The 84492-nt window shown below is 70.7% G+C and carries 75 protein-coding genes and 4 tRNA genes; 33 read left to right on the top strand and 46 right to left on the bottom strand.

Annotation, left to right across the window (positions count from 1 at the left end; all coding sequences use genetic code 11):
• Window positions 1–59: 59 nt before the first annotated feature.
• A tRNA-Lys gene (locus tag H293_RS0139525) sits at window positions 60–133 on the bottom strand.
• Between the two features lie 153 nt (window positions 134–286).
• On the opposite strand from H293_RS0139525, the gene H293_RS0139520 reads away from it, so the two are divergent.
• From H293_RS0139520 to H293_RS54355, 5 genes are all read left to right on the top strand, one after another.
• A complete protein-coding gene (locus H293_RS0139520; protein ID WP_020123310.1) occupies window positions 287–1609 on the top strand; it encodes a peptidoglycan-binding protein in 1323 nt (440 codons plus the stop codon).
• 40 nt (window positions 1610–1649) lie between these two features.
• Entirely contained in the window at window positions 1650–2759 is a 1110-nt protein-coding gene (locus H293_RS0139515; protein WP_020123309.1) for an SPFH domain-containing protein, read from the top strand.
• Between the two features lie 95 nt (window positions 2760–2854).
• Window positions 2855–3460, top strand: a complete 606-nt coding sequence (locus H293_RS0139510; protein WP_020123308.1) for a lytic polysaccharide monooxygenase auxiliary activity family 9 protein — start codon at window positions 2855–2857, stop codon at window positions 3458–3460.
• Window positions 3461–3546: 86 nt separating this feature from the next.
• Window positions 3547–3981, top strand: a complete 435-nt coding sequence (locus tag H293_RS0139505; protein WP_020123307.1) for a DUF3592 domain-containing protein — start codon at window positions 3547–3549, stop codon at window positions 3979–3981.
• A gap of 40 nt (window positions 3982–4021) precedes the next feature.
• Window positions 4022–5668 carry a long-chain-fatty-acid--CoA ligase gene (locus H293_RS54355; protein WP_078612817.1) on the top strand — a complete coding sequence of 549 codons (1647 nt, stop codon included), beginning with the start codon at window positions 4022–4024 and terminating at the stop codon, window positions 5666–5668.
• Here H293_RS54355 and H293_RS0139485 read toward each other — a convergent pair.
• The 6 genes from H293_RS0139485 to ehuB form a co-directional block, all read right to left on the bottom strand.
• Window positions 5634–5707, bottom strand: a tRNA-Lys gene (locus H293_RS0139485). The genes H293_RS54355 and H293_RS0139485 overlap by 35 nt on opposite strands.
• Window positions 5708–5802: 95 nt before the next feature.
• On the bottom strand, window positions 5803–6561 hold the full coding sequence (locus H293_RS0139480; RefSeq protein WP_020123306.1) for an IclR family transcriptional regulator: 759 nt from the start codon (window positions 6559–6561) through the stop codon (window positions 5803–5805).
• Between the two features lie 220 nt (window positions 6562–6781).
• The gene (gene ehuA, locus H293_RS0139475; protein WP_020123305.1) at window positions 6782–7558 is read right to left on the bottom strand and encodes an ectoine/hydroxyectoine ABC transporter ATP-binding protein EhuA; all 777 of its coding nucleotides are present in this window, start codon (window positions 7556–7558) and stop codon (window positions 6782–6784) included.
• A 10-nt stretch (window positions 7559–7568) separates the two neighbouring features.
• Complete coding sequence (ehuD, locus tag H293_RS0139470; protein ID WP_020123304.1) at window positions 7569–8219, bottom strand: ectoine/hydroxyectoine ABC transporter permease subunit EhuD; 651 nt, start codon at window positions 8217–8219, stop codon at window positions 7569–7571.
• Window positions 8216–8938 (bottom strand): ectoine/hydroxyectoine ABC transporter permease subunit EhuC, encoded by a 723-nt coding sequence (ehuC, locus tag H293_RS0139465; protein WP_020123303.1) that lies wholly within the window; start codon window positions 8936–8938, stop codon window positions 8216–8218. Before ehuC ends, ehuD begins: the two co-directional genes overlap by 4 nt.
• On the bottom strand, window positions 8935–9840 hold the full coding sequence (gene ehuB / locus H293_RS0139460) for an ectoine/hydroxyectoine ABC transporter substrate-binding protein EhuB (protein ID WP_020123302.1): 906 nt from the start codon (window positions 9838–9840) through the stop codon (window positions 8935–8937). The genes ehuC and ehuB overlap by 4 nt, the downstream gene beginning before the upstream one ends.
• A 96-nt stretch (window positions 9841–9936) precedes the next feature.
• On the opposite strand from ehuB, the gene H293_RS0139455 reads away from it, so the two are divergent.
• The gene (locus tag H293_RS0139455) at window positions 9937–10431 is read left to right on the top strand and encodes a DUF3830 family protein (protein WP_020123301.1); all 495 of its coding nucleotides are present in this window, start codon (window positions 9937–9939) and stop codon (window positions 10429–10431) included.
• A gap of 3 nt (window positions 10432–10434) precedes the next feature.
• On the opposite strand, the gene H293_RS0139450 is transcribed toward H293_RS0139455, so the two are convergent.
• Together H293_RS0139450 and H293_RS0139445 are read right to left on the bottom strand one after the other, a co-directional pair.
• Window positions 10435–11847, bottom strand: a complete 1413-nt coding sequence (locus tag H293_RS0139450; RefSeq protein ID WP_020123300.1) for an amidase — start codon at window positions 11845–11847, stop codon at window positions 10435–10437.
• 21 nt (window positions 11848–11868) lie between these two features.
• Complete coding sequence (locus H293_RS0139445; RefSeq protein ID WP_020123299.1) at window positions 11869–12816, bottom strand: D-2-hydroxyacid dehydrogenase; 948 nt, start codon at window positions 12814–12816, stop codon at window positions 11869–11871.
• 197 nt (window positions 12817–13013) lie between these two features.
• Between H293_RS0139445 and H293_RS0139440 the strand changes: the two genes are divergently transcribed.
• Together H293_RS0139440 and H293_RS0139435 are read left to right on the top strand one after the other, a co-directional pair.
• On the top strand, window positions 13014–13859 hold the full coding sequence (locus tag H293_RS0139440; protein WP_020123298.1) for a maleate cis-trans isomerase family protein: 846 nt from the start codon (window positions 13014–13016) through the stop codon (window positions 13857–13859).
• Window positions 13856–14587: a maleate cis-trans isomerase family protein gene (locus H293_RS0139435; protein WP_020123297.1), complete on the top strand. Its 732-nt coding sequence runs from the start codon at window positions 13856–13858 to the stop codon at window positions 14585–14587. The genes H293_RS0139440 and H293_RS0139435 overlap by 4 nt, the downstream gene beginning before the upstream one ends.
• A 74-nt stretch (window positions 14588–14661) precedes the next feature.
• Here H293_RS0139435 and H293_RS0139430 read toward each other — a convergent pair whose 3' ends face one another.
• Complete coding sequence (locus H293_RS0139430) at window positions 14662–14913, bottom strand: hypothetical protein (protein WP_020123296.1); 252 nt, start codon at window positions 14911–14913, stop codon at window positions 14662–14664.
• Between H293_RS0139430 and H293_RS0139425 the strand changes: the two genes are divergently transcribed.
• Window positions 14912–16024, top strand: a complete 1113-nt coding sequence (locus H293_RS0139425) for an LLM class flavin-dependent oxidoreductase (RefSeq protein ID WP_033416209.1) — start codon at window positions 14912–14914, stop codon at window positions 16022–16024. The genes H293_RS0139430 and H293_RS0139425 overlap by 2 nt on opposite strands.
• On the opposite strand, the gene H293_RS0139420 is transcribed toward H293_RS0139425, so the two are convergent.
• Complete coding sequence (locus tag H293_RS0139420; RefSeq protein WP_033416206.1) at window positions 16021–17835, bottom strand: putative bifunctional diguanylate cyclase/phosphodiesterase; 1815 nt, start codon at window positions 17833–17835, stop codon at window positions 16021–16023. The two genes, H293_RS0139425 and H293_RS0139420, sit on opposite strands and share 4 nt — an antisense overlap.
• A gap of 284 nt (window positions 17836–18119) precedes the next feature.
• Here H293_RS0139420 and H293_RS0139415 point away from each other — a divergent pair, with 284 nt between their 5' ends.
• A complete protein-coding gene (locus tag H293_RS0139415) occupies window positions 18120–19403 on the top strand; it encodes a M6 family metalloprotease domain-containing protein (protein WP_028808589.1) in 1284 nt (427 codons plus the stop codon).
• Between the two features lie 303 nt (window positions 19404–19706).
• On the opposite strand, the gene H293_RS0139410 is transcribed toward H293_RS0139415, so the two are convergent.
• The 7 genes from H293_RS0139410 to H293_RS0139380 all read right to left on the bottom strand — a co-directional run bounded on the left by H293_RS0139410 (window position 19707) and on the right by H293_RS0139380 (window position 25914).
• Window positions 19707–19780, bottom strand: a tRNA-Lys gene (locus H293_RS0139410).
• Window positions 19771–20358: a bifunctional DNA primase/polymerase gene (locus tag H293_RS54350; RefSeq protein WP_028808588.1), complete on the bottom strand. Its 588-nt coding sequence runs from the start codon at window positions 20356–20358 to the stop codon at window positions 19771–19773. The genes H293_RS0139410 and H293_RS54350 overlap by 10 nt, the downstream gene beginning before the upstream one ends.
• A gap of 111 nt (window positions 20359–20469) precedes the next feature.
• Window positions 20470–20838: a hypothetical protein gene (locus H293_RS0139400; RefSeq protein WP_020123292.1), complete on the bottom strand. Its 369-nt coding sequence runs from the start codon at window positions 20836–20838 to the stop codon at window positions 20470–20472.
• Window positions 20839–20956: 118 nt separating this feature from the next.
• A complete protein-coding gene (locus H293_RS0139395) occupies window positions 20957–22309 on the bottom strand; it encodes an AAA domain-containing protein (protein WP_020123291.1) in 1353 nt (450 codons plus the stop codon).
• Window positions 22306–23898, bottom strand: a complete 1593-nt coding sequence (locus H293_RS0139390) for a hypothetical protein (RefSeq protein WP_020123290.1) — start codon at window positions 23896–23898, stop codon at window positions 22306–22308. Before H293_RS0139390 ends, H293_RS0139395 begins: the two co-directional genes overlap by 4 nt.
• Window positions 23889–25010: a hypothetical protein gene (locus tag H293_RS0139385; protein ID WP_020123289.1), complete on the bottom strand. Its 1122-nt coding sequence runs from the start codon at window positions 25008–25010 to the stop codon at window positions 23889–23891. The genes H293_RS0139390 and H293_RS0139385 overlap by 10 nt, the downstream gene beginning before the upstream one ends.
• Window positions 24961–25914, bottom strand: coding sequence for a phosphatase PAP2 family protein (locus H293_RS0139380; protein WP_020123288.1), 954 nt, complete (start codon window positions 25912–25914; stop codon window positions 24961–24963). The genes H293_RS0139385 and H293_RS0139380 overlap by 50 nt, the downstream gene beginning before the upstream one ends.
• A 208-nt stretch (window positions 25915–26122) precedes the next feature.
• Here H293_RS0139380 and H293_RS0139375 point away from each other — a divergent pair, with 208 nt between their 5' ends.
• Window positions 26123–26719: a histidine phosphatase family protein gene (locus H293_RS0139375; protein ID WP_020123287.1), complete on the top strand. Its 597-nt coding sequence runs from the start codon at window positions 26123–26125 to the stop codon at window positions 26717–26719.
• A gap of 145 nt (window positions 26720–26864) precedes the next feature.
• On the opposite strand, the gene H293_RS0139370 is transcribed toward H293_RS0139375, so the two are convergent.
• On the bottom strand, window positions 26865–28271 hold the full coding sequence (locus H293_RS0139370) for a tetratricopeptide repeat protein (protein ID WP_028808587.1): 1407 nt from the start codon (window positions 28269–28271) through the stop codon (window positions 26865–26867).
• 265 nt (window positions 28272–28536) lie between these two features.
• Here H293_RS0139370 and H293_RS0139365 point away from each other — a divergent pair, with 265 nt between their 5' ends.
• Window positions 28537–28917: a hypothetical protein gene (locus H293_RS0139365; protein ID WP_199790247.1), complete on the top strand. Its 381-nt coding sequence runs from the start codon at window positions 28537–28539 to the stop codon at window positions 28915–28917.
• A gap of 66 nt (window positions 28918–28983) precedes the next feature.
• Complete coding sequence (locus H293_RS0139360) at window positions 28984–29853, top strand: spermidine synthase (RefSeq protein WP_020123284.1); 870 nt, start codon at window positions 28984–28986, stop codon at window positions 29851–29853.
• 9 nt (window positions 29854–29862) lie between these two features.
• On the opposite strand, the gene H293_RS0139355 is transcribed toward H293_RS0139360, so the two are convergent.
• Window positions 29863–30372 (bottom strand): hypothetical protein, encoded by a 510-nt coding sequence (locus H293_RS0139355; protein ID WP_020123283.1) that lies wholly within the window; start codon window positions 30370–30372, stop codon window positions 29863–29865.
• A 98-nt stretch (window positions 30373–30470) separates the two neighbouring features.
• Between H293_RS0139355 and H293_RS0139350 the strand changes: the two genes are divergently transcribed.
• From H293_RS0139350 to H293_RS0139315, 8 genes are all read left to right on the top strand, one after another.
• Window positions 30471–31175: a response regulator transcription factor gene (locus H293_RS0139350; protein ID WP_020123282.1), complete on the top strand. Its 705-nt coding sequence runs from the start codon at window positions 30471–30473 to the stop codon at window positions 31173–31175.
• Window positions 31172–32581 carry a sensor histidine kinase gene (locus tag H293_RS0139345; RefSeq protein WP_020123281.1) on the top strand — a complete coding sequence of 470 codons (1410 nt, stop codon included), beginning with the start codon at window positions 31172–31174 and terminating at the stop codon, window positions 32579–32581. Before H293_RS0139350 ends, H293_RS0139345 begins: the two co-directional genes overlap by 4 nt.
• Window positions 32582–32655: 74 nt before the next feature.
• On the top strand, window positions 32656–34038 hold the full coding sequence (locus H293_RS0139340; RefSeq protein ID WP_028808585.1) for a glycoside hydrolase family 18 protein: 1383 nt from the start codon (window positions 32656–32658) through the stop codon (window positions 34036–34038).
• Window positions 34039–34239: 201 nt separating this feature from the next.
• Complete coding sequence (locus H293_RS0139335) at window positions 34240–35544, top strand: ABC transporter substrate-binding protein (RefSeq protein WP_020123279.1); 1305 nt, start codon at window positions 34240–34242, stop codon at window positions 35542–35544.
• A gap of 13 nt (window positions 35545–35557) precedes the next feature.
• Complete coding sequence (locus tag H293_RS0139330) at window positions 35558–36535, top strand: carbohydrate ABC transporter permease (RefSeq protein WP_020123278.1); 978 nt, start codon at window positions 35558–35560, stop codon at window positions 36533–36535.
• Window positions 36532–37425, top strand: a complete 894-nt coding sequence (locus H293_RS0139325) for a carbohydrate ABC transporter permease (RefSeq protein ID WP_020123277.1) — start codon at window positions 36532–36534, stop codon at window positions 37423–37425. The genes H293_RS0139330 and H293_RS0139325 overlap by 4 nt, the downstream gene beginning before the upstream one ends.
• A gap of 26 nt (window positions 37426–37451) precedes the next feature.
• Window positions 37452–38765: a glycoside hydrolase family 36 protein gene (locus H293_RS0139320; RefSeq protein ID WP_020123276.1), complete on the top strand. Its 1314-nt coding sequence runs from the start codon at window positions 37452–37454 to the stop codon at window positions 38763–38765.
• Window positions 38762–40750: a beta-galactosidase gene (locus H293_RS0139315; protein ID WP_020123275.1), complete on the top strand. Its 1989-nt coding sequence runs from the start codon at window positions 38762–38764 to the stop codon at window positions 40748–40750. Before H293_RS0139320 ends, H293_RS0139315 begins: the two co-directional genes overlap by 4 nt.
• A gap of 83 nt (window positions 40751–40833) precedes the next feature.
• Here the strand turns inward: H293_RS0139315 and H293_RS0139310 are convergent, their stop codons facing one another.
• The 4 genes from H293_RS0139310 to H293_RS0139295 all read right to left on the bottom strand — a co-directional run bounded on the left by H293_RS0139310 (window position 40834) and on the right by H293_RS0139295 (window position 45646).
• Window positions 40834–42273: a GH1 family beta-glucosidase gene (locus H293_RS0139310; protein WP_028808584.1), complete on the bottom strand. Its 1440-nt coding sequence runs from the start codon at window positions 42271–42273 to the stop codon at window positions 40834–40836.
• A 132-nt stretch (window positions 42274–42405) separates the two neighbouring features.
• On the bottom strand, window positions 42406–43299 hold the full coding sequence (locus tag H293_RS0139305; RefSeq protein ID WP_028808583.1) for a carbohydrate ABC transporter permease: 894 nt from the start codon (window positions 43297–43299) through the stop codon (window positions 42406–42408).
• Complete coding sequence (locus H293_RS0139300) at window positions 43296–44324, bottom strand: carbohydrate ABC transporter permease (protein WP_020123272.1); 1029 nt, start codon at window positions 44322–44324, stop codon at window positions 43296–43298. Before H293_RS0139300 ends, H293_RS0139305 begins: the two co-directional genes overlap by 4 nt.
• On the bottom strand, window positions 44321–45646 hold the full coding sequence (locus H293_RS0139295; RefSeq protein ID WP_020123271.1) for an ABC transporter substrate-binding protein: 1326 nt from the start codon (window positions 45644–45646) through the stop codon (window positions 44321–44323). Before H293_RS0139295 ends, H293_RS0139300 begins: the two co-directional genes overlap by 4 nt.
• A gap of 354 nt (window positions 45647–46000) precedes the next feature.
• On the opposite strand from H293_RS0139295, the gene H293_RS0139290 reads away from it, so the two are divergent.
• The 3 genes from H293_RS0139290 (at window position 46001) to H293_RS0139280 (ending at window position 49353) form a co-directional block, all read left to right on the top strand.
• Window positions 46001–47293 (top strand): RNA-guided endonuclease InsQ/TnpB family protein, encoded by a 1293-nt coding sequence (locus H293_RS0139290; protein ID WP_259294632.1) that lies wholly within the window; start codon window positions 46001–46003, stop codon window positions 47291–47293.
• A gap of 91 nt (window positions 47294–47384) precedes the next feature.
• Entirely contained in the window at window positions 47385–48440 is a 1056-nt protein-coding gene (locus H293_RS0139285; protein ID WP_028808582.1) for a LacI family DNA-binding transcriptional regulator, read from the top strand.
• Window positions 48441–48573: 133 nt separating this feature from the next.
• Window positions 48574–49353: a hypothetical protein gene (locus tag H293_RS0139280; RefSeq protein ID WP_020123268.1), complete on the top strand. Its 780-nt coding sequence runs from the start codon at window positions 48574–48576 to the stop codon at window positions 49351–49353.
• Window positions 49354–49362: 9 nt separating this feature from the next.
• Here H293_RS0139280 and H293_RS0139275 read toward each other — a convergent pair whose 3' ends face one another.
• Window positions 49363–50259 carry an SDR family oxidoreductase gene (locus tag H293_RS0139275; protein ID WP_020123267.1) on the bottom strand — a complete coding sequence of 299 codons (897 nt, stop codon included), beginning with the start codon at window positions 50257–50259 and terminating at the stop codon, window positions 49363–49365.
• 163 nt (window positions 50260–50422) lie between these two features.
• Between H293_RS0139275 and H293_RS0139270 the strand changes: the two genes are divergently transcribed.
• Window positions 50423–51298, top strand: coding sequence for a LysR family transcriptional regulator (locus H293_RS0139270; RefSeq protein ID WP_020123266.1), 876 nt, complete (start codon window positions 50423–50425; stop codon window positions 51296–51298).
• Between the two features lie 49 nt (window positions 51299–51347).
• Here the strand turns inward: H293_RS0139270 and H293_RS0139265 are convergent.
• The 4 genes from H293_RS0139265 to H293_RS0139250 all read right to left on the bottom strand — a co-directional run bounded on the left by H293_RS0139265 (window position 51348) and on the right by H293_RS0139250 (window position 54118).
• A tRNA-His gene (locus tag H293_RS0139265) sits at window positions 51348–51423 on the bottom strand.
• A 77-nt stretch (window positions 51424–51500) separates the two neighbouring features.
• Window positions 51501–52103 carry an oligoribonuclease gene (gene orn, locus H293_RS0139260; protein WP_033416200.1) on the bottom strand — a complete coding sequence of 201 codons (603 nt, stop codon included), beginning with the start codon at window positions 52101–52103 and terminating at the stop codon, window positions 51501–51503.
• Between the two features lie 102 nt (window positions 52104–52205).
• Window positions 52206–53435 (bottom strand): GlxA family transcriptional regulator, encoded by a 1230-nt coding sequence (locus H293_RS0139255; protein WP_020123264.1) that lies wholly within the window; start codon window positions 53433–53435, stop codon window positions 52206–52208.
• 377 nt (window positions 53436–53812) lie between these two features.
• Entirely contained in the window at window positions 53813–54118 is a 306-nt protein-coding gene (locus H293_RS0139250; protein WP_020123263.1) for a hypothetical protein, read from the bottom strand.
• A gap of 333 nt (window positions 54119–54451) precedes the next feature.
• Between H293_RS0139250 and H293_RS0139245 the strand changes: the two genes are divergently transcribed.
• Window positions 54452–54979 (top strand): universal stress protein, encoded by a 528-nt coding sequence (locus tag H293_RS0139245; RefSeq protein ID WP_020123262.1) that lies wholly within the window; start codon window positions 54452–54454, stop codon window positions 54977–54979.
• A gap of 217 nt (window positions 54980–55196) precedes the next feature.
• Here the strand turns inward: H293_RS0139245 and glmS are convergent, their stop codons facing one another.
• A complete protein-coding gene (gene glmS, locus H293_RS0139240) occupies window positions 55197–57014 on the bottom strand; it encodes a glutamine--fructose-6-phosphate transaminase (isomerizing) (protein ID WP_020123261.1) in 1818 nt (605 codons plus the stop codon).
• A 13-nt stretch (window positions 57015–57027) separates the two neighbouring features.
• Entirely contained in the window at window positions 57028–57285 is a 258-nt protein-coding gene (locus H293_RS0139235) for a hypothetical protein (RefSeq protein ID WP_020123260.1), read from the bottom strand.
• A gap of 165 nt (window positions 57286–57450) precedes the next feature.
• Here H293_RS0139235 and H293_RS0139230 point away from each other — a divergent pair, with 165 nt between their 5' ends.
• The gene (locus H293_RS0139230) at window positions 57451–59013 is read left to right on the top strand and encodes a purple acid phosphatase family protein (RefSeq protein WP_020123259.1); all 1563 of its coding nucleotides are present in this window, start codon (window positions 57451–57453) and stop codon (window positions 59011–59013) included.
• A gap of 11 nt (window positions 59014–59024) precedes the next feature.
• Here the strand turns inward: H293_RS0139230 and H293_RS0139225 are convergent, their stop codons facing one another.
• The 11 genes from H293_RS0139225 to H293_RS0139175 form a co-directional block, all read right to left on the bottom strand.
• Entirely contained in the window at window positions 59025–59918 is an 894-nt protein-coding gene (locus tag H293_RS0139225) for a DUF4429 domain-containing protein (RefSeq protein ID WP_020123258.1), read from the bottom strand.
• A 54-nt stretch (window positions 59919–59972) separates the two neighbouring features.
• Window positions 59973–61745 (bottom strand): IucA/IucC family protein, encoded by a 1773-nt coding sequence (locus tag H293_RS0139220; protein WP_020123257.1) that lies wholly within the window; start codon window positions 61743–61745, stop codon window positions 59973–59975.
• Window positions 61742–62311: a GNAT family N-acetyltransferase gene (locus H293_RS0139215; RefSeq protein ID WP_020123256.1), complete on the bottom strand. Its 570-nt coding sequence runs from the start codon at window positions 62309–62311 to the stop codon at window positions 61742–61744. Before H293_RS0139215 ends, H293_RS0139220 begins: the two co-directional genes overlap by 4 nt.
• Complete coding sequence (locus H293_RS0139210; protein ID WP_020123255.1) at window positions 62308–63585, bottom strand: lysine N(6)-hydroxylase/L-ornithine N(5)-oxygenase family protein; 1278 nt, start codon at window positions 63583–63585, stop codon at window positions 62308–62310. Before H293_RS0139210 ends, H293_RS0139215 begins: the two co-directional genes overlap by 4 nt.
• A complete protein-coding gene (gene desA, locus H293_RS0139205; RefSeq protein WP_020123254.1) occupies window positions 63569–65011 on the bottom strand; it encodes a lysine decarboxylase DesA in 1443 nt (480 codons plus the stop codon). The genes H293_RS0139210 and desA overlap by 17 nt, the downstream gene beginning before the upstream one ends.
• A gap of 141 nt (window positions 65012–65152) precedes the next feature.
• Window positions 65153–65986, bottom strand: a complete 834-nt coding sequence (locus H293_RS0139200) for a siderophore-interacting protein (RefSeq protein ID WP_020123253.1) — start codon at window positions 65984–65986, stop codon at window positions 65153–65155.
• Between the two features lie 34 nt (window positions 65987–66020).
• The gene (locus H293_RS0139195; RefSeq protein WP_020123252.1) at window positions 66021–67067 is read right to left on the bottom strand and encodes an ABC transporter substrate-binding protein; all 1047 of its coding nucleotides are present in this window, start codon (window positions 67065–67067) and stop codon (window positions 66021–66023) included.
• 128 nt (window positions 67068–67195) lie between these two features.
• A complete protein-coding gene (locus tag H293_RS0139190) occupies window positions 67196–68356 on the bottom strand; it encodes an acyl-CoA dehydrogenase family protein (RefSeq protein ID WP_020123251.1) in 1161 nt (386 codons plus the stop codon).
• Window positions 68357–68362: 6 nt separating this feature from the next.
• Complete coding sequence (locus H293_RS0139185; protein WP_020123250.1) at window positions 68363–69283, bottom strand: hydroxymethylglutaryl-CoA lyase; 921 nt, start codon at window positions 69281–69283, stop codon at window positions 68363–68365.
• Window positions 69280–71196 (bottom strand): ATP-binding protein, encoded by a 1917-nt coding sequence (locus H293_RS0139180; protein WP_020123249.1) that lies wholly within the window; start codon window positions 71194–71196, stop codon window positions 69280–69282. Before H293_RS0139180 ends, H293_RS0139185 begins: the two co-directional genes overlap by 4 nt.
• A gap of 6 nt (window positions 71197–71202) precedes the next feature.
• On the bottom strand, window positions 71203–72819 hold the full coding sequence (locus H293_RS0139175) for a carboxyl transferase domain-containing protein (RefSeq protein WP_020123248.1): 1617 nt from the start codon (window positions 72817–72819) through the stop codon (window positions 71203–71205).
• A 97-nt stretch (window positions 72820–72916) separates the two neighbouring features.
• Here H293_RS0139175 and H293_RS0139170 point away from each other — a divergent pair, with 97 nt between their 5' ends.
• From H293_RS0139170 to H293_RS0139160, 3 genes are all read left to right on the top strand, one after another.
• Window positions 72917–73510 carry an SACE_7040 family transcriptional regulator gene (locus tag H293_RS0139170; RefSeq protein ID WP_020123247.1) on the top strand — a complete coding sequence of 198 codons (594 nt, stop codon included), beginning with the start codon at window positions 72917–72919 and terminating at the stop codon, window positions 73508–73510.
• A gap of 107 nt (window positions 73511–73617) precedes the next feature.
• Entirely contained in the window at window positions 73618–74775 is a 1158-nt protein-coding gene (locus tag H293_RS0139165) for an acyl-CoA dehydrogenase family protein (RefSeq protein WP_028808581.1), read from the top strand.
• A gap of 34 nt (window positions 74776–74809) precedes the next feature.
• The gene (locus H293_RS0139160) at window positions 74810–75676 is read left to right on the top strand and encodes an acyl-CoA thioesterase (RefSeq protein ID WP_020123245.1); all 867 of its coding nucleotides are present in this window, start codon (window positions 74810–74812) and stop codon (window positions 75674–75676) included.
• 7 nt (window positions 75677–75683) lie between these two features.
• Here the strand turns inward: H293_RS0139160 and H293_RS0139155 are convergent, their stop codons facing one another.
• Window positions 75684–76472: a phosphatase gene (locus tag H293_RS0139155; RefSeq protein WP_020123244.1), complete on the bottom strand. Its 789-nt coding sequence runs from the start codon at window positions 76470–76472 to the stop codon at window positions 75684–75686.
• 70 nt (window positions 76473–76542) lie between these two features.
• Window positions 76543–78009: a PucR family transcriptional regulator gene (locus H293_RS0139150; protein WP_020123243.1), complete on the bottom strand. Its 1467-nt coding sequence runs from the start codon at window positions 78007–78009 to the stop codon at window positions 76543–76545.
• Between the two features lie 139 nt (window positions 78010–78148).
• On the opposite strand from H293_RS0139150, the gene H293_RS0139145 reads away from it, so the two are divergent.
• From H293_RS0139145 to H293_RS0139135, 3 genes are read left to right on the top strand one after another with little or no spacing between them, the layout of a single operon-like run.
• Window positions 78149–79597: a sodium:solute symporter family protein gene (locus tag H293_RS0139145; RefSeq protein WP_020123242.1), complete on the top strand. Its 1449-nt coding sequence runs from the start codon at window positions 78149–78151 to the stop codon at window positions 79595–79597.
• Between the two features lie 44 nt (window positions 79598–79641).
• Window positions 79642–80610, top strand: coding sequence for an agmatinase (gene speB / locus H293_RS0139140; RefSeq protein WP_020123241.1), 969 nt, complete (start codon window positions 79642–79644; stop codon window positions 80608–80610).
• The gene (locus H293_RS0139135) at window positions 80607–82289 is read left to right on the top strand and encodes a thiamine pyrophosphate-binding protein (protein ID WP_020123240.1); all 1683 of its coding nucleotides are present in this window, start codon (window positions 80607–80609) and stop codon (window positions 82287–82289) included. The genes speB and H293_RS0139135 overlap by 4 nt, the downstream gene beginning before the upstream one ends.
• Before the next feature lie 26 nt (window positions 82290–82315).
• On the opposite strand, the gene H293_RS0139130 is transcribed toward H293_RS0139135, so the two are convergent.
• Window positions 82316–83122, bottom strand: coding sequence for an endonuclease I family protein (locus tag H293_RS0139130; protein ID WP_020123239.1), 807 nt, complete (start codon window positions 83120–83122; stop codon window positions 82316–82318).
• A 209-nt stretch (window positions 83123–83331) separates the two neighbouring features.
• The coding region (locus tag H293_RS0139125) for an FG-GAP and VCBS repeat-containing protein (RefSeq protein WP_020123238.1) at window positions 83332–84492 on the bottom strand (1161 nt) is incomplete at its 5' end.

The raw sequence follows: 84492 nt of genomic DNA, 5'->3' as shown, positions 1-84492 counted from the left end.
GGCGACGTGTCCGAATCGCGACAGGCCCCCCGGTTTCACGGGAGGCCTGTCCTTGTCTGTGCGCCGCCAGGGACTCGAACCCCGGACCCGCTGATTAAGAGTCAGCTGCTCTAACCAACTGAGCTAGCGGCGCCTGCTGACCTGGGCAACTCTACCCGATCCGGGATGGTGCTCCGGATCGGCGTACATCATTCGGACCGTCAGCATGCGCGTCCGGGCGACAGTTGAGAAACTGACGAATGTGTACAGTTGCGGACATTTCAATCTGGAGTGTGAGGGGCGTCGCATGGAGACTCCGGTATTCGAGGAAATCGATCCCGCGAGCGACTGCGACTGCCCAGGATGCGTCCACTGGCGGCGCGTTCTCCCCCGGTCGACCGGCGGTCACCCCGCCACCACCCGGGCCGTGATCCTCGCCGCCGCGGCCTCCACCGCCTTCGGCGCGGTCCACACGGCCCCGGCCTTCGCCGCCTCCCACGTCCGGGCCCGGCCAGGCGTCCCCGCGGTCGACGAGCCCGACACCCCCCAGGGCCACAAGGCCCCGCTGCACGGCCCCGGCGGCAGGCCGGGCGCCGTCAAGACGCCGACCACCACCCGCGCCGACATCATCCGGCGGGCCAAGCAGTGGGTCGCCGCGAAGGTGCCGTACAGCATGTCCGCCTACTGGGACGACGGCTACCGGCAGGACTGCTCGGGCTTCGTGTCCATGGCCTGGAACCTGCCCGGCAACGAGTGGACCGGCAGCCTGGGCCAGTACGGGATCAAGATCGCCAAGGATGACCTCCAGCCCGGCGACATCCTGCTCTTCCACAACCCGGCCAACCCCGAGCAGGGCTCGCACGTCGTCATCTTCGGCGGCTGGACCGACTACACGCGCACCTATTACCTCGCCTACGAGGAGACCCGCCCGCACGCCCGCGGGCAGGCCACCCCGTACGCCTACTGGAGCAACTCGGACCGGTACGTGGCCTACCGGTACAAGGGGCTCGCGGGCGCCACGACGGGCGGGGTACCGGCCACGTCCGAGCCGGACACCGCCAAGCCGCAGTCGCCGGACGTGACGCCCTACCCGGGGGCCGCCTACTTCGGTCCCGGGGCCAACAACAAGTACGTCACCCAACTCGGCCGCATGCTCGTGGAGCGCGGCGCCGGGCGCTACTACACCTCCGGTCCCGGCCCCCGCTGGACGGACACGGACCGCAGGGCCACCCAGGCGTTCCAGCAGGCGCAGGGCTGGCGGGGCGAGGACGCGGACGGGCTGCCCGGGGCGCAGACCTGGACGCTGCTGGTGACCGGCAAGGGCAAGGACATCGGGGCGACGGGCGGTCAGACCGGGGCGGCGGGCCCGTCGGCGCCCTCCTCGCACGGCGTCCCCGGCTACCCCGGGCGCGCGATGTTCCGGCCGGGCGCGAGCAACCAGTACGTCACCCAGCTCGGCAGACAGTTGGTGAAGAAAGGGTTCGGCAAGTACTACACGACCGGGCCGGGTCCGCGCTGGGGCGAGCCGGACCGGCGGGGCGTCGAGGCGTTCCAGCGCTCCCAGGGCTGGCGGGGCGGCGCGGCGGACGGCTACCCGGGGCCGGAGACCTGGCGGCGGCTCTTCTCGTAACCACCTGTGGTGACATCTGGCGCGGAGGCTGGAGACACGCATGACTACGACCACTTCACCCACACCGGAGTCCGAGGGGCACGCCCGCCCGGCCCGGCTCATCCAGAACGAGGCGACCACCGAGATCCCGGTCCATCTGCTCTTCCGTGACGACCCGGACCCGGTGTCGGTACCGCTGAAGCCCGCGGTGGTGGCCCGCCGGCAGGGCACCGGAGAACAGCCCCGGCTGCGCAGGCCCGACCAGGTCGTCCCGCGCCCCGCCCCCGACGTCGACCCCGAGCTGGCCGAGCGTCCCGCGCGGGTGCTGCCGGGCGCGGTGGGTGTCCTCGCCGGCACCTGCGGGGTGGCCGGGTGCGCGGTCACCTCGTGGTGGGCCGGCCTGTTGCCGCGGCTCGCACTGGAGGCGCTCAGGGTCCCGGCGTTCGCGGGCGCGGGCCTCGGTCCGGCGCAGTGGGCGGCGTACGCCGGAGCCGGTGCCCTCGGCCTGTTCGGCTTCGGCGGACTGGCCCGGGGCCGGACCGGGCGGGCCTGGGTGCTCGGTCTGTTCGGCCGCTACCGGGGGACCGTCCGGCGCACCGGCCTGATGTGGGTCAACCCGCTGCTGCTGCGCCGCCGGGTCGACGTGCGGCTGCGGCACTGGCGCGGCGAGCCGATGCCGGCCGCCGACGCGAGCGGGGTCGCGCTCCGGGTCGTCGTCCTCGTGGTGTGGCGGGTACGGGACACCGCGCGGGCCACGCTCGGCGTCGACGACCACGAGACGTACCTGCGCGAGTGCGTCGAGGCCGCGCTCGCCCGGGTCCCGGTGGAGGCGCCGGGCTCGGGGCACGGTTCGGCCGACGCGGCGGGGGAGGCACTGACCCGGCTGGTGGCCGCGGAGACCGCGCCCGTCGGTGTCGAGGTCTTCTCGGTCCAGCCGCTGCGCGTCGAGTACGCCCCCGAGGTCGCCGCCGCGATGCACCGCCGCCGGATCGCCGCGCTGGACGCCCAGCACCGGTCCACCGTGCTGACCTCGGTCGTGGACTCGGTGGAGGACACGGTGACGCGGCTGACCATGCGGGGCCTGGTGGAACTGGACGACTACGAACGCAAGGCGCTGGTGAAGGACTTGACGGTGGCGTTCTGCGCGGGCCGCGGAGAACAAGGGGCGTAGTTGGTATGGACATGGTCAACGCTCAGTAATAATCTGAGACTTGGTCTAGACCTGCAAGCTCACTGAACCTCCCCACGTTCTCCAGGAGCGGCAGTATGCGCAAAAAGACCAAGTGGTACGCCGCCGTGGTGGGTCTCGCCACCACCGGAGCCGTCGTGCTCTCCTCCGGCGGCGCCAGCAGCCATGGCTACACCGACCTCCCCATCAGCAGGCAGAAGCTCTGCCAGAACGGCACCGTGGCGAACTGCGGCGACATCCAGTGGGAGCCGCAGAGCGTCGAGGGCCCCAAGGGCTTCCCGGCCGGCGGACCCGCCGACGGCCAGATATGCAACGGCGGCGTGAGCCGCTTCAGCCAGCTCAGCGCGCCCAGGGCCCCCTCGGGCACGGCCTGGCCGGCGACCAAGGTGACGGGCGGCCAGAGCTACACCTTCCGCTGGCAGTTCACCGCCATGCACGCCACGACCGACTTCAAGTACTACGTCACCAAGGCGGGCTGGAACCAGAACCACAACCTGACCCGCTCCGACCTCAACCTCACCCCGTTCCTGACCGTCCCCTACAACGGCCAGCGACCCCCCTCGACCCTCTCGCACAGCGGCACCCTGCCGTCCGGGCTCAGCGGACGGCATGTGATCGTCGCGGTGTGGACGATCGCCGACACCACGAACGCGTTCTACGCCTGCTCGGACGTCACGTTCTGAGCATTGCTTGAGACAGTCCAGGCGTCCCCCGGGGTAGGTTCCCCCACACGATCACGCGATCGGTGCCTGACCTCGGGGGATCTGTCATGAACGCCTTCTTCTACGCCATTCCCGTCCTGATCATGGCCGTGGCCCTCTTCGGCGCGTACCTCATGGTGCGGCGCTGGCTGCGGATGCGCAGAGCCTGGACGAGCGGGCTCACCGCCGAGGCTCGGTGCCTGCGGGTGTACACCGTGGCGCACGGCGGCGGCGACAGCCGGGTGCGCACGAGCCTGCGTCATGTATACGAGTTCAGGGCCCGCGACGGCCGTGTCGTCCGTTTCGAGGAGGAGGGCGGCCCGGGCACCGTGCTCGAGGGCGATGTCGTCACCGCCCACTACGCCGAGGGCCCCCGCATCGTGGCCACGGCCCGTCCCGCCGGCGGCGGGCACGGCTGCGCCGCCTTCGCGGTGGTGGCCTTCGCCGGGGTGGTCGTCCTGTTCTGCGTCGGCTTCATGGCCTCCTTCGCCGCGATGTCCTAGACCTCCACATCTGACGACCCGTCAACTACCGTACGCCCCCATGGACTCCAGGAGGCGTACGGTCGCGGAGCTCGTAGCCGGCCGGTGGGGCGACCACCGGCCCGGACTGTGGTTCGAGGGGCGGGTGCTCACCCACCACGAGGTGGCGGCGGGCGCCGCCGCCCGGGCCGCACTGCTCACCGACCTGCTGCCGGGCGCCGGGGCCCACATCGGCCTGTTGCTCGACAACACCCCGGAATACCCGCAGTGGCTGGGCGCCGCCGCCCTCGCCCGCATCGCCGTCGCCGGTGTCAACCCCACCCGCCGCGGCGCCGAGCTCGCCCGCGACATCCTGCACACCGAGTGCCGCCTGCTGGTCACCGAGCCGTCCCAACTCCCCTTGCTGCGCGGCCTCGACCTCCCCGGCGTCCGCCTGCTGGTGACCGGCACCGAGGAGTACGACACCCTGCTGGCGCCCTACGCCGACGCCGAACCGGACGCCTCCCGCGCCGCGCCCGACGACCGGCTGCTCCTCTACTTCACCTCCGGCTCGACCGGCGCCCCCAAGGCCGCGCTCTGCTCCCAGGGGCGCCTGGCCGCCGCCGGGCGCTCGCTGGCCGAACAGTTCCGGCTCGGCCCTGACGGGGTGCACTACATCTGCATGCCGATGTTCCACGGCAACGCGGTGATCGCCGACTGGGCGCCCGCGCTGGCGACCGGGGCGGGCATCGCGCTCAGACGGCGGTTCTCGGCCTCGGGGTTCCTGGCGGACGTGCGCGCGTACGGGGCGACGTACTTCACCTATGTCGGCCGGGCGATCCAGTACGTCCTGGCCACCGAGGAGCGCGAGGACGACCGGGACAACCCGCTGCGGCTCGGCTTCGGCACCGAGGCGGGGGCCGTGGACGCGGCGGCCTTCGAGCGGCGGTTCGGGGTGCGGCTGGTCGAGGGGTACGGGTCCTCCGAGGGCGGCGCGGCGATCCAGTGGGCGCCGGGGACTCCGCGGGGCGCGGTCGGGCGGGCGGGGCCCGGACTCGTCGTACTCGATCAGGAGACGGGGGAGGAGTGTCCGCCGGCACGGTTCGACGCGGCCGGGCGGCTGCTGAACGGGGACTCGGCGATAGGGGAACTGGTGAACAGGGCCCCTAACCCCTTCGAGGGGTACTGGCGCAACCCCGGGGCGGAGGCCGAGCGCCGCCGGGGAGGCTGGTACTGGACCGGAGACCTCTTCTACCGGGACGCCGACGGCTACCTCTACTTCGCGGGCCGCACCGACGACCGACTCCGCGTCGACAGCGAGAACCTGGCCGCCGCGATGATCGAGAACATCCTCGCCCGCTACGAGGGGGCGGTGGCCGTCGCCGTGTACGCGGTGCCCGATCCGGTGACCGGGGACCAGGTGATGGCGACCGTCGCGGGGACCTTCGACCCGGAGACCTTCGCGGACTTCCTGGAAGCCCAGCCCGATCTCGGCACGAAGATGGCGCCCCGGTTCGTGCGGGTGGTGGAGCGGATACCGGTCACGGCGACGAACAAGATCAACCGAGCGCTGCTCAGGAAAGAAGGCCTGCGCTGCACGGACCCGGTGTGGTGGCGGCCGCCCGGGACAGGGACGTACCGGCGTCTGGAAAACGCCGAAGGGCCTCTCGCTCCCACGAGAGGCCCTTCACCGGTGCGCCGCCAGGGACTCGAACCCCGGACCCGCTGATTAAGAGTCAGCTGCTCTAACCAACTGAGCTAGCGGCGCGTGACTCTCGCCCTCCGCCTTCGGCGGCTGGCGACAGAGAAAATACTACCCGGTCGGAAGGGGTGCTTCTGACCACTGCCCCGCGGGCAGTCGCCCTAGATCGTTAGTGACAGCAGTACCGGAGCCGCCCCACGGTTCAAGCGGTCCGTCGCCTGGCGCAGGCGGTGGGCCTGGTCGACCGGCAGGGACAGCGCGAGGCATCCCACCAGCGAACCCGCGGTGATCGGCACCGCCGCGCACACCGTGCCCACCGCGTACTCCTGGAGGTCGAGGTGGGGGACCGTCGGCGGCTGGGCGTCCAGGCGGGAGAGCAGCAGCTTGTCGTTGGTGATGGTCCGCGAGGTGAGGCGGGTCATGCGGTGCCGGGAGAGGTGGTCGCGGCGCCCGTTGTGGTCCAGCTGGCTGAGCAGGCTCTTGCCGAGCGCGGTGGCGTGGGCGGAGGAGCGGAAGTCCACCCACTCGTTGACCGCCGGGGTCGCGGGACCGTCGGCGTACTGGGCGATGGTGACCTCTCCGTCGACGTACCGGCTGATGTAGACGGCCGCGCCGATCGAGTCGCGCAGTTCGTCGAGGGTGCGCTGGAGCTGGTCGCGCAGGGCCTCGTCACGGTCGCGCACCGAGGTGAGCCTGGTCAGGGCGTCCCCCGTCACATACGCGCCGTCGGCGACCTGCTCGACGTACCCCTCGCGGCGCAGCATCCTCAGGAGCGTGGTCAGTCGCTCCGGGTCGAGGCCGGTGGTACGGGCGAGTTCGGCGTCGGTGACTCCGGCGGTGTGCCGTGCCACGGTCTCCAGGACGCGCAGCGCGTCCTGAGCCGAGTGGTACGGCGCGGTCGGCTCGTGCTTCAGCGCCACGGTGTTCCCCCTGCGCTCGCTCGGTCGCACTACTACTGGGCCGTAATCCAGACAGCGATCCCCTCCACGATAACCGGCAAAAGGCTTGTAGTGAGCGGCCGTTGACGAGATTCCGTCCCCGGGCCGGGCCTCTCAGCAGGGGCGCTGACACGCTGGCATATGCCAAGGACATGACCCGGGTCCGGGACCTCGAAGGTTGAACGTTGTTCATTTCCGGGAGTCAGAGAACCGCGCTCAGAAATTCCCGTGTGCGGTCCTGCGCGGGGTCGCTGAAGATCTTCTCCGGCGGACCCGACTCGATGATCCGGCCCGAGTCGAACATCAGGACCTGGTCGGAGATGTCCCGGGCGAAGTTCATCTCGTGGGTCACGCAGAGCATCGTGATGTCGGTGGTGCGGGCGATGTCCCGCAGCACGTCGAGGACGCCGGCGACCAGCTCCGGGTCGAGCGCCGAGGTCACCTCGTCGAGCAGCATCACCCGCGGCCGCATGGCCAGTGCCCGGGCGATCGCCACCCGCTGCTGCTGACCGCCGGAGAGCTGGGTCGGCCGGGCGCCGGCCTTGTCGGCGAGGCCCACCAGATCGAGCAGCTCACGCGCGCGTGCCTCCGCCTCGTCCTTGGACATGCCGAGGACGGTGACGGGCGCCTCGGTGATGTTCCTGAGGACCGACATGTTCGGGAAGAGGTTGAACTGCTGGAAGACCATCCCGATCTTCTTGCGGACCTCGCGCAGCTGCTTCTCCGGCGCCGGGAACAGCTTCTCGCCGTCGACGGTGACCGTCCCCTCGTCGGGCTTGGTCAGCGTCATCAGCATCCGCAGGATCGTGGTTTTGCCGGATCCGGAGGGGCCGATCAGCGTCACGTGCTTGCCGGAGTCGACGGAGAAGTTCAGCCGGTCCAGGACCGTGTTCGACCCGAAGCGCTTGGTCACGTCCTCGAAGCGGATCAGCTCACTGCCGTCGACCGGCGGGTTGGTGTTCGCGTCGGGTTCTTTCATGAGGGGAGTGTCAGCGGACAAGACGTCGCTCCAGGGATCGCAGAAGAAGGGAGGCCAGATAGGAGATGACGATGAAGGCCACGCCGATCACGGTCAGCGGCTCGGTGAACTGGAAGTGCTCCTGGGCGAACAGCCGCGCCTCGCCGAGCATCTCCAGGACCGTGATGACCATCAGCATCGGGGTGTCCTTGAGCATCGAGATCACGTAGTTGCCGAGGGCCGGCACGACCCGGCGGATCGCCTGCGGCAGGATCACCACCTGCCAGGTCCGCACCCGCGGCAGGTTCAGCGCGGTCGCCGCCTCCCACTGACCGGGCGGCACCGCCTCGATACCGGCCCGGTAGACCTGCATCGTGTACGTCGAGTAGTGCAGCCCGATCCCGATGACACCGGTGGCCAGCGCCGAGAGGGTCACGCCCCACTCGGGCAGCACGTAGAAGAGGAAGAACAGCTGGACCAGCAGCGGGGTGTTGCGCACGAACTCCGTGACCACCCCGACCGGCCAGCGCACGAACCGCGACGGCGCGCGCATCAGCAGCGCCCACACCAGGCCCAGCGCGAACGAGATCAGCGAGCCGAGCGCGAGGGCCTGCAGGGTGACCAGCAGACCGTCCCAGAACTGCGGCATGAAGTCGCTTACGGCATTCCAGTCCCACGTCATGCGACCTGACCTCCTACGCCCGTCGTCTGAGCACGCTTCAGCTCGGCGTCGGTGTCAAGACCGCGTTGGGGCTCCTTGCCGACCCCCGCCTTCAGCTTCTTCTCCAGGCCCCGCATCAACCGCGTGAGCAGGAAGGCGATCACGAAGTAGATGAGCAGCAGATACGTGTAGATCCCGGCGCTCTCCTGGAGCGCGAGCCGCACCAGGTTGCCGCTGAACGCCAGGTCGCCCATGCCCATCACGGACACCAGCGCGGTGCCCTTGAGCAGCTCGATCAGCAGGTTGGAGAACGGCGGGATCATCTCCGGCACCGCCTGCGGCAGCAGGATCAGCCGCATCCGCTGCCAGGGCGTGAAGCTCAGCGCGATCCCGCCCTCCTGCTGCGCCGGGTCGACCGCCTTGAGCGCCCCGCGCACGATCTCGGAGCCGTACGCCCCGTAGGTGAGGCCGAGCGCGAGGGTGCCCGCCCACATCGGGACGAGCTGCCAGCCGAAGGCCGGGGGCAGCACGAAGAACACCCAGAAGATCATCACCAGCGCGGAGGTGCCGCGGAACACCTCGGTGTAGAAGCCCGCGAGGAAGCGGACGATCCACAGCCGGTGGGTGCGCGCTACGCCGACCACGAAGGACACGGCGGCGGCGAGGATCGCGCTGAAGAACAGCAGCTGGACCGTGGTCCAGATGCCCTTGAACACCAGTTCCCAGAGTCCGGAGGTCATCCGCCGCAGAGCTCCTTCGCGGTCAGGTCCGTCATCTCGGCCCGCGTGAACCCGAAGGGCTTGAGGACCCGGAGCAGTTCCCCGCTCTTCTTCAGCTTCCGCAGCTCGGCGTTGAAGGCGTCCCGCAGGTTCGTCTCGGTGCGGCGGAACGCGAAGGCACCGCCGTCGATGTGCGGCTTGCCGTCCACCGTCGGGGTGAAGGCCTTCGTCGCCTCCGCCTTGGCCGATTTCTTCACCACCTCACGGGTGGTGAGCGCGGTTCCGGCGAACACGTCGACGCGCCCCGCCTCCACCGCGTTCAGCCCCGCGACCTGGTCGGGAACGATCAGGATGTCGCTCTCCTTGTATCCAGCCTCGACGGCGTACCCGATCTCCGCATAGCCGGTACCGGTGGCGAACTTCGCCTTCTTCGCGACGACGTCCTTGTAGTTGTGAAGACCTTTGGGATTTCCCTTGCGCACGATGAAGGAATCGAGCATCTGGTAGTCGGGATCTGCGAAGATCACCTGTTCGCAGCGTTCCGGGGTGACATACATCCCGGCCGCCACGACATCGAACTGCTGCGAATTCAGCCCGGGAATGAGCGAGCCGAACTCGGTGGGCACGGGCTGCACCCGGTCCACCCCGAGCCGCTTGAATACGACCTTCGCGAGTTCGGGTGCCTCGCCGGTCAGGTCGCCGTTCTTGTCGATGTACCCGAAGGGGATCTCACCCGCGATTCCCAGCCGTACGACACCCGCCGCTCTGAGCCGGTCGAGCAGTTCACCGCCCCCTGTGGTGGAGGCGGTGGCCACACGTGAGCAGCCGGCCGCGCCCAGCGCGCCGAGCGCCGCTACCCCCGCGAGCAGCGACCGGCGGGTGGTCCCGGATATGTGTTCGCCGTGTTCCAGTGGTGGAGCCATGGCGGCGCGGCTACCCGACCGGATGCGACTTATGCGGATCGATTTGAGCCCTGTTTTTGCCGAGGCCCTCTTGACCGGCGGGGGACCATGGAATGCATGGCTGACCGCTACATCGAAGTCTCGCTGGTCAAGCGCGGGATCACCGCCAGGGCAAAGCTCCTGGACGACCGGGCGCCGATCACCTGCGCGGCCGTATGGGACGCCCTCCCGCTCGCCGGTGACGTCTATCACGCGAAGTACGCACGCAACGAGATCTACGCCCTTTTCCCGCCGTTCGCGGAAACAGAGCCACCCCTGGAAAATCCGACAGTTACCCCGATTCCCGGAGATCTCTGCTATTTCTCCTTCGCGGGCACGGAACTCGGCACGAAGTCCTACGGCTACGACCGCGAGGTCCGCGCGGGCACGACGGTGGTCGACCTGGCTCTGTTCTACGAGCGCAACAACCTGCTCCTGAACGCCGACGTCGGCTGGGTGCCGGGCATCGTCTGGGGCCAGGTGGTGGAGGGGCTGGACGCCCTGGCCGAGGGCTGCAACGACCTCTGGCGCTCGGGCGCCCTCGGCGAGAGCCTGCGTTTCAGCCGGGCCTAGCCCTCACCTCGCGTGGGCCGCGACGGGCGGCCGGATGCCCGCCGCCTCCGCCTCGTACAGGGCGTGGGCCGCCCGCAGTACCAGGTCGTCCCGGTGCCGGGCCGCCACGATCTGGAGCCCCACCGGCAGCCCGTCGCCGTCCGTGCCGACGGGCACGCTCGCCGCCGGCTGCTGCGTCATGTTGAAGGGGTACGTGAACGGCGTCCACCCCGTCCAGCGGTGGTGCCCCGAGCCCTTCGGGACCTCCGTGCCCGCCTCGAACGCGGTGATCGGCAGGGCCGGGGTGACCAACAGGTCGTAGGAGTCGTGGAAACGGCCCATCCGGCGCCCGAGGTCCATCCGGACGTCCACCGCGGCCAGGTAGTCGAGCGCGCTCATGCGGGCCCCGCGGCCGCAGATCTCCCGGAGCCCCGGGTCCAGCACCTCCCGCTGGTGCGGCCCGAGATGCTGGGTCACCCGGGCCGCCCCGCTGAACCACAGGGTGTGGAAGGCGTCCACGGGATCGGTGAAGTCGGGGTCGGCCTCGGTGACGTACGCGCCGAGTCCGGCCAGCCGCTCCACGGCACGGCGGACCGCGGCCGCGACCCCCGGCTGTACGGCCACCTGGCCGCCGAGGGACGGCGAGTAGGCCACCCGCAGCCCGCGCACGCCGCCCGCGAGGGCCGCCGTGTACGGGCCGGCCGCCGGGCCCAGCGCCGACCAGTCACGGGAGTCCGGCACGCCGATGACGTCGAGCAGCAGCGCCGCGTCGGCCGCGTCCCGGGTCATCGGGCCGACGTGGGCGAGGGTGCCGAAGGCGCTCGCCGGGTAGAGCGGCACCCGCCCGTACGTCGGCTTCAGGGCGAAGATCCCGCAGAACGCGGCCGGGATACGGACACTGCCCCCGCCGTCCGTGCCGAGCGCGAGCGGCCCCGCGCCGAGCGCCACGGCCGCCGCGGCACCCCCGCTGGAGCCGCCCGCGGTGCGCGTCGGGTCGTAGGGATTGCGGGTCACTCCCGACAGCGGTGAGTCCGTGACGCCCTTCCAGCCGAACTCCGGAGTGGTCGTCTTGCCGAGGAACACGGCGCCCTGCTCGCGCAGTCGGGCGACGGAGGGCGCGTCCTCGTCCCACGTGCCGCTCTCCGAGATCGTCCTGGAGCCCTTCAGGGTGGGGGCGCCGCGCGTCAGCAGGATGTCCTTCACCGTGACCGGAACGCCGTCCACCGCGCCGCACGGCTCCCCGCGCCGCCAGCGGTCGGCCGACGCGCGCGCCTGCGCGAGGGCTTCCTCGCCGGTCAGCCGTACGAACGCGGTCACCTCCGGCTGGATCCGCTCGGCCCGCTCCAGGGCCGCCCGGGTGGCCTCGACGGGGCTGAACTCCCCCTTGCGGTAACCCTCGACGAGTTGTACGGCGGTCAGTCCGGTGAGGTCCTGCATCTGCTGCCCCTCGCTCGACGTTCAGTGCCCTGGTACATACCCGCGCTTCTTGTCGACCACGTTCGGCAGCGATCTGCCCGCCTCCCAGCGGTCGTACAACTCCACGAACTGCGTGCCGAGTTCATCGCGCCAGCCGACCGTGTCACCGCTCATGTGCGGGGACACGATCAGCCCCGGGACCCGCCACAACGGGCTCTCGGGCGGCAGCGGTTCGGTGTCGAACACGTCGAGGGCGGCCCCGGCGATCCACCGCTTGGACACCGCCTCCACCAGCGCCTCCTCGACGACCAGCTGACCCCGGCCGATGTTGATGAACCGGGCGGAGGGCTGCATCATCCCGAAGCGGCGGGCGTCGAACATGCCGTGTGTCTCCGCGGTGAGCGGGGCGGCCGCGATCACCCAGTCGGCGCGGGCCATCAGCCGGTCGAGGTCGTCGGGGCCGTGGATGCCGGTGCGGGGGCGGCGGCCGACCAGGGCGGTCGTGATGCCGAGCGCCTTGAGCATGCTCACGATCGCCCGGCCGATGGGCCCGGAGCCGACCACGCACGCGCGCGTGCCTGCCACCCGCTGGGACTCCCGATGCCGCCACACGCCCTCGCGTTGCAGCTCCAGGGTCCGGGGCAGGTCCTTCGCCATCGTCAGGACCAGCGCGGCCACGTACTCGGCGATCGGCTGGTCGAAGACCCCGCGCGCGTTGGTCACCACCGTGTCGGAGACGGCGAGTTCGGGACACATCAGGTGGTCCACGCCCGCGCTCGCTGTGTGCACCCAGCGGGGCCGAGGCCCCTCGCCCGGCCAGGCGTCGCGCACCGCGGTCGAGGCGAAGTCCCAGACCAGCAGCACGTCGGCGGACGGCAGCCGCTCGGCGAGAGTGGTCCCGTCCGCGTGCTCGATCCGGGCCCGGCCGGTGAGCCGGCCGAGGCGCGGCGGGGGGTCGGCGTCAAGGACCAGAAGGGTGGGGACGGACATCGAGCCACCGTTTCTACGGGTTGTCGCGGGGCTGCCGGGCGTCTGACGTGGGCGGGAAACCGGCGGCAACCCCGGTGTTTACATGTGCTTGACATGGGCGGATTGACCACGCTCGCACCCGAACCTACCTTCGTCAACACGGGCGTTGCGTACGTTCCGCTGTCCCTCCGTCTCTCACCGTGAGGCCGGTCTTCGCCATGGACGTTTCGTTTCTAGGTGGTCCGCGCCCTCAGCGCGGTGTCGGTGTCGTCGCCCCCTTCGACTTCGCGCTGGATCGCGAGCTGTGGCGCTGGGTCCCCGACGAGATCTCGCTCCATCTCACCCGCACCCCGTACGTCCCCGTCGAGGTCAGCCTCGACCTGGCCCGCCTGGTCAGCGAGCACGAGACCCTGCACGAGGCCGTGCGCACGCTCAACGCCATCGCCCCCGAGATCGTCGCCTACGCCTGCACCTCCGGCAGCTTCGTTGGCGGGGTCGCAGGGGAACGCGCCATGTGCGCGGCCATGACCAGGGCGGGCGCGGTCCCGTCCCTGACCACGTCCGGCGCCCTCCTGGACGCCCTCGCCGAGCTCGACGTGCGCCGGGTGGCGCTGGTGACGCCGTACACGGTGTCGGTGACCAGGGCGCTGGAGGAGTACGTCGCCGAGGCGGGTGTCTCGGTCACCGGCTGCGCCTACATGGGCCTGACCCGGCACATCTGGAAGGTGCCCTACCGGCAGGTCTCCGAGATGGCCCACAAGGCCGTACGGGCCGACGCCCAGGCGCTGTTCATCAGCTGCACCAACCTGCCGACGTACGACGTCATCCCGCAACTGGAGGCGGAGCTGCGGATACCGGTGATCTCGGCCAACCAGGTGACGATGTGGGCGGCGTTGCGCCGATTGGGTACCCGAGCCGTGGGACCGTACCAGGCGCTGATCGACCCGGCGGCGAGGACCGGTCCCCTGCGCCCGGAGCTACCGGGCCTGCGCCCGGAGATTCCGGGTCTGCCGGAAGTCCGGGGCCTGCCGGACGAAGAACAGCAGCAGGAAGGCTGGACATGACCGCACTCGGATTCCTCTACCCGGGACATTCCGCCGAGGACGACTACCCGCGCATCGAACAGCTCCTGGGCAGCGACATCCGCCTCGACGTGGTCCACACCGACATCGGCACGGACGCCCACCGCGTGGACGCCCTCCAGGAGATGGGCTCGCCCGAGCGGCTCGCCGCCGGCGTCGAGGAACTGCGCATGTCGGGCGCCGAGTCCGTCGTCTGGGCCTGCACCAGCGGCAGCTTCGTGCGCGGCTGGGAAGGCGCCCAGGAACAGGTCCGCACCTTGGCCCGCACGGCCGGCATGCCCGCCTCCTCGACCTCCTTCGCCTTCGTGCACGCGGCCCGGGAGATCGAGGCCGGACGGGTGGCGGTCGCGGCGACCTACCCGGACGACGTGGCGGGCCTGTTCGCCGAGTTCCTGCGGGCGGGCGGGATCCAGGTCGGCCAGGTCCGCGGCGCCGGGATCATCACCGCCGCGGAGGTCGGCACCTGGGGCGAGGAGGAGGTCTTCGCGCTGGCCCGGCAGGCCGACTCGCCGGACGCCGAGGCGGTGCTCCTCCCGGACACCGCCCTCCACACGGCCGGCCACATCCAGGCCCTGGAGAAGGAACTCGGCAAGCCGGTCCTCACCGCGAACCAGGTCACCGTCTGGGAGGCCCTGAGGCTGACCGACCGCCGGGTGAACGCTCCGGCGATGGGGGCGCTGTTCACACGGGAGCCGATCGTCCAGGTGTGAGGCGGACGGCTTCAGGCGCTCACCGCCGACGCTCCTGCGGGGCCTCGGTGGTGAGCACCCCGAGGCGTCCCTCCTCAGAGCCGGGTCCGCCCCCGGCGCCGGATGCCGATGACCCGCAGGGTCAGACCGATCGTGAGCAGGGCGAGGGCCACCACGCTGTACGCCCACGAGCCGGTGCCGCGTACGGCGTCGACGGTGGCCAGGATCGCCCACAGGGCGGCGGCGACACTCAGCGCGGTCCACGCGATGTCGGCGATACGGATGGGCGCCCGGGAATAACCGGGGACACTCTCCTGTTCTTGCGTGGACGACAGCGCACGGCTCATGAGCAGGAGGCACCCCACCGTGGCGGAAGACGAGATCCGAGGTACTGCACAGGGCACCGCCCCCGTACCTCTCTCGGTACTCGACCTGGTCACCGTCGGCGCCGGACGTACGGCCACCGACGCCCTGCGCACCAGCGTCGCCATCGCCAGGCTCACGGAGTCACGCGGCTTCCACCGCTACTGGGTCGCCGAGCACCACTCCATGCCGGGCGTGGCGTCCTCCTCGCCCGCGGTGATCCTCGCCCACCTCGCCGCCCACACCAGCCGCATCCGGCTCGGCTCGGGCGGCGTCATGCTCCCGAATCACGCCCCGCTGGTGATCGCGGAGCAGTTCGGCACGCTGGAGGCGCTGGCCCCCGGCCGGGTCGACCTGGGCCTCGGCCGGGCCCCGGGCACGGACGGCGCCACCGCGGCCGCCCTGCGCCGCAGCGACCGGCTGCGTGAGGGCGCCGACGACTTCCCCGAGCAGCTCATGGAGCTCACCCGCTTCCTGGACGACGACTTCCCGGACGGCCACCCCTACCGCCGGATCCACGCCGTGCCCGGCCCCGTCCAGGCGACCTCGCCCGGAGGGGTCCAGTCCCCGCACCGCCCGCCCGTCTGGCTGCTCGGCTCCTCCGGCTTCAGCGCCCGGCTGGCCGGCTCCCTCGGCCTGCCCTTCGCCTTCGCGCACCACTTCTCGGCGCAGAACACCATCCCGGCCCTGGACCTGTACCGCGAGTCCTTCCGGCCCTCCGCGCTCCTGGCCGAGCCATACGCCCTCATCGGCGTCTCCGCCCTCGCCACCGACGACGAGAGGGAGGCCCGCCGCCAGGTCCGCGCCGCCGCGCTCAGCATGATCCGGCTGCGCACCGGCCGCCCGGGCCTGGTCCCCACGCCCGAGGAGGCGGAGGCCTACGAATTCAGCCCGATGGAGGAGGAGTTCGCCACCTCCTGGAACGCCAACGTCATCCACGGCACCGCCGACGAGGTCCGCGCCGGCCTCGACGACCTCCACAAGCGCACCGGCGCCGACGAGCTGATGCTCACGGGCAACGCCCACAGCGGTGACGTACGCCTGCGTTCGTACGAACTCGTGGCGGACGCCTACGGCCTCCCCGAGGCCTCCTAGGCCTGCGCGCCCATCAGCCCGGAGATACGATCCGGCGACACCGGCCGCGAGTACAGCCACCCCTGGCCGGTGTCGCAGCCGATGCGGCGCAGCCGGCTGGCCTGGGCCGAGGTCTCGACGCACTCCGCCGTGACGGTGAGGCCGAGGCGGTGGGCGAGCTGGATCATCGCCTCGACGACGACCTCGTCGGCCGGGTTCGGGGGGACGCCCTCCCCCTCGTACTGGAAGCCCCGTACGAAGGAGCCGTCCAGCTTCAGGACGGAGACCGGCAGGCGGCTGAGGTAGGCGAGGTTCGAGTAGCCGGTGCCGAAGTCGTCGATCGCGATGCCGACACCCATGTCGCTCAGCGCCTGGAGGGCCTGGAGCGGACGGCCCGCGGAGCCCATCACGGCGGACTCGGTGAGTTCGAGCTGGAGCAGATGCGGGGCGAGGCCCGTCTCCGCGAGGGTCTTCGCCACGTCCGCGACCAGGTCGGAGTCCCAGACCTGACGGACCGCCACGTTGACGCTGACGAAGATCGGCGGCTCGTCGGGGTGGTCCAGCTGCCACTGCCGGGCCTGCCGGCAGGCGGTGGCCAGGATCCAGCGGCCGAGCGGGACGATCGAGCCGTCCTCCTCGGCCAGTTGGATGAACCGATTCGGCGTCAGCATGCCGAACTGCGGGTGGTCCCAGCGGATGAGCGCCTCGACCCCGCGCAGCCGGCCGTCCTCCATCCCGACCAGCGGCTGGTACTCCAGCCTGAACTCGCCGCGCTCGATGGCCGGGCGCAGCGTGGAGGCGAGGGCCTGACGGGTCATGCGGTGGGCGTTGCGCTCGGGGTCGAACAGCGTCCAGCGGTCCCGCCCGTCGGCCTTGGCCCAGTACAGCGTGGTGTCGGCGGCCTGCATCAGCCCCGTCGCCGAGGTGCCCGCCGCCCGGCGTTCGACGACCCCGATCGACGCCGACACCGACATCCGGTGGCCGGAGAGGTCGAAGGGCGCCTGGATCGCCTTCAGCAGGGACTCGGCGAGGTCGGCGAGCTGTTCCGTGCCGGTGGAGTCCTCGACGAGCAGGGCGAACTCGTCGCCGCCCAGCCGCGCCACCAGGGGAGCGGTCGCCCGGTCGTGGCCGGCCTCGTCCGCGCAGCGCGTCAGGCGCTCGGCGACGGCGGCCAGCAGTCGGTCGCCCACCCGGTGCCCGAGGGTGTCGTTGACGGCCTGGAACCCGTCGAGGTCCAGATAGCACAGCCCGATCCGGCCCGTGCCGCCCTGTTCGTACGACTCCGGCTCCAGCGCGGCCGTCAGCCGCTCGAAGAACAGTGTGCGGTTGGGCAGCCGGGTCACCGGGTCGTGCATCTGCAAGTGCCGCAGCCGCGCCTGCAGTTCGCGGCGGGCGGTGATGTCGGCGACGGAGAGCAGGACGCCGGGGGAGCCGTGTGCGTCCCCGGCCAGCGGCGTGACCGTGATCTGCGCCCACATGGAGTGCCCGTCGGGATGCTTGAGCCGGCGCTTGCAGCGCAGCTTCGCCTGCCGGCCGCGCAGCACCTCGCGATAGGCGTGCCAGGTACGCGTGTCCGAGGCCAGGTCCACCAGGTCGGCGGCCAGGGTCCCGGACAACTCCTCCGGTACGGCGCCGAGCAGCTCCCCGAAGGCGGGGTTGGCGTCGACGACCGTGCCCTCGCGGTCCACCACGGCCATGGCCAGCGGTGCCGCCGCGAACGCCGCGCGATGCGACGGCGGCTCGGTACGAAAAGGTGTCGCGATGTCACTCTCTGTTACGGCTGACCCGTCGAGGTCTGCCGCGGGCGCCGGCCCTTCGGACGTTCCGTTCACCGCTAGCTCCCGCAGTGCACTCGATCGCTGTCCGCGCAGGAAAGTGTGCCGATCATAGAGGCTGCCCCCAGGCCCTTCCAGCCATTGCCCAGTCTCGGGGACCGGCAACCCCTTCTGGCAGATCGTTTCTGCCCGCAGCTGGACGGGTTCTTCAGGCAGGAGACCGGTTGTGACGTTCCGTGAGTGATTCGGGGGTGTCGGCCGGTTCGGCAGGTCACGCCAACTCACTCGTCCGGTGCAGATAAACAGGGCGTATTACCGCAAATCATCACAGGCTGGGTGCGGTGTCCCGTGAACCGCTCCCGGAGGTCCCGTTGCCGCGCTCGTTTCCGCGCACTTTCTCGCGTCCGCCCCTGCGCAGCACCGCCGCCGTGTTCACCACCATGGCGGCGCTCGCCGCCACCTCCCTCGTCACCGGGCCGTCGGTCGCCGGACCCTTCTCCTCGGCGCCCTGCGCCCTGGAACGCACCGAGGCCCATCACTCGGAGGGCCTGGACACCTGGAACACTGCGTATCCGCGTCCGGCCCGCGCCCTCGACGCGGTGATGGTCTTCCTGTCCTTCCCGGACGCCCCGCCGATCACCACCCCGGCCCAGCTGACCGCAGATCACTTCCCGGCCACCACCCGCTTCTTCGACCGCGCCTCCTACGGCCGGTTCACCCTGCGCCCGCACCCGCTGCGGCACTGGCTCCGGATGCCGCGCCCGTCTACCGCGTACGCCATACAGCGCGACTGGAGTGCCGCGGACCGGGGCGCCTACCTCCGGGACGCGCTGGCGGCGGCGGACGGGGAGGTCGACTTCTCGCGCTACGACGTCGTCTACTTCGTCGCCGACCCGGACGCGCCCGGCGTCGACTCGGACGCCACGAAGGTCGTCAACCTGGACGTGCCGCTGCACGCCGACCGCACGGACATCCGCCGGGTCGTCACGGTCTTCGAGAAGCACCCGCCGGACCGTCTGGTGCTGGCCCACGAGACCGGGCACGTCTTCGACCTGCCGGATCTGTATCACCGGCCGATGGACGGCAAGGGCGACTGGGACACCTACGTCGGCGACTGGGACCTGATGGGCAGCCAGTTCGGACTGGCCCCTGATCTGTTCGCCTGGCACAAGTGGAAGCTGGGCTGGCTGGAGCGGCGGCAGGTGGCGTGCGTACGGGGGCCGAAGCCGACGCGGCTGACGCTGGAGCCGGTCGAGGCCGGTCCCGACCGTGCCGGGATCTTCGGACTCGGGCGCGGCACGAAGCTCGCGGTCGTACCCACCGGGACCGACAGCGCGCTCGCCTTCGAGGCGCGCGAGGCGGTGGGCAGTGACGAGGCGGTCTGCCGGCAGGGCGTGCTGGTCTACCGCGTCCACAGCGGCGCCGCGTCCGGCGGCGGCCCCATCCAGGTGATCGACGCCCACCCCCGCACCGAGGCCTGCTGGGAGAACTCCGTCTACCCCCCACTCGCGGACGCCCCCGTCGACGTGGGCGAGACCTTCAGTGTGCCGGGGGAGGACGTACGCGTGAAGGTGACGGGACGGACGACCGCGGGGGCGTTTGACGTGGAGATCGCGGTCGGGTGACTTCCTGGCCGGCGGCTCGGTGGGAGAGGGGGTGTGGGTGGCGGAGCCCCCACGACGCGCGGCGCAGCCGCGCAGGAACGACGATGGCGAGACCGGTTCGCGCTTTCCGCGAACAAGCCTCGCCATCGACAACGTGCGCCGCCAGGGACTCGAACCCCGGACCCGCTGATGCTGTGTCTTCCCGGGGGGCAACCCCCGGACCCCCGGCCGCCTCCGCCGGGCCCCGGCTTGTGTCCGGAGTGTCGAGCGACTCGGGCTCAACGCCGAAGGCCCCCCGCTTCCACGGAGGGCCTTCAGTGTCTGTGCGCCGCCAGGGACTCGAACCCCGGACCCGCTGATTAAGAGTCAGCTGCTCTAACCAACTGAGCTAGCGGCGCCTGCTGACGTCGTAGACCTTAGCATCCTGATCGGCCGGGGGAAAAATCGATATCCGCACGGCGGTGCGGGCCGCGCGGACGGCTGCCCAGAGCAGGATTTCGGGGCCCGGCAGCCAGGGGTGACGGGTGTCGGGGGCAACCAGCCAGCGTGAGGTCAGTGCGGATTTCGCGGCGCTGAGCGGGGCCGGAACGGTCACCGCGTCGCCGGTGCCGTGGCACAGCAGCGCCGGGATCGCCCCCGTACGGCCGAACTCCTCCCACCGCAGCAGGGACGGCAGCCGCTGTGCCGTGCCCGGCGCCGCGAAGAGGAGCATCCGGCCCCGGAACGTGGCCACCGGCCCCGAGCCCGGACCCTCGTCCCACAGCCGGTCGACCATCCGGCGCCCGAAGATCGCGGGAGCGCTGACCACGTCGAAGGCGGTACCGCACGGCAGGACGACCGGGGCGGCGGGGTGGTCCTCCCACAGCGACAGGGTGCTGCGCGGATACGTTCCTGCCGAGGCGAGCCAGGCGGCCCCGTCCGCGGTGGCGCCGCAGACGTCGAAGCGGTCGGTGAACGGTTCGTCGCGAGTGCTCATGCCGTCTACATCTACGGGGCGTGAGAGGGCCGTTCCACAGGGTTGCGGGAAATCGGGACAGGAGGGGGCGGGGAGGGGTATCTTGCCCGCCTGGCATATGCCACGCGAGATTCACACAGGGTCCGCGTGTCCCGCTCCGCCCTCCGCGCCGCGCAGCAGGTCCCGGCCGAACTCGACCATCTTCTTCGCGTAGTCCTCGGTCCACTCGGCGCGCTCGGCGATGTCCGCCGTCGTGAGCCGGTCGAAGCGCCGGGGATCGGCCAGCTGGGCCGCCGCCATCGCCTGGAACTCCACGGCACGGTCCGCCGCAGCGCGGAAAGCCTGCGCCAGCTCGGTGGACCGGGTCAGCAGCGCGCGCGGGTCGTCGATCGACTCCAGGTCGAAGAAGTGCTCCGGGTCGTCGGCCACCTGCGTGGGCTCGAACAGCAGGGGCGCGGGGCGCAGCCGCGGTTCGTTCCGACGCGGCGTGGGCTCCGCCATGTCTTCATCCTCCTCGTACGTCGTCCGTACCGACGGCCCGCCTGTGGAAGGGCCACCGTCCATTGTCCCGCGCCCGTGCAAGGGGGCGGGTCGCCTCCGGCACATACCGAGGCCTACGTCACGGCCGCCACGCCACCCGGTGTTCCGCCAGCCGTGCGAGTACCGCGTGGTTGGCCTCCCAGCCGTCCGGGAACTTCACCAGCGTTCCCAGCTGGACCGGTTCCGTGGACGGGTAGTCGTCCAACAGGTCGCTCACGCCCGCCCGGCACACCACGATGCAGGCGTGGCGGTGCCGGGAGGCCAGCACGCACAGGCGGCCCGTCTCCAGGTGGAAGGCGGTGGCGTCGGGGCGGCCGGAGAGCGGGTGGAGGACGACCGTGACGTCGTACTCGCGGCCCTGGAGACGGTTCGCCGTGTCGACGGTGACGTCCGCGACGCCGAGGTCGGCCAGCGCCGCGCGGACCGCCGCCGCCTGGTCCCGGTGCGCCGTGCCCACCGCGATGCGGTCGGCCGTCAGCGGCGAGGGGTCCGGTGAGCGCTCCGACGTGGCCGCCCCGCCCCGGTCGAGAAGACGCCGTACGACGCTCGCGACGGCCCGTACCGCCTCCGGGTCCGTGCGCGGGGTGTGGCGGGCCGGCAGCTCCAGCAGTCCCCAGCCGGACTCCGCCGCCGCGTCGATGACCCGGTCGGGCCCGGAGCCGTCCGAGGGGACCGCGAAGGCGAGCCGGCGGTCGTCGTGGCCGGTCCCGCTGCGGAAGGGCGTGTACGGGTAGAAGGCGTCCGAGACCAGGGGCGCGGCCGAGGCGGGGAGCCGCCAGGACACCGGCAGCCGGTGCTGGGGCAGCTCGGGGTTGTGGGCCAGCAGGGTCGTCACCGCCGAGGCCGAGGGGTCGTACGACAGCCCCGCCCACTGCTCGCTGCCCACGATCGCGAACGGGTCCAGCTGCCCGGGGTCGCCCACGAACAGCGCCCGCTCGAACAGTCCGGCCACCGCCAGCAGCGCGTCCGAGCGCATCTGGTACGCCTCGTCGACGATCGCGTGCGCCCAGGGCTCGTCGGCCTTCACATGCCCCCACTTGGCGGCCGTGGAGATCACCACGGGCAGCCCGGTCAGATCACCCGCCTTCGCCGACTTGCGGACCTGGGGCAGGTCGTCCAGCGCCTTGTCGTACGGGTCGGCGTCACTGCTGTGCAGCCGCCCCACCGGCAGCTCGGGGTTCTTCTCGGCGAGCCGGAGGACCAGGTCGTCCACCTGGGCGTTCGTCTGTGCGACCACCATCAGCGGGCGTCCCGCGTCGGCCAGTTCGAGTGCCGCGCGGACGACGAGGGTGGACTTGCCGGCGCCGGGCGGGGAGTCGACGACGACTCCGCGGTGGGTGCCGTGCAGGGTGTCGCGGAGGATCGCGTCGGTGGCCCGTCCGGCCTCGGCACCGGAGTCGAAGGCCCGGGGGCCCCTGGCCTGGGTGGTCACAGGACGTCCTCCGGGGTCAGGGGGTCGGCGCTCTCCTGCACGGCCTCACCGGGCGGCCCGCCGTGCGTCCACGGGGTGTCCTCCGGGTCGGGCAGCTTCGCGCCGCCGCGCTGCTCGTGCTCGAAGAGCGTGAAGCACACCCGGTCGCCCTTCTCGGGGACCGACCCGGTCTCCGGCTCCTTGCCGCGGCCCATCTTGTCGAGGATCTTGAGGACGACCAGCGCGCCCTCCTCCTCGGACGCCACGAACTCGGCCGACTGCGGCTTGCCGCCCAGCGAGCGGTACACCTTGGCCCGCTCGCCCAGATGCGGCCGGTCGTCGGTCCGTACGGTCACCAGCGGGCGCGGGCTGGGCCGCTTGCCCTCGCTGTACGTCATGACGACGTCCGTGACCTCCCCGGCGAACGCCTCACCGGCCAACCGCCGCCCCGCCATCACCAGCGGGTCGTCGAGTGCCTCCTGCGCCTCAAGGCGGGCCTGTTCGCGCTCACGCGCGGCGAGTTTGTTGGCGGCGGTGACCGCGTCGTCGCGGCGCGACTGCGGGGGCTCGCCCGCCACGACCCGGTCGCGGTGGCCCGTGAACGACCAGCGGTCGCGCGTCCACCGCTCCTCGACATGCGCCCCCTCGGGCAGCACCCGCAGCAGGTCCACGCCCCGCCACACCGCGTCCCAGGTGGGGCGGGTGCGACTCGCGACGAGGGCGCGGATCTCCTGCTCGGCCGCGGTGAGTGCGCCGAGCCGGTCGTCGGCCTCCAGACCGTCCTCGGCGGCGGCGAGGGCGGTACGCGCGCGGTCGTAGCGCTCGAAGGCGGGGGCGAGCAGCTTGTTGTCGAACGCCGGGTCGGTGGCGGGACCGGCGGGCGGGTGCAGCAGCTGGCCGCGGTCGTCCCGGGCCAGCTCGGCCTCCAGGGCGGCCTCGGCGCCCGACCGGGCCTGCGGCGGGTCGATCCAGGCGAGCAGCGCGCCCAAGTGCTGGTCCTCCAGCGTGGACTGGCCGGTGGACCAGTGCCGGCCCAGCACGTCCGTCATCGCAAGGAGCAGCGCGGAGCCCGGCACGCGGGCCCGCTCCCCGAAGTGGGTCAGCCACCGGCCCAGCAACGGCACCCGGGGCGGGGCCGGGTACGGGGTCTCCGGGTCCTGCTCCGCCGTACGCCGAAAGCGCATGGAGCGCCCGAGCAGCCGTACGAAATCGACGCCCGCGCGGCTCGGCAGGATCAGCTGCGGGGCGTCCGCGCACAGCTCGACCTCGACCTTGATCCGCTTGCCGGTCTCCGGATCGGTCTCGTTGCGCTCGGCGGCCTCCACCGACTCGGCGTACCCGTCGAGGTAGGGCAGCACGATGTCCGCCAGTTCGGCGAGGAACGCGAACCTGAGGTCGCGGTCCCGGGGCTGCGGTACGACCAGGAGGTGCGGGGCGTCCCGGTCGGTGCCCACGAGCGCGCCGAGCGGGGCACCGGCCTCGCCCGCGGTGGTGAGCGGGACCAGGACGAGGGGCCGGTCGGAGAGGTGCCGGTGGAGGACGGTTGCGGCGGGCTGGGCGCGGCCGGTGCTGACGGCTTCCAGCCGGGCCAGCGTGGCGATCAGCGACATGCGGTCACCCCCAGCGCCTCCGCGCGCAGCTCCGCCGCTCTGCGCAGTGCCGCCACCGCCGGGTCGTCCGGGTCTCCGGCCTCGCCGCGGGCCGCCGCCAGGACCTCCTCGACCGTCGTCAGACCGCCCAGCTCCGCACGCACCGAGCGGCCCAGGGAGGTCACCGCGCCGTCCGCGCGGGAGCGGTCCCGGCAGTGGAAGGCCAGTTCGCACGCGGACAGGCACTCGGGGGCGTAGGTCGCCGGGACCGACTCGACCGCGGCCGTCAGTTCGCCGGAGGGCAGGTCGGGGGCGAAGCAGGTGCCCTCGGGGAGGGCGTCGGCGATGTCCTCGACGCGGGTGAGGCGGGTCAGCTGGCGGGCGGTGACCGCGCGCTGCTTGCGGATGTCGACGGCCGAGGCGGTGGGCAGGTTGGAGAAGTCCTTGGGGCAGACCAGCAGGACCCGGTGGCGGACCCGCGGAGCCGGCTCCACGCGGGCGGCGACCTCCTCCAGCGCGAGGACGTACACCGCGGCCTGGCGGGCGGCCGCGCCCACCTTCGACGGGTCCGCCGAACCGTCCAGCATCGGGAAGGACTTGATCTCCACGACCGTCCAGCTGCCGTCCGGGTGCACGACCACCGCGTCGGGCTCCAGAAAGGCGGGGGAGCCGGCGACGTCGAGCGCGAGCATGGGGTGGTCGAGCAGCGTCCACCCCTGTGTCCCGGAGGCTTCGCGCAGGGCGAGGGCCGTCCGCGCGGTACGGCCCTCGGGGCCGATCGCGGCGAGGTCGGGGACATGGGCCTCGGTGGGCGGCTCGGCCCTCCGGTCCAGTCGCTCGTGCACCAGCCGCAGCAGCTCCGCGCCGCCGTCCGCCTTGACCTTGGCCTCGAAGGCGTTGCCCCGGGTCAGGGCGAACTGCGACTGCCCGAAGGCGGACGGCGACCCCAGGGCGCTCGCCAGCGCCGTCTTGTTCACCCCGGCGCCGTCGAGGATCGCGCGCCGCTTGCAGCCGGGGTTCGCCGCGAGCGCCGCCAGGGCGCGTGCGTCCAGTGCCTTGGCCGGTACCTCGGGTCCGCGCAGCTCAGCGAGCCGCTGCCGGAGCGCCGTCCCCCGCGTCCGTGGGAGCGGCACTCGGCTCGGCTCCGCCTGGGAAGCGTGACTCGCGCTGCCGTGGAATGTGCTCACCCGCGGAAGTCTTGCATCCGGCACTGACAATTGAGGGCTCTGTGTCCCGAGAGGCGACGGAAACGGTGACCATCCGGGAGCGGAGTCCCGCCGTGGCCCGCTCGGCCACGCGGCTGACGTACGGGGCGAGCAGGAACCCGAGCCCCATCACCACCGCGCCCGCGACCGCGTCGAGGAAGTAGTGGTTCGCGGTGCCCATGACCACGATGGTGGTGATCAGCGGGTAGGCGACCGCTGCGGCCCTCGTCGTACGCGTTCTGCCGTAGCGCCACAGCATCACACCGCACCACAGGGCCCAGCCGACGTGCAGGCTCGGCATGGCCGCGTACTGGTTCGTCATGCCGCCCATGCCCCGCGGGGCACTCGCCTCGCCGCCCCACCAGCCGTACGAGCTGTACTGCGCCATGGTGTCGACGAAGCCGTAGCTCGCCGAGAGGAGGCGGGGCGGGCAGGTCGGCAGCAGGGTGAAGCCGATCAGACCCATGAACGTGGACGTCATCAGCCAGGTGCGGGCCGCCCGGTAGTGCACGGCACGCGAGCGGAAGAGCCAGATCAGGACGGCCGGGGTGACCAGGTAGTGCAGCGAGGCGTACCAGAAGTCGGCCGGTACGCCGATCCAGGTCTGGCTGGTGAAGAGCCGGTTGAGCGGGTGCTCGGCGTTGAGGTACAGGACCTTCTCGACCTTGAGGATCGCCAGGCCGTGGTCCACGGCGCCGGTGACGTCGCCCCTGGCGAGGAGCCGGCCGGCGCTGTAGCAGGCGTACACCAACAGGATCAGGGGCAGCTCCGTCCACCAGCGCAGCCGCGTCTGAGGGGCTGCCTCGGTGCCTGGTGTCTCGGTCAGCGGCATCCGATCCTGTCCCCCTTCGTTTCGCGCGGCGTCCGGCGGTCCTTGTCCGGGGGTGCCACTTTACGGCGTATGCGCGGGCCCCTGTGGAGTGCCCCCACGCAGCGCCTTCGGTCCACGAAGACGCTGAGAACGCCCGTCGGGTTGCCCCCCACAGGGTGCGCGATGATGGAGGCGTTCCGCCTCCGCTTTCCCCCGGAAAGGTTTCTCCATGGCACCGCGCATCCTGCTGGCCCGGCACGGACAGACCGAGTGGTCGCTGTCCGGCAAGCACACCGGCAGGACCGACGTGCCGCTCCTGGAGGAGGGCCGACGGGGCGCCAAGCTGCTCGGCGAGCGGCTGCACCGGGCCCCGTACGACGGCCTTCCCGGGGTGGAGATACGCACGAGCCCGCTGGTACGCGCGCGGGAGACCTGCGAACTCGCCGGGTTCGGGGAGCGGGCTGCCACCTGGGACACGCTCATGGAGTGGGACTACGGCACGTACGAGGGCATGACCCCGGAAGAGATCCAGGCGATGCGGCCGGGCTGGCTGATCTGGCGGGACGGCGTTCCCGAGGGGGAGTCCCTGGCGGAGATCACTTCTCGCGCGGACGAGGTCGTCGCGTGGGCGCGCTCGGCGGACCGGGATGTGCTGGTCTTCGCCCACGGGCACATCCTGCGGTCCATCGGGGCACGGTGGCTGGGCCTGCCGGTTGGCTTCGCGGCCCGGATACGGCTTAATCCGACGTCCCTCTCGGTGCTCGGCTGGGCTTATGGGGAGCCCGCGATCGAGAGCTGGAACGACATGGGGCATCTGGGTTCGTAGCCGGGTGCCGGTCCGTCGTTTCTGGTCGCGCAGTTCCCCGCGCCCCTGAGTGGGTACAGCTGGGCAGGCCGTGACCGCACCGACCTAGGGGCGCGGGGAACCGCGCGACCAGCCCCCACCGGCCCGCAGCCCAAGAACTGACCCGTCACGCAGACCTCGGCGTCGAAGCGTGGCGTTCCAGGAACGCAGACACCCCCGAAGCCCGCCGGTGCGGCAGCAGCACCCTCGCCGTCGCCGCCAGCATCGTCTGGATACGGGACGACTGGACCTCGCCCAGCAGCTCCAGCACCCGCAGCCCCGCCGCCGCCCCCTCGTCCGGGTGGCCGCCGCGGGCCAGGTCGTCGGCGAGCTCGGCTGTGTACAGCGCGATGTTGCGGGTGAAGTGCGGGTCCTGGAGATCCGCCGCGCGGCGCGCGTGCCGGGCGGCCCGGCGCCAGTCGCCCAGCGTGGACCAGCACTGCGCCTCCAGACCCTCCAGCTCGGCCTCGCCGTAGAAGCTCATCCACTCGGGGTCGGCGTCCGAGTGGCCCCGCTCGAAGTAGGCCTGCGCGCGGACAAGCGCCTGCTCGCACCCGGTGCGGTCGGCGAGCCCCGCCCAGCCGCCCGCCTCGCGCAGCGCGAGCAGCGACATGAGCCGGGCCGAACCCAGGGGCCGGGCGACCCGCTGGGCTGCCTGCGCGGCCCGTACCGCCTCCCGCGGCCGTCCCGCGTCGCGCGCGAGGAAGGCGGTGTTGCAGAAGGCGTGCGCCTCCAGGGCGTCGTCACCGGTCACCCGGGCCGTCGCGAGGGCCTCCGCGTAGTGCGAGCGGGCGTCGTCGAACCGCCCGGAGTCGTGCGCGAGCCAGCCCACCGAGATGGCGAGTTCACCCGCACCCGAGTGCAGCCGGTCGGCGGTCGTCTGCCGGGTCGCGCCGGCGTCCAGGAGCGCGTAGGCGGCGCGCAGGGGAGCTGCCGCGCGCTGGTACAGGCCGTCGGCGCCGTGCCGGTCGTCGAGCAGCCGGATCCTGCGCACGGCCTCTTCCAGGGCGCCCGCCTCGCCCGTCCCGGCGCGGCGGACGGGCCGTCCGGCGGGCGCGGCGTCGAGCGCGAGCCCGATGGGGCCCAGTGAGGCGGCGGCGACCGTGACGCCCCCGCCGGTCATGAATGCGCGACGCAGCACGTCGCTCTCCTCGTAGTCGTCGTACGTCTCGTCGGGGTCCTGCGTGTCCTGCGTGTCATACGGCTCGTACGTCCCCTGTGTCTCACTCGTGGGGCGCCCCCGGCGTCCGCGTACGGAGGCGCGGGAGGCGAAGCCCAGGTCGGAGAGCGTGCGGCCGGGGAACATGTGCAGGAACACCCGTTCGTACGCGTAGTTGGGGCAACGGATCTCGCCCGCCTCGACGCGGCCCACATAGCGTGCGTCGCAGCTGACGCTCTCGCCGATCTCGCGCGCGGCCCGTCGCACCGCCGCGGCGAACTCGGCCGGCGAGCGCTGTCCGCGCAGGCGCCGGAACGCGAGGTTCGGCCTCGGTGGTGTGGGGGACTGGGACGAGGTCACCATTGACGACGCCATGGCCGGGTCCTCTCGTGCGAACCGTCGAACCATGCCGGGGGTGAGGCGAGTTGACTGGTTTGTCAGTGTGACGCCCTGTTTCCGGCGGGCAAGAACGTACCTGGTGTGTCCGGGTCCCCATGCGGGGTTTGGCTACAAACCGGATATCTCATCCTGGATCCGCCATGAACTGCCATCCTTTGCGGCGGACTTTCGCCGTAGCCGTTGACGTCGGCGCGCGTTGAACTTCCCGGAGTCGGACGAGGGTTCCTTGGTGGAGGCCGCGATGGAGATCAGCCGGAGCGTCAATCCCTGTACGCCGGTGTCGTGCGACGTGGTCACGGTGCCGGCGCGACACGGCCTGGAGGCCGTCGACATCCTGCGGCGGGGGGTGAGTGAGGGCGTCGGGCCCGTGCTGCACGACGACGGTGGCCAGACCTTGGGGTTCCTGGTGCCGCCGGGGACGGCGGCGGGCTGGGACGTGCCGGGGAGCACCTGCACGGAGACCGACGGCCGGGGGCTGCGGCTGACTCCGGAGCCGCCCGTGGAGGGGTCGGACTGGCTGCTGCCGCCGGGAGACGCGGATCTGGCGACGGACCCCGCGGTGCTGCGGGCGGCACTGGGCGAGGCGGCGAGGCTGATCGAGGCCGCGGACAATTGCCGTTGACCGGCAGCCGCCCGATCCCACCGGCCCGCGGACGCGGGAAGGCCTTGCGCCGCGGATAATGGCGTAGTGGGTAAGTCCAAGAGTTCTCGCCGTGGAAGCCCGGCCGCCGAAGCCGTCGTCGAACCCGTCGACGGCGGTCTCGCCCAGCTCATCCCCGACCGGGAGCGCACGCACGCGTGGACGCTGCTCATCGACGGCGCCCCCCAGTCCCACGTCGACCTCGACGACCCGCGCCACCTCTCCTTCGAGTACCAGCGCCGGCTCGGCCACGTCATCGACCTGGTCGCGCCCGCCAACAAGCCCGTGCACGCCGTACACCTCGGCGGAGGCGCGTTCACCCTCGCCCGGTACCTCGCCGCCACCCGCCCCCGCTCCACCCAGCAGGTCGTCGAGCGGGACGCGGCCCTGGTGCAACTGATCCGGCAGAAGCTCCCGTTGGAGCCGACCGCGCGAATACGCGTGCGGTCCGTCGACGCCCGCGAGGGTCTCGCCAAGGTCGCCGACGGATGGGCCGATCTCGTCATCGCCGACGTGTTCAGCGGAGCCAGGACCCCGGCACACCTCACCTCCACTGAGTTCCTCGACGAGGTCCGAAGGGCGCTCAGGCCGGGCGGTCTCTACGCCGCCAACCTCGCCGACGGACCGCCGCTCGCCCATCTCCGCGGCCAGATCGCCACCGCCGCCGCCCGCTTCCCCGAACTCGCCCTCGTCGCCGACCCGACGGTCCTGCGCGGCAAACGCTTCGGCAACGCCGTACTCGTCGCCTCCGACACCCCGCTGCCGATCGCGGAACTGACCCGCCGGGCCGCCTCCGACCCGCACCCCGGCCGTGTCGAACACGGCAAGGCGCTCCGGGACTTCACCGGAGGGGCCGTACCCGTGACAGACGCCGAGGCGGTGGCCTCCCCGGCGCCGCCCGCGTCCGTGTTCAGATGACCCGGTGAGTCAGTAGGTGCCGATCTCCACCCGCGGCGGGCCGTCGTGCCAGGTGCAGAACACCGACACCCGGTCCGCGCCCGAGGCGAACTCCACCCGGATCCACGACTCCGTCTTCCACACCTGCATCGACCAGCCGGTGCCGGGCGTCGCGGACACCAGGGTCGCCGACTTCTCACCGAGGTCGAAGACCGCGCGGCCGCCGTCGGTGTCATAGCTCCTGACCTGACCGGAGGCGGTGGGGGAGGGGCTCTTCGAGGAGGGGGCCGGGCCGGCGGTCGTGGAACTCGGGCTCGGCGCGGGGCTCTTCGGCGGGGTCGCCCGCTCGGTCCGTGTCGGCGTCGGGGACGCCAGCAGCTTCGACTCCTGCGTGGTCGCCTCGGCCGCCGTGATGGGCAGCGCGCGCGGCGGATCGTAGGCCGTGCCCGCCATCACCGTGTGGACACCCCACCAGGACAGCGTGACCGCCGCGCCCGTGGCGAGCAGCCAGGCCAGTACGTGTACGAGTCCTCTGCGCATCGCCCGCCATACTGCCTCACGCGTCCCACCGGCCGCACACGGACTGAGTTGTCCACAGGCCCCGACCGCGCTCGCCCGAATCGCGTACGGTGCGGCGCATGGCAAGTGTGCTCGTGGTCGAGGACGACCAGTTCGTTCGTTCGGCGCTCATCCGGCACCTGACCGACGCGGCACACACCGTGCGCAGCGTCGGGACGGCGCTGGAGGCGCTGCGCGAGGTCGCCCATTTCCGTTTCGACGTGGTGATCCTGGACCTCGGTCTGCCCGATCTCGACGGGTCCGAGGCCCTGAAGATGCTGCGCGGGATCACCGACGTCCCGGTCATCATCGCCACCGCGCGGGACGACGAGACGGAGATCGTCCGCCTGTTGAACGCCGGGGCGGACGACTACCTCACCAAGCCCTTCTCGGTCGAGCACCTCTCCGCCCGGATGGCCGCCGTCCTACGAAGGTCCCGGGCCGCCGGAGGCGACGCGCCGCCCGAGACCGTGCTGCGCGTCGGCGGCCTGAGCGTCGACCCGCTGCGCCGCCAGGCCGAACTGGACGGCGTCCGACTCGACCTCACCCGCCGCGAGTTCGACCTGCTCGCCTTCCTGGCCGCCCGGCCCGGGGTGGTCGTCCCGCGCAAGGAACTCCTCGCGGAGGTCTGGCAGCAGTCCTACGGCGACGACCAGACCATCGACGTCCATCTGTCGTGGCTGCGGCGCAAGTTGGGCGAGACGGCAGCACAGCCCCGCTATCTGCACACCCTGCGGGGCGTCGGAGTGAAGCTGGAACCACCGGGTGGGGGGCTGCCGCTGTGAGATGGGCTCTGGTCAAGGTCTGCCTGGCGGTCACCACCATGGTCGTGGTCGCCTTCGCCGTCCCGCTCGGCCTCGTCATCAAGGAGATGGCCCGGGACCGGGCGTTCTCCAACGCCGAGCGGCAGGCGGCCGCCGTCGCCCCCGCCCTGTCCATCACCACCGACCGCGACCAGCTGGAGCGGGTCGTCGCCTCCGCGGGCTCGGACTCCGGGATGGCCGTCCACATACCGGCCGACGGTGCGGGGCGAAGCGCTCAGAAGGCCGTGGACATCGGACGGCGGCGGGCCGCCGCCGACGACATCGCGACCGTGCGCCGGCTGGGCCGCGCCTCCACCACCGAGGTGTCCGGCGGCTCCACCCTCCTCCAGCCGGTCGCGCTCAGCTCCGGCAAGATCGCCGTCGTCGAGGTGTACGTCCCCGAGTCCGAGGTGAGCAACGGCGTCGCGACCGCGTGGGCGGTGCTCGCCGGCGTCGGCATCGCGCTCGTCGTCGGCTCGGTCGCGGTCGCCGACCGGCTGGGCGTCCGCATGGTGCAGCCCGCGCAGAAACTCGTCGAGGGCGCCCACGAGCTGGGCGAGGGGAAACTGGGGTCGAGGGTGCCGGAAGAAGGGCCGACCGAACTCAGGCTGGCAGCCGTCGCGTTCAACTCCATGGCCGACCAGGTCGTCCAACTGCTCGCGAACGAAAGGGAACTGGCCGCCGACCTGTCCCACCGGCTGCGCACCCCGCTGACCGTGCTGCGGCTCAACGCGGCCTCGCTCGGGGACGGTCCGGCCGCCGAGCAGACCCGGGCCGCGGTCGCGCAGCTGGAGCGCGAGGTCGACACCATCATCCGTACCGCCCGGGAGGCCAAACCGCAGACCGCGGCCGCCGGGCCCGGCGCCGGATGCGACGCGGCGGAGGTGGTCCGCGAGCGGATGGGGTTCTGGTCGGCGCTCGCCGAGGACGAGGGCCGCAAGTGGCGGGTGGCCGGCACCGAGCGGCCGGTGCGGATACCCGTGGCCCGGGCGGACCTCGCGGCCGCCCTCGACGCCCTGCTCGGCAACGTCTTCCGGCACACCCCGGAGGGCACGGCCTTCGCGGTCGACGTGCACAACGGCGAGGACGCGGTGATCGTGCTCGTCTCCGACGCGGGCCCCGGCATCCGCGACCCCGAGGCCGCCATGGCCCGCGGACGGGGGTCCGGCAGCACCGGGTCGACCGGGCTCGGGCTCGACATCGTCCGACGGCTCGCCGAGGCGACGGGCGGGGACGTACGGATCGGGTCGTCGGTGCTGGGCGGCACCGAGGTGCGGGTCTGGATCCAGCTGGACGGGCGGGAGCCGGTGCGCCGGGGACACCGGGTGCGCAGGCGCAGGACCGGCAGACTGGTCTCGACCTTTAACCGACCCCGATCCCTTCCTTAAGCGCGCCCTAAGATCCTCAACGCCCGCCCTGATCAGGTCATTTGCCCGATTCCGGCTCGCTAGCGTGCCACGCCATGAGCATCCATCGGCGCAGAGTGAGCGGCAGGAACAAGGCGATCGGCGGGGTGGTCGCCGCCGCCGTGGTGGGGACCGGCGCGGTCCTGTTGAGCGGGACCGCCCAGGCGGCCGGGATCGGCGCGGCGTACACGAGGACGAGTGCCTGGTCGACGGGGTACACCGCGCAGTACGTCGTCACCAACAACAGCGGTTCGGCGGACCGGCACTGGAAGCTGGAGTTCGATCTGCCGTCGGGCGCGAAACTCGGCTCCCTGTGGAATGCCGAGTCGGCGGTGAGCGGGCAACATGTCACCGTTACCTCGGCGAAGTGGGACACCGACGGGCTGGCGCCCGGCGAGTCAGTCACCGTCGGCTTCGTCGTCAACGGCGCCGCCGACCCCACCGGGTGTCTCGTGGACGGCGCGAGGTGCTCCGCCGACGACACCGCCGACCCCACACCGACCGCCGCCCCCACAGCCACCCCGACCTCCACCGCCTCCCCCTCGAAGAGCGCCGGCTTCGCCCCCTACGTCGACACCTCCCTCTACCCCGCCTTCGACCTCCTCGCCGCCGCCGACGCCACCGGCGTGAAGGACTACCACCTCGCCTTCGTCACCGACGGGGGCGGCTGCACCCCCAAGTGGGGCGGGGTCACCGACCTGGCGAGCGACGCCGTGGCCGCGCAGATCGGCGCGCTGCGGACGAAGGGCGGTGACGTCCGGGTCTCCTTCGGCGGCGCCTCCGGCTCCGAGCTGGCCACGACCTGCTCCTCGGCGGACGCGCTGGCGGCGGCGTACGGCAAGGTCGTGGACGCGTACGGCCTCACCAAGGTCGACTTCGACGTGGAGGGCGGGGCGCTGCCGAACACGACCGCGAACACCCGGCGCGCGCAGGCGATCGCGAAGCTCCAGGACCGGCACCCCGGCCTGGACGTCTCCTACACCCTGCCGGTGATGCCCGAGGGCCTCACCCAGGACGGGGTCGACCTGCTCGCGAACGCCAAGTCCAACGGCGTGGAGATCGGCACCGTCAACATCATGGCGATGGACTACGGGGCCTCGTACAGCGGGGACATGGGCACCTACGCCGAGCAGGCGGCCACCGCCACCCAGGCACAGGTCAAGGGCGTTCTCGGGCTGTCGGACAGCGCCGCCTGGAAGACGGTCGGGGTGACGCCGATGATCGGGGTCAACGACGTGGCCTCGGAGATCTTCAAGGTGGACGACGCCACCCAGCTCGTGGCCTTCGCCAAGGCGAAGGGACTGGGCCTGCTGTCGATGTGGTCCGCCACCCGGGACAAGCAGTGCTCCGGCGGTGCGAAGCCCTCGGCCGACGCGAGTTGCAGCTCGGTGGTCCAGGACCCGTTCGCCTTCTCGAAGGCCTTCGGCGCCTACAACTGAACCCCTCGGCGACGAGGCTCCCGGGTCACCGGTAGGCAGGGATGTCGGTCACGTTTCGACAAATCGAGTCGAAAGCTATTGACGCATGACCTGACATAACGCTGTCATTGCGCCACCGTGTTCGGTCAAGTTGGTTTCTGGTCGATTACGACTGGTCTCCGAATCCCTCCATGATCGAACCCCTGCCTTCAGGAGCCGTCCATGCGTGACCTCTCGTCCTCCCTTCCCTCGCCCAGCCGCCGTGGTCTGCTCAAGGGGGTGGGCGGTGCCGCCCTCCTCGGCGCGGGTATCCCGTTGCTGTCCGCCTGTGGCAGCAGCGGCAGCTCCAGCGACCCGAAGACCGTGAGCCTGGGGTCGAACGCGTCGGACGCCGTGCCGAAGAAGGCGTTCGCCGAGATCTACGCGGCCTTCAAGAAGCAGTCCGGGATCACGGTCGACGTGAACACCAAGGACCACAACACGTTCCAGGAGCAGATCAACTCCTACCTGCAGGGCACGCCGGACGACGTGTTCAACTGGTTCGCCGGGTACCGGATGCAGTTCTTCGCCGCGAAGAACCTCGCCTCCCCGATCGACGACGTGTGGGACAAGATAGGCGGCAACTTCCCGGACGCCATGAAGAAGCTGTCCAAGGGCGCGGACGGCAAGTACTACTTCGTGCCGCTGTACACCTACCCCTGGGCGATCTTCTACCGCAAGAGCGTCTTCCAGCAGCACGGCTACGAGGTCCCGACCACGTGGGACGCGTTCGTGGCCTTGTGCAAGCAGATGAAGAAGGACGGCCTGGTCCCGATCGCGTTCGGCGACAAGGACGCCTGGCCGGCGATGGGCACCTTCGACCAGATCAACTTCCGCCTCAACGGCTACGACTTCCACGTCGAGCTGATGGCGGGCAAGGCCGCGTGGACCGACGCCAAGGTCAAGGCCGTCTTCGACCACTGGGCCGAGCTGCTGCCCTACCACCAGGACGGTTTCATGGGCCGCACCTGGCAGGACGCCGCCCAGACGCTGGTGTCCAAGAAGGCCGGCATGTATGTGCTGGGCTCGTTCGTGGCCCAGCAGTTCAGCAACAAGGCGGACCTGGACGACCTGGACTTCTTCGCCTTCCCGGAGATCAACCCGGCGTACGGGCAGGACACCGTGGAGGCGCCCACCGACGGCTTCATGGTCTCCAAGGCGCCGAAGAACAAGGCCGGTGTCACCAAGCTGCTCGAGTACCTGGGCACCCCGGCGGCGGAGCAGATCTACCTCAAGGCCGACTCCAGCGTGGTGGCCGCCTCCAGCAAGGCCGACACCTCCTCGTACACGCCGCTGCAGAAGAAGGCGTACGAGATGATCTCCGGCGCCAAGAGCCTGACCCAGTTCATGGACCGCGACTCGCGCCCCGACTTCACCTCGACGGTGATGCAGCCCTCGCTGCAGAAGTTCCTCCAGAACCCCAAGGGCGTCGACAGTCTGCTGTCCTCGATCGAACGCCAGAAGAAGACGATCTTCGCGTCCTCCTGAGCTGAGCGGCTGAATGACTACCGACATCAACACGAAGAGCCCGGAGGCGGCCGCTGTGCCGCCTGCGGGCCCTGCCCCTGTCAAGCGGGTCCCGCAGGGCCACAAGCGCCTGCTGACCCGCCGTGACCGCATCACGCTCGCCTTCATGGCGGGCGTGCCCACGGTCCTGCACGTGGCCCTGGTCTGGGTCACCGCGCTGGCGTCCATCGCGCTGGCCTTCACCAGCTGGGACGGCATCGGCTTCGGCTCCATCAAGTGGGTGGGGCTGGACAACTTCAAGCAGTTGTTCACCGACAACCCGCAGTTCTGGCCCGCGGTCGAGCACAACATCATCTGGTTCGTGGTGCTCATCCTGATCCCCACGCCCTTCGGTCTGTTCCTGGCCGTCCAGCTGGACAAGAACATCCGCTTCTCCCGCGTCTACCAGACCGCGTTCTTCCTGCCGGTCGTGGTCTCCCTCGCGGTCACCGGGTTCGTGTGGCAGCTGGTCTACAACCCCGACACCGGCCTGATCAACAGCCTCATCGGGGCCAACAAGCCCGGCCACTACATCGACTGGATCGGCGACCCGCACCTGAACCTGTGGGCCGTGCTGATCGCCGCGTCCTGGCGGCACACCGGCTACATGATGATCCTCTACCTGGCCGGGCTGAAGGGCGTGGACCCCTCCCTGCGGGAGGCCTCCTCGCTGGACGGCGCGAACGAGTGGCAGACGTTCAAGAACGTCATCTTCCCCACCCTGCGCCCCACCAACACCGTCGTCCTGGTCGTCACGATCATCGAGGCGCTGCGCGCCTTCGACCTGGTGTTCGTCTTCAACAAGGGCGCACAGGGCACCGAACTGCTGTCGATCCTGATCACCAACAACATCATCGGCGAGTCCAGCCGGATCGGTTACGGCTCGGCGATCGCCGTGGTCCTGCTGGTCATCTCCCTCGCGGTCATCATCCCGTACCTGATCGCGACCTTCCGCAAGGAGCGCCGCGCATGAGCACCCTGACCGCCGGCGCCCCGGCGAAACAGCGCACCCCGCTGCGCCCGGCCCGGATCCTGCTGCACGTGTTCCTGGCCGGCACCGCGCTGGCCTGGCTCGCGCCGCTGCTGTGGGCCGTCCTGGCCGCCCTGCGCCCCTACAGCGAGACCAGCACCAAGGGCTACGTGTCCTGGCCCGACAAGCTGAGCCTGGACAACTTCAAAAACGCCTTCACCCAGTCCGACATGCTCCACTACTTCGGCAACACCCTGCTCATCGCGGTACCGGCCGTGCTGATCACCCTGGTGCTGTCGTCGATGGTCGCCTTCTACGTCAGCCGTTTCGACTTCCGCCTCAACATCGCGCTGCTGCTCGTCTTCACCGCCGGCAACCTGCTGCCCCAGCAGGTCATCATCACCCCGCTGTACCGCCTGTACCTGCTCGTCGACCTGCCCGGCGTCACCATGAGCGGCAAGCTCTACGACTCCGCGCTCGGCCTGGTCCTCATCCACGTCGCGTTCCAGTCCGGGTTCTGCGCCTTCGTCCTGTCGAACTACATGCGCATGCTCCCGCACGAACTGACCGAGGCCGCCCTCGTCGACGGCGCCTCCGTGTGGCGCCAGTACTGGCAGATCGTCCTGCCCCTGTGCAAGCCCGCGATGGCCGCGCTGGGCACCCTGCTGTCCATCTGGATCTACAACGACTTCTTCTGGGCCATCGTGCTGATCTCCACCGGCGAGAACATGCCGATCACCTCGGCCCTGAACAACCTCTCCGGCCAGTACTTCACCGACCCCAACCTGGTCGCCGCCGGCGCCCTGCTCACCGCGATCCCCACCCTGATCGTCTACTTCGTGCTCCAACGCCAGTTCGTCAGCGGACTGACCCTCGGCGCCAACAAGGGCTGACAGCCCGCACCTGAGAGAGAACCACCGTGCCCCACCCCTTCACCCCGCTCGCCTCCGTGCCCGTGGACCCGCGCAGGGCCCGCGTGCACGAGGAGGGCTGGCAGTCCTGGAGCCCCAGCGGCGCGTACGCCCTCGGCGACAAGCCGTACCGTCCGACGAACGACAACTGGGCGACGGTCTGCTACCGACCCCGTGTCACCGTCCCCGAAGGCACCTTCCAGGGCGAGGGCCTGCTGGCGCTCGACCCGGGCGACGGATCGCCGGTACGGCTGTGGGCGGCTCCGGACCCCACGCATGAGGTGCCGTCGATCCGTCTGGTCGCCGAGGACTCCGTGGCGGAGGTCCTGGCCGACGGCCCGGTGAAGGAGTTCACGGGCACCGGCATCCAGTCGGTGCTGGCCGAGTGGGCCGCCGGACTCGGGGTCGAGACCCCCCGCCCGGCGCCCACCGTCTGGTGCTCCTGGTACGAGTACTTCACCGACGTCACCGAGGACGACATCCACGAGAACCTGCGTGCGATGGACACCCTCGACCTGCCCGTCGACGTCGTCCAGATCGACGACGGCTACCAGAAGGCCCTCGGCGACTGGCTCACCCTCTCCGGCCGCTTCCGCTCCCGCGCGGGCATCGCCGACGCGATCCGGGCGCGGGGCCGTCGGGCCGGCATCTGGACCGCCCCCTTCCTGGTCGACCCGGCCAGTGACCTGGCCGCCGAGCACCCCGACTGGCTGGTCGGGGACCTCGACGGAGGCTTCCTGCACGCCGGCCGCAACTGGGGCCACGACCTGTGCGTCCTGGACACCACCCACCCCGAAGCGGCGCGGTACCTGGCGTCGGTCTTCAGCACCCTGGTGTCCGAGGGCTACGACTACTTCAAGGTCGACTTCCTGTACGCGGGAGCGCTGGAAGGCGTACGGCACTTCTCCGCGGACGCGCTCACGGCCTACCGGGACGGCATCCGGCTGATCCGCGAGGCGATCGGTTCCCAGGCGTACCTGCTCGGCTGCGGTGCGCCGGTCCTGCCCTCCATCGGCCTGTTCGACGCGATGCGGGTCAGCCCCGACACGGCCCCGCACCGGCGTCCCGAGGCCGACGACTACAGCCAGCCGGGCCAGGACCCGGCCGAGTTCACCGGCGCCGCCCGCCAGTGGCAGCACGGACGGCTCTGGGTCAACGACCCCGACTGTCTGATGGCCCGCCCGGCCGTGGAGACCCGCGAGCGCTGGGCGGCTCATGTGGAGGCGACGGGCGGCCTGATGGCGTCGAGCGACCGCCTTTTGTCCCTGGACCTGTGGGGCGTGGCGACGACCCGCCGCCTGCTCGGAGGAGACGTCCGATGATCACGGAGGGCATCGCCTACGGCGGCGACTACAACCCCGAGCAGTGGCCCGAGGAGGTCTGGGCCGAGGACGTACGCCTCATGCGCGAGGCGGGCGTGAACATGGTCAGCGTCAACATCTTCGCGTGGGCTCTCCTCGAACCCCGCGAGGGCGAGTACGACTTCTCACGCCTCGACAGGATCCTCGCCCTGCTCCACGAGCACGGCATCGCCGCCGACCTGGCCACACCGACCGCGGCCCCACCGGCCTGGTTCTTCCGCGCGCACCCTGAAGCGCTGCCGGTCGACAAGGACGGCCGGAGACTGTCGTACGGCAGCCGCCAGACCTTCTGCCCCTCCAGCCCCGCCTACCGGGAGGCCGCCCTGCGGATCGCCCGGGTCCTCGGGGAGCGGTACGCCGACCACCCGGCGGTCGTGATGTGGCACATCCACAACGAGTACGGCTGCCACAACGCGGAGTGCTACTGCGACGTGAGCGCGGCGTCCTTCCGGCGCTGGCTGCGCGAGAGGTACGGCGACCTGGACGCCCTCAACGACGCCTGGGGCACGACCTTCTGGAGCCAGTGGTACTACGACTGGGACGAGATCATCCCGCCCCGCGCCACCGGTGCCGTGCCCAACCCGACCCACCAGCTGGACTGGCGGCGCTTCTGCAGCGACGAACTGCTGGCGCTGTGCAAGGCGGAGCGGGAGGTGCTGCGGGAGGCCGCTCCCTCGGTGCCCGCCACCACCAACTTCATGGTGATGTACAACTTCGACGCGCTGGACTACTGGCGCTGGGCGCCGGAGCTGGACGTCGTCTCCAACGACCACTACCTGCGCTCCACCGACCCCGAGTCGCAGATCGACATCGCGCTCAGCGGCGACCTGGTCCGTTCACTGGCGGGCGGACCGTGGCTGCTGATGGAGCACTCCACGGGCGCGGTGAACTGGCAGCCCGTCAACAGGGCCAAGACAGCGGGGGAGTTGCGCCGCAACGCCCTGGCCCACGTCGCCCGCGGCGCCGACGGCATCGCCTACTTCCAGTGGCGGGCCGCGAAGGCGGGCGCCGAACAATGGCACTCGGCGATGCTCCCGCACGCCGGCACGGACAGCCAGATCTGGCGTGACGTGGTCGCGTTGGGCGCGGACCTGAAGGCGCTGGCGGAGGTGCGGGGCAGCACCAGCCCCGCCTCGGTCGCCGTCGTCTGGGACTGGAACGCCCGCTGGGCCCTGGAACTCCCCTCCCAGCCCAGCGAGTCGGTCCGCTACCTGGACATGGTCCGGGCCTGGTACGAGCCGCTGTGGCGGTCAGGCGTGGCGGTGGACTTCGTACGACCCGACGCCGACCTGTCGTCGTACCGGCTGGTGCTGGCCCCGGCGCTGTACCTGGTCGACGACGCCGGCGCCGCGAACCTCACCACCTTCGCCTCGGGCGGCGGCACGCTGGTCGTCGGCTTCCACAGCGGGGCCGTGGACACCAACTGCCATGTCCGCCTGGGCGGTTATCCGGGCGCCTTCCGGGAGCCCCTCGGCGTCCGCACGGACGAGCTCTTCCCGCTGCTGCCCGGTGAGTCCCTCGGCCTGAGCGACGGCGGCACGGCGTCCCTGTGGTCGGAGCGGGTGCGCCTGGAAGGGGCGGAGGCCGTCAGGTCGTACACCTCGGGCCCCCTGACCGGAGTCCCGGCGGTCACCCGGCACACCTACGGCGAGGGCGCGGCCTGGTATCTGGCCACCCACCCGGACCCGGACACCCTCGCCACCCTGCTGGACCGCATCCGCACCGAGGCGGGGGTGGAGCCGGTGCGCGAGACACCGGAGGGGGTGGAGGCGGTGCTGCGCAGCGGCCGGGACGCGGACTACCTCTTCCTGATCAACCACGGTGAACGGGACGCCGAGGTACAAGTGGCCTCGCGCGCAACCGAGTTGTTGAGCGGGAGGAGTGTCGACGGCGGCCGGTTGACGGTGCCGCCGGGCGATGTGGCGGTCGTACGGGAAGCACACTGAGACGACCGTGCCGACGGGGCGGGCGGGGCGCGGCACCCCCCTCGGCCGCCGCGCCCCTTCCCCGTCCCCCGTCTTCGTGGTGGCTACGGGATGCTGTGGACCTCCGGGAGGGTGCCGGTGCGGGCCGCCCGGCCGTACCAGAGGGCACTGGACTTGGGTGTCCGTTCCAGCGTGGTGTAGTCGACGTAGACCGCGCCGAATCGCTTCTCGTAGCCGTACGCCCACTCGAAGTTGTCCAGCAGGGACCACAGGTAGTAGCCGCGGACGTCCGCGCCGTCGGCGATCGCGCGGCGGACCGCGGCGAGGTGGCCGTGCAGGTAGGAGACCCGCTCGGGGTCGTGGACGCGGCCGTCGGGGTCGGGCTTGTCGTCGTAGGCGGCGCCGTTCTCGGTGATGTAGAGGGGCAGACCGGGGGCCTCGCGGGTGTATCGCATGATCAGGTCGTGCAGGCCCGTCGGGTCGATTGTCCAGCCCATCTCCGTGCGCTCGCCCGGCGTCTGGTGGAACGTGACGTCGTCCGCGCCGGGCCAGGGGGAGTGTTCGCTGCTGCCGTGGCCGTCGGCGCGGGGGCCGGCGGCCTCCGGGTCCGCGGCCGACACCAGCGCGGGCGTGTAATAGTTGAGGCCCAGCGCGTCGAGCGGCTGGTTGATCAGGGCCAGATCGCCGTCCTCGACGAACGACCAGTCGGTGATCAGCTCCGTCGCCGCGAACAGCGTCTGCGGATAGGCGCCGTGCAGGATCGGCCCGTGGAAGACGCCGTTGGCCAGGTCGTCTATCTTCCGCGCCGCCGCCAGGTCGGCCGGGTCCTGGGAGAAGGGCCTGACGACCGAGGAGTTGAGGCTGAGCGCCACCGAGTTGCGGGCCGGCATCGACGCGCGTAGGGCCGAAGTGCCAAGGCCGTGCGCGAGGTTGAGCGTGTGCGCCGCCCTCAGCGAGGCCGCCGGGTCCGTACGGCCCGGCGCGTGCACCCCGGAGGCGTAGCCCAGGAAGGCCGCGCACCACGGCTCGTTGAGGGTGATCCACTGCTCCACCCGGTCGCCGAGCGCCTCTCCGACGATCTGCGCGTACTCCGCGAACCGGTACGCCGTGTCGCGCTCCGGCCAGCCGCCCGCGTCCTCCAGCTCCTGGGGCAGGTCCCAGTGGTAGAGCGTCACGGCCGGCTTGATGCCGTGCGCGAGGAGCTCGTCCACCAGCCGGCGGTAGAAGTCCAGACCCCGCTGAACCGCGGGCCCGCGGCCGGTCGGCTGCACCCGGGACCAGGAGATCGAGAAGCGGTACGCCGTCAGGCCCAGGTCGGCCATGAGCGCCACGTCGTCGCGGTAGCGGTGGTAGTGGTCGACAGCGATGTCACCGTGCTCGCCGCCCGCCGTCTTGCCCGGGGTGTGGCTGAAGGTGTCCCAGATGGAGGGCGTACGGCCGTCCTCCCGCACCGCCCCCTCGATCTGGTAGGCGGAGGTCGCGGCTCCCCACAGGAAGGCGGGGGGAAAGGTCACCGGGGTCACCGGCGATTCGGGTTCAGGCATGGAAGCGCTCCCATTGGAAGTCGTCGGACCGACGGATGGAGGGGGAGAGGGGGAAGAGGGGAGAGGGGGGCAGGGGCCGAAGCGGCGGCGGCTCGGCCCCAGGAGACGTGCGGGGAAACCGTACGACGGGCGTCAGCCCTTGATCGCGCCCTGCATGATGCCGCCCACGATCTGCTTGCCGAACAGGATGAAGGCGATCAGCAGCGGCAGCGTGCCGAGCAGCGCGCCCGCCATGATCACGGCCTGGTCGGGGACATAGCCGGTGCCGAGCGAGTTGAGCGCCACCTGCACGGTCGGGTTCTGCTGGTTCAGGGCGATGATCGGCCACAGGAAGTCGTTCCAGGCGAACACGAAGGTCAGCAGTCCGAGCACGGCCATCGCCGGCCGCGCCGCCGGGAAGACCACGTGCCACACCACCCGGATACTGCTCGCCCCGTCCACCCGGGCCGCCTCGATCAGCTCGGTGGGCAGCGCCTGCACCAGGTACTGCCGCATGAAGAAGGTGCCGAAGGCCGTCACGAGCGTGGGCAGGATGACCGTCTGGAGCTGGTTCGACCAGCCGAGGTCCGCCATCCACAGATACAGCGGTACGACCGCCAGCTGCGGCGGGATCATCATCGTGCCGATCGTCAGCAGCAGCAGGAAGCCCGAGAACTTGAACCGCAGCTTGGCGAACGCGAACCCGGCCAGCGTGGAGAACAGCACCGTGCTGATCGTGATGGCGCCCGCCACGATCACGCTGTTCAGCATCGCCGTACCGAGACCGGCCTCGTCCCACGCGGTCTGCATGTTCTTGAACAGGTTCCCGCCGAACCACAGCGGCGGCGGCGTCTCCGCGAGCCTGCGGTCGGTACGCGAGGCGGCGATCGCCGTCCACACCAGGGGGGCCAGCGAGACCAGCGCGAAGACCGCCAGGACGAGGTAGGTGACCGGTCCCGCGTGCAGCTGCTTGCCCGCGCCCATCACCCGACGGGACCGGCGCCCCTCCTTACGGGCCTGAGGCAACGTCAGTTCACTGGTGGTCATTGGGACTTCCTCAGACGTCGGGTGACCAGCAGATTGATCGCGGCGATGATCAACAGGATCAGGAACATCGACCAGGCGATCGCGGACGCCTTGCCGAGGTTGCCGATGATCCAGCCCTGGTCGTACATGTACAGGCCGAGCGTCTGGTACTGGTGCTCGGAGCCGCCCTTGGAACCGCTCACCCCGCCGAACAGCAGGGGCTCACCGAAGAGCTGGGTCGCGCCGATGGTGGAGACGACCACCGTGAACAGGATGGTCGGCCGGAGCTGCGGAACCGTCACGTGCAGGAACTGCTGCCAGCGGTTGGCCCCGTCGATCGCCGCCGACTCGTACAGGTCGGCCGGGATCGCCTGCATCGCCGCGAGGTAGATCAGCGCGTTGTACCCGGTCCACCGCCAGATCACGATCGAGGAGACCGCGAACTGCGAACCCCAGTCGGACTCACGCCAGTTGATCGGGTCGATCCCGACGAAGTCGAGCAGCCAGTTGACCATGCCGCCGTCCCACGAGTACAGCAGCGTGAAGACGAGGGTCGCCGCCGCCACCGACGTGGCGTACGGAGTCAGCATCACGACCCGCCACACGGTCGAGCCGCGCAGCCGGTAGTTGAGCATGTGGGCGAGCCCGATCGCCGCCATGAGCTGCGGCACGGTCGAGATCAGACCGATGGTGAAGGTGTTCTTGAGGGCGTTCCAGAAGAAGTCCGAGCTGAGCAGGTTCTTGTAGTTGTCCAGGCCCGCCCAGGTCTGGGTGTCCAGCGAGGACAGCTGCACGTCATGCAGCGAGTACCAGGCCGTGTACAGCAGCGGGACGAGCGAGAACGCCCCGAAGATGACGAAGAAGGGGGCGATGAAGACGTACGGAGAAGCCTTCATGTCCCAGCGGTACAGCCGGCTGCGCCAGGGGCCCTTGCCCTCGGGCGGCGTACCGCGACCGTCAGCGCCCCGGGCCGCGCCCGGCTGGGAGCCGGGCGCGGCCTCGACGCTCGACGCGGGATGCGCGAGTGCCTGCTTGGGGCTTGTCACTGGCCGAGCACGTCCTTGATCTCGTTCGTGGCCGCGTCCCAGCCCTGCTCGGGGGACTTGCCCTTCTGCTCGACCTGGAGGATGCCGATGTCGGTCAGCGCGGTGTTGATCGGCTGGTCCTTGACGCCGAAGACCTGCGCCGGGATCGTCTTCGCCGAGTCGGAGAAGATCTGCGTGATCGGCGCGTTGCTGAAGAACTCCGTGGTGGCGGCGGCGGGCTTCAGGGTCGAGTACGCCGACGGGGTCGACGGGAAGCTGGCCTGCTTGGCGAAGACCTTCGCCTGCTGCTCGGGCGCGGTCAGCCACTTCGCGAGCTCGACGGCCTCCTTCTGGTGCTTGCCGGCCGTCGGCACACCGATGAAGGAGCCGCCCCAGTTGCCCGCGGTCGGCGCGGCGGCCACGTCCCACTTGCCCTTGCCGGCCTCACCTGACTTCTCCTGGATGTAGCCGATCATCCAGGCGGGGCAGGCCACCGTGGCGAAGGAGGCGTTCGCGTAGCCCTGGTCCCACGGCTTGTCGAACTGCTTGAGCTTCGCCGACATGTTGCTGGTGGCCACGGACATCGCGACGTCCCAGGCGTTCTTCACACCGTTGGACTTGTCCCAGACGACCTTGCCGCTCTTGTCGTAGTAGCGCTCGCTCTCACCGTTGAGGACCGCGTTGTAGACGGAGGAGGCCGAGTCCACGAACTTGGTGCCGCTCGGCGCCTTCTTCATGTACTGCTTGCCGAGGTCGACGTACTTGTTCCAGTCGCCCTTCCACTGCGCGGCGAGCTTGGTGCGGTCGGTCTCCAGACCGGCCTTCTGGAACAGGTCCTTGCGGTAGCAGATCGCCATCGGGCCGATGTCGGTGCCGAGCCCGATGAGCTTGCCGTCCGCCGTGGTGGCCTGGGCGTTCTTCCAGTCCAGCCACTGCGACTTGTCGACGTCCTTGCCGAGGTCGACGAACTTGGAGCCCTGCGTCTGCACGGCCTCGGTGATGTTGCCGACCTCGATGGCCTGGATGTCGTCGGTGCCGGAGCCGGCCTGGAGCCGGGTGAGGACCTTCGGCCAGTAGACGTCGGTACGGGTAGTGACGTTCTCCTTGATGGTGATGCCGGGGTGTGACTTCATGTACTCGTCGTAGAGTCCGGCCTGCTTGTAGCCGAAGACGCCGAAGGTGCCGATGGTCAGCGTGGTCTTGCCGCCGCCGGAGTTGTTGCCGGATCCGGACGAGTCACTGTCGTCGGAGTCGCTGGAACAGCCGGCCAGCACTCCCGTGGTCAGTGCGGTGACGGCCGCCAGGGCCAACAGCCGGTGGGACCGGCGGGTAGTCGTGCGCATTGCGTCCTCCTGTTGCCTGACGTGCCGACCCCCCGGCCAACTGCGTTGTTGGACCCGTTAGTTCATGCTGCGGCTCGGGCGGGGAACGTGCGGGATATTTATGTGTCAGGTACCGTGGGAGCGCTCCCACATGTGATGTGTTGAAGGTTCGCGGGTCGGAGCGAGGGTGTCAAGGGAGCGTGCAGGGCGATATCGCTTTGAGATATTTCCTTCGCTGGAGCCGGATCTTCGGCCGCTGCGGAGGGTGGCGCGGTCGAAGCGGGCGGGCCAGGACTGTGCGGTGGCGATCACTCATTCGAGGGGAGCTGATCTGTTCTTGTGCGACGTGATCGTGACGCCGACAGCTTCCTTGTCGTGAAGCTGATCGTGCAGGTCAAACTCTTGCCGGCGCCTGTTCAGGCGGCGGCTCTTGAGGCGGCCCTGCGCGCCTGCAACGAAGCCGCCACCTGGGTGTCCGAGGTGGCGTTCGAGAGCTCGGTGTACAAGAACTTCACGCTGCGCAAGCACTGTTACGCCGAGCTGAAGAGGCGGTGGGGGCTGGGCGCGCAGGGTGCCCAGCACGTGATCAAGAAGACGGCTGATGCACACACAGTGCTGCATGCAAACCTGAACGCACGCAGTTCCGGCAAGAGGGACTCGAAGTGGAAGCGGAGGGATGTGAAGCGTCCCCTCGCGTTCCGTCCGGACTCTGCGCAACCGTACGGAGACCGGATGCTCTCGTGGCAAACGGAAGCACGCACCGTCTCCGTGTGGACGACGCGCGGAAGGATTAAGGACGTCTCCTTCGTCTGCGGTCCTGAGCAGTTCGCCACGCTGTCCCGGTACCGCGGGGGCGAGTCGGATCTGGTGCACCGCGACAACGCCTGGTGCCTGTTGGCCACGTGCGAGGTGCCGGAAGCGGCGCTCAAGGACAGCCCTGTGGACTTCCTCGGAGTCGACCTGGGGGTGGTGAACATCGCTACCACCAGTGACGGTGAGATCGCGTCCGGGCGTCACCTCAACCGCTCGCGGGCCCGTGACGGCGCGCTGCGGAGGAAGCGTCGGACTCGGGACATCAATCACAAGATCGCGAAATGTGTCGTGGCCGAGGCTGGGGGCACCGCCCACGCCCTTGGGCCGTGGGGGAGCACCGGTCGTGGGATTGCCCTGGAGGATCTGACGGGCATCCGCGAGCGGGTACGGCTTCGTCAGCCCCAACGGGCCACGCTCCACTCTTGGGCCTTCGCCCAGTCGCGGAGGTTCATCGCGTACAAGGCACGCCGGGCGGGAGTGCCGGTGGTGTACGTCGATCCGGCGTACACCTCGCGCACCTGTGCCGAGTGCGGCCACGTGGACAAGGCGAACCGGGTCTCCCAGGCGTGGTTCGCGTGCCGGTCCCGCGGATTCGTTGATCACGCTGACCGGAACAGCTCCCGCGACATCCGCGCCCGTGCGTGGGAGTTGTGGCGAAGCGGGGCCCGGTCAGTGGCCCCTGCCGGCCCCGGAGGGGGGCGGCTGAACGCGGGCGACGCATCACCGCCAGTGGTGCCCGCGACGCAAGCTTTGCCGCGCGAGCGGCGGGCGGCTGACTTATCAGCCCGTGACCGGCCGCCGAGGTCTGTCAGCGTTGGAGGGGCAGGCCGATCAGGCCTGAGTGGGACACGGTGAAGGTGGCCCCGCGACCGTCGCGCCGACACGCCGACACGCGGGACTGTTAAATTCCAGGCCAGCGTAGAGACACGGTGGGAAGGCGGAGCCCATGGCAAGCCACGGAGCGCGGAGCCGAAGCGGTGGCCGGCCCACCCTTGAGGAGGTGGCCGCGCGCGCCGGCGTGGGCCGGGGCACCGTTTCCCGGGTGATCAACGGCTCGCCCCGGGTCAGCGACGCCACGCGTGCGGCGGTCGAGGCGGCGGTGGCGGAGCTCGGGTACGTCCCGAACACGGCCGCGCGCGCCCTGGCGGCCAACCGTACGAACGCGATCGCGCTGGTCGTGCCCGAGCCGGAGACACGGTTCTTCGCGGAGCCGTACTTCTCGGACATGCTCAAGGGCGTCGGCGCCGAGATCTCGGAAACCGAGATGCAGCTCCTGCTGATCTTCGCGGGCAGCGACCGCGAACGCCGCCGGCTGGCCCAGTACCTGGCCGCGCACCGGGTCGACGGCGTCCTGCTGGTGTCGGTGCACGCCGACGACCCGCTCCCCGACCTGCTGTCCCAGCTGGAGATCCCGGCGGTGATCAGCGGCCCGCGCTCGGCGGCGGAAACGCTCCCGTCCGTGGACTCCGACAACTACGGCGGCGGCCGCTCGGCCGTGGAGCACCTCCTGGCCGGCGGCCGCCGCACGATCGGGCACATCACCGGCCGCCTCGACGTGTACGGCGCCCAGCGGCGCGTCGACGGCTACCGGGACGCGCTGCGCGACGCGGGGCACGAGGTGGACGAGCGGCTGATCGAGCCCGGTGACTTCACCGAGGAGGGCGGCCGCCGGGCGATGACGAACCTGCTGGCCCGCCGCCCCGACCTGGACGCGGTCTTCGCCGGCTCGGACGTCATGGCGGCCGGCGCCCGCCAGGTCCTGCGCGAGGAGGGCCGCGGCATCCCCTCGGACGTGGCTCTGATCGGCTACGACGACTCGGCCATAGCGCGCCACATGGACCCGCCCCTCACCAGCGTCCGCCAGCCCATCGAGGAGATGGGCCGCCACATGATCGACCTCCTCCTCTCGGAGATCGCCGACCGCCGCCCCGCGGTGTCCCGGGGACTGGAGCGCCGCCAGGTGGTGCTGGCCACGGAACTGGTGGCGCGGGCGTCGTCCTGACCTCTTCGGCGACGGCGACCACCAGCCGAACCAGCGGCAAGAGGGTGAACGCGAGGAGCACTGGCATCCGAAGCCGTATGCACGGCCGCGCCCCGGGGCGAATCGGCCGCGACGCCCGATCCCGGTGAAGGTCATGACTGCCCATCCCCTGCTGGACGTTGACGAGATCCCCGGGACCGAGGCGTACCTGCGGAGCGTGGGCGAGGTGTTCCGTTCCTTCCGCGAACAGGACTCCGGCTGCCTCTCCCACGGCGTCCGGCTCCCCGACGGCAGTCGCTGGTTCGTGAAGGAGGCCACCACCGACCGGGCCCAGCGCTCCCTCGACCGCGCCTGGGCCTTCCACGGCAGGGTCCGGCATCCGGCGATCGTCCCCCAGGCGCACCGGATCGCCGTGGGGGACCGCCGTACGGCCGTCGTCATGCCGTGGCACGACGGCGAGATCCTCTACGACCCCACGGCCCGCGCCCGCTTCCGCGCCCTGCCCCTAGCCCGCGTCCACCACGCCCTGGACCGGGTCCTGGACGCCCACCTCGCCGTCGAGGCCGCGGGCCAGGTCGCCGTCGACCTCTACGACGGTGCCTTCCTCTACGACTTCGACGCCCACGAGCTCCGCCTGATCGACCTCGACGACTACCGCCCGGGCCCGTTCGTCCTGACCGAGGACCGCCTCCCCGGCTCCACCCGCTTCATGGCGCCCGAGGAATGGCGGCGCGGTGCCACGATCGACACCCGCACCACCGTCCATGTCCTCGGCCGCACCGCCCGCCTCCTCCTGGACGCCGGCCCGGGCGAGGACGCCTTCCGCGGTACGGCCGCGCAGTTCGCGGTCGTGGAGCGCGCCACGCGTCCCGTGCCTGGCGAACGGTTCGGCGGGGTACGGGAGTTGGTGGAGGCGTGGCGGGCGGTGTCGTAGCGCGGGGGCTCAGGACGTCTTGAAGTAGTGGCCGGCCTCCAGGTCCGGGATCAGCGCGGGGTGCTCCGGCCGCCAGCCGAGCAGCTCCCGGGTGCGCGCGGCCGAGGCCCGCATGTCGATGGCGGCGAAGCGGCCGAGCCAGCCGAAGTGGTCCGTCGCCTTCTCCGCGGCCACGCTCGCGACCGGCACGTCGAGCCCCCGCCCGATCGTCTCGGCGATCTCGTGGAACGGCACCCCCTCGTCGCCGATCGCGTGCAACCGCACACCCGCCGGTGCCGCCTCCAGCGCCAGCCGGAACAGCCGGGCCGCGTCGAGCCGGTGGACGGCCGCCCAGTGGTTGGAGCCGTCGCCCACCATGGCGGAGACGCCCTTGTCGCGCGCGTGGTCGATGAACATGGGCACGAAGCCGATGTCGCCCTCGCCGTGCACGCTCGGGGGGAGCCTGAGCACCGACGCGCTCACCCCGCGCTCGGCGAGCGCGAGCGTCGCGACCTCCGAGGCCAGCCGGTGATGGCTGGGGGAGTCGGGGTCGGCCGGGTCCTCCTCGGTGCCGACACGTCCTGGCGCGGTCAGCAGTCCCGAGGTGACCACGAAGGGCTTGCCGGTGCCTTCGAGCACCTCGCCGACGGCCTCGATCGCTGTGAGGTCGGCCTCGCCCGAGGCGGTCAGGTTGGTGAAGTCGTGGATGAACGCCAGGTGGGCGACCCCGTCCGTCCCCTCCGCTCCCCGGCGCAGACTGTCGAGGTCGGTCAGGTCCCCGCGGTGCACCTCCGCTCCTACGGCCTTCAGCGCCTCCGCGGACCGGTCCGAGCGGGCCAGGCCGACGACCTCGTGCCCGGCGTCGAGCAGCTCACGGGTGACGGCGGAACCGACGAAGCCGGTCGCACCGGTGACGAATACACGCATGGTGATCCTTCGCTGTGATGAGTGAATGCCTCTTCAGCGTGCGAAGGCGGGGCCACAGCAGTCCAAAGCCTGTTTCGCATGGCGCAATACGGATCAGGCATCACCACAGGTGAAATGGGTCGAGTGCGGGATACGGCCGCTGCGGCGGTCGTACGCTTCAGGCATGACCGACCTCGACCTCCGGCTGGTCCGGTACTTCACGGCCGTCGCCGAGCACCGGCACTTCGGCCGGGCCGCCGACGCGCTGCATGTCACGCAGCCCTCGCTGAGCCGGCAGATCCGCCGCCTCGAGCAGCAGCTGGGCGCGCGGCTGCTGGAGCGGACCCCGCAGGGCAGCCGGCTCACCGAGGCGGGGGAGGTCTTCCTGCCCCGGGCGAAGGCACTGCTGCGTTCGGCGGCCCAGGCCGCGAGCCTTGCCCGGGCGGCCGCCGAGCCGAGCCGGATCACCGTGGGGTACACGGCGGGGATCATCGTCACCCCGGCGGTGCGCGCCCTGCGCGAGCGCTTCCCGGACGCCGACGTCAGGACCGCGCACGTCGACTGGACCGAGCGGACCACGGTCCTGTCCGAGCTCAAGGTCGACGTCCTGGTGACCCGGCTGCCCTTTCCGACCGAGGAGGCGCAGGTGACGGTCCTCTACGAGGAGCCCCGGGTGCTGGTGCTCCCGGTCGGCCACCGTCTCGCCGGCAAGGAGTCCGTCACCCTCGACGACATCGCCGACGAGCCGCTGGTCCGGGTGGCCGACCCGGTGTGGAACGCGTACTGGCGCATCGACCCCCGCCCGGACGGCCGCCCGGCACCGGACGGTCCCCTGGCCGACGCCCTGGAGGACAAGTTCGAACTCATCGCCTCCGGGCAGGCCCTGGCCATCACGGCCTTGCCCCGGGCGGGCTCGCTCCGCCCCGATGTCACCGCGGTCCCGCTGCACGGCGTCGAACCGGCCCATGTGGTCCTCGCGACCCGCGCCGAGGAGCGGAGCCGGCTGGTCGTGGCCTTCCGCAAGGCCGCGCGGGCCTTTCTCAGGGCGTCCGACTCCTGAAACGACCTCAGCCGGTGACCTTGTCTCCAAGGTCACCGGCTGAGGTGAATGGGGTGAGTGACGGGACTTGAACCCGCGGCCACCTGGACCACAACCAGGTGCTCTACCAACTGAGCTACACCCACCATGTTCGGCTGTTCGGATCTCTCCGACCGGCCGAGAAAAAGTGTACAGGGTCTGAAGGGGTGCTCGCGCCCGGCTTTTACCGCCCGGGCAGTACGTGCTTCGCGGCGATCGTCTTAGCGGTCTCGGAGTCGGGGCCGGGCTGCGGGACGAAGATCGCCTCGCGGTAGTAGCGCAGCTCCGCGATGGACTCGCGGATGTCGGCGAGGGCGCGGTGGTTGCCGTTCTTGTCCGGGCTGTTGAAGTAGGCCCGCGGGTACCAGCGCCGGGCGAGCTCCTTGACGGAGCTGACGTCCACGATCCGGTAGTGGAGGTAGTCCTCCAGGGTGGGCATGTCCCGGAGCAGGAAACCGCGGTCGGTGCCGACGGAGTTGCCGCACAGTGGGGCCTTGCCGGGTTCCTTGACATGCTCGCGGACGTAGGCGAGGACCTGCTCCTCGGCGTCGGCGAGGGTCGTCCCGCCGGCCAGCTCGTCGAGCAGCCCGGACACGGTGTGCATCTGACGCACCACCTCCGGCATCGTCTCCAGCGCCCGGTCCGGCGGGCGGATGACGATGTCCACACCGTCGCCGAGCACGTTGAGCTCGGAGTCGGTGACGAGGGCGGCAACCTCGATGAGCGCGTCGTCGGACAGCGAGAGGCCGGTCATCTCGCAGTCGATCCACACCATGCGATCGTTCATGCGAACACCCTACGGCTGACGTTCGCTTTTGTGGCGCCCAGGTCGGTGCCGGACATCCGGAACGCCGGGCGGACCTTCGCAGGCCCGCCCGGCGTCAGGACGTCACGCTCCGCTGCGCTGTCCCGGCAGGCTCGCCCGGCCTCCGCCGACGTACAGCTCGCGGCCGTTGTCGGAGGGCGGGCCCACGGGGGCCGGGGTGCGGCGGGTCTGGAGCGGCACCGGACCGCTCTCCGGGTGCAGCGGGACGGGCGCGCTGGGCGCGGGACCCGTCGGACCCCCCACCGGACCGTCGCTGTCCACCGGCCTGTCGCCCTGCGGACGGCGGGCCCGGTACGCGGCCCGGTAGGCGGCCGGGGACGAGCCCAGCTGCCGCCGGAAGTGCCCGCGCAGCGCCACCGGCGAGCGGAAGCCGCAGCGACCCGCGACCTCGTCCACCGAGTAGTCCGACGTCTCCAGGAGACGCTGTGCCTGCAGCACCCGCTGGGTGATCAGCCACTGCAGAGGGGCCGAACCCGTCAGCGAGCGGAACCGGCGGTCGAACGTACGACGGCTCATGTACGCCCGCGCCGCCAGCGTCTCCACGTCGAACTGCTCGTGGAGGTGCTCCAGCGCCCAGGCGACGACCTCGGCGAGCGGGTCGGCGCCGATCTCCTCCGGTAAAGACCTGTCGAGGTAGCGCTCCTGACCGCCCGAGCGGCGCGGCGGGACCACCAGTCGGCGGGCCAGTGCCCCTGCCGCTTCGTTGCCGTGGTCCGTCCGCACGATGTGGAGACAGAGGTCGATTCCGGCCGCGGTACCGGCCGAGGTCAGTACGTCGCCGTCGTCCACGAAGAGTTCTCGTGGATCCACGTGCACCGACGGGTAGCGCTTGGCCAGCGTCGGTGCGTACATCCAGTGTGTCGTCGCGGGGCGGCCGTCCAGCAGGCCCGCCGCCGCCAGCACGAAGGCGCCGGTGCACAGCCCTACTATGCGGGCCCCCTCTTCGTGCGCCCGGCGCAGTGCGTCGAGCGCCTCCTCCGGTGGCGGCGAAGTGATCGAGCGCCAGGCCGGTACGACGACCGTGCCCGCGCGTGAGATCGCTTCCAGGCCATGCGGTGCGGTGAGTTCCAGGCCCCCTGTGGTCCGCAGTGGGCCTTCCTCGCCGCCGCACACCAATAGGCGGTAGCGCGGCACGCCGGCGTCCTGGCGGTCAATCCCGAACACCGACAAAGGTATGGAACTCTCGAAGATGGGGCCGCCGCTGAACAGCAGCACCGCGACGATCTCCTTGCGGCGTCGCCCGGAAAGCTTCCGGGCCGCGGCTTCCGGCGCGGCAGTGGAGTCGTGGCTCATACTGCTAAGCCCCCCTCGGTGGTCGCGGCTCCTCGGTTGTGTCGCTCCTGCACGTTTCCCCTCGGTCCTGCACGAGTCCCCCGCCGTAAGACGTCAAGATCGAATCTACTGTGTCGCGTGCTGTCGGCGTGACCAGTTCGTCATCCGGCAGATTGTCGACTTGGCAACTTGGCGTAAAGCATTCGATCACGAAGCGTTGCACTCGTGGGCCGTGCAGGGAAGTGCGCCTTGTGGCAGTGGCTAATCCACGTAGGGTGCACGGGGCCTCCGGGACCCTATCCCTGCAGGTGGAACGGGGGTTGGGGGGTGCTTGGACCAAGGGACACGCCCAATGTGGAAGTTGGCTGAAAAGAATCGTCGCGGTGCATGGAAACCGGTCAGCCGACCGGTGTATTTCCCCCGGTGTGACGACCGCCTCGACGGGCCCCGGTACCGCCCCTGTGGTGACGGCCGCGACGGGGTGCCCGTTCCTCCCGCGCCAGGCCGGCCGCGACGCGCTCCGACTGGCGCAGGAGGATACGGCAGACGGCCGTCACGGCGGCGAGGCCGAGAGCGGTGCCCGTCGCGCCGGCCAGTGAGGTGCCGTACCAGAGGAGCACCACGGGGACGAGGACGCAGCTGAAGGCCGCCCAGCGGATCACGTCCGTGGTGGTGTCCTCGGCGGGCGGTCGGTGTCCGGTCATCGTGTGCTCCCTGGGGCGTCTCCCTGCGGCGTGGCTCACGGGTTCAACGCGTGTTCGACCCTTCGGTCACTGTGTCGAGGGCCGTCCGGTGGGCCGGGGCGGGGCGGCCACGGGAATCCTGTGCAAACCGCCTGTACAACGCAGCAACCATTGCGTTACGGGCGCCCCCTCGTGCATGCTCCCTGGAACCCCCACGGACCGTGGACGGGCTCTGGGCTAAGGAGGCTTGTCGCCGTACCCTTGGGGGTATGGGGTTGGGAAGATGATTCCCGGACACAGCTCCGCCGCACACTGTCGTCCCTCCCACACAAGGATCACAACGCCGAGACAGCCATGGCCGGTCACGAATTCTTCGAACCAGCGGACCGCAAGCGGCCTGTCGCCGACCCCACGGCGGCCGAGCCCCTGGCGGCGGAAGAGCCACGCCACTCCTGCGACCCCGCCTTCAAGCACGGCGTCGTGGTCGGCTTCGACGGCTCCACGTCCAGCGAGCGCGCCCTCGCCTACGCGATCGGCATGGCCCATCGCTCCGGCTCGGGCCTGATCATCGTGCATGTCGCCAACCGGCTGCCCACCACCGTGTGGGCCGGCTGCGAGCCACCGGTCTTCGTCGACGTGCCCGACCACCGCACCGAGGTGCTCGGCCTGGAGCTCGCCTGTGCGGACTACCTGGCCGAGGTTCCCTGGATCCTCGTCGAGCGCGGCGGGGACATCTGCCACGAACTCGAGGAGGTCGGGCGGGAGTACGAGGCGGACGCGATCGTCGTCGGCTCCACCCACGGCATCGTCGGGCGCATCTTCGGCTCCGTCGCGGGGCGGCTCGCCAAGCGGGCGAAGCGGCCCGTCATCGTCATTCCCTGACGCGCTGTCATCCCAGGTGGGATGCGCCAACCTACTCCCGCGTAGAGGTGTTTGTGCCTTTGTGAAGGGCATATAGCGGTCACGGGCTGCCGGGCGGGGGCGTGACGGCCACCGGGCCAAGTGGCAGCCGGCGTCGGGGTATTGGGCGACCCCGGCGCATCGAACGGACCCCCCGTGAGCGGTGGCATCACGTGGGGGTCCGTCCTGCGAGGACCTTCTACTCGACCGTCACCGACTTGGCGAGGTTCCTCGGCTTGTCGATGTCGCGGCCGAGCGCAAGTGCCGTGTGGTAGGCGAGGAGTTGGAGGGGGATGCCCATCAGGATCGGGTCCAGCTCGTCCTCGTTCTTGGGGACGACGATGGTCTCGTCGGCCTTTTCCTGGTGCTGGTGGGCGACCGCCAGGATGCGGCCGCTGCGGGCCTTGATCTCCTCCAGGGCGGCGCGGTTCTTCTCCAGGAGGTCGTCGTCGGGGACGATCGCGACCGTGGGGAGGGCGGGCTCGATCAGGGCCAGGGGGCCGTGCTTGAGCTCGGAGGCGGGGTAGGCCTCCGCGTGGATGTAGGAGACCTCCTTGAGCTTCAGGGAGGCCTCGCGGGCCACCGGGTAGCCCCGGACGCGGCCGATGAAGAGCATCGAGCGGGCCTCGGCGTACTGCTCGGCCAGCTTCTTGATGTGCTCCTCCTGCTCCAGCATCTCGGTGATCTGCGCGGGCAGCCTGCGCAGGCCCTCGATGATCCGCTTGCCGTCGCGGACCGAGAGGTCGCGGGTGCGGCCCAGGTGGAGCGCGAGGAGGGCGAAGGTCACCGTCGTGTTGGTGAAGCACTTGGTGGAGACCACGCAGACCTCGGGACCCGCGTGCACGTAGATGCCGCCGTCCGCCTCGCGGGCGATCGCCGAGCCGACCACGTTCACCACGCCCAGGACCCGCGCGCCCTTGCGCTTCAGCTCCTGGACGGCCGCGAGGACGTCGTAGGTCTCACCGGACTGGGAGACGGCGATGTAGAGGGTGTCGGGGTCGACGACCGCGTTGCGGTAGCGGAACTCGGAGGCGGGCTCGGCGTCCGCGGGGATGCGGGCCAGCTCCTCGATCATCTGGGCGCCGATCATGCCCGCGTGGTACGAGGTGCCGCAGCCGAGGATCTTCACGCGGCGGATCTGGCGGGCCTCGCGGGCGTCCAGGTTGAGGCCGCCGAGGTGCACGGTGGAGAAGCGGTCGTCGATGCGGCCGCGCAGCACGCGGTCCACGGCGTCGGCCTGCTCGTGGATCTCCTTGTGCATGTAGGTGTCGTGGCCGCCCATGTCGTAGGAGGCGGCCTCCCACTCGACGGTGGTGGGCTCGGCCGTCGTGCGGGTGCCCTCCGTCGTGTAGGTGCGGAAGTCGTCGGCCTTGAGGGTGGCCATCTCGCCGTCGTCCAGCGTCACGATCTGCCGGGTGTGGGCGACCAGCGCGGCGATGTCCGAGGCGACGAACATCTCCTTCTCGCCGATGCCGAGGACGACCGGGGAGCCGTTTCGGGCCACCACGATGCGGTCGCTGAAGTCGGCGTGCATCACGGCGATGCCGTAGGTGCCCTCGATCACCCGCAGGGTGTCGCGGACCTTGTCCTCCAGCTTCTCCGCCTGGGAGCGCGCGATGAGGTGGACGAGGACCTCGGTGTCGGTCTCGGAGAGGAACTCGACACCGTCCGCTTCCAGCTTGCGGCGCAGGTCGGAGGCGTTGTCGATGATGCCGTTGTGGACGACGGCGACCTTGCCCCCGGCGTCCAGGTGCGGGTGGGCGTTCACGTCGGAGGGGGCGCCGTGGGTGGCCCAGCGGGTGTGGGCGATGCCGGTGGTGCCCTTGAAGCGGGCCGGGACCTTGGCCTCCAGGTCGCGCACCCGGCCCTTGGCCTTGACCATCTTCAGCCCGGCCGTCTTCGGCGAGGTGACGACGATGCCGGCCGAGTCGTAGCCGCGGTACTCAAGGCGCTGCAGACCCTCCAGGAGCAGCGGCGCGACATCACGCTTCCCGATGTATCCGACAATTCCGCACATAAAGATGTGTCCCCTAGCCGTAGACCATGCGGCGCAGCTGCCTCAGCGTCAGCTCCGGCGGCGCCACCGCTCGATATTTCAGGTCCGCCTCGATCCGTCCGAAGATCTCCGCGTTCACCAGGCCCTGGGCCTGGAGTTCGCGGTGGCGGCGACGGACGTAGTCCTCGGTCGTCTCGTCGAAGAAGGCGAGCACGTCCTGGATCACGCGCAGTGCCTCGCCCCGGCTGAGGGGCGTGGACCGCGTCAGGTGATCAACAAGTTCGTCGTGCACCCGGTAGATCCTGGGGTACCGGAAGCCGTTTCGCAAGAAACCTGCCCGATATCGGGCAAGGGGCTGTTGATGTTCTTATGAACGTCTGTTCGCAAGCTGTCCATCCTGCGTCTCACACCTCGTCGCCCATGGCGACGAGTTTCAGACGCCATGGACATTCCTCGCATGGGAGTACCCGAGCAGCTCGCCGAGCGCATGAGCATGGCCGAGCAACACGAGTACCTGCGCACCAGATTCTCCCGTCGCAACGTGATCAGGGGCGGTGCCGTCACGCTCGGCGCCGTCGCCGGGGGCGCGTTCGTCCCGGGCGCCGTCGCCCAGGCCGCCACCCCCACCCGCACCTTCGCCTCCGCCACGACCGTCGACGGCGCCCTCGTGGCCCCCTTCGGCCGCCACCTGGCCTACGGCAGCGACCCCCGCACCGAGATGACCGTCTCCTGGCAGGTGCCGGTCGCGGTCAAGAAGCCCTTCATCCGGATCGGCGCCCGCCCCTGGGACCTCTCCCGCAAGATCGAGGCCGAGGTGCGCACCCTGTACACCCCGGCCGGCGTCGGCGCCAGCGCCGACCACACGCAGTACTACGTGCACGCCAAGCTGAGCCGGCTGCGCCCCGGCCAGACCTACTACTACGGCGTCGGCCACCAGGGCTTCGACCCCGCCGAGCCGCACCTGACCGGCACCCTGGGCACCTTCACCACCGCGCCCGCCCACAAGAAGCCGTTCACCTTCACGGCCTTCGGCGACCAGGGCGTCAGCTACCACGGACTGGCCAACGACAGCCTCCTCCTCGGCCAGAACCCGGCCTTCCACCTGCACGCCGGCGACATCGCCTACGCCGACCCGGCCGGCGCCGGCAAGACCGCGGACACCGGCTTCGACTCGCGGGTCTGGGACCAGTTCCTCGCCCAGACCGAGTCGGTCGCCAAGTCCGTGCCGTGGATGGTGAGTTACGGCAACCACGACATGGAGGCCTGGTACTCGCCCAACGGCTACGGCGGCGAGGAGGCCCGCTTCACGCTCCCCGACAACGGACCGGACAAGGCCCACCTGCCGGGCGTGTACTCCTTCGTCTACGGCAACACGGCGATCATCTCGCTCGACCCGAACGACGTCTCCTTCGAGATCCCGGCCAACCTCGGCATCTCCGGCGGCACCCAGACCACGTGGTTCGAGGGGCAGCTGAAGAAGTACCGGGCCGCGAAGGACATCGACTTCATCATCGTGTTCTTCCACCACTGCGCCTACTGCACCTCCACCGCACACGCCTCGGAGGGGGGCGTGCGCCACGAGTGGGTGCCGCTGTTCGAGAAGTACACCGTGGACCTGGTCATCAACGGCCACAACCACCAGTACGAGCGCACCGACGTCATCAAGGGCGACAAGGTCGCCAAGAAGCTCCCGATCGGCGAGACCGCGTACCCCGAGACCGAGGGGGTCGTCTACGTCACGGCGGGCGCCGCGGGCCGCAGCCTGTACGCCTTCTCCGCCCCGGACTCCTACGAGGGCCACCTGAACGAGCGCGACTCCGTCGCCTCCTTCGTCAACACCAAGGACGGCAAGGTCAACGAGACCGTCGCCTGGTCCCGGGTGCGCTACCTCAACTACTCCTTCCTGCGCGTGGACGTGGAGCCCGCCTCCAAGGGCCACTACGCCAAGCTGAAGGTGTCGGGCATCGCCGAGACCGGTGACCGCATCGACCACTTCACGGTGGCGCGCAGGGCGAAGTAACCCGCCTCGGATCACATCCGCCTGAGGATCGCCTGCTTGGCCATCGTGAACTCCTCGTCCGTCAGGACACCCGTGCGGTGCAGCTCACCGAGCTCGCGCAGCCGGCGCAGGAGAGCATCGTGGCCGTCCTCGGCGGAGGCGACCGGAGAAGAAGACGTTTCCGGTCGTATGTCCAGTTTTCTCGGTACGTCGACGGCGGCGGCCCGGGCCGGGTGCGGAAGCCTGGCCTGGACCGCCGCCGCGACCAGCGCCATCAGCGGGTCCTTCTTGAAGCCCCACAGCTCCACCGCGTTGGGGTCGTACTTCGGCGGGGCCTTGGTCGGGGCGTGCCGCACGGTGAAGCGCAGGTGGCCGTTCTCCAGACCGACCGCGGGCTGCCACTCCACGGCGACGACGTCGGTCAGGGCGAGGGTGCGGGGCCCGGCCGAGGCCTTGGCGTCCTCCGTCTTCCAGTTCCACTCCAGACGGATGTGCTCCCCGTCGAAGGCGGCGGTGCCGTCCCCCGCGGAGACGGACAGGGGCACGGCCGGGCCGGGGAGCAGGTACTCGGTGACCGGATCGGTGGGGACCTGGTCCAGAAGCAGGGCGTCCCGGACCTCGTCCACGAAGTACTCGGCGACGCCGTAGCGGTCCGACTCGACGGTCAGCTGGTAAGGGTCGTGCGGCTCGCTCAACCGGCCGCCCGTCGCGTGCAGCAGGGGGTCGGCGCCGTCGCGCAGCCGCAGCCTCAACCGGCCGCTCTTCTTACCCTGTTCGAGAGAGATGCCCGCCAACGCGCCCAGCGGGACGCAGAGTTCACCCAGCGTGCTGCGGAGCAGCCCGACGCTCTTGTCCCTTCCCGGTGTCAGCCGCAGAGCGTCGCCGTCGAAGACCCAGGTGCCGTCCCTCTGGAGGATTTCCGCCATGGGGAGATTCTGGCATCCGGGGCTCGGTCGCCCAGCGAGGACGTCGTGACCGTCCTACAGGCCCGCGATGGGGTTTTTCAGCGTGCCGACCAGCTGGAGCGCGCCCGACGGGTCCGCGAGGTCCACCATCTGCCTGTTGTTGCGCAGCTGGAGGCGGTTGAGGCAGGAGAGGGCGAACTCGGGCGCGAACATGTCGTACTGCGCGAACTTGTCCGCCAGTTCCGGCACCGAGTGCTGGTAGTCGCGGGTGACCTCGGCGACCGTGCGCCAGAAGTCCTCCTCCTCCAGGATGCCCTCGGCGGCGAGGTCCGCGGCGAGGAAGCGGAAGAAGCAGTCGAAGACGTCCGTGAAGAGGGACAGCAGCTTCTTGTCGTCCGGGACCTCCACCCGCACCCGCTCGACCGCGGGCGGCAGGACCGCCTGCGGGTCCATGACGGCGATCTCCTCGGCGATGTCCTTGTAGACGGCCCGCTCGACCACGCCGTCCTTCAGGACCAGGACGACGTTCTCGCCGTGCGGCATGAACACCAGGTCATAGGCGTAGAAGCTGTGCAGCAGCGGGGTGTAGTAGGCCCGCAGGTAGCGGCGCAGCCAGCCGGCCGGGGTGAGTCCGGACCGCTCGATGAGCGCGCCCGCGAGGGACCGGCCCTCGTGGTCGACGTGGACCAGGGACGCCATCGTGGCGAGCGACTCGCCGTCCTGGAGGGACGGGACCGGGCTCTCGCGCCACAGTGCGGCCAGCATCTTGCGGTACGGCGAGTAGCGGTCCGTGGCGGCCTCGTACTCCAGGTGCCGGTAGCCGACGGCGGCCCGCTCGCGGATGATCGTCAGACCCGTCGACTTCAGCACCGGGTCGCCCTCGATCAGCCCGGCGAGCCAGTCGTTGATGGCCGGGGTCGCCTCCATGTACGCGGCCGAAAGTCCGCGCATGAAGCCCATGTTGAGGACGGAGAGGGCCGTCTTCACATAGTGCCTCTCGGGGTGCGACCGGTTGAAGAAGGTCCGGATGGACTGCTGGGCCAGGTACTCGTCGTCACCCTCGCCGAGGCATACCAGCAGCTCGCGGGCGACCTCGGCGGCGAAGGTGACGGTGAGCTTGTTCCACCACTGCCAGGGGTGCACGGGGATGAGGAGGTAGTCGGCCGGGTCGAGGCCCTTGTCGCGCAGGACGCCGTGGAAGCGCTCGACGGTCTCCTCGCCCAGCTCCTGGCGTACGAAGGACTCGTACTCGATGCCGACCCCGGCCGTGAAGGCCGCGCGGGAGCGGTGGGCGGCGAGCCAGACCAGGCGGACCGGGCTCGCGGTCTCGGGGGCGTACGACAGGTACTCGTGGATGCCGAAGCCGAGCCGGCCGTTGTTGGCGACGAAGCAGGGGTGGCCCTCGGTCATGCCGGTCTCGATGTCCTGGAAGGAGCTTCGCGCGAGCTCAGCGACCGGGATCTGCGGCTTGGTGAGTTTGTAGCAGGTGCCCGACAGGGTGGAGGAGATCTCCTCCAGGTAGACCGGCAGGATCTCGTCGCTCAGGCCGAGGGTGTCCTTCAGCTCGACGAAGAAGTCCAGTGCGGCGAGGGGGAGTTCGGTGCCGTCGCGGTGCCGGGTGAGGGAGTCGGCGTCGACCTGCCAGTGGTCGAGGGAGCGGCGTACGGCCGTGAAGTCGTAGCGGGTCTTTCCGTCGTCGCTGCGGACGACGTACTGGTCCTCGTCCGTCTCCTCGGGCTCGATCAGCCGCTCGTGCGCGAACTCGGCGAGGGCCTTGCGGATCAGCAGGCGGTTGGCCGTCTCCCAGCGCTCGGGGGAGAGGTGGGCCACGGCGTCGGCGAGGCTCATACGGCCACCCCCGTGGCGGCCGAGCTGTGTTGAATTTTAAAGAAGCGCTCCCGCGTGCAGAAGCTCAACAGGGCCTTCTTCTCCGGCTTCTGGATCTCGCGCTCGGGCACGAACCCGACCGCCTCGTTCAGGACGTGGACGGCCTTGTTGGAGACGTCGGGCTCCACCACCACCCGCAGGGCGGCCGGGTCCTCGAAGAGGTGGGCCAGCACGGCGGTGATGACGGACCGGGTGAAGCCGTGCACGGGCCGGTCGGTGGCCGGGGTGAGGAAGTGCATGCCGACATCACCGGGCCGGGGCTCGTACAGCCCCACCAACTCGCGGTGCGCGGGGTCGTACTTCTCCATCAGGAAGGCGGGCTCGCCGTCCTTGCCGAGGCCCAGCAGCGCGTGGTGGTGCTCGTCGGCCGCGATGTCCATGTACGCGCGCTCGACGTCCTGCAGCTTCGCGTCCTGCATCATCCAGAACGCGGCCTTGGGATGGGTGACCCACCCGTGCAGCAGCTCGGCGTCCTTCAGGGGGTCGAGGGGGCGGAAGGTGAAGGTGCCCACGGCGGTGGTGCTCATACGGAGAACTCCTGGAACGCGATCGTCTTCTCGACCGGGTAGTACTCGGTGCCGAGCAGCTCCCGGATGATGCAGCTGTTGCGGTAGGCGCCCATGCCCAGGTCGGGGCTGGTGATGCTGTGGGTGTGGACGCCGGCGTTCTGGAGGAAGACGCCTCTGCCCGTCACGTCGATCGCATAGCTGCGGGACACGTCGAAGTTGCCCTGGGAGTCGTACACCAGGCGGTCCTTGACCGGGGCCAGGAACTCCGGCTCGGCGTACTTGTAGCCGGTCGCGAGGACCAGGCCCTGCGACTCGATCTCGAAGTCCTTGCCCTGCTCCTCCTGGCGGAAGGCGAGCGTGTACGTGCCGTTCTCGTGACGCGCGCTGTTCAGCGAGGAGTTGGTGAGCAGCCGGGTGGGGACCGGGCCGGCGAGGTTCTTCTGGTAGAGCAGGTCGAAGATCTCGTTGATGAGGTCGCCGTCGATGCCCTTGAACAGGCCCTTCTGCTCGGCGGTGAGCCGGTAGCGGGTGGCCTCGGGGAGCTCGCGGTAGTAGTCGATGTACTCCGGGGAGGTCATCTCCAGCGTGAGCTTGGTGTATTCGAGGGGGAAGAAACGCGGGGAGCGGGTCACCCAGTTCAGCCGGTAGCCGTGGACGTCGATCTCGCTGAGGAGGTCGTAGTAGATCTCGGCGGCGGACTGGCCGGAGCCGACGATCGTGATCGACTCCTTCCGCTGGAGCTCCGCCTTGTGCTGCGCGTAGCGGGAGTTGTGGAAGAAGTCGCCGCCCAGACCGCGCACGGCCTCCGGGTAGTGCGGGGAGGTGCCGGTGCCGAGGACCAGGTGGCGGGCGCGGAAGACGTCACCGGCCGCCGTCCTCACGACGTACACGTCACTCTCGTACGTCACCTCGGTGACCGTCGTGTTGAAGCGGACGCCGCTCAGCTTGTTCGCGGCCCAGCGGCAGTAGTCGTCGTACTCCACCCGCAGCGGATAGAAGTTCTCGCGGATGTAGAACGAGTACAGTCGGCCCTTCTCCTTCAGGTAGTTGAGGAAGGAGTACGGCGAGGTCGGGTCCGCGAGGGTGACCAGGTCCGACATGAACGGGGTCTGGAGGTGGGCGCCGTCCAGGAACATGCCGGCGTGCCACTCGAAGTCGGGCTTCGACTCCAGGAAGATCCCGTCGAGTTCGTCGATGGGCTCGGTGAGGCAGGCCAGGCCCAGGTTGAACGGGCCCAGTCCGATCCCCACGAAGTCGTGGACGGTGGACGGGTTTTCAGGACGCGCGGTCAAGGGACTCTCCCAGGTACTGCTCGGCGTGGCCGGCGATCAGGTCGAGGACGACGGACATGTCCTCGACCGTCGTCTCGGGGTTGAGCAGGGTGAACTTCAGGTAGTGGCGGCCCTGGACCTTCGTGCCGGCGACCACCGCGTCGCCGGAGGCGAACAGGGCCTTGCGGGCGTACAGGTTGGCGCGGTCGATCTCGGCCGGGTCGGTGACCGAGGCCGGGATGTAGCGGAAGACGAGGGTGGACAGGCTCGGTGCGACGACCCCGTCGAAGCGCGGGTCGGCGGCGAGCAGCTTCCAGCCCTCGACGGCCAGGTCGCAGACCTCGTCGAAGAGCTGGCCGATGCCGTCGGCGCCCATCACCCGCAGGGTCATCCACAGCTTGAGCGCGTCGAAGCGGCGGGTGGTCTGGAGGGACTTGTCCACCTGGTTGGGGATGCGCTCCTCCACCATGCGGCGCGGGTTGAGGTACTCCGCGTGGTAGGTGGCGTGACGCAGGGTGGAGGCGTCACGGACCAGGACGGCGGACGAACTCACCGGCTGGAAGAAGGACTTGTGGTAGTCCACGGTGACCGAGTCGGCGCGCTCGATGCCGTCGATGCGGTCCCGGTACCTGACCGAGGCGAGCAGTCCGCAGCCGTAGGCGGCGTCGACGTGCATCCAGGTGCCGTACTGCTCGCACAGCTCGGCGATCTCGGGCAGCGGGTCGATGGAGCCGAAGTCGGTGGTGCCGGCGGTGGCGACGACGGTCATCGGGACCAGGCCGTCGCGGCGGCAGCGCTCCAGCTCACGGGCGAGGGCCACGGTCTGCATCCGCTTGTCGTGGTCGACGGGGATCGAGACCACGGCGTCCTGGCTGAGGCCGAGCAGTTTGGCCGACTTCTTGACGCTGAAGTGGCTGACCTCGGAGGCGAATACGCGCAGTTTCGCCAGGTCGTCGGTCTTCGCCTCCTCGCGGGCCAGCAGCAGTGCCTGGAGGTTGGACTGCGTCCCGCCCGAGGTGAACACGCCGTCGGCGACCGGGCCCAGACCGATGCGCGCGGTCGTCCAGTCGATCAGTTTGCGCTCGATGAGGGTGCCGCCCGCCGACTGGTCCCAGGTGTCCAGGGACGAGTTGACGGCGGAGAGGATGGCCTCGCCGAGCACGGCCGGGATGACGACCGGGCAGTTGAGGTGGGCGAGGTAGCGGGGGTGGTGGAAGTAGACGGCGTCCCGGAGGTAGACGTCCTCCAGCTCGTCGAGCACCGCCGTGGTGTCCAGCAGGGGCTTGTCGAGGTCGATCGCGTCGATGCGGGGGGAGAGGGCGTCGACGGTGACGCCGGTGAACGGCCTGCTGGTGGTGGCGAGTTTGGCCGCCACCCGCTCTATTCCTTCGGTCACGGAGCGGCGGTAGCTCTCCGCGGTCGTGTCGTTGAGCAGGTGCGAGCGCATGAGGGGGTCCTCCGGTGGGGACAATCCGTGCGGGACGGGGCAGGAGCGGGGCGAGGCCTCGGCTTCAACTTAGGTAAGCCTAACCTAATTAAGTTGCGGGGAAACCCGCCCCCACCGTGACCGGCGTCACGTCGGAAGGAATCACTCCGCCGCCCGCAACTGCTCCTCCGTCATCCCCTGCCGCCAGTACCCCACGAAGGTCACCCGGCGCCGGTCGATCCCCCGCTCCCGCACGAAGTGCCGCCGCAGCTCCTTCACGCACCCGGACTCCCCCGCGATCCAGACGTACGGCCGCTCGGCGGGCGGGAGTTGGGTGTCACGAAGGGCGCCGAGGGTCATGGGGGACCCCTCGGCGCCGGTCTCGTCGGCCACGAGCCAGGTGATCTCGGCGTCCGCCTCGGTCGCGAGGTCCTGGATGTCCCCGGCGTCGCGCACCTCCAGCCAGACCCGGGCGCGCTGCCCGGCGGGGAGGGCTTCGAGGATCGCGGAGACCGCGGGCAGGGCGGTCCCGTCGCCCCAGAGCAGCACCAGGTCGGTGCCCGCGGGCGGCCGGAACCGGATGGCCCGGTTGTCGGCGACGGCGGGCCCCAGCAGTTGGACCTTGTCGCCGACGCAGGCGCGCGAGGCCCAGGCGGAGGCGGGCCCGGCGGGCTCGTGCAGCACGAAGTCGATGTCGATCTCGTCGGGATCGCGGCGCAGGCCCCGGAGGGTGTACGACCGCATCACGGCCCGCACCTCGTCCGGCTGCTCCCGCCATGCCTGCCACCACCCGTCCCCGAGCTCGACGGGAACCCCGGGCTCGGTCCGCCCTCCCGCGGGGAGGAAGAGGGACAGCGACTGGTCGTGCCCGTCGGAGAAGAAGTACTGGAGATCCTCCCCGGTGAAGGTGACCCGGACCAGAGACGGCCCGAGCCGCCGAGTCCGAACAACTTGCAAGGAGAAGAAGCGGAACGGGGCGGCTACGGCCGTAGTCATACAAAGCTCCTGAGGCTCAGGAAGATGTGAGTGGTTAGCTGACCTTCTTCGCGGTCTCGATCGCCTTCGCGAGGTTCTCCACCATCGCCACGCACTTGTCGTACGACAGAATCGGCTCCGGCGACCGCGCGATGACCTGCCCCGCCTTCACCGCGGGCAGCTTCTTCCAGGTCGCCTCGGTGATGTCGGCCGGCTGGATCGTGGCCGTGCGGTCGTCCATCATGATGATGTCGGCCGCGTACTTGTCGACGTTCTCCCAGCTCAGCGACTCGTACCAGCCACCGGACGCCTTCAGTACGGACGCCGGGGGCTCCACGAAGTTCACGCCGAGCGCCTTGAAGTACTCCAGGTCGATGGAGAGGTTGGTCCCGGAGACGTAGAAGACGTCCTGGGCCGCGGACCCGGCGAGCACCTTGATGTCCCGGTGGGCCTTGGCGGCGGCACGCAACCGCTGCGACGCCGACTCGAACCGCTTCTTCGCGTCGGTGACCTTGGTCGCCGTCATGTCGGCGCCGAGGGACTCGGCCAGCTCCCACACCTTCTGGAGAGGCGTGGTGATCTGGCGGTCGTAGACGGAGACCGCCACGCTCGGTGCCAGCTTGGCGATCTTGGACGCGGAGGCCGCGGGGACGTACCAGAGGGTGCCGGCGCTGTCGAAGGTCGTGGTGATGAGGACCTCGGGCGCGAAGGCCGCGTACTGCTCGACGTTGAACTGGTCCCACACGTTGCCGAAGACGGTCAGCTTGCTGATGTCCATGTCGCCGGCCTGGACGTCGGCCTTGCCGTCCTTGGTCTTGGTGGGGCCGAAGACGCCCTTGACCTCGATGCCGTAGTCGTGGAGCGCGGCGGCGACGCCGACGAAGGCGACGATCTTCGTGGGGACCTGGTCGAGCTTCACGGTCGTGCCACGGTCGTCCTTGAAGGTCCACGCCCCGGACTTCGCGGCCGTGGTCCCCTTGCCAGAGCCCTCGCCGCTGGAGTCGTCGTCACCACAGGCCGCGAGCACGGCCCCGAGGCCGAGTGCGCCGCCGGCGGCGAGGATGCCACGGCGGGTGAGATGGGCGGCTCGTGCGTTGGACATGTGTGGCTGCTTTCGAACGGGGCAGGGCGCCCGCCGGACAAGTTCGAAGGTAGGTTAGCCTAACCTCATCAAATGTCCAGAGGGCGGGGCGCCGCCCCGTCGCAGCGGGGTGCCCGGTGAGCTGCGCCTTAACCCGCCAGCCCCAACTCCCGTGCGATCAGCATCCGCTGGACCTCGCTCGTGCCCTCGCCGATCTCCAGGATCTTGGAGTCGCGCCACATCCGGGCGACCGGGTACTCGTTCATGAAGCCGTAGCCGCCGTGGATCTGTGTGGCGTCACGGGCGTTGTCCACGGCGATCGTGGAGGAGTACAGCTTGGCGAGGGCCGCCTCCTTCTTGAAGGGCTCACCGGAGACCAGACGTGAGGCTGCGTCACGCCAGGCGAGGCGGGCCGTGTGGGCCTTCATCTCCATGTCGGCGATCTTGAACTGGATGGCCTGGTTGGCGCCGATGGGCCGCCCGAAGGCCTCCCGCTCCTTCGCGTACTTCACCGACTCGTCCACACAGCCCTGCGCGAGCCCGGTCCCGAGGGCCGCGATGGCGATCCGGCCCTCGTCGAGGATGCGCAGGAACTGGGCGTAGCCGCGGCCCTGTTCGCCCAGCAGGTTCGCCGCCGGGACCCGGACGTCGGAGAAGGACAGCTCACGGGTGTCCGAGGCGTTCCAGCCGACCTTCGAGTACGGCGCCGCGACCGTGAAGCCCGGGGTGCCCGAGGGGACGATGATTGAGGAGATCAGGGGCTTGCCGTCGGGCTTGCGCCCGGTGACCGCGGTGACGGTCACCAGTCCCGTGATGTCGGTGCCGGAGTTGGTGATGAAGCACTTGGTGCCGTTGATGACCCACTCGTCGGTGTCCGGGTCCAGACGGGCCGTCGTACGGGTCGCCCCGGCGTCGCTGCCGCCGTCCGGTTCCGTGAGGCCGAAGGCGCCCAGGATCTCGCCCGAGCACAGCCGGGGCAGCCACTCGCGCTTCTGCTCCTCGGTGCCGAACAGATGGATCGGCATGGCGCCCAGGGAGACGCCGGCCTCCAGGGTGATCGCCACCGAGGAGTCCACGCGCGCGAGTTCCTCAAGCACGAGGCCGAGCGCCAGGTAGTCGCCGCCCATCCCGCCGTACTCCTCGGGGAACGGCAGTCCGAACAGGCCCATGCGGCCCATCTCGCGGACGATCTCGTAGGGGAACTCGTGGTGTTCGTAGTACTCGCCGATCTTCGGCGCTACGACCTCATGGGCGAACTCCTCGACGGTACGGCGGAGTTCTTCCAGCTCGGGGGAGAGGCGGTGGTCCATCGGGGTTCACTCCTGGTGGGAGAGGGCGCGGACGGTGCGGGACGGGCTGGGTCGGCCCAGGTGTTCGGCCATCCAGGCGCTGGTGGCGACGAGACGGCCGAGGTCGACACCGGTGTCGATGCCGAGGCCCTGAAGCATCCACACGAGGTCTTCGGTGGCGAGGTTGCCGGTGGCGGACTTGGCGTACGGGCAGCCGCCGAGGCCGCCCGCGGAGGCGTCCACGGTGGTGACGCCGTGCTGGAGGGCGGCGTGGGTGTTGGCGAGGGCCTGGCCGTACGTGTCGTGGAAGTGCACGCCCACCTTCTCGACGGGGACGTCGAGTTCGGTGAGCAGCGCCCGTACGTGGCCCGGTGTCGCCACCCCGATGGTGTCGCCGAGGCTGAGCTCGTCGCAGCCCATGTCGAGCAGGGCGCGGCAGACCTTGACGACCTGGGGGACCGGGACCGCGCCCTCCCACGGGTCGCCGAAGCACATGGAGAGGTAGCCGCGGACGTGCACGCCCGCGGCCTTGGCCCGCGCGACGACCGGGTCGAACATCGCCAGGGCCTCGTCGACCGTGCGGTTGAGGTTGGCCTTGGCGAAGGACTCGGTGGCGCTCGCGAACACGGCGACGCGGCGGGCTCCGAGGGCCAGCGCGCGGTCCAGGCCCCGTTCGTTCGGGACCAGGACCGGCAGATCCACCGGCAGGTCGGCGATCTGCGGGAACAACTGCTCCGCGTCCGCGAGTTGGGGCACCCACTTCGGGTGGACGAAGCTCGTCGCCTCGATCGTGGTGAGCCCCGCGTCGGCCAGGCGGCGCACGAACTCCGCCTTGACCTCGGTGGGCACGGTCGACTTCTCGTTCTGCAGGCCGTCACGGGCGCCGACCTCGTGGATGCGGACGCGGGCGGGGAGGCCGGGTTCGGGGATGGTCATGGGCAGGGTCACTGCGCCACCTCCTCGTGGGGTGCGATCACGGCCAGCACCTGGTCCATGGCGACGGTCGTGCCCGGCGTGACGTCCAGCTCGGCGACCGTGCCGGCGTGCGGGGCGGAGATGACGTGTTCCATCTTCATCGCCTCGACCACCAACAGGCTCTGTCCCGTGGTGACTTCGTCGCCCACGGCGACCTTCACCACGGTCACCGTCCCCGGCATGGGCGCGGTGAGCGAGTCCCCGCCGACGCGGCCCGCACCGGTGAGCGCGGCGGCCACCGGGTCGTGATCGCGGACCTGCCAGGCATCGCCGTCACGGCCCACCCAGTCACCGGCCCGGTGGAAGGTGTGGCGGACGCCGTCGAGGGTGACGGAGACCCGGTCGTCGCTGACGATGTGGGTGCCGCGCGGGACGTACTCCACGGGCTCCTGCACCCGGAGGTGGAACCCGAGGTCCTTCCCGAGGCCCCCCATCCGCCAGCCGCTCGGCACCGAGAACGGATCGGTCCAGCCGTCCGCGCGGGGACGCAGCGCCTCCAGCCGTACGGCGGCGGCCGCCTCGAACACCTCCTCCGGTACGTCCGTGGCGACCAGGTCGGCCACCACGCGCTCGACCAGCCCGGTGTCCAACTCGCCCGCGACCACCGCCGGATGGGCAAGGAGCCGGCGCAGGAACCCCGCGTTGGTCTGCACGCCCAGCGTGACCGTCTCCGCGAGAGCCGCCCGCAGCTTCCTGAGCGCGGTCGCGCGGTCCGGGCCGTAGGCGATGACCTTGGACAGCATCGGGTCGTACAGGCTGCCGACCTCGGTGCCCTCGCTGAGCCCGGAGTCGGTGCGGACGCCGTCGCCCTGGGGTTCGTTGAGCCGCAGGACCGTGCCGCCGGAGGGCAGGAACCCGCGTGCGGGATCCTCCGCACAGACGCGGGCCTCGATCGCGTGCCCGGTCAGCCGGACGCCCTCCTGCCCGTACGGCAGCCGCTCGCCCGCCGCGACCCGCAGCTGCCATTCCACCAGGTCCAGGCCGGTGACGAGCTCGGTGACCGGGTGCTCCACCTGGAGGCGGGTGTTCATCTCCATGAAGTGGTACGAGGACGGATCGTCGCCGGGCACGATGAACTCGACGGTGCCCGCGCCCCGGTAGCCGCAGGAGCGGGCGGCCTCGACCGCGGCCTCGCCCATCGACGCGCGCGTGTCCTCGTCGAGGAGGACGCTGGGCGCCTCCTCGATGATCTTCTGGTGCCGGCGCTGGAGGGAGCACTCGCGCTCGCCGAGGTGGATCACGTTGCCGTGGCCGTCGGCCAGCACCTGGATCTCGATGTGCCGGGGCCGGTCCACCCACCGCTCCACGAGCAGGGTGTCGTCGCCGAAGGAGGTGCGGGCCTCGCGTCGGGCGGCGGCGATCTCCTCCTCCAGGACCGTCAGGTCCCGGACCAGCCGCATGCCCTTGCCGCCGCCGCCCGCACTGGGCTTCAGCAGCACCGGGGCGCCCAACGCGCGCGCGGCCTCGACCAGTTCGGGGTCCCGGCCGCCGGGCACGACCGGGACGCCGGCCGCCTCGACGGTCTCCTTGGCGCGGATCTTGTCGCCCATGAGGGCGATCGCGTCGGCGGGCGGCCCGATGAAGACCAGCCCGGCGTCGGCGCACGCGCGCGCGAAGGCCGCGTTCTCGGCGAGGAAGCCGTAGCCGGGGTGGACGGCCCGGGCGCCGGTGCGGGCGGCGGCCTCCAGGAGGCGCTCGGCGGACAGATAGCTCTCCGACGCCGGCGCCGGTCCGAGCCGTACGGCGGTGTCGGCCTCCCGGACGTGCCGCGCGTCGGCGTCCGCGTCGGAGAAGACGGCCACCGAGCGCACGCCCAGGGCGCGCAGGGTGCGGATGACGCGGACCGCGATCTCGCCCCGGTTGGCGACAAGCACTGTGTCAAACATGGGTCCTCACATCCGGAAGACGCCGAACTGGGGATCGCCCAGCGGCGCGTTGGCGCATGCGGTCAGGGCAAGTCCGAGCACCTGACGGGTGTCGAGCGGGTCGATGACCCCGTCGTCCCAGAGGCGGGCGGTCGCGTAGTAGGCGTTGCCCTGGCGCTCGTACTGGGCGCGGATCGGGTCCTTGAAGGCGTCCTCGTCCGCCGCGGACCAGCTTTCGCCCCGCTGCTCCAGCTGGTCCCGCTTGACGGTCGCGAGGACGGACGCGGCCTGCTCGCCGCCCATGACGGAGATCTTGGCGTTGGGCCACATCCACAGGAAGCGGGGGGAGTAGGCCCGGCCGCACATCGAGTAGTTGCCGGCGCCGTACGAACCGCCGACGACCACGGTCAGCTTGGGCACGCGCGTGCAGGCGACCGCGGTCACCATCTTGGCGCCGTGCTTGGCGATGCCGCCGGCCTCGTAGTCCTTGCCGACCATGAAGCCCGAGATGTTCTGCAGGAACAGCAGCGGGATGCCGCGCTGGTCGCACAGCTCGATGAAGTGGGCGCCCTTCTGGGCCGACTCGGAGAACAGGATGCCGTTGTTGGCGACGATCCCGACCGGGTGGCCGTGGATCCGGGCGAACCCGGTGACCAGGGTCTGCCCGAACTCGGCTTTGAACTCGGCGAAGCGGGAGCCGTCCGTGAGGCGCGCGATGATCTCGCGGACGTCATAGGGGGTGCGGGAGTCCACCGGCACCGCGCCGTAGAGGCCGTAGGGGTCCACCTTGGGCTCCACCGCGGGCTCGACGGACCACGGCAGCGGCCCGCGCGCGGGAAGGGTCGCGGCGATGTTCCGCACGATCCTGAGCGCGTGGGCGTCGTCCTCGGCGAGGTGGTCGGTGACGCCGGAGATCCGGGAGTGCACCTCGCCGCCGCCGAGCTCCTCCGCGGTGACGACCTCGCCGGTGGCGGCCTTCACCAGCGGGGGCCCGCCGAGGAAGATCGTGCCCTGGTCGCGGACGATGACGGCCTCGTCGCTCATGGCGGGGACGTAGGCGCCCCCGGCCGTGCACGACCCGAGGACGGCGGCGATCTGCGGGATCCCGGCCCCCGACATCCGGGCCTGGTTGTAGAAGATCCGCCCGAAGTGCTCGCGGTCCGGGAAGACCTCGTCCTGCATGGGCAGGAAGGCGCCGCCGGAGTCCACGAGGTAGATGCAGGGCAGACGGTTGTCGAGGGCGACCTCCTGCGCGCGCAGGTGCTTCTTCACCGTCATCGGGTAGTAGGTGCCGCCCTTGACGGTGGCGTCATTGGCGACGACCACGCACTCGCGCCCGCTGACCCGCCCGATCCCGGCGATGACCCCGGCGGCCGGGGCCTGTCCTTCGTACATCCCGTCGGCCGCGAGGGGGGCCAGCTCCAGGAAGGGCGAACCGGGGTCGAGGAGCGTGTCGACCCGGTCCCGGGGCAACAGCTTCCCGCGCGCGGTGTGCCGCTCGCGCGCCCGCTCCCCGCCGCCCAGCCTGGCTGCGGCGAGCTTGTCCCGCAGCTCGTCCACGAGGGCCCGGTGGGCCTCCTCGTTGGCCTTCCAGGCCTCCGACGCGGGGTCCGCCCCGCTCGTCAGCTCGGGTGCCTGATCCATGTCCCGCGGTCCCCTCACCCAGTGCTCGCCTGTTAATGAGCGTTAACCATTTCCTTCAGGTTAACGACCGCTAACCTCCCTGTCTAGAATTGCATCCATGGCCACGAGAACCGACGCTCCCACCCGCCGCGAGCAGATCCTCAAGGAAGCCGCGCTGCTGTTCGCCGAGCGTGGGTTCCACGGCGTGGGCGTGGACGAGATAGGCGCGGCGGTCGGCATCAGCGGGCCCGGGCTCTACCGGCACTTCGCGGGCAAGGACGCGATGCTGGCGGAGCTGCTGGTGGGGATCAGCGGCCGGCTCCTGACCGGCGGCAAGCGCAGGGTCGCCGAGTCGGACGGCGGCGACCCCGAGGTGCTGCTGGACTCGCTGATCGAGGGCCACATCGACTTCGCGCTCGACGACCGCCCCCTGATCACCCTGCACGACCGTGAGCTGGACCGCCTCCGGGACAGCGACCGCAAGCTGGTGCGGCAGCTCCAGCGGCAGTACGTCGAGCTGTGGGTGGAGATCCTGCGCGAGGTCTACCCCTCCCTCGCGGAACCCGCCGCCCGCTCGGCCGTGCACTCCGTCTTCGGGCTCCTGAACTCCACCCCGCACCTGGGCCGCCCCGGCTCGCTCCCGGGCCGCGGCGCCACCGCGGAGCTGCTGCACCGCATGGCCCGGGGGGCGTTCGCGGCCGCGGCGGCGTGACGAGCGTTACGGGATCAGCTCTGGACGCGTCTCGCTACCGGCCGGTACCTTTACTTTCTGAGCAAGCGCTTAGACATGGACTCTCTCAGCAGGTGGAGGTGGCGGCGGTGCGCCGTACGGTGTTCAACGAGGACCACGAGGCGTTCCGGGAGACCCTGCGCGCCTTCATCGAGGCCGAGGTCGTCCCCGTCTACGACGAGTGGTTCGCGGCCGGCCAGGCGCCGCGCGACTTCTACTACAAGCTCGCCGAGCTCGGCATCTTCGGCATCCGCGTGGACGAGGAGTACGGCGGCGCCGGCATCGACTCGTACAAGTTCGAGGCCGTGATGTACGAGGAGACCTCGCGCGCGGGTGTCCAGTTCGGCGGCTCCGGTGTGCACGTCCTGCTCGGACTGCCGTACCTCAAGATGCTCGCGACCGACGAGCAGAAGAAGCGCTTCCTGCCGAAGTTCGTCTCCGCCGAGGAGATGTGGGCCCTCGCGATGACCGAGCCGGGCACCGGCTCCGACCTCGCGGGCATGAAGACCACCGCCAAGCTCTCCGAGGACGGCACGCACTACGTCCTCAACGGCGCCAAGACCTTCATCACCGGTGGCGTCCACGCCGACCGCGTGATCGTGGCCGCCCGCACCTCCCCGTCCTCCGCCGAGGACCGCCGCTTCGGTATCTCCCTGTTCGCCGTGGACACCAAGTCCGAGGGCTACTCCGTCGGCCGCAAGCTCGACAAGCTGGGCCTGAAGACCTCCGACACCGCCGAGCTCGCGTTCGTCGACGTCAAGGTGCCCGTCGAGGACCTCCTCGGCGAGGAGAACAAGGGCTTCTACTACCTCGGCCACAACCTCGCCTCCGAGCGCTGGGGCATCGCCTTCGGCGCCTACGCGCAGGCCAAGGCCGCCGTCCGGTTCGCCAAGCAGTACGTCCAGGAGCGCACCGTCTTCGGCAAGCCGGTGGCCTCCTTCCAGAACACCAAGTTCGAGCTGGCCGCCTGCCAGGCCGAGGTCGACGCGGCCGAGGCCGTCGTGGACCGCGCCCTGGAGGCCCTCGACGCGGGCGAGCTGACCCCCGCCGAGGCCGCCAGCGCCAAGCTGTTCGCCACCGAGGTCGCCCACCGGGTCATCGACCGCTGCCTCCAGCTGCACGGCGGCTACGGCTTCATGAACGAGTACCCGATCGCCCGCCTGTACGCGGACAACCGCGTCAACCGCATCTACGGCGGCACCAACGAGATCATGAAGTCGATCATCGCGAAGGACATGGGCCTGTAAGCCGCGCGGAATCAGCGGCCGGTACAACAGCTCCATGAGCCAGGCACTCCAGGACCTCCTCGATCTGCTCGACCTCGAGCAGATCGAGGAGGACATCTTCCGCGGCCACTCCCGCGCCGCCGTCGTCCCCCGCGTCTTCGGCGGGCAGGTCGCGGCGCAGGCGCTGGTCGCCGCCGGGCGCACGGTCCCCGAGGACCGGCTCGCCCACTCCCTGCACGCGTACTTCCTGCGCCCCGGGGACCCGGGCGCGCCGATCGTCTACACCGTCGACCGCATGAACGACGGCCGGTCCTTCACCGCGCGCCGGGTGCTCGCGATCCAGCACGGCCAGCCGATCTTCGCCCTCTCCGCCTCCTTCCAGCGGCGCGAGGACGGCTTCGACCACCAGGCCGCGATGCCGGCTGCCCCCGACCCGGCCACGCTGCCCACCTCCGCGGACCGGCTGCGCGGCTACGACCACCTGGACCCGGCGGTCGTGGAGCGGTTCCTGGAGGCCCGCGAGGCGATCGACCTGCGGTACGTCGACGAGCCGCCGTACGGAAAGTTCGGCGAGCCCCGTGAGCCGCACTCCCAGGTCTGGTTCCGCACCAACGGCAAGCTCGCGGACGACCCGCTGCTGCACGTCGTCCTCGCCACGTACGTCTCCGACATGACGCTCCTCGACTCGGTCCTGCTCGCGCACGGGCGCGGCGGCTGGGCCGTCGGTGACGTCGTCGGGGCCTCGCTGGACCACGCGATGTGGTTCCACCGCCCCTTCCGCGCCGACGAATGGCTCCTGTACGACCAGGAGTCCCCGTCGGCCTCCGGCGGCCGGGGCCTGGGCCAGGCCCGCATCTACACGCGGGACGGCCGGCTGGCCATCTCGGTGATCCAGGAGGGCGTGGTCCGGGCGCCCAGGTGACCCCCGCCTAGGACAGGCCGGCCTCGCTCAGCAGGTACGCCGTCATCGGGTCGTAGTAGCGCGGGCTCACCACGTGGTCGTCGAGGGGCACGGTCACCTGGACCGTCCCCTCGGCCTCCGCCAGGAACAGCGCCGGGTCGTTGGAGTCGGCGTAGCCGATCGCGTCCACCCCGTGCTGACCGGCGTACCCCGCCCAGCCGTGATCGGCGACGACCAGGTCGGGCAGCGGGCGGCCCTCGCGCTCCAGGGCCGTGAGAATGGCCTTCATCGGGTCGCCGGAGTGGGTGTGCCACAGCGTCGCGCCGTGCTCCAGGACCGCCACGTCCGCGAACTGCATGACGTACCCCTCGTCCGTCTGGAGCCCGTCCGGGATGACGACGATCTCGCAGCCGGCGGTGCGCAGTGCCGCCGCCGTGGCGTGGTGGACGTCGAGCAGGCCGCCGGGGTGGCCGGTCGCGAACAGCACCCGCTGCTGACCGTCGGCCGCCTTGCGCAGCCGGGCCGCCATCCGCTCCAGACCGGCGCCGGTCAGCTCGGGGTCGATGGTGTCCTGGCCGTACCGGTACTCCGGGTCGTCGTTGACCCCCACCCGCTCCGCCATCACCGCGAGCACGTCCTGCTCGTCGGTCCAGCGGTCCCCGAGCTCCAGCCCGAACCAGTAGTGGCGGTTGCCGTTCGCCAGCTGGCGGTAGTGGGAGAGGTTGTTCTCCCGCGGGGTGGCCACCTCGCCCGCGATACGGGTCTTCACAAGGTGGTCGACGAGCTCGGCGCGGCTGGGTGTCCCGGGTATCGGCATGTCTCCCATTCTGAGGCACGTCTTCACGAGACCGCCGCGCATCCCGCACGCTGGGACGCGGGTCACGCGATCATGGTCGCCGCAGCGCGAACCACAGCTCCATCCGTACGTCCGGGTCGTCCAGATCCAGGTCCAGCAGCGCCGCGCACTTCGCGATCCGCTGCCGCACGGTGTTGCGGTGCACGTCCAGGGCGACCGCCGTACGGTCCCAACTGCCGTGCAGGGACAGCCAGGTGCGCAGGGTGTCGGTGAGGGCGGGGGCGTTCTCGAAACGGGCCAGCAGCGCGCGGGCATGCGCCTCGGCGTCCGCCTCCGGCACCAGGTCGGCGAGCGCGGGCCGGGCCCCGTACCGGACGAGCCCGGCGCGGACGGCCCGGGCGCGGGCCAGCGCACGCCCCGCCTGGGCGTCGGCGACGGCCCACTCCGCGGGCCCGGCGACAGCGCTGACCCCGAGCGTCCACCCCGGCTGCGGGCCCGGTTCCCGCTCGGCGGGCAGCAGTACCCGTACGACCTCCCGCGCCACGTCGATCAGCGGCGACCCGAGGGCCGCGCCGAGGGCGGAGGCGGCGACCGGGTCGGGGGCGGTGAGCGTGTCGGGCCGGGCGTGCACGACGACCCACCGTCCGCCACCGAGAAGCGGCGCCACGTCCTCGGCCGATGCCCCCAGCAGCATCCGCACCAGAGCGGACGACCGCGCCGCCTCCGACCCGCTCTGATGCTCACCGGTGAGCAACGACAGCAGTACGGCGGCGACGGAGGCGACGGTGTGGTCACCCGGCTCGCGGTGCGGGGTGGCGACCCCGAGCACGAAGCCGCGCCCGGCACCGAGGGAGTAGGCGGCGAGGTGGACGCCGGCCGTCGCATGGCTGGCGGAGGTCGGTGTTCCCGGACCGGAGGGGCGTACCACCTCCGCGAGTCCGGTCAACGCCTCCCGGTCGGCCGGCCCCACCGCTCGCCCCGCCGCCGCGATCTCCGCCCCGTCCGGCCCGAACAGCACCGCCCGTCCCCCCAGCCGCTGCGCCAGCTGACGCAGTACGGACGGCACCGGATCCGGGCGGGACGCGGCCGCCGCCAGGTTCTGCTGGGCCTCGGTCACGCGGCGCAGTTCCGCGTGGCGGGCCTGGGCCATCAGCTGCCACACCGCGCGGGCCACCCCGGAGAACGTGGTCCGGGGCGGCACCTCCAGGAGGGGCAGCTCCCACGCCTCGCAGGCGGCGACCAGGGCGCGGGGCACCGTGTCGTGGACCGGGGCCAGGCCGAAGCCGAGGGCCGCTCCGCCCGCCGCCACGACCCGGGAGACGTAGTCGTCGAAATAGGTGCCCGAACCCGCCGCCTCCGGAATGTGCACCCCCGCCGTCAGCAGGAGCTCACCGCCCAGCAGATACGGGTACGGGTCCGCCATCTCAGAGGTGTGCGCCCAGTGGATCACCGTGGACGGGTCCGAGGGCCCCGCGATCTGCCGCAGTCCGAGGTCCTCGCGGGCCAGCAGTGCGGCCAGCGGGACCGGCGGGGTGGGTGGGACAGCCGGGTCCGGCATGGTGGACGTTCCCTCCATCCAGTACCGCGCGAATGGATGAAACGTACACTTCGCAGTCGCTTTCCGGCCACCTAGTGTCGACGCAGACCGGCAGGCCGCAGGCCGGCAAGGTGCAGACCGGCAGAAGGAGGGCCCCGACATGGCCGTCGACTACACGGTGATCGTCGTCTATCTGGTCGGCATGCTCGCCATGGGGTGGTGGGGCATGCGCCGCGCCAGGTCCAAGAGCGAGTTCCTGGTCGCCGGGCGCCGCCTCGGCCCCGCCATGTGCTCCGGGACCATGGCCGCGATCGTCCTCGGCGGCGCCTCCACCATCGGCGGCGTCGGCCTCGGCTACCGGTACGGCCTCTCCGGCGCCTGGATGGTCTTCACGATCGGCCTCGGCCTGCTGGCCCTGTCCGTCTTCTTCTCCGCCCGCATCGCCCGCCTCAAGGTCTACACCGTCTCCGAGATGCTGGACCTGCGCTACGGCGGCCGGGCCGGGGTCATCTCGGGCGTGGTCATGTGGGCGTACACCCTGATGCTCGCGGTCACCTCGACCATCGCCTACGCCACGATCTTCGACGTCCTCTTCGACATGAACCGGACCCTCGCGATCGTCCTCGGCGGCTCGATCGTCGTCGCCTACTCCACCCTCGGCGGCATGTGGTCCATCACCCTCACCGACATGGTCCAGTTCGTGGTGAAGACCATCGGCGTGCTGCTCCTGCTCCTGCCCATCGCCGTCGTCAAGGCGGGCGGCTTCGGCGAGATGCGGGCCAAGCTCCCCACCGGATACTTCGACCCGCTGGGCATCGGCGGCGAGACGATCTTCACCTACGTCCTGATCTACACCTTCGGCATGCTCATCGGTCAGGACATCTGGCAGCGCGTCTTCACCGCCCGCAACGACACCACCGCCAGGTGGGGCGGCACGGTCGCCGGCACCTACTGTCTCGCCTATGCCCTCGCAGGCGCCGTCATCGGCACGGCCGCCAAGGTCCTCTACCCGAACCTCGCCAACGCGGACGACGCCTTCGCGACCATCGTGAAGGACGAACTCCCGGTCGGCGTGAGGGGCTTGGTGCTGGCCGCCGCGCTCGCCGCCGTGATGTCGACGTCCTCCGGCGCCCTGATCGCCTGCGCGACCGTCGCCAACAACGACATCTGGTCCCGGCTGCGGGGGAGGGCCCCGTCGGGGGACCACGACGAAGTGCGGGGCAACCGCGTCTTCATCCTCGTCATGGGCGTGGCCGTGATCGGCACGGCGATCGCGCTCAACAACGTCGTCGAGGCCCTCACCGTCGCCTACAACCTCCTCGTCGGCGGTCTCCTCGTCCCGATCCTCGGCGGCCTGCTGTGGAAGCGCGGCACCGCCCAGGGCGCGCTGGCCTCCGTGGTCGTCGGCGGCCTCGCCGTCATCGGCCTGATGGCCGGCTACGGCATCCTCGCCAACGAGCCCGTGTACTACGGCCTCCTGGCCTCCCTGGTCGTCTACGTCGCCGTATCCCTGGCGACCCCGGCGACCGACACCGCCGTACTCGAAGCGTGGCGCGACCGCCTCGCCGGGCGCGGCGAGGTTCTCGAACCGGTCCCGGCACCCCGGTAGACCGGACGGCAGCGAACAGAAGACAGAAGGAAAGGCACACGACCATGAGCTCCCCCGAGACCCCCCGCGGCCCCGTCGACTCCTCCCGCATCCCGCGCTACGCCGGGCCCGCGACCTTCGCCCGGCTGCCGCGCCTCGACGAGGTCGGGCGGGCCGATGTCGCCGTGGTCGGCGTGCCCTTCGACTCGGGTGTCTCGTACCGGCCCGGCGCCCGCTTCGGCGGCAACGCGATCCGTGAGGCGTCCCGGCTGCTCAGGCCCTACAACCCGGCGCAGGACGCGTCCCCCTTCGCGCTGGCGCAGGTCGCGGACGGCGGAGACATCGCCGTGAACCCGTTCAACATCAACGAGGCCGTCGAGACGATCGAGGCGGCCGCGGACGACCTCCTCGGCACCGGCGCCCGCCTGATGACCCTGGGCGGCGACCACACCATCGCCCTCCCGCTGCTCAGGTCCGTCGCGAAGAAGCACGGCCCGGTGGCCCTGCTGCATTTCGACGCCCACCTCGACACCTGGGACACGTACTTCGGCGCCGAGTACACGCACGGGACGCCGTTCCGGCGGGCGGTGGAGGAGGGCATCCTGGACACCTCCGCCCTCTCCCACGTGGGCACCCGCGGGCCGCTGTACGGCAAGCAGGACCTGGACGACGACGCCAAGCTGGGCTTCGGCATCGTCACCTCGGCGGACGTCTTGCGGCGCGGTGTCGACGAGGTCGCCGACCAGCTCCGGCAGCGCATCGGGGACCGTCCGCTCTACATCTCCATCGACATCGACTGCCTGGACCCCGCGCACGCGCCCGGCACGGGCACCCCCGAGGCGGGCGGCATGACCTCCCGCGAGCTGCTGGAGATCCTGCGGGGTCTGGCATCGTGCAACCTGGTGTCGGCGGACGTCGTCGAGGTGGCCCCCGCGTACGACCACGCGGAGATCACGTCGGTGGCGGCCTCCCACACCGCCTACGAACTGACCACGATCATGTCCCGCCAGATTGCAGAGGCCCGCGCGCAGTGACTCACGACCACGACCTGGTGCTCCGTCCGACGGAGGCGCAGACTTCCGCTGCTCTCAACCCTCCTCCCGGCCGCAACGGCGGAGACCTGGTCGTGGAGACGCTGGCCGCGCTCGGCGCGACGACCGTCTTCGGCCTGCCCGGCCAGCACGCGCTCGGCATGTTCGACGCGCTACGGCGTTCCGACCTCAGCTACATCGGCCTGCGGGTGGAGAACAACGCGGGCTTCGCGGCGGACGCGTACGGCAGGCTCACCGGCGAGGCGGCCCCGCTGCTGCTGTCGACGGGACCGGGGGCGCTGACGTCCCTGGCGGCCCTCCAGGAGGCGGCCGCCGCATCCGCCCCCGTGCTGGCGATCAGCAGCCAGATCCCGACCGCCGGTCTCGGCGGTGGCCGGCACGGCTACCTCCACGAACTCCCGGACCAGTCCGCCTCGTTCAGGGGCGTGGTGAAGTCGGTCCACACCGTCCGCACCCAATCCCAGATCCCCTCCGCGATCGAGGCGGCCTGGAAGTCGGCCCTGACCGCCCCGCACGGCCCGGTGTGGGTGGAGATCCCGCAGGACGTGCTGCTCGCCGAGACGTCGATCCCGGTGGTGACGGGCGGCGACGCCTTCCCCGAGGAGCTGCCGCCGCGCCCCGAACTGACGGCGGTGGCAGCCGACTTGCTGTCCCGCGCCGAACGCCCCGCGATCATCGCGGGCGGGGGAGTCGTACGCTCTGACGCCTCGGGCAAGCTGCGACGGCTGGCGGAGACGCTGCGGGCCCCGGTGGTCACCACCCCCGGCGGCAAGGGCGCCTTCCCCTGGACGCACCCCCTGTCCCTCCAGTCCTGGATCGAGGACCGCCACACCACGGACTTCCTGGAGGACGCGGACGTACTCCTGGTGGTGGGCTCAGGGCTGGGGGAGCTGTCGTCCAACTACCACACGTTCAAGCCCCGGGGCCGGGTGATCCAGATCGAGGCGGACCTCGGCAAGCTGGAGTCCAACCACCCCGCGCTCGGCATCCACGCGGACGCGCGACTGGCGTTGCAGGCGCTGCTGGAGACGGTGTCCCCGAGGGAGGACGAGGAGGCGCCGGAGCGGGTGCGGGAGGTGCTGGCGCGCGTCGCGGACCGCATCGCCTCCCAGGAACTCACCCTGGAACAGGAGCTGTTGGCGTCGGTGCGCCGGGCGCTCCCCGCCTCCTCCCCGTCCTTCTGGGACATGACGATCCTGGCGTACTGGGCCTGGTCGGCGTTCGACGCCAAGGGTCCCAACCTGCTGCACTCCGCCCAGGGCGCCGGCGGCCTGGGCTACGGCTTCCCCGCCGCCCTGGGGGCCGCGGTGGCCGACCCCTCGCGACCGGTGCTGGCGGTGTCGGGTGACGGAGGGGCGCTGTACTCGATCGCGGAGTTGGCCACGGCCCGCCAGTACGACCTGAACGTCACCTGGCTGATCGTCGACGACGGCGGCTACGGCATCCTGCGCGAGTACATGACGGACGCCTTCGGCCAGGCCACGGCGACCGAGCTGACCCGCCCGGACTATGTGGCACTGGCCGAGTCGTTCGGTGTCCCCGGGGTCCGTACGACCCCGGAGACCCTCGCGGACGACCTGTCGAAGGCGCTCGGCTCACCGGGGCCCTCGGTGGTCGTTCTCCCGGCGGTGCTGCGGATGTTCGCGCCCACGCACCTGTAGGACCGCACTGGCAGGACGTGTGGCTCCTACCAGATCGCCTCGACCCACTCCGGGTGGTCGATGAACGGGTTGCGGTTGTGCTGGTAGGTGTCGTAGATGACCTGGTTGCGCTTCTCCTCGAAGGCGCTGGGCGGGTCCGCCTCGTTCCACGCCTTGAGGACGGAGAGCTTGCCCATGTAGGGGTTGGAGCCGTTGCCGACCTTCTCGTTGGGCTCCAGGTCGGCGAAGCCGTCGCCGCCGTCGTAGCGCACGGCCATGTAGAGGATCATGCGGGCCACGTCGCCCCGGTCCGCGGCACGCGGCGCGAAGGAGTCGGAGTCGACGGTGCTGCCGCCGCCGTTGGTGACGGCGCTGCCGCCGTTGTCGAAGTCCAGGTTGCCGCGGATGCTGTTGACCTGGACGTCCGCGGGGCGCAGGTGGTGCAGGTCGGTGCCGGGACCGGTCACCTCGCCGAAGTCGCCGTGGGACTTGGCCCACACGTGCTCACGGTTCCAGTCGCCGACGTCACCGCCGTTGAGGGACTTGGCCCGGGAGACACCGCTGTACAGCAGGATCACGTTGCTGCTGTTGTTCGGGTCCTGGTCGGTCACCTTGAGCGCGTCCCAGACCGCGGAGTACGAGATCTTCGAGACGTTGGCGCTGATGATCGTGTGCAGGGAGGACTTCAGGCTCGTGCCCGTCTTGCCGACCGCGTTCTTGTAGTACGTCGTGTCGTACGCGGTCGTCGTGGCGGCGGCCGGGGTCGTGGTCACGACCGGGGCGGCGAGCCCGGCCAGCACGGCGGCGGTGGTGAGCGCCACGGACTTCCAACTGCGGTTGCGTGTCGCCAGCATAAAGGGGGTCCCATCTACGCGGGTTGAATGGAGGCGGCAGTTGGGAGAGTGACATGGACATGCGGCCGTGTAAATGGATGGCGCGTGTCCATTGGGTGACCTGAAACGGCAAATCAGGCCGTGTCTACGCGAGTTGACACGCCGAACGGCCCCCGGCAACGTGACCGGGGGCCGTTCGCGATGGACTCGAGGGAGGGAAGGGAGACGGGCTAGTCGGCGAAGAGGGCGCCGAACTGGGCGGAGCCCGAGGTGGAGACGCCCACCGAGGTCACCGACAGGGCGCGGGCGCCGGTCGTGCCGATCTTCGTGCCGGTGGAGGGCAGGTAGGTCACCGCTCCGTCGCCGCCGTCCTCGTACGACCCGATGACCAGGTCGGCCCTGCCGTCGCCGTTGACGTCGTCGAGCTTGACGTCGGCGCCGAACAGGTCGCTCTTCTCGGAGGTGCCGGGGACGCCGGTCGTGTTCTGCTCGAAGGACTGGAGGCCGGTGGAGGTGTTGATGCCACTCGCCGAGCCGTACAGGACGGTGACCATGCCGGCGTTGGTGACGCTGCCGAGGTCCTCGTTCGGGGTGGAGACGACCAGGTCCTGGTAGCCGTCGCCGTTGATGTCGCCCAGGTCCAGGTCCCAGCCGAAGGCGTCGCCCTTCTCCGAACTGCCGGGTACGTTCCCGGTGTTCTGGGTGATGCCGGTGGTCGAGGCGGGGCCGGACGCGGAGCCGTAGGTGATGCTGACCTTGCCGCCGTTCGCGGAGTCCGGGATGGTCCGGCCGTCGCCGGAGGTGGCGTCCCAGCCGGCGCCGGTGACGATGTCGCCGTAGCCGTCGCCGTTGATGTCGCCGATGCCGGTGACGATGCCGGGCTTGAGGGTCTTGACGCCCGCGACGCTCAGACCGCTCGCGGTGCCCGGCACCCAGTAGTTGGTGTTCCAGCCGTTGTCCGTCTGCGTCTCGAAGCCGTCGACCACCAGGTCGGTGCGGCCGTCGCCGTTCACGTCACCGGCAGTGAGCTGCTCAGGGCCGTAGGGGAAGTCGGACGAGCCGGGCATGATCGGCGGCTTGACGGTGTAGCGGCCGCCGGGCAGGCCGGTGGAACTGCTGAAGCCGCCCTTGTAGACGTAGAGGGTGGCGGAGGAGTTGCCGACGGCCAGGTCGGCCTTGCCGTCGCCGTCGAAGTCGCCGGCGGCCAGGGACAGGCCCCAGTTGTCGTGCGCGGAGACGGCCGGGTCCGGTACGTCGCTCGCCTTGCCGGTGAGGCCGCTCGCCGAACCCCACAGGATCGCGAGGGCGCCGCCGTCGGTGTCGGTGCCGACCTTCTCGTACGGCGAGGCCACGGCGAGGTCGTCGTAGCCGTCGCCGTTGAAGTCGGCGTA

The organism is Streptomyces canus 299MFChir4.1, assembly GCF_000383615.1.
Lineage (GTDB): Bacteria > Actinomycetota > Actinomycetes > Streptomycetales > Streptomycetaceae > Streptomyces > Streptomyces canus_C.
The sequence above is the reverse complement of the archived record's forward strand: the minus strand, read 5'-3'. Positions and strand labels throughout refer to the sequence as shown.

Bases quoted from the DNA above. Each gene is read 5' to 3' on its own strand.
- H293_RS0139175 (WP_020123248.1), bottom strand. From the start codon at position 72,819: ATGGATCAGGCACCCGAGCTGACGAGCGGGGCGGACCCCGCGTCGGAG.
- H293_RS0139220 (WP_020123257.1), bottom strand. From the start codon at position 61,745: ATGAGCCTCGCCGACGCCGTGGCCCACCTCTCCCCCGAGCGCTGGGAG.
- H293_RS0139270 (WP_020123266.1), top strand. From the start codon at position 50,423: ATGACCGACCTCGACCTCCGGCTGGTCCGGTACTTCACGGCCGTCGCC.
- ehuB (WP_020123302.1), bottom strand. From the start codon at position 9,840: ATGGCTCCACCACTGGAACACGGCGAACACATATCCGGGACCACCCGC.
- speB (WP_020123241.1), top strand. From the start codon at position 79,642: ATGAGCTCCCCCGAGACCCCCCGCGGCCCCGTCGACTCCTCCCGCATC.
- H293_RS0139365 (WP_199790247.1), top strand. From the start codon at position 28,537: ATGGAGATCAGCCGGAGCGTCAATCCCTGTACGCCGGTGTCGTGCGAC.
- H293_RS0139520 (WP_020123310.1), top strand. From the start codon at position 287: ATGGAGACTCCGGTATTCGAGGAAATCGATCCCGCGAGCGACTGCGAC.
- H293_RS0139330 (WP_020123278.1), top strand. From the start codon at position 35,558: ATGACTACCGACATCAACACGAAGAGCCCGGAGGCGGCCGCTGTGCCG.
- H293_RS0139200 (WP_020123253.1), bottom strand. From the start codon at position 65,986: ATGACTACGGCCGTAGCCGCCCCGTTCCGCTTCTTCTCCTTGCAAGTT.
- H293_RS0139425 (WP_033416209.1), top strand. From the start codon at position 14,912: ATGAGCAGGAGGCACCCCACCGTGGCGGAAGACGAGATCCGAGGTACT.
- H293_RS0139450 (WP_020123300.1), bottom strand. From the start codon at position 11,847: ATGCAGGACCTCACCGGACTGACCGCCGTACAACTCGTCGAGGGTTAC.
- H293_RS0139295 (WP_020123271.1), bottom strand. From the start codon at position 45,646: ATGCGCACGACTACCCGCCGGTCCCACCGGCTGTTGGCCCTGGCGGCC.
- H293_RS0139510 (WP_020123308.1), top strand. From the start codon at position 2,855: ATGCGCAAAAAGACCAAGTGGTACGCCGCCGTGGTGGGTCTCGCCACC.
- H293_RS0139515 (WP_020123309.1), top strand. From the start codon at position 1,650: ATGACTACGACCACTTCACCCACACCGGAGTCCGAGGGGCACGCCCGC.
- glmS (WP_020123261.1), bottom strand. From the start codon at position 57,014: ATGTGCGGAATTGTCGGATACATCGGGAAGCGTGATGTCGCGCCGCTG.
- H293_RS0139455 (WP_020123301.1), top strand. From the start codon at position 9,937: ATGGCTGACCGCTACATCGAAGTCTCGCTGGTCAAGCGCGGGATCACC.
- ehuC (WP_020123303.1), bottom strand. From the start codon at position 8,938: ATGACCTCCGGACTCTGGGAACTGGTGTTCAAGGGCATCTGGACCACG.
- H293_RS0139150 (WP_020123243.1), bottom strand. From the start codon at position 78,009: ATGCCGGACCCGGCTGTCCCACCCACCCCGCCGGTCCCGCTGGCCGCA.
- H293_RS0139285 (WP_028808582.1), top strand. From the start codon at position 47,385: ATGGCAAGCCACGGAGCGCGGAGCCGAAGCGGTGGCCGGCCCACCCTT.
- H293_RS0139445 (WP_020123299.1), bottom strand. From the start codon at position 12,816: ATGTCCGTCCCCACCCTTCTGGTCCTTGACGCCGACCCCCCGCCGCGC.
- H293_RS54355 (WP_078612817.1), top strand. From the start codon at position 4,022: ATGGACTCCAGGAGGCGTACGGTCGCGGAGCTCGTAGCCGGCCGGTGG.
- H293_RS0139195 (WP_020123252.1), bottom strand. From the start codon at position 67,067: ATGTCCAACGCACGAGCCGCCCATCTCACCCGCCGTGGCATCCTCGCC.
- H293_RS0139355 (WP_020123283.1), bottom strand. From the start codon at position 30,372: ATGCGCAGAGGACTCGTACACGTACTGGCCTGGCTGCTCGCCACGGGC.
- H293_RS0139215 (WP_020123256.1), bottom strand. From the start codon at position 62,311: ATGAGCACCACCGCCGTGGGCACCTTCACCTTCCGCCCCCTCGACCCC.
- H293_RS54350 (WP_028808588.1), bottom strand. From the start codon at position 20,358: ATGAGCACTCGCGACGAACCGTTCACCGACCGCTTCGACGTCTGCGGC.
- H293_RS0139370 (WP_028808587.1), bottom strand. From the start codon at position 28,271: ATGGCGTCGTCAATGGTGACCTCGTCCCAGTCCCCCACACCACCGAGG.
- H293_RS0139225 (WP_020123258.1), bottom strand. From the start codon at position 59,918: ATGGCGGAAATCCTCCAGAGGGACGGCACCTGGGTCTTCGACGGCGAC.
- H293_RS0139325 (WP_020123277.1), top strand. From the start codon at position 36,532: ATGAGCACCCTGACCGCCGGCGCCCCGGCGAAACAGCGCACCCCGCTG.
- ehuD (WP_020123304.1), bottom strand. From the start codon at position 8,219: ATGACGTGGGACTGGAATGCCGTAAGCGACTTCATGCCGCAGTTCTGG.
- H293_RS0139245 (WP_020123262.1), top strand. From the start codon at position 54,452: ATGGCCGGTCACGAATTCTTCGAACCAGCGGACCGCAAGCGGCCTGTC.
- H293_RS0139340 (WP_028808585.1), top strand. From the start codon at position 32,656: ATGAGCATCCATCGGCGCAGAGTGAGCGGCAGGAACAAGGCGATCGGC.
- desA (WP_020123254.1), bottom strand. From the start codon at position 65,011: ATGCGCTCGCACCTGCTCAACGACACGACCGCGGAGAGCTACCGCCGC.
- H293_RS0139160 (WP_020123245.1), top strand. From the start codon at position 74,810: ATGAGCCAGGCACTCCAGGACCTCCTCGATCTGCTCGACCTCGAGCAG.
- H293_RS0139145 (WP_020123242.1), top strand. From the start codon at position 78,149: ATGGCCGTCGACTACACGGTGATCGTCGTCTATCTGGTCGGCATGCTC.
- H293_RS0139280 (WP_020123268.1), top strand. From the start codon at position 48,574: ATGACTGCCCATCCCCTGCTGGACGTTGACGAGATCCCCGGGACCGAG.
- H293_RS0139315 (WP_020123275.1), top strand. From the start codon at position 38,762: ATGATCACGGAGGGCATCGCCTACGGCGGCGACTACAACCCCGAGCAG.
- H293_RS0139180 (WP_020123249.1), bottom strand. From the start codon at position 71,196: ATGTTTGACACAGTGCTTGTCGCCAACCGGGGCGAGATCGCGGTCCGC.
- H293_RS0139250 (WP_020123263.1), bottom strand. From the start codon at position 54,118: ATGACCGGACACCGACCGCCCGCCGAGGACACCACCACGGACGTGATC.
- H293_RS0139505 (WP_020123307.1), top strand. From the start codon at position 3,547: ATGAACGCCTTCTTCTACGCCATTCCCGTCCTGATCATGGCCGTGGCC.
- orn (WP_033416200.1), bottom strand. From the start codon at position 52,103: ATGAACGATCGCATGGTGTGGATCGACTGCGAGATGACCGGCCTCTCG.
- H293_RS0139255 (WP_020123264.1), bottom strand. From the start codon at position 53,435: ATGAGCCACGACTCCACTGCCGCGCCGGAAGCCGCGGCCCGGAAGCTT.
- H293_RS0139230 (WP_020123259.1), top strand. From the start codon at position 57,451: ATGGGAGTACCCGAGCAGCTCGCCGAGCGCATGAGCATGGCCGAGCAA.
- H293_RS0139350 (WP_020123282.1), top strand. From the start codon at position 30,471: ATGGCAAGTGTGCTCGTGGTCGAGGACGACCAGTTCGTTCGTTCGGCG.
- H293_RS0139335 (WP_020123279.1), top strand. From the start codon at position 34,240: ATGCGTGACCTCTCGTCCTCCCTTCCCTCGCCCAGCCGCCGTGGTCTG.
- H293_RS0139400 (WP_020123292.1), bottom strand. From the start codon at position 20,838: ATGGCGGAGCCCACGCCGCGTCGGAACGAACCGCGGCTGCGCCCCGCG.
- H293_RS0139155 (WP_020123244.1), bottom strand. From the start codon at position 76,472: ATGCCGATACCCGGGACACCCAGCCGCGCCGAGCTCGTCGACCACCTT.
- H293_RS0139170 (WP_020123247.1), top strand. From the start codon at position 72,917: ATGGCCACGAGAACCGACGCTCCCACCCGCCGCGAGCAGATCCTCAAG.
- H293_RS0139430 (WP_020123296.1), bottom strand. From the start codon at position 14,913: ATGAGCCGTGCGCTGTCGTCCACGCAAGAACAGGAGAGTGTCCCCGGT.
- H293_RS0139310 (WP_028808584.1), bottom strand. From the start codon at position 42,273: ATGCCTGAACCCGAATCGCCGGTGACCCCGGTGACCTTTCCCCCCGCC.
- H293_RS0139440 (WP_020123298.1), top strand. From the start codon at position 13,014: ATGGACGTTTCGTTTCTAGGTGGTCCGCGCCCTCAGCGCGGTGTCGGT.
- H293_RS0139190 (WP_020123251.1), bottom strand. From the start codon at position 68,356: ATGGACCACCGCCTCTCCCCCGAGCTGGAAGAACTCCGCCGTACCGTC.
- H293_RS0139435 (WP_020123297.1), top strand. From the start codon at position 13,856: ATGACCGCACTCGGATTCCTCTACCCGGGACATTCCGCCGAGGACGAC.
- H293_RS0139380 (WP_020123288.1), bottom strand. From the start codon at position 25,914: ATGCCGCTGACCGAGACACCAGGCACCGAGGCAGCCCCTCAGACGCGG.
- H293_RS0139130 (WP_020123239.1), bottom strand. From the start codon at position 83,122: ATGCTGGCGACACGCAACCGCAGTTGGAAGTCCGTGGCGCTCACCACC.
- H293_RS0139305 (WP_028808583.1), bottom strand. From the start codon at position 43,299: ATGACCACCAGTGAACTGACGTTGCCTCAGGCCCGTAAGGAGGGGCGC.
- H293_RS0139275 (WP_020123267.1), bottom strand. From the start codon at position 50,259: ATGCGTGTATTCGTCACCGGTGCGACCGGCTTCGTCGGTTCCGCCGTC.
- ehuA (WP_020123305.1), bottom strand. From the start codon at position 7,558: ATGAAAGAACCCGACGCGAACACCAACCCGCCGGTCGACGGCAGTGAG.
- H293_RS0139390 (WP_020123290.1), bottom strand. From the start codon at position 23,898: ATGTCGCTGATCGCCACGCTGGCCCGGCTGGAAGCCGTCAGCACCGGC.
- H293_RS0139375 (WP_020123287.1), top strand. From the start codon at position 26,123: ATGGCACCGCGCATCCTGCTGGCCCGGCACGGACAGACCGAGTGGTCG.